General features: G+C 44.6%; 91 protein-coding genes, 1 tRNA gene, 1 other RNA gene, 5 pseudogenes and 1 riboswitch (2 of these 99 running past the window's edge). Of the genes and pseudogenes, 78 read left to right on the top strand and 20 right to left on the bottom strand.

Translation table 11 applies throughout. The features are described from left to right. Positions 1–58 carry the 3' end of a hypothetical protein gene (locus tag DQM55_RS07710; protein WP_111676027.1) on the top strand. Its footprint begins 104 nt before the window's first position, so 58 of the gene's 162 nt are visible here — the last part of the coding sequence; the start codon falls outside the window, past its left edge; the stop codon is at positions 56–58. A gap of 87 nt (positions 59–145) precedes the next feature. On the opposite strand, the gene DQM55_RS07705 is transcribed toward DQM55_RS07710, so the two are convergent. Both DQM55_RS07705 and DQM55_RS07700 read right to left on the bottom strand, forming a co-directional pair. Next, a complete protein-coding gene (locus tag DQM55_RS07705) occupies positions 146–697 on the bottom strand; it encodes an ECF transporter S component (RefSeq protein ID WP_231909436.1) in 552 nt (183 codons plus the stop codon). Positions 698–710: 13 nt separating this feature from the next. After that, on the bottom strand, positions 711–1,682 hold the full coding sequence (locus tag DQM55_RS07700; protein ID WP_111676023.1) for a nucleoside hydrolase: 972 nt from the start codon (positions 1,680–1,682) through the stop codon (positions 711–713). Between the two features lie 120 nt (positions 1,683–1,802). After that, positions 1,803–1,847: riboswitch (PreQ1 riboswitch) on the bottom strand. Positions 1,848–2,005: 158 nt separating this feature from the next. On the opposite strand from DQM55_RS07700, the gene DQM55_RS07695 reads away from it, so the two are divergent. Genes DQM55_RS07695 through whiA form a run of 4 tightly spaced genes read left to right on the top strand, consistent with a single transcriptional unit; the run spans position 2,006 to position 5,214 of the window. Continuing rightward, entirely contained in the window at positions 2,006–2,386 is a 381-nt protein-coding gene (locus tag DQM55_RS07695; RefSeq protein WP_002895964.1) for a RidA family protein, read from the top strand. A gap of 55 nt (positions 2,387–2,441) precedes the next feature. Continuing rightward, positions 2,442–3,332 carry an RNase adapter RapZ gene (gene rapZ / locus DQM55_RS07690; RefSeq protein WP_002906915.1) on the top strand — a complete coding sequence of 297 codons (891 nt, stop codon included), beginning with the start codon at positions 2,442–2,444 and terminating at the stop codon, positions 3,330–3,332. Beyond that, entirely contained in the window at positions 3,329–4,306 is a 978-nt protein-coding gene (locus DQM55_RS07685) for a YvcK family protein (RefSeq protein WP_111676021.1), read from the top strand. The genes rapZ and DQM55_RS07685 overlap by 4 nt, the downstream gene beginning before the upstream one ends. After that, entirely contained in the window at positions 4,303–5,214 is a 912-nt protein-coding gene (gene whiA / locus DQM55_RS07680; RefSeq protein WP_111676019.1) for a DNA-binding protein WhiA, read from the top strand. The genes DQM55_RS07685 and whiA overlap by 4 nt, the downstream gene beginning before the upstream one ends. A gap of 31 nt (positions 5,215–5,245) precedes the next feature. Here the strand turns inward: whiA and DQM55_RS07675 are convergent, their stop codons facing one another. Further along, the gene (locus DQM55_RS07675; protein WP_111676017.1) at positions 5,246–6,214 is read right to left on the bottom strand and encodes an NAD(P)/FAD-dependent oxidoreductase; all 969 of its coding nucleotides are present in this window, start codon (positions 6,212–6,214) and stop codon (positions 5,246–5,248) included. 111 nt (positions 6,215–6,325) lie between these two features. After that, positions 6,326–7,642, bottom strand: coding sequence for an FAD-containing oxidoreductase (locus DQM55_RS07670; protein WP_111676015.1), 1,317 nt, complete (start codon positions 7,640–7,642; stop codon positions 6,326–6,328). A 189-nt stretch (positions 7,643–7,831) separates the two neighbouring features. Here DQM55_RS07670 and DQM55_RS07665 point away from each other — a divergent pair, with 189 nt between their 5' ends. The 6 genes from DQM55_RS07665 (at position 7,832) to rpsU (ending at position 12,293) form a co-directional block, all read left to right on the top strand. Continuing rightward, entirely contained in the window at positions 7,832–8,188 is a 357-nt protein-coding gene (locus tag DQM55_RS07665) for a DUF1304 domain-containing protein (RefSeq protein ID WP_049547882.1), read from the top strand. Between the two features lie 115 nt (positions 8,189–8,303). After that, positions 8,304–8,681 (top strand): BlaI/MecI/CopY family transcriptional regulator, encoded by a 378-nt coding sequence (locus tag DQM55_RS07660; RefSeq protein WP_002910143.1) that lies wholly within the window; start codon positions 8,304–8,306, stop codon positions 8,679–8,681. Positions 8,682–8,696: 15 nt separating this feature from the next. Then, positions 8,697–10,166 carry a M56 family metallopeptidase gene (locus DQM55_RS07655; protein WP_111676013.1) on the top strand — a complete coding sequence of 490 codons (1,470 nt, stop codon included), beginning with the start codon at positions 8,697–8,699 and terminating at the stop codon, positions 10,164–10,166. A gap of 376 nt (positions 10,167–10,542) precedes the next feature. Then, complete coding sequence (locus DQM55_RS07650; protein ID WP_002897873.1) at positions 10,543–11,274, top strand: polyphosphate polymerase domain-containing protein; 732 nt, start codon at positions 10,543–10,545, stop codon at positions 11,272–11,274. 11 nt (positions 11,275–11,285) lie between these two features. Then, a complete protein-coding gene (locus DQM55_RS07645; protein ID WP_002895949.1) occupies positions 11,286–11,969 on the top strand; it encodes a DUF4956 domain-containing protein in 684 nt (227 codons plus the stop codon). A 147-nt stretch (positions 11,970–12,116) separates the two neighbouring features. Beyond that, entirely contained in the window at positions 12,117–12,293 is a 177-nt protein-coding gene (rpsU, locus tag DQM55_RS07640) for a 30S ribosomal protein S21 (RefSeq protein WP_000048054.1), read from the top strand. 113 nt (positions 12,294–12,406) lie between these two features. Here the strand turns inward: rpsU and mscL are convergent, their stop codons facing one another. Then, positions 12,407–12,790 carry a large conductance mechanosensitive channel protein MscL gene (gene mscL, locus DQM55_RS07635; protein ID WP_002902748.1) on the bottom strand — a complete coding sequence of 128 codons (384 nt, stop codon included), beginning with the start codon at positions 12,788–12,790 and terminating at the stop codon, positions 12,407–12,409. Between the two features lie 154 nt (positions 12,791–12,944). Here mscL and dnaG point away from each other — a divergent pair, with 154 nt between their 5' ends. The 7 genes and pseudogenes from dnaG to DQM55_RS11940 all read left to right on the top strand — a co-directional run. Continuing rightward, the gene (gene dnaG / locus DQM55_RS07630) at positions 12,945–14,729 is read left to right on the top strand and encodes a DNA primase (RefSeq protein WP_331811290.1); all 1,785 of its coding nucleotides are present in this window, start codon (positions 12,945–12,947) and stop codon (positions 14,727–14,729) included. Positions 14,730–14,731: 2 nt separating this feature from the next. Further along, complete coding sequence (rpoD, locus tag DQM55_RS07625; protein WP_002897871.1) at positions 14,732–15,844, top strand: RNA polymerase sigma factor RpoD; 1,113 nt, start codon at positions 14,732–14,734, stop codon at positions 15,842–15,844. Positions 15,845–15,969: 125 nt separating this feature from the next. Further along, on the top strand, positions 15,970–16,308 hold the full coding sequence (locus DQM55_RS07620; RefSeq protein WP_002897870.1) for a metal-sulfur cluster assembly factor: 339 nt from the start codon (positions 15,970–15,972) through the stop codon (positions 16,306–16,308). Positions 16,309–16,389: 81 nt separating this feature from the next. Next, positions 16,390–16,738, top strand: a transfer-messenger RNA (tmRNA) gene (ssrA, locus tag DQM55_RS07615). 166 nt (positions 16,739–16,904) lie between these two features. Further along, positions 16,905–17,744, top strand: a complete 840-nt coding sequence (locus DQM55_RS07610; RefSeq protein WP_049547878.1) for a DUF695 domain-containing protein — start codon at positions 16,905–16,907, stop codon at positions 17,742–17,744. A gap of 38 nt (positions 17,745–17,782) precedes the next feature. Next, a tRNA-Ser gene (locus tag DQM55_RS07605) sits at positions 17,783–17,870 on the top strand. A 210-nt stretch (positions 17,871–18,080) separates the two neighbouring features. Further along, positions 18,081–18,320 (top strand): annotated as a pseudogene (locus DQM55_RS11940) (accessory Sec-dependent serine-rich glycoprotein adhesin); the annotation flags it as partial. A gap of 41 nt (positions 18,321–18,361) precedes the next feature. On the opposite strand, the gene DQM55_RS11935 reads toward DQM55_RS11940, so the two are convergent. Then, positions 18,362–18,607, bottom strand: a complete 246-nt coding sequence (locus tag DQM55_RS11935; RefSeq protein ID WP_462884937.1) for a hypothetical protein — start codon at positions 18,605–18,607, stop codon at positions 18,362–18,364. Between DQM55_RS11935 and DQM55_RS11930 the strand changes: the two are divergent. The 15 genes and pseudogenes from DQM55_RS11930 to DQM55_RS07535 form a co-directional block, all read left to right on the top strand. Further along, positions 18,570–19,394: pseudogene (locus tag DQM55_RS11930) on the top strand (sialoglycan-binding domain-containing protein); the annotation flags it as partial. The gene DQM55_RS11935 and the pseudogene DQM55_RS11930 sit on opposite strands and share 38 nt — an antisense overlap. Before the next feature lie 1,647 nt (positions 19,395–21,041). After that, a pseudogene (locus DQM55_RS11925) lies at positions 21,042–25,355 on the top strand (LPXTG cell wall anchor domain-containing protein); the annotation flags it as partial. Between the two features lie 344 nt (positions 25,356–25,699). Continuing rightward, a complete protein-coding gene (locus tag DQM55_RS07595; protein ID WP_111676011.1) occupies positions 25,700–28,921 on the top strand; it encodes an SP_1767 family glycosyltransferase in 3,222 nt (1,073 codons plus the stop codon). A 16-nt stretch (positions 28,922–28,937) separates the two neighbouring features. Then, positions 28,938–29,942: a sugar transferase gene (locus DQM55_RS07590; RefSeq protein ID WP_111676010.1), complete on the top strand. Its 1,005-nt coding sequence runs from the start codon at positions 28,938–28,940 to the stop codon at positions 29,940–29,942. A 32-nt stretch (positions 29,943–29,974) separates the two neighbouring features. Then, positions 29,975–31,198 carry an accessory Sec system protein translocase subunit SecY2 gene (gene secY2 / locus DQM55_RS07585; RefSeq protein ID WP_111676009.1) on the top strand — a complete coding sequence of 408 codons (1,224 nt, stop codon included), beginning with the start codon at positions 29,975–29,977 and terminating at the stop codon, positions 31,196–31,198. A gap of 8 nt (positions 31,199–31,206) precedes the next feature. Next, on the top strand, positions 31,207–32,787 hold the full coding sequence (asp1, locus tag DQM55_RS07580) for an accessory Sec system protein Asp1 (RefSeq protein ID WP_111676008.1): 1,581 nt from the start codon (positions 31,207–31,209) through the stop codon (positions 32,785–32,787). Beyond that, the gene (asp2, locus tag DQM55_RS07575) at positions 32,777–34,306 is read left to right on the top strand and encodes an accessory Sec system protein Asp2 (protein ID WP_111676007.1); all 1,530 of its coding nucleotides are present in this window, start codon (positions 32,777–32,779) and stop codon (positions 34,304–34,306) included. Before asp1 ends, asp2 begins: the two co-directional genes overlap by 11 nt. Then, positions 34,303–34,782, top strand: a complete 480-nt coding sequence (asp3, locus tag DQM55_RS07570; RefSeq protein WP_061588925.1) for an accessory Sec system protein Asp3 — start codon at positions 34,303–34,305, stop codon at positions 34,780–34,782. The genes asp2 and asp3 overlap by 4 nt, the downstream gene beginning before the upstream one ends. After that, a complete protein-coding gene (secA2, locus tag DQM55_RS07565) occupies positions 34,775–37,156 on the top strand; it encodes an accessory Sec system translocase SecA2 (protein ID WP_111676006.1) in 2,382 nt (793 codons plus the stop codon). The genes asp3 and secA2 overlap by 8 nt, the downstream gene beginning before the upstream one ends. A gap of 12 nt (positions 37,157–37,168) precedes the next feature. Then, positions 37,169–38,689 carry an accessory Sec system glycosyltransferase GtfA gene (gene gtfA / locus DQM55_RS07560; RefSeq protein WP_111676005.1) on the top strand — a complete coding sequence of 507 codons (1,521 nt, stop codon included), beginning with the start codon at positions 37,169–37,171 and terminating at the stop codon, positions 38,687–38,689. Further along, on the top strand, positions 38,673–40,025 hold the full coding sequence (gene gtfB, locus DQM55_RS07555; protein ID WP_061588928.1) for an accessory Sec system glycosylation chaperone GtfB: 1,353 nt from the start codon (positions 38,673–38,675) through the stop codon (positions 40,023–40,025). Before gtfA ends, gtfB begins: the two co-directional genes overlap by 17 nt. Beyond that, positions 40,018–40,200, top strand: coding sequence for an accessory Sec system protein Asp4 (asp4, locus tag DQM55_RS07550; protein ID WP_002912143.1), 183 nt, complete (start codon positions 40,018–40,020; stop codon positions 40,198–40,200). Before gtfB ends, asp4 begins: the two co-directional genes overlap by 8 nt. Position 40,201: 1 nt before the next feature. Then, positions 40,202–40,423 (top strand): accessory Sec system protein Asp5, encoded by a 222-nt coding sequence (asp5, locus tag DQM55_RS07545; protein WP_061588929.1) that lies wholly within the window; start codon positions 40,202–40,204, stop codon positions 40,421–40,423. A 173-nt stretch (positions 40,424–40,596) separates the two neighbouring features. Then, complete coding sequence (locus tag DQM55_RS07540; RefSeq protein WP_061588930.1) at positions 40,597–40,977, top strand: CidA/LrgA family protein; 381 nt, start codon at positions 40,597–40,599, stop codon at positions 40,975–40,977. After that, on the top strand, positions 40,970–41,665 hold the full coding sequence (locus DQM55_RS07535) for an LrgB family protein (RefSeq protein WP_002895926.1): 696 nt from the start codon (positions 40,970–40,972) through the stop codon (positions 41,663–41,665). Before DQM55_RS07540 ends, DQM55_RS07535 begins: the two co-directional genes overlap by 8 nt. A 42-nt stretch (positions 41,666–41,707) precedes the next feature. Here the strand turns inward: DQM55_RS07535 and DQM55_RS07530 are convergent, their stop codons facing one another. Further along, positions 41,708–42,541, bottom strand: coding sequence for a lantibiotic ABC transporter permease (locus DQM55_RS07530; protein WP_002925296.1), 834 nt, complete (start codon positions 42,539–42,541; stop codon positions 41,708–41,710). A gap of 14 nt (positions 42,542–42,555) precedes the next feature. Continuing rightward, positions 42,556–43,263, bottom strand: a complete 708-nt coding sequence (locus DQM55_RS07525; RefSeq protein ID WP_061588931.1) for an ABC transporter ATP-binding protein — start codon at positions 43,261–43,263, stop codon at positions 42,556–42,558. 180 nt (positions 43,264–43,443) lie between these two features. On the opposite strand from DQM55_RS07525, the gene DQM55_RS07520 reads away from it, so the two are divergent. The 5 genes from DQM55_RS07520 to DQM55_RS07500 all read left to right on the top strand — a co-directional run bounded on the left by DQM55_RS07520 (position 43,444) and on the right by DQM55_RS07500 (position 50,828). Continuing rightward, positions 43,444–46,554, top strand: coding sequence for a DNA polymerase III subunit alpha (locus DQM55_RS07520; RefSeq protein ID WP_331811289.1), 3,111 nt, complete (start codon positions 43,444–43,446; stop codon positions 46,552–46,554). Between the two features lie 84 nt (positions 46,555–46,638). Beyond that, complete coding sequence (pfkA, locus tag DQM55_RS07515; protein WP_002895919.1) at positions 46,639–47,649, top strand: 6-phosphofructokinase; 1,011 nt, start codon at positions 46,639–46,641, stop codon at positions 47,647–47,649. Between the two features lie 56 nt (positions 47,650–47,705). Further along, a complete protein-coding gene (gene pyk / locus DQM55_RS07510; protein WP_002902760.1) occupies positions 47,706–49,211 on the top strand; it encodes a pyruvate kinase in 1,506 nt (501 codons plus the stop codon). Positions 49,212–49,392: 181 nt separating this feature from the next. Beyond that, entirely contained in the window at positions 49,393–49,950 is a 558-nt protein-coding gene (gene lepB, locus DQM55_RS07505) for a signal peptidase I (RefSeq protein WP_061588934.1), read from the top strand. A gap of 140 nt (positions 49,951–50,090) precedes the next feature. Beyond that, complete coding sequence (locus tag DQM55_RS07500) at positions 50,091–50,828, top strand: hypothetical protein (RefSeq protein ID WP_061588935.1); 738 nt, start codon at positions 50,091–50,093, stop codon at positions 50,826–50,828. Between the two features lie 32 nt (positions 50,829–50,860). Here DQM55_RS07500 and DQM55_RS07495 read toward each other — a convergent pair. After that, positions 50,861–51,013, bottom strand: a pseudogene (locus DQM55_RS07495) (cation-efflux pump); the annotation flags it as partial. 143 nt (positions 51,014–51,156) lie between these two features. Here DQM55_RS07495 and DQM55_RS07490 point away from each other — a divergent pair. Genes DQM55_RS07490 through DQM55_RS07475 form a run of 4 tightly spaced genes read left to right on the top strand, consistent with a single transcriptional unit; the run spans position 51,157 to position 53,709 of the window. Next, the gene (locus tag DQM55_RS07490) at positions 51,157–51,585 is read left to right on the top strand and encodes a hypothetical protein (RefSeq protein ID WP_061592769.1); all 429 of its coding nucleotides are present in this window, start codon (positions 51,157–51,159) and stop codon (positions 51,583–51,585) included. Further along, positions 51,582–52,982 carry a hypothetical protein gene (locus DQM55_RS07485; protein ID WP_061592770.1) on the top strand — a complete coding sequence of 467 codons (1,401 nt, stop codon included), beginning with the start codon at positions 51,582–51,584 and terminating at the stop codon, positions 52,980–52,982. Before DQM55_RS07490 ends, DQM55_RS07485 begins: the two co-directional genes overlap by 4 nt. Beyond that, positions 52,964–53,377, top strand: coding sequence for a hypothetical protein (locus DQM55_RS07480; protein WP_002915515.1), 414 nt, complete (start codon positions 52,964–52,966; stop codon positions 53,375–53,377). The genes DQM55_RS07485 and DQM55_RS07480 overlap by 19 nt, the downstream gene beginning before the upstream one ends. A 17-nt stretch (positions 53,378–53,394) precedes the next feature. Next, positions 53,395–53,709, top strand: coding sequence for a hypothetical protein (locus tag DQM55_RS07475; RefSeq protein WP_061592771.1), 315 nt, complete (start codon positions 53,395–53,397; stop codon positions 53,707–53,709). Between the two features lie 26 nt (positions 53,710–53,735). Here the strand turns inward: DQM55_RS07475 and DQM55_RS07470 are convergent, their stop codons facing one another. Beyond that, entirely contained in the window at positions 53,736–54,923 is a 1,188-nt protein-coding gene (locus DQM55_RS07470; protein ID WP_111676003.1) for a cation diffusion facilitator family transporter, read from the bottom strand. Positions 54,924–55,184: 261 nt separating this feature from the next. Here DQM55_RS07470 and pcrA point away from each other — a divergent pair, with 261 nt between their 5' ends. From pcrA to DQM55_RS07430, 8 genes are all read left to right on the top strand, one after another. Continuing rightward, entirely contained in the window at positions 55,185–57,473 is a 2,289-nt protein-coding gene (pcrA, locus tag DQM55_RS07465) for a DNA helicase PcrA (protein ID WP_111676002.1), read from the top strand. After that, complete coding sequence (locus DQM55_RS07460; RefSeq protein ID WP_111676001.1) at positions 57,470–57,868, top strand: NUDIX hydrolase; 399 nt, start codon at positions 57,470–57,472, stop codon at positions 57,866–57,868. The genes pcrA and DQM55_RS07460 overlap by 4 nt, the downstream gene beginning before the upstream one ends. Before the next feature lie 98 nt (positions 57,869–57,966). Beyond that, positions 57,967–59,247 (top strand): O-acetylhomoserine aminocarboxypropyltransferase/cysteine synthase family protein, encoded by a 1,281-nt coding sequence (locus DQM55_RS07455; RefSeq protein ID WP_111676000.1) that lies wholly within the window; start codon positions 57,967–57,969, stop codon positions 59,245–59,247. Between the two features lie 161 nt (positions 59,248–59,408). Then, the gene (locus DQM55_RS07450; RefSeq protein ID WP_002897843.1) at positions 59,409–60,335 is read left to right on the top strand and encodes a glycosyltransferase family 2 protein; all 927 of its coding nucleotides are present in this window, start codon (positions 59,409–59,411) and stop codon (positions 60,333–60,335) included. Then, positions 60,332–61,816, top strand: coding sequence for a glucosyltransferase domain-containing protein (locus DQM55_RS07445; protein WP_111675999.1), 1,485 nt, complete (start codon positions 60,332–60,334; stop codon positions 61,814–61,816). The genes DQM55_RS07450 and DQM55_RS07445 overlap by 4 nt, the downstream gene beginning before the upstream one ends. A gap of 260 nt (positions 61,817–62,076) precedes the next feature. Then, positions 62,077–62,931 (top strand): dTDP-4-dehydrorhamnose reductase, encoded by an 855-nt coding sequence (gene rfbD, locus DQM55_RS07440; protein ID WP_111675998.1) that lies wholly within the window; start codon positions 62,077–62,079, stop codon positions 62,929–62,931. Between the two features lie 279 nt (positions 62,932–63,210). Then, positions 63,211–63,969 (top strand): triose-phosphate isomerase, encoded by a 759-nt coding sequence (gene tpiA / locus DQM55_RS07435; RefSeq protein ID WP_002900651.1) that lies wholly within the window; start codon positions 63,211–63,213, stop codon positions 63,967–63,969. Between the two features lie 64 nt (positions 63,970–64,033). Continuing rightward, positions 64,034–68,215 carry a GBS Bsp-like repeat-containing protein gene (locus DQM55_RS07430; RefSeq protein ID WP_172454744.1) on the top strand — a complete coding sequence of 1,394 codons (4,182 nt, stop codon included), beginning with the start codon at positions 64,034–64,036 and terminating at the stop codon, positions 68,213–68,215. 33 nt (positions 68,216–68,248) lie between these two features. On the opposite strand, the gene DQM55_RS07425 is transcribed toward DQM55_RS07430, so the two are convergent. Genes DQM55_RS07425 through DQM55_RS07410 form a run of 4 tightly spaced genes read right to left on the bottom strand, consistent with a single transcriptional unit; the run spans position 68,249 to position 72,825 of the window. Further along, positions 68,249–69,484, bottom strand: coding sequence for an aminoacyltransferase (locus DQM55_RS07425; RefSeq protein ID WP_111675997.1), 1,236 nt, complete (start codon positions 69,482–69,484; stop codon positions 68,249–68,251). A 14-nt stretch (positions 69,485–69,498) separates the two neighbouring features. Next, positions 69,499–70,713: an aminoacyltransferase gene (locus tag DQM55_RS07420; RefSeq protein WP_172454743.1), complete on the bottom strand. Its 1,215-nt coding sequence runs from the start codon at positions 70,711–70,713 to the stop codon at positions 69,499–69,501. Continuing rightward, positions 70,713–71,522 (bottom strand): sugar-phosphatase, encoded by an 810-nt coding sequence (gene yidA / locus DQM55_RS07415; RefSeq protein WP_111675995.1) that lies wholly within the window; start codon positions 71,520–71,522, stop codon positions 70,713–70,715. The genes DQM55_RS07420 and yidA overlap by 1 nt, the downstream gene beginning before the upstream one ends. A 1-nt stretch (position 71,523) precedes the next feature. Continuing rightward, positions 71,524–72,825 (bottom strand): HD domain-containing protein, encoded by a 1,302-nt coding sequence (locus DQM55_RS07410; protein WP_002904212.1) that lies wholly within the window; start codon positions 72,823–72,825, stop codon positions 71,524–71,526. A gap of 115 nt (positions 72,826–72,940) precedes the next feature. On the opposite strand from DQM55_RS07410, the gene DQM55_RS07405 reads away from it, so the two are divergent. The 3 genes from DQM55_RS07405 (at position 72,941) to DQM55_RS07395 (ending at position 77,189) form a co-directional block, all read left to right on the top strand. Next, positions 72,941–73,327, top strand: coding sequence for a YwiB family protein (locus DQM55_RS07405; RefSeq protein WP_002906853.1), 387 nt, complete (start codon positions 72,941–72,943; stop codon positions 73,325–73,327). A gap of 285 nt (positions 73,328–73,612) precedes the next feature. After that, positions 73,613–76,309, top strand: a complete 2,697-nt coding sequence (locus DQM55_RS07400; RefSeq protein WP_172454742.1) for a cation-translocating P-type ATPase — start codon at positions 73,613–73,615, stop codon at positions 76,307–76,309. 88 nt (positions 76,310–76,397) lie between these two features. After that, the gene (locus DQM55_RS07395; protein WP_111675993.1) at positions 76,398–77,189 is read left to right on the top strand and encodes a DUF2785 domain-containing protein; all 792 of its coding nucleotides are present in this window, start codon (positions 76,398–76,400) and stop codon (positions 77,187–77,189) included. On the opposite strand, the gene DQM55_RS07390 is transcribed toward DQM55_RS07395, so the two are convergent. Beyond that, positions 77,183–78,043, bottom strand: a complete 861-nt coding sequence (locus DQM55_RS07390) for a metallophosphoesterase (protein ID WP_111675992.1) — start codon at positions 78,041–78,043, stop codon at positions 77,183–77,185. The two genes, DQM55_RS07395 and DQM55_RS07390, sit on opposite strands and share 7 nt — an antisense overlap. 310 nt (positions 78,044–78,353) lie before the next feature. Here DQM55_RS07390 and prfB point away from each other — a divergent pair. From prfB to ftsX, 3 genes are all read left to right on the top strand, one after another. Continuing rightward, a protein-coding gene (prfB, locus tag DQM55_RS07385; RefSeq protein ID WP_097677707.1) for a peptide chain release factor 2 occupies positions 78,354–79,449 on the top strand; the annotation gives its coding sequence in 2 pieces (ribosomal slippage) (positions 78,354–78,425 and positions 78,427–79,449; 1,095 coding nt in all). A 44-nt stretch (positions 79,450–79,493) separates the two neighbouring features. Then, on the top strand, positions 79,494–80,186 hold the full coding sequence (gene ftsE / locus DQM55_RS07380) for a cell division ATP-binding protein FtsE (protein WP_002895890.1): 693 nt from the start codon (positions 79,494–79,496) through the stop codon (positions 80,184–80,186). Next, entirely contained in the window at positions 80,179–81,105 is a 927-nt protein-coding gene (ftsX, locus tag DQM55_RS07375; protein ID WP_002895888.1) for a permease-like cell division protein FtsX, read from the top strand. The genes ftsE and ftsX overlap by 8 nt, the downstream gene beginning before the upstream one ends. A 68-nt stretch (positions 81,106–81,173) precedes the next feature. Here the strand turns inward: ftsX and DQM55_RS07370 are convergent, their stop codons facing one another. Then, positions 81,174–81,812 (bottom strand): MBL fold metallo-hydrolase, encoded by a 639-nt coding sequence (locus tag DQM55_RS07370; RefSeq protein WP_111675991.1) that lies wholly within the window; start codon positions 81,810–81,812, stop codon positions 81,174–81,176. A 135-nt stretch (positions 81,813–81,947) separates the two neighbouring features. Here DQM55_RS07370 and DQM55_RS07365 point away from each other — a divergent pair, with 135 nt between their 5' ends. From DQM55_RS07365 to DQM55_RS07325, 9 genes are all read left to right on the top strand, one after another. Further along, positions 81,948–84,392, top strand: coding sequence for a bifunctional DnaQ family exonuclease/ATP-dependent helicase (locus DQM55_RS07365; protein WP_111675990.1), 2,445 nt, complete (start codon positions 81,948–81,950; stop codon positions 84,390–84,392). A gap of 99 nt (positions 84,393–84,491) precedes the next feature. Next, positions 84,492–85,472: a YeiH family protein gene (locus tag DQM55_RS07360; protein ID WP_111675989.1), complete on the top strand. Its 981-nt coding sequence runs from the start codon at positions 84,492–84,494 to the stop codon at positions 85,470–85,472. A gap of 12 nt (positions 85,473–85,484) precedes the next feature. Continuing rightward, positions 85,485–86,717 (top strand): FtsW/RodA/SpoVE family cell cycle protein, encoded by a 1,233-nt coding sequence (locus DQM55_RS07355; RefSeq protein WP_111675988.1) that lies wholly within the window; start codon positions 85,485–85,487, stop codon positions 86,715–86,717. Between the two features lie 69 nt (positions 86,718–86,786). Continuing rightward, on the top strand, positions 86,787–87,335 hold the full coding sequence (locus tag DQM55_RS07350; protein ID WP_111675987.1) for a DJ-1 family glyoxalase III: 549 nt from the start codon (positions 86,787–86,789) through the stop codon (positions 87,333–87,335). Positions 87,336–87,569: 234 nt separating this feature from the next. Further along, positions 87,570–88,136, top strand: a complete 567-nt coding sequence (locus tag DQM55_RS07345) for an HAD-IA family hydrolase (RefSeq protein WP_032908298.1) — start codon at positions 87,570–87,572, stop codon at positions 88,134–88,136. Positions 88,137–88,148: 12 nt separating this feature from the next. Beyond that, positions 88,149–90,098 (top strand): DNA topoisomerase (ATP-hydrolyzing) subunit B, encoded by a 1,950-nt coding sequence (gene gyrB / locus DQM55_RS07340; RefSeq protein ID WP_111675986.1) that lies wholly within the window; start codon positions 88,149–88,151, stop codon positions 90,096–90,098. Positions 90,099–90,184: 86 nt separating this feature from the next. Next, complete coding sequence (gene ezrA, locus DQM55_RS07335; protein ID WP_111675985.1) at positions 90,185–91,909, top strand: septation ring formation regulator EzrA; 1,725 nt, start codon at positions 90,185–90,187, stop codon at positions 91,907–91,909. Positions 91,910–92,058: 149 nt separating this feature from the next. Then, on the top strand, positions 92,059–92,706 hold the full coding sequence (gene serB / locus DQM55_RS07330; RefSeq protein ID WP_111675984.1) for a phosphoserine phosphatase SerB: 648 nt from the start codon (positions 92,059–92,061) through the stop codon (positions 92,704–92,706). Between the two features lie 9 nt (positions 92,707–92,715). Further along, positions 92,716–93,834, top strand: a complete 1,119-nt coding sequence (locus DQM55_RS07325) for a glycerate kinase family protein (protein ID WP_111675983.1) — start codon at positions 92,716–92,718, stop codon at positions 93,832–93,834. Here the strand turns inward: DQM55_RS07325 and DQM55_RS07320 are convergent. Together DQM55_RS07320 and DQM55_RS07315 are read right to left on the bottom strand one after the other, a co-directional pair. Next, a pseudogene (locus DQM55_RS07320) lies at positions 93,831–94,168 on the bottom strand (nuclear transport factor 2 family protein). The gene DQM55_RS07325 and the pseudogene DQM55_RS07320 overlap by 4 nt on opposite strands. 1 nt (position 94,169) lies before the next feature. Then, positions 94,170–94,619, bottom strand: coding sequence for a YueI family protein (locus DQM55_RS07315; protein ID WP_111675982.1), 450 nt, complete (start codon positions 94,617–94,619; stop codon positions 94,170–94,172). A 211-nt stretch (positions 94,620–94,830) separates the two neighbouring features. On the opposite strand from DQM55_RS07315, the gene eno reads away from it, so the two are divergent. Both eno and mgtE read left to right on the top strand, forming a co-directional pair. Beyond that, a complete protein-coding gene (gene eno / locus DQM55_RS07310) occupies positions 94,831–96,135 on the top strand; it encodes a surface-displayed alpha-enolase (RefSeq protein WP_002897814.1) in 1,305 nt (434 codons plus the stop codon). 350 nt (positions 96,136–96,485) lie between these two features. After that, a complete protein-coding gene (gene mgtE, locus DQM55_RS07300) occupies positions 96,486–97,826 on the top strand; it encodes a magnesium transporter (RefSeq protein WP_111675980.1) in 1,341 nt (446 codons plus the stop codon). Positions 97,827–97,873: 47 nt separating this feature from the next. On the opposite strand, the gene DQM55_RS07295 is transcribed toward mgtE, so the two are convergent. Both DQM55_RS07295 and DQM55_RS07290 read right to left on the bottom strand, forming a co-directional pair. After that, complete coding sequence (locus DQM55_RS07295; protein WP_002900625.1) at positions 97,874–98,065, bottom strand: hypothetical protein; 192 nt, start codon at positions 98,063–98,065, stop codon at positions 97,874–97,876. A gap of 68 nt (positions 98,066–98,133) precedes the next feature. Beyond that, positions 98,134–99,144, bottom strand: coding sequence for a lactonase family protein (locus tag DQM55_RS07290; protein ID WP_111675979.1), 1,011 nt, complete (start codon positions 99,142–99,144; stop codon positions 98,134–98,136). 241 nt (positions 99,145–99,385) lie between these two features. On the opposite strand from DQM55_RS07290, the gene DQM55_RS07280 reads away from it, so the two are divergent. From DQM55_RS07280 to DQM55_RS07225, 11 genes are all read left to right on the top strand, one after another. Continuing rightward, positions 99,386–99,658, top strand: a complete 273-nt coding sequence (locus DQM55_RS07280) for a YgdI/YgdR family lipoprotein (RefSeq protein ID WP_002895853.1) — start codon at positions 99,386–99,388, stop codon at positions 99,656–99,658. Positions 99,659–99,686: 28 nt separating this feature from the next. Further along, positions 99,687–100,952 (top strand): efflux RND transporter periplasmic adaptor subunit, encoded by a 1,266-nt coding sequence (locus DQM55_RS07275; protein WP_072073777.1) that lies wholly within the window; start codon positions 99,687–99,689, stop codon positions 100,950–100,952. After that, complete coding sequence (locus DQM55_RS07270) at positions 100,939–101,613, top strand: ABC transporter ATP-binding protein (RefSeq protein WP_002895848.1); 675 nt, start codon at positions 100,939–100,941, stop codon at positions 101,611–101,613. Before DQM55_RS07275 ends, DQM55_RS07270 begins: the two co-directional genes overlap by 14 nt. A gap of 12 nt (positions 101,614–101,625) precedes the next feature. Further along, entirely contained in the window at positions 101,626–102,843 is a 1,218-nt protein-coding gene (locus tag DQM55_RS07265; protein ID WP_111675978.1) for an ABC transporter permease, read from the top strand. A gap of 21 nt (positions 102,844–102,864) precedes the next feature. Next, positions 102,865–103,521, top strand: a complete 657-nt coding sequence (locus DQM55_RS07260) for a response regulator transcription factor (RefSeq protein WP_002897805.1) — start codon at positions 102,865–102,867, stop codon at positions 103,519–103,521. Continuing rightward, positions 103,518–104,891, top strand: coding sequence for a sensor histidine kinase (locus DQM55_RS07255; RefSeq protein ID WP_111675977.1), 1,374 nt, complete (start codon positions 103,518–103,520; stop codon positions 104,889–104,891). The genes DQM55_RS07260 and DQM55_RS07255 overlap by 4 nt, the downstream gene beginning before the upstream one ends. Before the next feature lie 170 nt (positions 104,892–105,061). Beyond that, positions 105,062–106,240, top strand: coding sequence for an AI-2E family transporter (locus DQM55_RS07245; RefSeq protein ID WP_111675975.1), 1,179 nt, complete (start codon positions 105,062–105,064; stop codon positions 106,238–106,240). After that, complete coding sequence (locus tag DQM55_RS07240; protein ID WP_111675974.1) at positions 106,227–107,456, top strand: tetratricopeptide repeat protein; 1,230 nt, start codon at positions 106,227–106,229, stop codon at positions 107,454–107,456. Before DQM55_RS07245 ends, DQM55_RS07240 begins: the two co-directional genes overlap by 14 nt. Before the next feature lie 147 nt (positions 107,457–107,603). After that, the gene (gene budA, locus DQM55_RS07235) at positions 107,604–108,323 is read left to right on the top strand and encodes an acetolactate decarboxylase (protein WP_111675973.1); all 720 of its coding nucleotides are present in this window, start codon (positions 107,604–107,606) and stop codon (positions 108,321–108,323) included. A gap of 74 nt (positions 108,324–108,397) precedes the next feature. Continuing rightward, positions 108,398–108,895, top strand: coding sequence for a flavodoxin family protein (locus tag DQM55_RS07230; protein ID WP_111675972.1), 498 nt, complete (start codon positions 108,398–108,400; stop codon positions 108,893–108,895). Positions 108,896–109,060: 165 nt separating this feature from the next. Beyond that, positions 109,061–115,343: the 5' portion of a CshA/CshB family fibrillar adhesin-related protein gene (locus tag DQM55_RS07225; protein WP_111675971.1), read on the top strand. 3,884 nt of this gene lie beyond the right edge of the window; 6,283 of the gene's 10,167 nt are visible here — the first part of the coding sequence; it begins with the start codon at positions 109,061–109,063; the stop codon falls past the right edge of the window.

The raw sequence follows: 115,343 nt of genomic DNA, 5'->3' as shown, positions 1-115,343 counted from the left end.
CCCCAAACGCAAGCTGCGTCTGGAAAGAGAAGCATTAGTGAAAGCAGAAGAGGAATAAGATAAAAAGCAGCAGAGCAGGAAATAATCCTACTCAGCTGCTTTTTTTGCGCTAAAGATGTATTCGTTAAGATAATTAATCTTTGTGTTAAGCAAAGATTTTAGGACTGACTGCTTTTATTCGAGGGAGAGCAGCTAGGCAGACACCTAGAACGATAAGCTTGTCTGAATAGTCAGTCAGTATTTGGATGAGGACGATACTGAGGACGGGATTGACTCCCATTCCCCGCAGGGCTTGGACGATGAGGCTGGATCCGCTGGATGTTATGCCTCCGAAGAGCAGGACAGTGATTGCAGAGGCTACTAGGGTACCCGGAAGGGCTACCAAAAGGGTTTTCCAGAGAAGGCTGAGCTTTAAGTTTCCTTTTTCTTTAAAAAACCAAGCTGCTGAAAGAGCAATGATGATAGCGGCAGGCGAGTAGTAGAGAGAAAAGATATCGGTTGTCATCCAGCCAATGAGGGCGCTGAGAAAGGCAACGCCAGCCCCAGCAAGAGGCCCTAAGGTTAAGCTAGCTAGAATCGTTCCAAAGGTATCTAGATAGATAGGTAATTTCAGAAAAAGTGCAATGTTAGCTCCCACGTAGTTAAGAGCGATACAGATAGACAAGAAGCTTAGGATAAGGGGTGTCGATTTTTTCATGATAAAATTTTCCTCATAAAAGTGATGATAGGTCTTGAGCAATCGTTTCCTTAGGCTGATTCAGGAGGATAGCTAAGAAGTCTTGGAAGAAGAGTGAGGGACTGACTTGAGTTGCAATATAGGCATTGGCTGGTTTATGATAGAAGTCATAAGCATCAACCACAGTCTGTCCAAGAGCAATGCCTTCGGTTACGACTTCAACATAGGAGTCGAAGCCCATACAAAGGTCCTCATGCAGAAAATGAGCAATAGCCAGGGGATCATTGATAACACAGCCGATGATGTGTTCATATTCCCAATGGAAGTCCCAGTAGAAACGCGTGATACGGCCGACAAACTCAGCTACTTCTGGCTGTAGGAAACGCATGTACTCTAATAGATTGGGGGTGAGGACGATGGCGCGTGTGACATCCAGTCCCACCATCTCGATTTTTCGGCCTAACTTTTGATAGACAAATTGAGCGGCGTGTGGGTCACACCAGTAGTTATACTCGGCTACAGGTGAGCAGTTGCCATGAGATTTGTAGCTGCCGCCCATGCTGACAAAGCGTTTGATATGTTTTCCAATTTGGGGATTTTGCTTTATAGCCAGTGCTAGATTAGTCAATGGTCCCAAGGTGATTAGGGAAGTGTACTGAGCCTTCTGGAAATAGGTAGCCAGAAATTCAGAGGCTTTCTGAGGCTGGGGCTGACAATTGCTTGTTCGATTGATTCCGCTCTCGCCTAAACCATCCATACCGTGGGTATCCTGAGCTGAAACGAAATCGCGGACTAGAGGTTTTTCTGCCCCTGCATAGACTGGTATATCTAGCCGGTTCAGTTTTTCTAATATTTTAAAGGCATTTTCAACACCAAGGTCCACTGGGACATTTCCAGCGACGATGGTCAGTGCTACAACTTCTAAATCGGGATGTTGAATGGCATAAATTAGGGCTAGACTATCATCTATACCAGGGTCACAGTCGATAATGATTTTTCTTTTCATGAGTTCTCCTTTGCCTATATAAAAATGAGGTTGAGACAATCGGTCCCAACCTCTTAACTGTCAGCCTAATCGAGGAGACAGCAAAAAAACTATGCGCAAGACATTTTAAATACAATATAAAGGCACTTAGTTTTTTATTCTGGGAAGTTTTCGAACCAGTCCAAAACCGGGGTTTTGATTTCTCTATTTCTTTATCATAAATAAAAATAAGGGAAAAGTCAATGGGAGTAAGACTAGCATGGTCACCCCCATCTTTTTATGGTATAATGAAAAAAATAATTTTTATGGTATAATGAAAAAAATAAGTAGGAGAAGTGATAATTATGGCAAAAACGATTCATACAGATAAAGCACCAGCAGCGATTGGACCTTATGTTCAAGGAAAAATTGTCGGCAATCTTTTGTTCGCGAGCGGGCAAATTCCCCTGTCTCCTGAAACTGGAGAAATCATTGGGACGACTATTGAAGAGCAGACCCAGCAGGTGCTGAAAAATGTTTCAGCCATTTTGGAAGCCGCTGGAACAGATTTTGACCATGTAGTCAAGGCTACTTGCTTCTTGAGTGATATCAATGATTTTGTGGCCTTTAATGAAGTTTACAAAACGGCCTTTACAGAAGCATTTCCAGCTCGTTCAGCAGTCGAAGTGGCTCGCCTGCCTAAGGATGTGAAGATTGAGATTGAGGTTATTGCCGAGATTCTCTAAAAAAGAGCGGGGGAAAACCACTCTTTGACAGATTCTATCTGATGAAAGGATTATTATGTCTGAGAAGAAAATTCAGCTTGTCATTGTGACTGGAATGAGCGGGGCGGGGAAAACCGTAGCCATCCAGTCCTTTGAAGACTTAGGTTATTTTACCATCGACAATATGCCGCCAACTCTGGTGCCGAAGTTCTTGCAGCTGGTCGAAGGGACTACTGACAATGATAAATTGGCTCTGGTTGTCGATATGCGCAGCCGTTCCTTCTTTTTGCAAATTCAGAACGTTTTGGATGAATTAGAGCAAAATGAGAACATTGATTTCAAGATTCTTTTCCTAGATGCGGCGGATAAGGAGTTGGTGGCTCGTTACAAGGAAACGCGTCGCAGCCATCCGTTGGCAGCTGATGGACGGATTTTAGATGGGATTAAACTGGAGCGTGAACTCTTAGCCCCTCTGAAGAATCTCAGCCAAAATGTTGTGGACACAACAGATTTGACACCACGGGAGCTCAGAAAGACCATCTCTGAGCAATTTTCAAATCAGGCTGACATGCATAGTTTCCGCATTGAGGTCATGAGTTTTGGTTTCAAATACGGTCTGCCCTTGGATGCTGACTTGGTTTTTGATGTGCGCTTTCTGCCTAATCCCTACTATAAGCCTGAGCTACGCAATCAGACAGGCTTGGACAAGGATGTCTTTGACTATGTCATGAACCATGCCGAGTCAGAAGAATTTTACCAGCATCTGCTGGGCTTGATCGAGCCCATTTTGCCAGGCTATCAGAAGGAAGGAAAGTCTATCCTGACGATTGCTGTTGGCTGTACAGGTGGTCAGCACCGCAGTGTAGCCTTTGCTCAGCGCTTAGCAGATGATTTGGCTAAAAATTGGCCGGTCAATGCCAGTCACCGCGACAAAAACCGTCGGAAAGAAACGGTGAACCGCTCATGAGAAAGCCACGAATTACAGTCATTGGCGGTGGAACAGGAATTTCAGTTATTTTAGACAGCCTGCGTAAAAAGGACGTAGAGATTACAGCCATTGTTACAGTAGCAGATGATGGCGGCAGTTCTGGTGAGCTGCGGAAAAACATCCAGCAGTTAACTCCGCCAGGTGACTTGCGAAATGTCCTGGTAGCTATGTCCGACATGCCAAAGTTTTATGAGAAGGTCTTCCAGTATCGCTTTGCGGAAGGAGACGGTGTTCTAGCGGGGCATCCCTTGGGCAATCTGATTATTGCCGGCATTTCCGAAATGCAGGGCTCAACTTATAATGCCATGCAGCTTCTGACCAAATTTTTCCATACGACAGGAAAAATTTACCCTTCTAGCGACAATCCACTAACTCTGCATGCTGTGTTTGCAGATGGGACGGAAGTTGTAGGTGAGAGCAATCTGACCAGCAAGAGCGGGATGATTGAGCGGGTCTATGTTACCAATACCTATGATGATAAGAAGCCTGCTGCCAGTAAAAAGGTAGTCGAGAGCATCTTAGAAAGCGATATGGTGGTTCTGGGACCAGGTTCACTATTTACCTCTATCTTGCCTAATCTTGTTATTGAGGAAATTGGCCAAGCTCTTCTAGACACCAAGTCAGAAGTGGCCTATGTTTGCAATATCATGACCCAGAGAGGTGAAACAGAGCATTTTTCAGACAGCGACCACGTCCAAGTTCTACACCGCCATCTAGGCAGGAATTTTGTAGATACAGTCTTGGTTAATATCGAACCTGTCCCTCATGAGTACATGGACAGTAACCAGTTTGATGAATATCTGGTACAGGTGGAGCATGATTTTCAGGGGTTACAAGAGCAGGTTCCGCGCGTTATTTCTTCGAACTTTCTTCGTTTGGAAAATGGCGGAGCTTTCCATGACGGTGAGTTGGTCGTTGACGAATTGATGCAGATTATACAGGTACGCAAATGAGCTTTACAGTAAAAGTAAAAGAAGAACTGCTGAGTCTGGCAAGCAGAGATAAAAATGAGCTGTCAGCCATGATTAAGATGTCTGGCAGTTTGGGCTTGGCCAGCAGTGGTTTGACCCTGTCTGTCACAACAGAAAATGCCAAAATTGCCCGCCATCTCTATGAGTTGCTATCTGACCTTTATCAGGTCAAGTCAGAAATCCGCCACCATCAGAAGACCAATCTGCGCAAGAACCGTGTTTATACAGTATTTCTGGATCAGAAAGTGGAAGAAATCCTTTCTGACCTGCACTTGGCTGACTCCTTTTTTGGTATCGAGACAGGGATTGACCAGACTATTTTGACTGATGACGAAGCCAGTCGAGCCTACCTACGGGGAGCCTTTCTCTCAAATGGCAGCATGCGGGAGCCAGACTCAGGTAAGTACCAGCTGGAAATCTTGTCCGTTTATCTGGATCATGCTGAGGACTTGGCTGCCTTGATGCGCCGTTTTCTGCTGGATGCCAAGACCATTGAGCGTAAGAAGGGGGCTGTCACTTATCTGCAGCGGGCCGAGGACATCATGGACTTTCTCATTGTCATTGGGGCTATGGAAGCCATGGCTGAGTTTGAGTCTCTTAAGCTCATGCGGGAAGCGCGCAATGACCTCAACCGCGCTAATAATGCGGAGACAGCGAACATCGCTCGCACGGTTACAGCCAGTATGAAAACCATCAACAATATTGCCAAAATCAGCGACAATATTGGTATCGAGAGTTTACCTGTAGACCTGCAGGAGGTAGCCCAGCTTCGCATCCAGCATCCAGACTACTCCATCCAGCAGTTAGCCGATAGTTTGAGCCAACCTCTAACTAAGAGCGGTGTCAATCATCGCTTGAGAAAAATCAATAAAATCGCAGATGAATTATAAAAGCTGCCGAGTTTAAGCTCGGCAGCTTTTTTTATAGGCTTGTAGAATGCTTGGGTTGGACCTTCTGATCAGGATAGATATGATTAATGGCATTGTTGACAGCAGTAGGCGCCTCACCTAGCCCAGTCGCAATCAGGTCAATCTTCCCCTCGTAGCTGCAGCAGTCTCCGGCTGCATAGATACCTGGCATGGAAGTTTCTTGCTTGCTATTGACTAAAATCTTGTGACGGTTGAGTTCCAAGCCCCAATCTTTGAGATTGCCGACAGAGGATTTAAAGCCGTAGTTGACAAAGAGATGATCCAGTGGCAGAAGCTGACTTTCCTCTCCCTTGACTTGGCTGATTTCCAAGTGGGTTATCTTGCCGTTTTCGCCGATCAATCGACTGGGTACAAATGGTGTCTTAATCTCAACACTAGAAGCCTTGAGTTCTTCCACACTATGCTCCAAAGCCCGGAAGTTGTCCCGACGATGAACCAGACTGGTTTCTGCAATCTTTTCAAAAGCTAGCGCCCAGTCAACAGCCGAGTCACCGCCGCCCAGAACAACAACCTTTTTGCCAGCGTACTGGCTGATGTTTGACACATGATAGTGGAGGTTACTGTAGGCTTCAGCATCGTCTAACTCCAAAGCTCTCGGTTTGAAGGCGCCGCCTCCCATAGTGATGATGATGGTTTTGGTCTGATGCTGGGCTTGAGAAGTTGTGATAGAGAAGCCATCATAAGATTTAGTGATATCAAGCACTGTTTCATTGAGGCAAATCTCAGTCTGGAAAGTTTCCAGCTGCTCAATCAGACGCTGTGTCAGTTCTTCGCCACTTAGATTGGTAAAGCCCGGTACATCCAGAATCTTCTTCTCTGGATAGAGAATGGCTGGCTGACCACCCAGCTGAGGCAGGGAATCAATGATTTTAACCTTGGCTTGGCGCAGATGAGCGTAAAAAGCTGCGAATAGGCCAACTGGACCGCCACCGACAATCGTAATATCATACAGTTCAGACATAATCTTCCTCAATCTTTTTAAAATAAACTAGCATTATTGTACCACAAAAAGGGATTGAAATGTAAGTAAATGTTTTAAAGGCATCTTAAAAGCCCCTGATGGGGCTTAAAATTAGATAGCAAATAAATCATTGAGGTTTTCAGCCAGAGTTGGATGAGTGAAGATTTGCTTGCTCAAGTAGGTGTAAGGAATCTTATTATCCATGGCTACAGTCAGGATATTGATAATTTCTTGTGCTCCCGCTGAGAAGATAGTCGCTCCGACGATTTCCTTGGTCTCAGTATTGACAACAGCCTTGAAGGCACCGCGTAAGTCAGCATTGACATGTCCGCGAGGCATAGCTGCGACTGGAATCTCCTTCACTGCAATCGGCAATCCTTGCTCTTTGGCTTCCTTTTCAGTCAATCCGATTTGAGCCAAAGGTGGTGTGATGAACATGCTGGTAGGGACGTTTTTACGGTCTTCCAGTGTGTAGCTGCCATCGCCAGCCAGATAGCTATAAAGGATACGGAAGTCATCCAATGAGATATAAGTAAACTGCAGACCGCCATTGACATCGCCCGCTGCAAATACATCAGGTACAGATGTTTCCAAGTGCTTATTGACCTTGATAGCTCCGCGCTCTGTCAGCTCAATGTCAGTATTTTCCAACCGCAGTGGCTCAACATTCGGCTTACGGCCGGTAGCATAGAGCAGGGCGTCAAAGCGGAATTCTCCATCTTCTGTCACAACTACAACTTCGTCACCATCATTTTTGACCTGTGTGGTACGTACATTTTGTAAGAGTTGGATTCCGTCTTCTTCCATGTATTGCTTAGCTAGAGCAGCGATAGAAGGCTCTACTCGAGGGAGAAAGACAGGAGCAGCATCCAGCACAGTCACCTGACTGCCCAATTTGTTGTAGAGTCCAGCAAACTCTAGGCCGATGTTACCGCCGCCCAGAACTCCCAAGCGTTTAGGAAGTTCCTTCAGATTTTGAATGCCAGTTGAGTCATAGACATGCTCGGTCTCAGTCAGTCCTGGAATTGGCAGGACATTGGAAACAGCACCAGTATTGATGACAATAGTTTCAGCAGTCAGTTCCTCTTTCTCATCGCCAGCTGTGATTTCGATGACTTTATTGGAAAGAAAATGAGCTTCCGCATCAATGATGTCAACACCAGCACCACTGATTGCTGCATAGTTCTTCCCGTTGAGACGGCTGGTAACAGCATTCTTTTCAGCCATGACTTGGTCGAAAGCCAGGCCTTTTTCAGCTGCGACGAGCAGGGTCTTGGTTGGGATGCAGGCGATATTGATACAGGTTCCCCCGTACATAGCTTTGCTTCGCTCAATCAAAGCAACTTTTTTTCCTTGGGACGCCATTTTGGCTGCCAATGTTTTACCGGCCTTCCCAAAGCCGATGACAATTAAATCATAGGTTAACATAATTTACCTCCATTTTTCAAAAAAGATTGTATCACATCTAGTCAGAAATTGCTGATTTCTGCTACGCTTTTTTTCTTCAGTATTTTTAGCCTTGCTTTTTATACAGAATGTCCATTTTTAAGCAAGATTTTCGCAGTTCCAGTCAGTCTGTGTTATACTAAGTTTCGTTATTTATTTTAGGAGGGTAAAATGTCTATTATTACACTGATTTTGGCAAGTTTGGTTGCCTTGGAATTTTTCTACATCCTGTACTTGGAGACCATTGCGACGACTTCTGCAGCAACAGCTCGGGTTTTCGGTATGTCGCAAGAGGAGTTGGAGCGGCAGTCGGTCAATACCCTTTTCAAGAATCAAGGAGTTTATAACGGTCTGATTGCTGTCTTGGTCTTGATTGCGGCCTTTGTACAGCCTAGTCCGGTTTGGCTGGGAATTTTTATGGTTTATATCATCTTGGTGGCAGCATACGGTGCAGTGACCAGTGACCCTAAAATCTTGTTCAAGCAGGGAGGGCTGGCTATGCTGACCCTACTTAGTTTATTTTTCTAAGATCGAGTGAGGAAAATTGATTTCCCACTCTTTTTTTATATAATGATTGACTTTTTTGTTAGACAAGTGTAGAATAAAGATAGAAATAGCATTATTTAGAAAGCGCGTGGGAACGATGAAAAGATCTATCAAACGTTTGCCAGATGGGGAATTTACTATTTTAAAAGTAATTTGGCAGCTGCCTACCCCGACGACCTCTGCCCGTATCATGGAAAAGCTGGGACCAGACAATCACTGGAAGCCTCAGACTTTGCTGACAGTTTTGGCTCGCTTAACGGAGAAGGGCTTTTTAGACAGTGTCCGCAAGGGACGTGAAAGGCAGTATACAGCCTTGATCTCAGAAGATGAGTATCTGGAAGTTGAGGCTTCGGATTTCTTGAAGCGTCACAGTGGCCGTTCTATGGGCGGGTTTGTCAAAACACTCTTTTCTTCTAACTCCTTTTCGGAAAATGAATTGGATGAGCTGCGCAGTCTGCTCAACCAAGGAAAGTAGGATGGAGGGATAAGCATGAAACAGTTCCTTCTTTCTTTTCTTCTGACCAGTTTGTCGACATCCATTTTGGTGCTTTTGCTTAGTCTGCTTTTTACGGCCTTTAAGACTAAGATTTCGGTCAGAGTGAAGTATTTTATTTGGTTTCTGATATTGCTGAGTTTTCTGTTTCCGTTCCGTCCTCAGTTTGGCTCAGGCCTGATTCGGCTGAATACAGGATCGGTAGTTCAGACAGCAGTGACTGCTACCCAGACAAGTGGAGCTCAGGGTGCTTCTCCAGCAGTTGAAAAAGCTGCTCAGCCAAATCTGTTGGAGGCTTTTCTAAACCTGCCTTGGTTTGAAATTCTCTTCGCCATCTGGCTGATTGGCTTTGTCTTTAGTATAGGAAGATACGCTTATTCTTATATTCGCTTTAGAAAGATGCTGAAGCGCTGGGGCACGGAGTTTCAGGACGAAGAAGCGATGGCTCAGCTGCGGGCTGTTCAGCAGGAGATGGGAGTTAAGGGCCAGATTCGTCTGCTCCACTATCCTATGTCCCAAAGTCCTATGTTGCTAGGTTTCAGAGATATTTTAATCGTGCTGCCAGAGTTGGACTACACAGAAGAAGAGCTACAGCTTATTTTCAAGCATGAGCTGACCCACTACAAACACCGAGATGTTTTAATCAATCTCTTAGGGATTTTTGCCAAGAGTCTGCACTGGTTTAATCCAGTTGTCCGCTTTGCCTGCCGTGAAACCCAGGAAGCAGGAGAAATGTACTGTGATTACGATGTTCTGAGCTGTAGAGATACAGAGTATCGGACTTTCTACGGTGAAACGATTTTGACCATGATAGACCGCAGTAAGAAGACCCCAATTGCTCTGACGACCTGCTTTTACTCTGACAAGTTTAATCTCAAGCGTCGGATTGTCGGTATTATGGATAACCGGCTGCCTAAGAGATTTCTGTCTGCTGCCTTTGTCGTGGCAGTTCCTCTCCTTTTGCTCTTGGCTAGCTCGGTCTTTGCCTTAGAAAGCCCAGCTGCTCAACAAAGCAAGCCTGTGGCGGGACAAAAACGGCCTCAAGGACTCAGTCAGCGTCAGGCTCTAGGAGTGGTCTTGAAAGAACTATCGCTTTCTGAAAAGGATATAAAAGATTTACAAATTTCGCGTGAGAAAGACACCTATAAGATTCGCTTCTCGCACGGGCAAACGGCCCATGAAACCATTGTCAATGCTAAGGATGGAAAACTGGTCAAATCTAAGCAGCATACCATTGTCGAAAAGACGGTAACGGTCGAAAAAGAAGTCAGCCCATCCTCGTCAGCTGCATCAACTCCAGCTGACAACAGCGCTACTGCAGGCGCAGGGAATACGGGAGCAGCGGGCTCGACCGGAGCAAATACTGGAGCTAGTACAGCGACAGTTCAAACTCCGTCTCAGAACAGTTCCTCTCATACGACAGACACTGATGATCCAGATGATGATGATGACCATGATGACGATTAAATAGAGGATTCTGCCAGTTTAAGTTTCTTAAAAGCTTAGACTGGTAGAATTTATTATCTTCTCAAAGGGGGATTTAGCAATCCTCCAAGAGCAGTTAGTCATCAGTTTATCTTTTATTTTAGGTCGATTTTGCTTACAGTTTGCATTTCGTTTCCTAATGCTAAAAAAACTGAAAGATTATTTATCTTTTTTCTTGACATTTATAAACGACAGATGTAGAATATAATTATAAACTACATTTGTAGAATGTCTTTGAAAAATACTGCTTGGAAAGGAGAAGAAAGCAAAGCTTATCCAGACGCTTGTAGGTGCAGAGCGGAAGCTCTATTTCTTTTAAAAACAAAAACTACATTTGTAGAATTAAAGGAGAATCCAAATGAAACAAAAGCAAATCCAAACAAACTTCCAACGGATCGAAACTAAGTATATTCTTGACCGAGCAATGCTAGCTCGTCTTGAAGCTGACATGAGGCCTTACCTTACCGCAGATGATTATGCGACATCAACCATTTCCAATGTGTATTTTGATAATGATGAGTTCCAGATGATTCAGGATTCCATTGCCAGAAAAGGTGGTCGCGAAAAGATGCGGATGCGCACTTATGCTGAGCAGCCAAATGATGATAGTCAAGTTTTCTTGGAAATCAAGAAGAAACGCGATGAAGTAGGTTTCAAATATCGTTTGGTTTCGAATCCTCTCTCTGTGACCAACTATATTGTGAACGGTGTGGCAGACCATACTATTTTTGATGATCGGGTCAAGGCAGAAGTGGAGCAGTTGCAGGAGCGCTATATAGATTTGAAGCCAAAAATGGTGATTAGCTATGACCGCTACTCTATGAGAGGCTTGGAAGATAAAAAGGTACGTGTGACAGTTGATTCCAACATCCGCTACCGAGATTATGATGTAGACTTGGCTTTAGGCCGCTATGGACTGCCCTTGCTGGAAGACGACAAGGTGATTATGGAAATCAAGGTTCCTGGTCAATATCCTCAGTGGCTGGCTGATATTCTGAATAAATACGGTCTTGAAGACCAGTCCTTTTCAAAATACGGCAATGCCTACCTGAAAACTAAAGAAAGGCTGACTCAAACAGTCAAGGCCTAAGGAGGTAGTTTATGCTCAATCAGTTATTTAACAGTATCTACTCCTCTACGGAAGTCAAGATAAATCCTTTAGCATTGATTTTTTCACTAGCAACTAGTGTGGTTTTAGGAATTATCTTGGCCAAGGTCTATAAGCGCCAAACCATTTATACCAAGGAATTTGTCGTCACCCTCTCCCTTTTGCCAGCCATTATTTCCATTATCATCTTCTTGGTTAATGGAAATCTGGGTACCAGTGTCGCCGTAGCAGGGACTTTCAGCTTGATTCGCTTCCGGTCGGCCGCAGGTGGCTCCAAGGAGCTTCTAGCCATCTTTATGGCGACAGCTATCGGGATTACAACGGGGATGGGCTTTGTAGCATTGGGAATTGTCTTTACTCTAGCTATTTCAGGCATCTGGATGCTCTTTGAAAAGATGAGCTTTACTTCAGTCAGTCCGACCAGACGTTATGTCCAGGTTCAGGTTCCAGCTGATTTTGACTACGAAGTACTCTTTGATGCTATCTTTGAAACGACTTGTAAATCAGCCGAACTGACATCTCTCAAGTCGGCTGAAAAGAAGTCTATCAAGCTGGACTATGTTGTTGACTTGAATCCTGACATGAGCGACAGAGAGCTCATTCAGCAGTTCCTGTTCTATGATAAGGTGCAGGACATTTCCCTTTCCAAAGCTGCTAAGAAGCGTAAAACCCTCTAAGCAAAAGAAGACCAGCTGCAGCAGAGCAGTTGGTCTTCTTGTTTGTATCATAAAAAGGGGATACATCATACTTACAGAAAATACTTGACACTCTTTTCTATATGTGGTATGATTATATAGATTTTGGACTTGAAGGGAGTGAAAAAAATGTCAAAAACAGTAGTACGCAAGAATGAATCACTTGATGATGCACTTCGTCGTTTCAAACGTGCGGTTACTAAAGCTGGTACTCTTCAAGAAACACGCAAACGTGAATTCTATGAAAAACCTTCTGTAAAACGCAAACGCAAATCAGAAGCAGCTCGTAAACGTAAAAAATTCTAATTGAACAAAAAAGCAGACTCCGGTCTGTTTTTTGTTTTGGCTCTTTGGAGAGAAGGGGATGATTGTGAGCAATAGGCAAGAAAAAAACACTGATTTTCATCAGTGAATTCTCTTTATTTTTTCTCAGCCAACAAAGCTTTGATTTCTTGCAGGACTTCAAGTTCAGTTGGAGCTGGTTCTTCTTCAACAACTTCTTCTTGTTTTTTACCCAAGCTTTGAGCTTTTTCTGCAGCTTTTACTATGAAGAAGAGAACAGTTCCGATTACAAGGAAGTTGATGACAGCGCTAAGGAAGCTACCATAAGCAACACCTTTCCAAGATAATTCAGCAATCTTATCTACACCAGCAGCACTCAAGGCTGGGTTCAAAATAAGTGGTGTGATAATGTCATTTACCAATGAAGTAACAATTGCACCGAAAGCAGCACCGATAATAACGGCAACAGCTAGGTCAACTACGTTGCCACGAAGTAAAAAGTTTTTTAATTCTTTTAACATTCTTTCTTTCCTTTCAAGAATTTATTAATGAGATTATATTATAGCTTATTTATATGACAGCTACAAGATATTTGCTTGTCAAATATTTTACATTTGCTTCATTTTAGTATAAAATATAGAATGATATTCTATGATAAATTGGAGGTATTGTCTCTTGATTGATAAAGAAATCATTTCTGAAATTAAAAACAGCGTCAATATCGTCGATGTCATAGGAGAAACGGTGGCCTTGACCAAGGCTGGGCGGAATTTCCTGGGACTCTGTCCCTTTCATGGCGAAAAGACGCCCTCTTTTAACGTTGTAGAGGACAAGCAGTTTTATCACTGTTTTGGCTGCGGCAAGTCGGGCGATGTCTTCAAATTCATTGAGGATTATCGAGGCGTTTCCTTTATGGATGCTGTGCAGATTGTAGCAGAACGGGCAGGGATTCCCTTGGCTGTGGAGACAGCGGGCAATGACCGACCGAGACAAAGCCATCCGCATCAGGCTCTCTACGATATCCATACCGAGGCAGCGAAGTTTTACCATGCGGTCTTGATGACGACCAAGATGGGAGAGGAAGCGCGGGCTTATCTCTACCAGCGCGGGCTGACAGATGATGTTCTCAAGCATTTTCAAATCGGGCTTGCTCCTAATGAGGGGAATTATCTTCATAAGAGTATGGCTGGCAAGTTTGATGAGAACACCATCATGAACTCGGGCCTCTTCAATCTGGCAGAGAATAATCTGGTCTATGATGCTTTTCAAAACCGGATTATGTTTCCCCTGACCAATGACAGTGGGCAGGTTGTGGCCTTTTCCGGGCGGATTTGGCAAGAGGCGGCTACTGACGGCCATCAGGCCAAGTACAAAAACAGTCGTAGCACCGCTATTTTCAATAAAAGCTACGAGCTCTATCATCTGGATAAGGCCAAGCCGGTTATCAAGAAGAGCCATGAGGTTTATCTGATGGAAGGCTTTATGGATGTGATTGCGGCTTATCGGGCCGGGGTTGAAAATGCAGTGGCTTCTATGGGAACTGCTCTGACGCCTGAGCATGTCCAGCACCTGAGCAAGTATTGCAAGAAGATTATCCTGTCTTACGATGGAGATAGGGCTGGGCAAGCAGCGACTGCTAAGGCCTTGGATGAGCTGAGAGATATGACGGTGGAAATTGTTCGGATTCCGGATAATTTGGACCCGGATGAATTTCTAGCTAAAAATTCTGAGGAAGACTTGCAGCATTTGCTGAGCAAAACGCGAATAAGTAATGTGGAGTTTCTGCTGCATCATCTGAAACCAGATAATATTGAAAATCTGCAGGCTCAGATTGAGTTTGTAGAGAAGATGGCGCCGATTATTGCGAAGACCAAGTCCATCACAGCTCAGAACTCCTATATTTACATGCTGGCTGAGTTGCTGCCGGACTTTGACTATCAGCAGGTAGAGCAGACGGTAAATAACAGTCGGCTGGCTGAGCGCTCTAGTCGCAGTCAGGAGGCGCCCACTCATCAGTCTCAACCAGTCGTTATGCAGTTTTCGCCTTCGAACCGGCTGAGTCGGCTCATGAGGGCGGAAAATCATATCTTCCACCGCATGATACATCATCCTTTGATTTTGAACCAATACCGGCTGAGAGAAGACTTTGTCTTTGACTCGGAGGACTTGCAGGCCTTGTATGAGATTTTGCTGGCAAATGGCGAGGTGACACCGCAGGATTTGTCCCAGCTGCCAGATCATGTCCAGCAGGCTTGGTACCGCGTTTTAGAAGAAGACTTGCCTGATGAGGTTTTGGAAGATGAGTTGAAAGAAGTGGAAGAAACCAGAGAGCGGGAGATTTTGCGCAAGCATAATCAGTTTATTAGTAAGAAGATTCGAGAAGCCTCTCACAGCGGAGATACGGATACAGCCCTGTCCGAGCTGGAGCGCTTGATTGAGCAAAAAAGAAGAATGGAGTAGGAATGGCTACAAAACAAAAAGAAGTAACAACATTAGACGTTCAAATTGCAGAATTTATCCGCAACCACAAGCAGACAGGGGTTGCGACAGATGATGAAATCAATGACCAGCTGGTCATCCCTTTCACTTTGGACGCTGATGGGATTGAGGATTTGCTGCAGCGCATCCAGGATGCTGGCATCTCAATTACAGATAAGGAAGGAAATCCCAGCGCACGCGTCTTAAATAACGAAGAGGAAGAAGCAGAACTGACGGATGAAGAACTCCTAGGCAGCAATTCAGCCAAGGTCAATGACCCAGTCCGCATGTATCTGAAAGAAATCGGAGTTGTGCCGCTTCTCAGCAATGAAGAAGAGCAGGAGTTGGCTATCTTGGTAGAACAGGGAGACTTGGAAGCCAAGCAGCGTCTGGCTGAGGCCAACCTTCGTCTGGTTGTTTCCATTGCTAAGCGTTATGTCGGCCGTGGTATGCAGTTCCTTGACTTGATTCAAGAAGGAAACATGGGGCTGATGAAGGCCGTTGATAAGTTTGACTATACCAAAGGATTTAAGTTCTCAACTTATGCGACTTGGTGGATTCGTCAGGCCATTACCCGTGCGATTGCTGACCAAGCTCGGACCATTCGAATTCCAGTCCACATGGTGGAAACCATTAACAAGCTAGTCCGCGAGCAACGTAATCTCTTGCAGGAATTAGGTCAAGATCCTACGCCTGAGCAAATCGCTGAGCGTATGGATATGACACCGGACAAGGTTCGTGAGATTCTCAAAATTGCTCAGGAGCCAGTTTCATTGGAAACACCTATTGGTGAGGAAGATGACAGTCATCTGGGAGACTTTATTGAAGATGAAGTGATTGAAAACCCAGTCGACTATACAACTCGTGTCGTCCTTCGTGAGCAGCTGGATGAGGTCTTGGATACGCTGACAGACCGCGAGGAAAACGTCTTGCGTCTGCGCTTTGGTCTGGACGATGGGAAAATGCGGACACTGGAAGATGTCGGCAAGGTCTTCAATGTAACTCGCGAGCGGATTCGCCAGATTGAAGCCAAGGCCCTGCGCAAACTCCGCCATCCAAGCCGTAGCAAACCACTCAGAGACTTTATTGAAGATTAAGAAGTGAAGAGCAAGAAGGGGCAGAAATTTTTCATTAGGAAGCGTTAAGTCGGCAATCCTAGCTGAAAACAAAAGCCCTCTCGAGCTAACTTGAAGTTTTGCCATATCTATAAGGAGGATATTGCATGTCAGAACAAAAATACAGCCCTGAAGAAGTTGAAAAGATTAAAACGCGTATTTTAGAGAGCTTGGAGCAAGTCATTGACCCAGAGCTGGGGATTGATATTGTCAATCTAGGTCTAATCTATGAAATCCGTTTTGACGAGACCAATGGGGAAACGGAAATCGATATGACCCTGACAACCATGGGATGCCCTCTGGCGGATCTTCTGACTGACCAGATCTATGACGCCATGTCAGATGTTCCAGAGGTTACCAAGACTGATGTTAAGTTGGTTTGGTACCCAGCTTGGACGGTGGAAAAGATGAGCCGTTATGCCCGGATTGCTTTGGGAATCCGCTAAGGACTTGGAGTAAAAGCTAGCCTGCTGTGTGCAGGCTTTTGCTTTTTTTGAGGGATTTTGTTATAATATTCCTATTGTCTCGGGGTCGTTACGGATTCGACAGGCATTATGAGGCACATTTTGCGACTCATCTAGCGGATGTAAAACGCCAGTTAAATATAACTGCAAAAAATAACAATTCTTACGCTGTAGCTGCCTAAAAACCAGCCAGCGTGACCTGATTCGGATTGCTTGTGTCTGATGACAGGTCTTATTATGAGCAAGCTACGGCAAAGTCTAGTCTAGGGATTTTGCAAGAGATTGATAGACTCGCTTGACTTGGGCTTGAGCTATGTGTCAAAGTGAAGTTAAACCAATACATAGCCTATGGTTGTAGACAAATGTGTTAGCAGGTGTTTGGACGTGGGTTCGACTCCCACCGGCTCCATTATTTTAAAGTCCTTCTAAAACGTTGAGAAATCAGCGTTTTTTGCTTTTACGATGTTCAGGAAATCTTGATTTCTATCTGAAAAAGTAATACAATGATGTTAGTGATGGCAAAGGAAATATTTGTATTTCTATTGGGTTGATTTCATAAGTATTAAGGGAAGTTTGATATGAGTTTTTTTAAGAATCTGTTTAGTAAGAAGCAAGAGGAAGAGAAAGTAGAAAATATAGAAGAAGCAGAACTTGATGTGCCTACTGAGGATCCTTTTCCGAGTGAGTGGGGCTCTTTCTCAACCTATATTGATGACAAGTTGGCTAGCATCCGTCTGAATCTAGCTCTTGCTGATGAGGCCCCCTTTCCTCTATACGCCTATGCTATGAGGCTCAAGGTAACGCTCCTCCAGTACGATGGGGAGACAGGTTTTCCATCTAGTGATGAGTTTAAAGAGCTGAATGTGATTGAGGACCGGCTTTCTGAGGCTTTAGGGCAGGTCGGTGGCATTCATGTTGGTGTGATTACAACAGATGGAAATATTGAGTTTTATTACTATTTGCAAGACAAGAAAAGCCATCTGGAGCCAATTGCCGAAGTGATGCGCGACTTTCCAGACCGCCGCTATGACTCGGCAACCCTAGAAGACGAGGAATGGAATCAGTACTTTGATTTTCTCTATCCTAATGAATACGAGTATCAGACCATTCTCAACCAGCGGGTCTGGTACCAGCTGGAGCAGGATGGCGATGATCATAGTCAGGAGCGCGAGATTGACCATTGGGCTTATTTTGCTTCGGAGGAAGAACGGGATGGTTTCCTAAAGGAAGTCGAAGAGCTGGGCTATAGCCTCGTATCCGCTGAAAAGATAGAAGATGCTGACAAACCATATCAGCTGCATGTGATTCGTATGGATACGACAGAAATCTTTGATTTGAACCAGAATGTTTGGACTTTGGTTGAATTTGTGAAAAAATTTAACGGAAACTATGGCGGTTGGGGCTGTAATGTGGTATAATGATTAAAGTTTTGAGAAAGCTGGGCTTTCTCTTTTGTGGAAGATTACTCAAGAGGCTTAAGAGGCTGTGTTGGAAACGCAGTAGGCGTGTAAAAGCGTGCGTGGGTTCGAATCCCATGTCTTCCGTCATAAGATGCAAGAAACGCTGTTTGGCGTTTTTTCTATTTGTAAAAGAGGCATGAAAGTAAGGTGATTCTTTTTGGAAATGAGTTTTTTGGAAATACTTGAAAACAATTTCAGCAAAAAAAATAAGTAAATTATTGTTCATTTTATATAATAGTGTGGTAAAATGGGATTAATGGATTTTTAAAAAGGATATAAATTAAAGGGAGAATTATGTTTTTTAAACGTCAAAAAGGTAAGTACCACGAAGTAGAGCGTGTGACTCGTTTTAAGCTGATTAAATCGGGCAAGCATTGGCTGCGTGCTGCGACATCACAGTTCGGCCTTTTTAGATCAATGAAGGGGGGAGGCCTTTCATCGATCGAGCTCAAGGTAACGGAAGAACAAGTTACCGATAAGAAGAGCGGCATAGACTTTTTGAGGGGCATTGTCGCCACGGGAGCCGTGCTGGGCGGAGCTGTTGTGACAAGCACAACTGTCCATGCAGAAGAAGGTCAGGCTCTGGAAAAGGTCATTGATACGACAGACGTTTTAGCGACACGTGGTGAAACAGTTTTAGGTGAAGAAAGCAGTGCTGCTGAAGCAGCAACCGCAACGGCAAGCTCACATACTGAGTCAGAGTCTGTATCAGATACATCCTCAGCCAGTGCCAGTGCTTCTGTCAGTGCATCTATCTCTGCCAGCATATCAGCTTCAGAGTCAATGTCACAGTCTAGCTCTGCCTCTATTAGTGCTAGCACATCTCAAGCAGTCTCAGATTCCTTAAGTGTATCTGAGTCTCTTTCAGTGTCTTCAAGTACATCTGATTCAGTCAGTGCTAGTACTAGTCAGCCAACCAGTTCTTCTCAGTCAGTTTCTGCCAGTCAGACCTCTGCATCGTCTGCATCAGAAACCGGCAACTCTACAAGCAACCAGCAGTCTACAGAATCCTCTAGTCAGACTGGGCGTAGAAGAACGCGTCGTGATGTAGCAAATGCTGTTGATACAGAGAGACCTGTTGTTGATTTCCCAAGGGAAATAACTGTCTATCGTGGCGAAAGTTTTGAGTTTATTGCGACAGCGACTGATAATTCAAATGCTTTCGATATCAATAAGACATATGTCCGTTGGTATAAGGGTACTGATTCTGGTAAGGGAACTGAATGGATTCAAAAAACTGTCACTCAAGAAGGTAATCAGCTAAAGATTCAAGTTCACGGTAATGTGCCAGTAGATACAGTAATTGGTGACTATACTCGTTATGTTATGGTTACTGATGCAGCAGGAAACCAAAACGTTTCTAACGAGGAGTTTTCAGCTGCTGTTAAAAACAAGGACAGAATTCTTAATGGTCAGTTTATGATTGTCATTCGATACAGACCAAATCTTCCTGAGAATACAGTGTTAGTCAATAATCCAAGCCAACTATCTGAAACTGAAAAAAATCAGGTCAGAGAAGCGATTAAGCGAAGTAATCCAAATTTAAGAGAACAAGACGTTGCAGGTAATAATTTAAACGGTGCTATTTCGGTTTCTAATAATGGTACGACTACTATAACATTCAGAGATAACAGGAAGGCTACTGTTGAGGGCAATAAGTTGGTAGATACAAGAGAAGGAAGTACTTCCAAATCTGCAAGCACCTCCGCATCCGTCAGTGCCTCTACCTCAACAATCGAATCTATTGCGGAAAGTAAGTCAGCCTCTGCTAGTGCCTCAACTTCAGCAAGCAGTTCCGCGTCTACAAGTGCTTCTGTGTCAATTAAGAGCTCCGCGTCCACAAGTGCGTCTACAAGTGCAAGTACGTCCGCGTCGACGAGTGCATCCGTAAGTGCAAGTACATCAGCTTCAACGAGTGCGTCAGTAAGTGCAAGCACCTCAGCGTCGACGAGTGCTTCAGTGAGTGCAAGCACATCGGCCTCCACGAGCGCGTCAGTAAGTGCAAGTACGTCCGCGTCTACTAGCGCATCTGTGTCTGCAAGTACATCCGCGTCCACAAGTGCATCTGTATCTGCAAGCACCTCGGCTTCAACGAGTGCGTCAGTAAGTGCAAGTACGTCCGCGTCAACGAGTGCGTCAGTAAGTGCAAGTACCTCAGCATCAACAAGTGCATCAGTAAGTGCAAGTACCTCAGCATCAACGAGCGCTTCAGTATCCGCAAGCACATCGGCTTCAACAAGCGCATCCGTATCCGCAAGTACCTCAGCTTCAACGAGTGCGTCAGTAAGTGCAAGTACGTCCGCGTCAACGAGTGCGTCAGTAAGTGCAAGTACCTCAGCATCAACAAGTGCATCAGTAAGTGCAAGTACCTCAGCATCAACGAGCGCTTCAGTATCCGCAAGCACATCGGCTTCAACAAGCGCATCCGTATCCGCAAGTACCTCAGCGTCGACAAGCGCATCCGTTTCAGCAAGTACCTCAGCGTCGACAAGCGCATCCGTAAGTGCAAGCACGTCCGCTTCAACGAGCGCGTCAGTAAGTGCAAGTACGTCAGCCTCCACAAGTGCGTCAGTAAGTGCAAGTACGTCTGCTTCAACGAGCGCGTCAGTAAGTGCAAGCACGTCTGCCTCAACGAGCGCATCGGTAAGTGCAAGTACGTCTGCGTCAATCAGCGCATCGGTAAGTGCAAGTACCTCAGCTTCCACGAGTGCATCCGTAAGTGCAAGTACGTCTGCGTCAACCAGCGCATCCGTAAGTGCAAGTACGTCCGCTTCAACAAGTGCCTCTGTTTCTGCAAGTACGTCCGCTTCCACGAGCGCGTCAGTAAGTGCAAGTACGTCCGCATCGACGAGCGCGTCTGTAAGCGCAAGTACGTCCGCTTCCACGAGCGCGTCAGTAAGTGCAAGTACGTCCGCATCGACGAGCGCGTCTGTAAGCGCAAGTACGTCCGCGTCCACTAGTGCGTCAGTTTCAGCAAGTACTTCAGCTTCGACGAGTGCCTCAGTATCCGCAAGTACATCTGCGTCAACAAGTGCGTCCGTAAGTGCAAGTACCTCAGCCTCCACGAGCGCATCCGTAAGCGCAAGTACGTCTGCTTCCACGAGCGCGTCAGTAAGTGCAAGTACGTCCGCTTCAACAAGTGCCTCTGTTTCTGCAAGTACGTCCGCTTCAACGAGCGCGTCAGTCAGCGCAAGTACGTCTGCATCAACGAGTGCTTCAGTTTCAGCCAGCACGTCAGCCTCAACAAGTGCATCAGTAAGCGCAAGTACGTCCGCTTCAACGAGTGCATCCGTATCAGCAAGTACATCCGCGTCCACAAGTGCATCAGTAAGCGCAAGTACGTCCGCGTCGACGAGTGCGTCAGTCAGTGCAAGTACCTCCGCCTCAACAAGTGCATCCGTATCTGCAAGTACGTCCGCGTCGACAAGTGCGTCAGTGAGTGCAAGTACGTCCGCATCCATGAGTGCATCAGTATCTGCAAGTGAATCTGCATCGACGAGTGCATCAGTAAGCGCAAGTACGTCTGCGTCAACGAGTGCTTCAGTATCTGCAAGCACGTCTGCGTCAACGAGTGCATCTGTGTCTGCAAGCACATCGGCATCTACGAGCGCATCTGTATCTGCAAGTACTTCAGCATCGACGAGTGCATCTGTATCTGCAAGTGAATCTGCATCGACGAGTGCGTCAGTAAGTGCCAGCACGTCCGCGTCAACCAGTGCGTCAGTAAGTGCCAGCACATCGGCATCTACGAGCGCGTCAATGAGTGCCAGCACGTCCGCATCGACCAGTGCGTCAGTATCTGCAAGTACGTCGGCTTCGACCAGTGCGTCCGTTTCAGCCAGCACGTCCGCATCGACGAGTGCATCTGTGAGTGCAAGTACCTCAGCGTCAACGAGTGCGTCGGTAAGTGCCAGCACGTCCGCATCGACGAGTGCATCAGTGAGCGCAAGTACCTCGGCGTCTACTAGCGCGTCTGTATCAGCAAGCACGTCCGCGTCTACTAGTGCATCTGTATCAGCAAGTACATCCGCGTCAACCAGTGCGTCAGTAAGTGCCAGCACATCGGCATCGACGAGCGCGTCAATGAGTGCCAGCACGTCCGCGTCTGCTAGCGCGTCAGTGAGTGCAAGTACGTCCGCTTCAACGAGCGCGTCTGTGTCTGCGAGTGAATCTGCATCGACGAGCGCATCAGTAAGTGCCAGCACATCTGCGTCAACCAGCGCCTCCGTAAGTGCAAGTACGTCCGCTTCAACAAGTGCCTCTGTTTCTGCAAGTACGTCCGCTTTAACGAGCGCATCCGTAAGCGCAAGTACGTCTGCGTCCACGAGTGCCTCAGTAAGTGCAAGTACCTCAGCGTCCACGAGCGCATCAGTTTCAGCAAGTACGTCTGCTTCAACGAGCGCGTCAGTGAGTGCAAGTACGTCCGCTTCAACGAGCGCGTCTGTGTCTGCGAGTGAATCTGCATCGACGAGCGCATCAGTAAGTGCCAGCACATCTGCGTCAACCAGCGCCTCCGTAAGTGCAAGTACGTCCGCTTCAACAAGTGCCTCTGTTTCTGCAAGTACGTCCGCTTTAACGAGCGCATCCGTAAGCGCAAGTACGTCTGCGTCCACGAGTGCCTCAGTAAGTGCAAGTACCTCAGCGTCCACGAGCGCATCAGTTTCAGCAAGTACTTCAGCTTCGACGAGTGCCTCAGTATCCGCAAGTACATCTGCGTCAACAAGTGCGTCCGTAAGCGCAAGTACGTCTGCTTCCACGAGCGCGTCAGTAAGTGCAAGTACGTCCGCTTCAACAAGTGCCTCTGTTTCTGCAAGTACGTCCGCTTCAACGAGCGCATCCGTAAGCGCAAGTACCTCAGCGTCGACAAGTGCGTCAGTATCCGCAAGCACTTCAGCGTCAACGAGTGCGTCAGTAAGTGCAAGCACGTCTGCCTCAACGAGCGCATCCGTAAGTGCAAGCACTTCAGCATCGACGAGTGCGTCAGTCAGCGCAAGCACCTCTGCTTCCACGAGCGCGTCAGTAAGTGCAAGTACGTCCGCCTCGACGAGCGCATCCGTAAGTGCAAGCACCTCAGCTTCAACGAGTGCGTCAGTAAGCGCAAGTACCTCAGCGTCGACCAGTTCGTCAGTATCCGCAAGCACCTCCGCGTCTACTAGCGCGTCAGTCAGCGCAAGCACCTCAGCGTCAACGAGCGCGTCGGTAAGTGCAAGTACGTCCGCTTCAACGAGTGCGTCAGTATCTGCAAGCACCTCAGCCTCAACGAGCGCGTCAGTAAGTGCAAGCACGTCCGCCTCGACGAGCGCGTCAGTATCTGCAAGTACGTCCTCGTCCACGAGTGCATCAGTAAGTGCAAGTGAGTCTGCTTCCACGAGTGCATCAGTTTCAGCAAGTACGTCCGCGTCTGTGTCTGCGAGTGAATCTGCATCGACGAGCGCATCAGTGAGCGCAAGTACGTCCGCGTCGACGAGTGCGTCAGTGAGTGCAAGCACGTCAGCATCGACGAGCGCATCTGTATCAGCAAGTACGTCAGCCTCAACGAGCGCGTCAGTGAGTGCAAGTGAATCAGCCTCAACGAGCGCGTCAGTGAGTGCAAGTGAATCAGCTTCCACGAGTGCGTCAGTAAGCGCAAGTACGTCAGCTTCCACGAGCGCATCTGTATCAGCAAGTACGTCCTCGTCCACGAGTGCATCTGTGAGTGCAAGCACCTCAGCGTCTACTAGCGCGTCAGTCAGCGCAAGCACCTCAGCCTCAACGAGCGCGTCGGTAAGTGCAAGTACCTCAGCATCGACGAGTGCGTCGGTATCCGCAAGCACGTCCTCGTCCACGAGTGCATCAGTAAGTGCAAGTACGTCCGCTTCAACGAGTGCGTCAGTATCTGCAAGCACCTCAGCCTCAACGAGCGCGTCAGTAAGTGCAAGCACGTCCGCCTCGACGAGCGCGTTAGTATCTGCAAGCACCTCAGCCTCAACGAGCGCATCTGTATCAGCAAGTACGTCCGCTTCAACGAGTGCATCAGTCAGCGCCAGCACGTCCGCTTCAACGAGTGCATCAGTTTCAGCAAGCACGTCCGCGTCGACAAGTGCATCTGTGAGTGCAAGCACCTCAGCGTCAACGAGCGCATCAGTAAGTGCAAGTACGTCCGCCTCGACAAGTGCGTCAGTGAGTGCCAGTACTTCCGCCTCAACTAGCGCGTCTGTAAGTGCAAGTACGTCTGCGTCAACCAGCGCGTCTGTATCTGCGAGTGAATCAGCATCGACGAGTGTATCTGTATCAGCAAGCACGTCCGCTTCGACGAGTGCGTCGGTATCCGCAAGTGAATCAGCTTCAACTAGCTCATCTGCGAGAGCGAGCGAGTCTGCCTCAACGAGTGCGTCCGTATCAGCAAGTGAATCAGCATCGACGAGTGCATCTGTATCAGCAAGCACGTCTGCGTCCACGAGCGCATCAGTAAGTGCAAGTACGTCAGCTTCCACGAGCGCATCTGTATCTGCAAGTACGTCCGCGTCAACGAGTGCATCTGTGAGTGCAAGTACGTCAGCTTCAACGAGTGCATCAGTAAGCGCAAGTACGTCAGCCTCAACAAGTGCATCCGTATCTGCAAGCACGTCCGCGTCGACAAGTGCATCTGTGAGTGCAAGTACGTCCGCGTCAACGAGTGCGTCAGTCAGCGCCAGCACGTCCGCGTCAACGAGTGCATCAGTAAGCGCAAGTACGTCCGCGTCAACGAGTGCGTCAGTATCTGCAAGTACGTCCGCGTCAACGAGTGCATCAGTAAGTGCAAGTGAGTCTGCTTCCACGAGTGCATCAGTTTCAGCAAGCACATCGGCATCAACCAGTGCCTCAGTATCAGCAAGTACGTCCGCATCAACGAGTGCATCAGTAAGTGCAAGTGAGTCTGCTTCCACGAATGCCTCAGTTTCAGCAAGCACATCGGCATCAACCAGCGCATCAGTAAGTGCAAGTACCTCAGCTTCAACAAGCTCATCTGCGAAAGCGAGTGAGTCAGCCTCAACGAGCGCATCAGTAAGCGCCAGCACGTCAGTATCGACTAGTGCGTCAGTATCAGCCAGCGCATCAGCGTCAGCAAGTGAGTCAGCCTCAACGAGCGAATCCACTTCAGTAAGTGCCTCAGAATCTGCAAGTACTTCGGCTAGCCTGTCTGGTTCGGAAAGTGCTTCGATTAGCGATTCTCAGTCAATAAGTGAGTCAACCTCAGTAAGCACCAGCACATCAGTCTTGCATAGTCAGCTGAATCTGGTTCATGAGAAGGAATTCTACTCACTCAGTCTTTCTACAAGTGAGTCACTGTCAGCAGCGGTCAGCCTCAGCGAGCTTGCCCGTGTCAGTCAGTCTGTATCAGAAAGCCTGTCTACGAGCCTGTCAGCTAGTCAGAGCACATCTGAAAGTCTATCCGCTTCAGCAAGACAGTCTGAGCTGGATCTGATTTCCAGAGGTCGTCTGCCACAGACAGGGGAAACGGAGAGCAAGGCTTCCATCCTGGCTCTGGGCTTAGGAGCATTGGGCTTGGCCTTCAAGAGACGTAAAAAGAAAAGCGACTCTGAGGAGTAGCAGTAAATAGAGCCGATCAGTTTATCTTTTAGTCCGTCGAAAGTTCACTCAATTAGTGAGCTGTGGAAGTGATGGGCAGAGCAAGTTGTAAAGGAAATAATTTGATTATTTCTGGTGCTTGCTTCCTAAAATCCTAGACTAGAAACTAGTAAAAAGAAACCGAGAGGCAATAGAAACAGGAAGTTTTGACAACTTCCTGTTTTTTTGACAATTTAGTAGAAAAAAGTGTTCTTTATTCAGCAGGAAAGTCCTTGAGAATATAGATTTTTTGGACAATATTTTATATAATATCAAGTATAGAAATGATGTTTTAGAGTTTATGAAATGAAAGAGTAAGGGAAGAAATGAAAACGATAGTTTTAGTTGGGGATCAGGCTTATCAGGAGCAAGTCTCTACAACGATTAAGTCGATTTTATATTACAATAAAAATGCAAAAATCTATGTTTTCAATCAAGGATTAAGTGACGAATGGTTTCATGAATTTAATGAGCTGGCCGAGCAGCTGGATAGTGAACTAATTAATATCAGCTTGGACCAAGTGATGATCAGTCCAGAGTGGCTGACTCAGGACCATATCAGCTCAGCTACCTATGCTCGCTATTTCATTCCGCAGTTTGTAGCAGAGGAGCGCGTCCTTTATCTGGACAGCGATCTGGTGGTCAATAGTGATTTGCAGCCTTTATTTGATATTCCTCTGGAAAGCAAGCTTGTCGCCGCAGTTGGAGATGCCGGAGGTTATGGCTTTAATGCTGGCGTTCTGCTAATTGATAATCGAGCTTGGAAAGAAAGGCAGCTGCAGGAGACCTTTATCAAGGAAACGGACCGCATCATGGGCTTGGTCCAGTCTGGCCAGATGGAGGATTTCAACGGCGATCAGACAGTGTTAAATCATGTGCTGGCTCAGGACTGGCTGTCCTTGGATAAAATTTACAATCTGCAGGTAGGCCATGACTTGGTGGCCTTTTACAGCGGCTGGAATGGTCATTTTGAGCTGGATCAGGAACCTCTGATTATCCACTATACGACCTTTCGCAAGCCTTGGAACTCGGAAGTTAGCTATCGCTACCGTCAGCTTTGGTGGGACTTTCAGGCCTTGAGTCTAGAGGAGATTTTAGCCCATCATCGGGGAGAGTTTGAGATGCCGGACCATTGGGAGAAGGCAGCTCTGAACTGCATGCTCCTGACAGATGTACAGGAGTTAGAGCAGATAGAGTTTTTAGCCCAGTCCCTGCCTAGGGTTGATTTTCACATCGCCTGTTACACAGAGATGGGAGCTTATCTGCAATCTTTGAACCAGTATGAGAACATCTATCTTTATCCGCAGGTTATCCATGCAGTTCTGGATGAGCTCATCGATAAGTGCCAGGTCTATTTGGATATTCACCATGGAAGCGAGCACTATGAGATGAGTAGTCGTTTCAAGGCACTTGGCAAGCCAGTTCTGGCTTTTGACAATACTAAGAAAAATGAAAACGAAGAGCTGGTCTATCCGCATGAAAATCCACAGGAGATGGTGGAAAAGCTGCGCAGTCTGATGAAAAGAGAGAAGCCGCAAGTCTTTCGGGCTGTGGTGCTGGCGGCTAATGCTGCCTATAGTGAGCAGGTCTTAACCACCATTAAGTCCATCGTCTGCCACAATCGCTTTATCAAGTTTTATGTCATCAACAGTGACTTTCCGACAGAGTGGTTTGTCAGCATGCAGAAAAAGCTTGCTAAGCTGGACTGCCAGATTGTCAATGCTCGGGTGTCTGCTTCGCTGGTATCAAATTTTAAAACAGATATAAGTTATACTGTTTTCCTGCGCTATTTCGTAGCAGATTTTGTTGAGGAAGACAAGGCTTTGTATTTGGATTGCGATATCGTTGTCACGCGGGATTTAAGCTCCTTATTTGAAACAGAATTTGGAGATGCACCACTTGCTGCGGTCAAGGATCTGGGTGGGCAAGTGTATTTTCATCAGCATATCTTTAATGCTGGGTTCTTATTAATCAATAATGCCCTTTGGAAGCAAGAAAATATTCGCCAACGTTTGATTGAACTGACCAATGAATGGCATGACAAGGTACCGTCTGGTGACCAAAGCATTCTCAATATGCTCTTTGAAAACCGCTGGATGGAGCTGCCTTTTGCTTATAACTGTATTACGCTGCACACGACCTTTTCGGACTATGAACCTGAAAAAGGTCTCTATCCGCCTGTGATTCACTATCTGACCGAGCGCAAGCCTTGGAAAGAGTACACTCAGTCCATCTATCGTGAGGTCTGGTGGTTCTATCAGGGACTGGATTGGTCGGATATGCAGGAGCCGGTCGGAGCCCTGACTCAAAAGATGGTGGAAGGTGAAGAGGGATCAAGTCTGTCCTGCCTAGTCTATACCTACTCTTGTGACCTGATGCATATCAACTATCTGATTCAAGCCCTGCCTGCTTGTCATTTTTACATCGCGGCACCGGTAGTGGTGGCAGAGCCAATCACGCGTCTGCTCCAGTATCCTAATGTCAGCGTCAGTTCAGATATTGCGGGTATTCCGGCTCTCTTGGAGTCACTGGAAGCCAAGTCTCAGCTGCTGCTAGATATCAATGCCGGTGATGAGGTAGGGGATATTATTGCTCGCTTTAAGTCTGCTGGCAAGCCAGTCTTTGCCTTTGACAGCACAGCCCATGGCCAACAGGGTCAAGAGGTATTTCCAGTTGACAACCCTGAAGTCATGGTGCAGGCTATTGAGAAGCTATGCTTGGCCGAGCCTGAAGAGCGGCAGATTTCTGTACTCTCTATCGACCAATCACTGGATTATCTCTTGGAGAAAGGTGCTTCAGTGGTTCGCTTTGGAGATGGGGAGATGGATTTGATTGCAGGTAGTGGTATCGTCTATCAGGAATACGATCCAGAGCTGTCAGCGCGCTTGAGAGAGATTATGTCTATGGAGAGCGATGAGCGTTTGATGGTCTGTCTGTCCGATGTCTTTACAGGGTTAGAACGCTATTCCATTGATGCCCAGAATTTTTGGAAAGTTCACTTGTATTATCACTTGTCAGATTATCAAGAGATCTGCCGAGCACCTTGGTACGGATCAACTTTTATTTCCCGGCCTTATATCGATTTGGAAGATAAGACGCCGTCTGCGGGCTATTTTGCAAAGCTCAAGCAGCTATGGCAGGACAAGGACCTCTTGATAGTAGAGGGCTTGACTTCCCGCTCTGGTGTGGGCAATGACCTTTTTGACGGGGCTAGGTCCATCAAGCGGATTATCTGTCCTTCTCGCAATGCCTACAGCAAGCTAGAGGCCATTAAGCAAGCCGTTCGTGAGCAAGCGGATAATCGTCTGATTTTGACCATGCTGGGTCCGACGGCCAAGGTCTTGGTCTATGATTTGGTTCAGGAAGGTTATCGAGCTCTGGATATTGGGCATATTGACTCAGAGTATGAGTGGTTCCAGATGGGGGCTAGACACAAGGTCAAGCTGTCGCACAAGCATACGGCTGAGCACAACTTTGATCAAGATATTGAGTTTAGAGACGACCAAGCTTATGACAGTCAGATTGTTGCCAATCTGGCTCAGGAATGAAGATTAGAAAAAGAATATGAAAGTTAATATTACCAATCTATACGGTATGTCTGGCCAGAGTACGGCCTTGATTGCCCAGAATGATGTGACCAAGCTCGCCAAGCAGCTGGGCTTCAATGAACTAAGTTTTTATTTTTACGATATTTACAGCGACAGCCAGTCGGAGCTCAGTCGTCGTCTGGACGGTATCATGGCTAGTGTGGGCTATGGCGATGTGGTTATCTATCAGTCGCCGACTTGGAATGGTCGGGAGTTTGACCAGGCCTTTATCAGCAAGCTGAAGATTTTGCAGGCCAAGCTGGTGACCTTTATCCATGATGTACCGCCGCTGATGTTTCCGTCAAACTATTATCTGATGCCGGAGTATATCGATATGTACAATAAGTCAGATGTGGTCATCGTGCCTTCTGAGCAGATGCGGGATAAGCTTCTGGCAGAGGGGCTGACGGTGGACAAGATTTTGGTCCAGCGCATGTGGGATCATCCCTATGATCTGCCCCTGCACCAGCCTCAGTTTGCCCGCAAGTTGTATTTTGCTGGAAGTGTGGAACGTTTTTCCCATCTGATCAATTGGTCTTATGCTACGCCGCTGGAGATTTTTTCGCCTGAGGAGGAGTCAAATCCAGAGGTCAATGTCAGCTATCGCGGCTGGGTCAGCCGACCAGAGTTGCTCTTGGAGCTGTCCAAGGGCGGTCTAGGTCTGGTCTGGGGTGTCGAGGAAAATCCAGCAGACGAGCCAGAATACTATGGTCTCAATATCTCTCATAAGTCTGCCACCTATCTGGCAGCTGGGATTCCGGTCATCGTCCCTTCTTACCTGTCCAATGCGGAGCTGATTCGCGAGCGCGGTCTGGGCTATGTCGTAGACAGTCTGGAAGAGGCCAGTCGGATTGTAGAAGGCTTGACTGCCGAGGAGTATCAGGCTATGGTCGAGCGGGTTAGAAAGTTCTCTTTCCTGCTCAAGGAAGGTTATTTTAGCAAAAAAGTCTTAGTAGATGCGGTGATGGAAGTCTTATCTTAGAGCTTTTTCAGCCATCGTCATGAGGAGTCAGTGTGAAGTCATTTTTTAAACCAGTCATTATCAAGAAGTTTCTGTGGACCTTATTTTTCTTATTTATCTATGTCTTGGGAACCAAGCTGACCCTGCCTTTCGTCGATATGAGTAAGGCAGCTGCCATGGACGGAACCTCTACGACCTTGAACTATGCGACAGCCCTGATGGGGGGGAATCTGCGCAGTATGTCGCTCTTTTCTGTCGGCTTGTCTCCTTGGATGTCCTCTATGCTGATCTGGCAGATGTTTGCTGTGTCCAAGCGCCTAGGCTTGAGTAAGCTCCCTCTGGAAGTGCAGGAAAGGCGGCGGATGCTACTGACCTTGGTCATTGCCTTGATTCAGTCCGTGGCACTGGTCCTAAACCTGCCACTGCAAGAAGCAGGTGGGGTGGATATGACTACGATTATCGTCTTAGATACCTTGGTCTTGATGGCTGGGACTTACTTTCTCATCTGGCTTACCGATTTGAATGCTGCTATGGGACTTGGCGGCTCCATCATGATTGTCATGGCCAGCATGATTGCCTACATTCCGCAGGACATCTGGCTTTCCATTCAGGAGCTGAAGATTTCATCTCTTTGGCTGGGCTTGCTGCTGGTTTTCAGCCTAGTCTTTCTCTATCTGGCTGTTACAGTTGAGCGGTCCAAGTACCGAATTCCAGTCAATAAGATCAATATCCATAACCGTTTCAAGAAATACTCTTATCTGGATATTCGTCTCAATCCTGCTGGCGGCATGCCCATCATGTATGCCATGACCTTGGTCAGCATTCCCCAGTACTTCCTTTTGATTATCCACTTTCTCCAGCCGGACAATCAGCTGATTGAGCAATGGATAGAGGCGCTGTCTATGGGAAGTCCGGCTTGGTTTATCCTTTATCTGCTGACCATTTTCATCCTGGCACTGGCCTTCGCCTTTATCAATATCAGTGGCGACCAGATTGCTGAGCGGATGCAAAAGAGTGGAGAGTATATTGAAAATGTTTATCCCGGAGCAGCAACGCGACATTATATCAATGGCTTGGTGACTTATTTTGCTATTGTGGGCTCTTTCTATCTGATTATGATTGCTGGTCTGCCTATGATGGTGCTCCTTCTGGACATTCGCTATCTGCGGCTCAGTATGATTCCGGGGATTTTTATGATTTTTATCGGAATGGTCTTTTCTATTAAGGACGAGGTGGAAGCCTTGACGCTGAATGACCGTTATCGTTCATTGTTGTAGGAGAAACTATGTATTACTTTATTCCTTCGTGGAGTGGCAGCGAGGAGCGAGTTTGGCACCGGGATATTGTCCCTTGGTACCGCTCCATGCAGCGACTGGAGTTTGATGACTCGATTCATCAGATTCGGATTTTTCAAAGTGAAAATCTGCCCGTCCAGCTGCTTTTGCCAGCCTATATGCCGCATGCCCGCTACCTCTTGCATCGGCAGGATATTTTTGAGACGGACTATTACTCGGTTTTTGATGAGATTCAGGGAATCCAGTCTAAAGAAATGCAGGTCTTGCAAATCAAGGATCTGGACTGGGAGCCAGACTGCGAATTTGTCTATACACCCTTTCTAGTCATGGTCCGTAGGCATGGACAGCTCTATGCCCATGTCGAGTTTGGAGTAGAAGGCTTTATCAGCTTCATCAAGTTTTTCACGAATGACCAGCTGGACAAGTTTTATATCTTTGATGATCGAGGCTTTGTCTCCAGTATCACCTACTATGAAGAGGGGCAGCCCCTGTATCAGGACTACCTGCAGCCGGATGGTGACTGGCGGATTCGTGAGCATCTCAAGCCTGACGACTGCCAGGTAGAGGTCAACCCTGCTTACTTACTGGACTTTGATAAGCTGGAGTACGATCGGATGCCGGACTTAATCTTGGAGAAATTAGGCCACTACATCGAGCGCAATGCAGGAGCAGACAGCCGCTTTGTGCTGGCAGCGCATCCTCTATACAATCAAGCTATTTTGCGCTTATTGCCCCAGCAGGTTCGAGTCATTCTCAGCTTTTTCCACGAGCGCAATCATACAGTGGATTGGCAGGCTCTGGAGGCGGATTTGCAGCAGGCAGATCTAGTTTTGACTGACCGCATGGACTTTAAGGCGGCCATTCAGCGCTACTTACCCCAGCAAGCTCAGAAGGTGCATTACCTGTCGCCTTTTGATACTCGCTTGCAGCTGGGCAAGAGCCAACGCCGTCGCGAATCCAAGATTTTTTATCAGATTAATCTGGAAGAAATACTTAATGACTACGCTATTTTCAAGGTCCTCCACTATGTGGCCAAGCATCCAGATACAGAGCTGACCATCGGAGTTTATAATGCCTGGCAGGAAGGAATCCAAAAGGTAGAGACCAAGGTGCAGGAGGTCATTGATGAATATCTGAATCAATATGAATTTGTCAAGAACTACCGGCGCAGTGAGCAGGCTGAGAATGCCCTGTTGGAAAATCAGGAGCAGGACCTCCGTTTCACGATTAAAAATATCACGGACGAGCTCAGCTTGATTCAGGAGCTGGACGATACACGGTTAATCATCGACCTGAGTGAGCAGCCCAATCTCTATACGCAGATTGCTGGGATTTCTGCCGGGATTCCGCAAATCAATCTGGTGGGCTCGGACAATGTGACCCATCTGCAAAATGGCTATATCTTGGACTCTATCTCTGATGTTCCGATTGCTGCAGACTATTACTTGGAAGGTTTGAAAAATTGGAACCAAGCCCTGATTTATTCCATTGAAAAAATCCATCATAATACTGGTCTGGAGCTGATTGGCCGGTGGGAACAGTGGCTCAAGGAGGCTGAGAATGCAAAATAAGCTGAAAATCTTACAGATTGGCTCAAGCGATTGGAGCAAAGAGCTTTCCATTCCGGACAATATGGCCTGGTATTATTTCTTTCCTAACTCCAATCTAGCTATCAAAAAGGTCATGGAAATGGATAAGATTGTCAAGTTTGATGCGATTCTGGTAGACGATTTGCATCGGATCCCAGATTTGTTTATGATTGAGGCCAAGATTATCCCTTATACGGTTTTCTATGATCAGGAACAGGAAACCCAGGAAGCGGATATTGAGTACTTTCTCAAGCGTCACTGCGCTCAGCCAACGGATATGAGCGATCGAGCTGACCTGGTTCGCAAGCTGTCCAAGGCTCTCTTTTCCGGTCAATATGGGGATAAGATGACCCCGCTTGATATGGTGGTCAGCCCTGGATTTTGGGGCAAGATTTGCTACAATGGCTATGAAAATCTAGAGCTGGAAGGTGACTTTGGTCAGGACTTTCAGCCAATCCTATCTTGGAAATATAATATTATAGCCAACAAGTTCAATCCAGTTGAACTCTGGCTTGAGTATGAAAAGTCAGGCAGCTGTGAGCTGCGGCTGCGCCTCTATAATATCCAAGAAGGCTCGACTGCTGACATTGCTCGCGAGACTATTTTCACAGAAGAGGACATGCGGGAATCCATGGTCCTGGACAATGATTTTACTTCCTATCTGGGCGTCAGTCTGGAGGCTAGAGGTGAGGGACGGATTCAGGTCGGTGCTCTGCATCAGCGCCTGACCCGCTATGAGTTTGGTAAGTATGTTCTGGGTGGGAAGATTTTTCGCGATAGCCACCGTCAGGAGATTAATTACTTCTTTTATCCGGGAGATTTGAAGCCGCCTTTGGCTGTTTATTTTTCTGGTTACCGTCGGGCGGAAGGCTTCGAGGGCTTCGGAATGATGCGGAGTCTGGGCTGTCCTTTTCTCTTGTTTTCTGATCCGCGCGTGGATGGCGGTATGTTCTATCTGGGCAGCCAGGAGCTGGAGAGCAGTATTCATAAGATTATCCAAGAGCATTTGGACTTTCTGGGCTTTACCGAGCGGGATCTAATCCTGTCGGGTATGTCAATGGGGACCTACGGTGCGGTTTATTACGGATCGGAGTTTCGTCCGCGGGCTATCGTTTTGTCCAAGCCCTTGGGAAATCTAGGAACCATTGCTCAGCGTGGTCGTTTACGCCTGCCCGAGGTCTTTCCGACGGCTCTAGATGTCCTTCACCGTCACACGGGGGGCAAAGATCAGGAACATGTAGAGGAGTTGAATCAACGCTACTGGCGTAAGTTTGAGAAGGCTGATTTCAGCCGGACGACCTTTGGTATCGCCTATATGAAAGAAGAAGACTATGATCCGACGGCCTATGAGGACCTAGTAGCGGCTCTTCATCTGACTGAGGCCAAACTGATTAGCAGAGGTGTCCCTGGACGCCATAATGATGACTTAGCTGTGTCTGTGTCTTGGTTTATGAATTACTATCGAATGATATTGGAAAAGGAATTTGGGAGAAAGAAATGAACATTCAAAAAAGAAAGGGCATTTACTGGGGAGAGCTGAGAGGGGTTTCGGCAGCTGGTAAAATGACTGACTTTACCTATCTCTATGGAACTACCCTTATCATTCATTCCCCTTCACATGTATTTTTTGAAAATAAACTGATGTCCTCCGGCCAGACCATCCATGAATGGTCTTCCAAATGGAACTATCAGCGAGACCGGCAGGTGCCTGCTCTCCCCTTGCTCAAAAAGGGAGCTCGCTATTGCCTGTCTAGAGATATGACCACCTATCCTGAATCCAGCGTCTTTCTGAAAATCATCTTCTTTGACCGTTATGAGAAAGAAATCAGCAATCAAGTGGAGCGCTCGGAGAGTATGATCTTTACCTACCCAAACGAAGCCTATAGCTATAAGGTTCAGCTGCTGAGTGCAGGAGTTGAGTCCTTAGAGTTTCATTGCCTAGACATTGACCGAATCATAGAGGAGTCTGATGATTAAAAATCATTTTCAAATTCAGCGCTTAAAGAAAATCTTAGCCAAAGTCAAGAGCTTTGAGTCAGAAATGGCTGGCTTGTCAGACGCTGATCTGCGAAAGAAAACACAGGAATTTAAGGAGAGACTGACCGCAGGTGAGACTTTAGACGACCTGCTGCCGGAGGCTTATGCTGTGGTGCGGGAAGCGGACAAGCGGGTGCTGGGCATGTTCCCCTACGATGTTCAGGTCATGGGGGCGATTGTTCTCCATGAAGGCAATGTCGCTGAGATGGCTACGGGAGAGGGCAAGACTCTGACGGCTACCATGCCGCTCTATCTCAATGCCCTGTCTGGACAAGGAGCTATGCTGGTGACCACCAATACCTATCTGGCTCTGCGGGATGCTCAAGAAATGGGGCAGGTCTATCGTTTTCTTGGGTTGACTATTGAGGCAGCGGTGGTAGCTAATGAGTCTGGAAATTTGACGCCCAAGCAGAAGCGGCTGATTTACCAAGCGGATATTGTCTATACGACTAATAGCGCCTTGGGCTTTGACTATCTGATTGAAAATCTAGCAGAGAATAAGGATAGCCAATACCTTAGCCCTTTCAACTATGTCATCATAGACGAGATTGACTCCATCCTCTTGGACAGTGCTCAGGTGCCTTTGGTTATCTCTGGTGCTCCTCGGGTTCAGTCAAACTTCTATAGTATCATGGATACTTTCATTACGACTTTGAAAGAAGACGAGGACTACCACTACGATGACGAGAAGAATGAAGTCTGGCTGACATCGAAAGGTATTTTAGCGGCAGAGTCTTTTCTTGATTTGGAGCATCTTTTTTCCAAGGAAAATCAAGAGTTGGTCCGCCACCTCAATCTAGCCTTGCGGGCCCACAAGCTCTACAAGAAGGATAAGGACTATGTTGTCCGCCAGGGTGACAAAGAAGCAGAAGTTGTACTTCTGGACCGCGCAACCGGCCGTCTGCTGGAAATGACCCGGCTTCAGGGAGGGCAGCACCAGGCTATTGAGGCCAAGGAGCATGTCAAGCTGACGGAGGAAACGCGGGCCATGGCATCCATCACCTATCAGAATCTCTTCCGGCTCTTCCGGAAAATCTCTGGTATGACTGGGACCGGCAAGGTGGTGGAGAGCGAGTTTATGGAGACTTACTCCATGTCTGTCATCAAGATCCCGACCAACCAGCCAGTGATTCGACTGGATTTGCCAGACCAACTTTATCAGACCCTGCCAGAAAAAGTCTTTGCTTCACTAGACGAGGTCAAGCACTACCATGCCCAAGGCAATCCGCTCTTGATTTTTACCGGCTCAGTGGAAATGTCAGAGATTTACTCTTCCCTACTGCTGAGAGAAGGCATCGCCCACAATCTGCTCAATGCCAACAATGCGGCGCGTGAGGCGCAAATCATCGCTGAGTCTGGGCAGAAAGGTGCGGTGACGGTGGCTACATCCATGGCCGGCCGAGGTACGGATATAAAGCTGGGACTGGGTGTCGCAGATTTGGGTGGTCTCGTGGTGATTGGTACGGAGCGGATGGAGAACCAGCGGATTGACCTACAGATTCGTGGCCGTTCTGGCCGCCAAGGTGATCCGGGAATTAGTAAGTTCTTCATCTCGCTAGAGGATGACCTGCTCAGGAAGTGGGGACCAGACTGGCTCAAGAAGTTCTACAAGGACTACTCAACCGAAGAGGTTGAGCAGCATCCAGTCCAGCTGGGACAGCGCCGTTTCAGACGCTTAGTGGCTAAGGCCCAGAGAGCCAGCGAAAGCAGCGCCAAGATGTCCCGTCGAATGACGCTGGAATATGCCCAGTGTATGAAGATTCAGCGGGAGATTACCTATGCTGAGCGCAATCGCCTGATTCAATCTGAAGAGCGGATTGATGAAGAAATCAGCCGTGTCCTCAGTCAGGTTATTCATCAGGCAGCCTATGAGCAGTCCTATGAGACACGGGCTGACCTCTATCGCTTTATCTTAGACCATTTCAGCTATCATGCTGAGCGTATTCCTTATGATTTCGATATTTATTCGCCGGAGAAAATTGCAGAGCTCTTGCAGGATATTGCCGAGCAGGAATTGCAGGCAAAGAAAGCCTATCTCAAGTCTGACAAGCTCTTTACCCATTTTCAACGGGTCTCAGTTCTCAAGGCTATTGATGAGAACTGGGTCGAGCAGGTGGACTATCTGCAGCAGCTCAAGACAGCCTTGAGCGGTCAGCATTTCTCTATGAAAAATCCTCTGGTAGAATATTATCAAGAGGCTTACGATGGCTTTGAATATATGAAGGAGCGCATGAAGCAGCAGATTGTCAAGAATCTTTTGATGAGTGAATTGGCACTCAACCCTAAAGGAGAAGTCATCATGTACTTCCCGTAAGACGAGGAGAATATGACAGTATATAACATCAACTTAGGCATCGGCTGGGCCAGCAGCGGTGTAGAATACGCCCAAGCTTATCGGGCCCAGCTTCTGCGCAGAATCCAGCAGCCGGCTAAGTTTATCTTTATGGATATGATTTTAGCGGATAATATCCAGCATCTGACGGAAAATATCGGTTTTCTGGATGAGGAAGTTATCTGGCTTTATAATTACTTTACCGATATCAATATTGCACCGACGACAGTGACGCTAGACCAGGTGCTGGCTCAAGTCGCAGGTCAGCCAGAGCGCTCGGAGAGAGAGGGCAAGATTGTCCGTTATTTCTATCCGCAGGATGATCAGTTTATCACTTGCTATCTGCGGCAGGAAGACCAGGACTTTGTGGAGCATGTAGAGTATGTCTCGCGGGGGAGATTGATTCGCAAGGATTATTTCTCCTATGCCCGCTATGCCAGTGAATACTTCGCACCCCACAATGAATCTGCCACCCTCTACCAGCGCCGTTTCTACCATGAAGACGGCAGTGTGGCCTATGACATGCTGATAGAGGATGGTCAGGAAGAGCTCTATCGCTTTCCAGATCGGATTTTCTATTCCAAGGCTGAGCTGGTCCGTTATTTTCTTCAGTGTTTGCAGTTGCAGTCAGATGATGTGGTCATCTTGGATAGGGAGACAGGGATTGGTCAGGTTGTCTTTGAGGAGAGCCAGAAGGCTAAGCTAGGAGTAGTGGTCCATGCGGAGCATTTTAGTGAAAATGCCAGCAGTGACGACTACATTCTCTGGAACAATTTCTATGACTACCAGTTTACCAATGCAGACAAGGTGGACTTTTTCATCGTGGCAACAGAGGCTCAGAAAACGATTCTAGAGCAGCAGTTCCAGCATTACTCGAACAAGCAGCCCAAAATTGTCACCATACCGGTGGGGAGTCTGGACCAGCTGACTTATCCTAAAGATCCTCGCAAGCCTTACTCCATGATCACGGCTTCGCGTCTTGCTACGGAAAAGCATATCGATTGGCTAGTGGCAGCTACTGTCCAAGCCCATGCCCAGCTGCCTGAGCTGACTCTGGATATTTACGGTAAGGGGGGCGAAGAGGAGAAGCTGCGCCGCAGGATTGAGGAAGCAGGAGCTCAGGACTACATTCGGCTCAAAGGGCATGCAGATTTAAGTCAGATTTATGCAGGCTATGAGCTTTATCTGACAGCTTCAACCAGTGAAGGCTTTGGTTTGACGCTTATGGAAGCAGTCGGATCAGGTCTGCCTCTCATCGGCTTTGATGTCCGCTATGGCAATCAGACTTTTATCGATGATGGTAAAAATGGCTATCTGCTGCCGGTCAGTTCCAATCAGGTCGAGGATCAGATTATTGCTGCTTTTGTGGAGAAAATAATAGCTCTCTTTAGTCAAGGACGCCAGCAGGAGATGAGCCAACACTCTTATCAAGTGGCCGAGAATTATTTGACCAGCCGGGTTGAAGCGGCTTGGTCCCAGCTTTTAAAGGAGGTCAAAGATGATTCAGCTCTTTGATTATTACAATCAGGAAACCCAGGATCTGCATGATTCCCTCCTTGCAGCTGGCTATAACTGTCCGACCATTGCCATTGAGGCCAATGGCTTTCTGCCGGACGACATGATCTCCCCCTATACTTATTTTTTAGGGGATGAAGAGGGAGTAGACCACCCGCTCTTTTTCAATCAAGTACCAGTGCCGCCTTTCTGGGAAATCACAGGCGACCACCAGGCGGCGCGTGTCAGTGACATGGGAGAAGAAAGGGCACGGATTCATTATGCCAGTCAAGCCAAGGGCCGGCTGGTCAAACAGGTGGACTGGCTGGATAAAAAAGGCCAGCTACGACTGAGTGAGCGCTATAATAAGCAAGGCCGCTGCTTTGCGAAAACAGCCTATAAATCAGGACAGGAAGCTTTCAACACAACCTATTACAGCACTGATGGTCAGGAGCGTATCGTGGAAAATCACGCCACCGGTGACATCATCCTGACTCTGGACCAAGAGCCCTTGCGAATTTTTAAAAGCCGAGTGGATTTTATCCGTTTCTTTTTGGAGCGGTTAGACTTGGACTTGGATCACATTCTCTTTAATTCGCTGGCTTATTCTTTCCTGGTTTCCCACAGCTTGACAGGCCGAGCTGGGCAGGATATTCTTTTCTGGCAGGAACCTCTGTATGACGAGCTTCCGGGCAATATGCAGCTGATTCTAGAAAATAGTCAGCTGCGGGCGCAGACCATTGTCATTCCAGATTTAGCAACTTATGAAAAGGCCAAGAGTCTGGCAGCGACTGACCAGCAGCAGAAGTTCCTGCATCTGGGCTATCATTATGACTTCAAGCGGGACAACTACCTACGAAAAGATGCCTTAATCTTGACCCATTCGGATCAGATTGAAGGCTTAGAGACCTTGGTTCAGTCCCTGCCGCAGCTAGTATTTCGCATTGCTGCCCTTACGGAAATGTCGCCTAAGCTCTTATCTATGCTGTCCTATAAGAATGTCGTCCTTTATCAAAATGCCAGTCTCAAGCAGATTGAGCAGCTCTACTTGGAATCAGACATTTATCTGGATATCAATCACGGCGGTCAGGTCCTGCAGGCAGTGCGCAAGGCTTTTGAGAACAATCTCTTGATTCTAGGCTTTGAGCAGACCCTGCATGACAGTCACTACATTGCCCAACAGCATATTTTCGACAGCAGCCAGCCAGCTCAACTGGCATCAACTTTGGAAGAAGCCTTATCTGGTGTTGAGCAGATGCGGTCAGCCTTGCAAGCTCAAGGTCGGCATGCCAACGATGTACCCGTCAGTCTTTATCAGGAGACTCTCCAACCTTTATTAGGAGGTCAGGATGGCTAAAAAAGATTTATTTCATAAGGATATTGAGGGGCGGTTAGATGAGCTCAAGCAAGCCAAGCCCAAGAAAGAAAAGGCCAGCTTGGGAGAAAATCTCAACAAGGCCTTTGTCATCGCCTTGGGCTTGATGATCTTGATTGGCTTGATTTTTACATTGATTGGAGCCTTGAGGAAATAAAATGCAAACAATATTGATTACATTTACCATTGTAGTAGCCCTTATCTTGATTTTGCTGGTTAGTCTGCTTCCTAGAGAAAACCAGCAATTTTATAGAGAAACTAATACATCGATTGGCAAGTCAGGCTACTGGGAAACCCACCTCGCAAAGAAAATTCTAGTTCTTTTAGCAAGCCTTGCCTTGATTGTGCTCATGATTTTCTTTATGATTCAATACATCTAGTATCTGTTTAGGAAGTTACTCAAACGACTGCTAAATAAGAAAGACCCTCTATTGCAGACAATAGAGGGAATTTTTATAAGCAAATTTTGGATGTAAAGGTTTTAATTTCTGAAAGCACCTTGATATTTTTCCGAAAAGGAGTAAACTGGATATACAAGTGATGGAGGTTTGGTATGAAATTATACGTTCAGTTGATGATTATTTTTATGATTTCCCTCGTTGGAGAAGGGATTTCAAGTGTTTTCCACCTGCCTGTTCCGGGCAGTATCATTGGCCTGGTCTTGCTGTTTTTGGCTCTGCAGTTCAAGCTCCTACGCCTGCGTCATATCAGTATGGTTGGCAATTTTCTTTTGGCAAATATGACCATTCTTTTTCTGCCTCCAGCAGTTGGTATCATGGATAAATTTCAGGTCATTGCACCTTATCTGCTGCCGATTATTTTGATTGTTTTAGGAGCGATTGTGCTCAATGTCTGTGTGACTGCAGTTGTGGTGCAGCTGATTAAGACTTGTTTTGAAGGAGATTATGAGGAAGGAGACGCCAGCAATGTCTGATTTATGGAGCAACCCTCTCTTTGGCCTTGCCTTGTCTATCTTGGCCTATCTGTTCGGTCTATTGATTTTTCGGAGATTTCCTCATCCTTTGACAACACCGTTGCTGATTGCAGCAGTTTTGGTTATTGCTTTTTTGAAACTATCTGGTATTTCCTACAAGGATTACTATGTCGGCGGTTCCTATTTAAACAACCTAATTGTGCCATCTACGGTTGCTTTGGGGATTCCGCTTTACAAGACTTTTCATTTGATGAAGCACCATGCACGCAGTATTTTGATTGGGACCTTTGCGGCGGTTGTAGTCAATACCAGCTTTACGGCTCTGCTGGCTAAGTTTTTCGGCATGGATTTCTTTCTAGCTGTTTCTCTTTTTCCGAAATCTGTCACAACGGCCATGGCTGTCGGTATCACAGACAAGCTGCAAGGACTTGCTACAGTGACCTTAGTGGTGGTAGTTGCGACGGGCATTCTGACCAGTGTATTAGGACCAACGCTTCTTAAGCTCTTAAAAATAACGGATCCAGTAGCTATTGGTCTAGCTTTAGGGGGAACAGGCCATGCGGTAGGAACGGGAACCGCCTTTAAATACGGCCAGGTCGCAGGAGCTATGGCAGGACTTGCGATTGGCGTGACCGGCCTCATGTACGTTCTAGTTAGCCCCATCGTGGCAGCGATTATTCTGAAGTAAAAATAAACAAGGTTGAAACGTTTTGTTTCAACCTTGTTTTGCTTATTGCAGATTTAGTTTGTTTTTTACAATGGTATGGATTGTAAAATAGAAACCAAAAATTTTGACCAGTTCAAAGACGATTCGGATAATAAGAAAGGCATCTAGCATCATTTCAAAATCCGTATCGGAGTGACTATAATCGTATGGAGAAAATAGGCCGTACGGATTTAAGAAACTAGGTAAGAAGATTGACAGGACCGCCAGAACACTCCAAATCAAAAATCCGAAAAGCACAGCCATCATAATCCGATTCTTCTTAAATAGCTGTCCGACTGAGATTGCTAGATAAAAGAAGAGGATACCAGAAAGGATTTGAAGGAGATTAAGGAAGCCGTATTTGACAATCCAAAGCCATAAATCTGGGATTTCGCCAATATATTTAAAAATCTCATTAAATGAATAGCCTGTAATAGGGAGGGCAATGCCAAAAATGACAAGGCCGCTAATAAACATGGTTAGCATACACAAGAGGGTCCAAACAAATGCGGAAAGAAGTTTAGACAGAAGAATCTGATGCGGCGTAACCGGCAAGGTCCAAGTCAGGTAGCCTTCTCGCCCAAAAACATTTTTATAAAACCGACGGATGATAATGATGGTATTGGACAGAAAGACAGCGCAGGATGCAGAAAAAAGCAAGAGGAAGAGTAGGTATAAAGTGAAAATAACACCACTAGTAGCCATTGGGTAGTCACTATAGCGTTCCATGACCTCAGGTCTCAAGCTGCTGCCAGTTATAAATCCCATCAAGATAGAGAGAGACAGAAGAATGGCAAAGGTGATACAATACCATTTGTAATTAGACTTAAAGTCGTATTTAAACAGTTTTCCAAACATATAATGAAGACCTCCTAATAAAAGCGAAACTGGCTGCGGAAGAGATTATCAATGGATTGATTGTACTGTTGACGCAGCTGATTAGCATTTTCATGCAAAAAGATCTGACCTTGGTTAATCAGGATTACTTCATCCAAGATTGGCTCGATATCTGCAATCAAGTGGGTGGAAATGATGACAGAAGACTGCGGTGTGCGGTTTTGGATGATGGTCTGCAGGATATAGTCACGAGCAGCCGGATCAACACCACCGATAGGCTCGTCTAGGATATACAGTTCCGTATGGCGGCTCATGACCAGAATGAGCTGCATTTTTTCCTTGTTTCCTTTTGAAAGGCTTCCGATGCGTGCTTGAGGATCGATATGAAGATCCTTTAGAAGCTGCATGGCTTTCGTGCTGTCAAAATTATCATAAAAATCTTGGAAATATTTTACAGCTTCGATTACTTTGGAGCTGTCGCTCAGATAAGTCGTATCTGGCAGATAGGAAACGATTCTTTTGGTATCAGGAGAAGGTTTGACGCCTTTGAGATAAATATGACCAGAGGTCGGCTGCAAGAGACCATTGATAAGCTTGATAATAGTTGTCTTGCCGCTTCCATTAGGACCTAGAAGTCCGATAATTCTGCCAGGTTGGATGTTTAAGCTCACATCATAGAGGGCGGGTGCGTCGCCATAATTTTTATGGACATGGTCAAGATAGACCAGAGGATACTGATTCATACATATCTCCTTTATTTTCTTCAATTTATAATTATTATACCTTTTCCTTAGGAAAATGGCAAAGAAAGCCGGAAAGAGGGAATGGAATCTTTCTGTTCAGTCAAACTCCTATTTCCCTCATTCAGTGAATTGCGGTATAATAGTTATAAGAAGAAGCAAAGCGTGTTCAAGGAGAATAATGTGGTAATACAACTTGATACCAAAACTGTTTACAGTTTTATGGATAGCTTGATCCCGATAAAGAAATATGTGCAGAAAGCCAAGGACTTAGGATACAGTCATCTGGGCATGATGGATGTGGACAATCTCTATGGAGCCTATCATTTCTTAGAGGAAGCCGAATCTGCGGGACTGCAGCCACTTTTAGGCTTGGAGCTGAGTCTGATCAAGGCAGAGCAGGAGCTTCATCTCCGTCTGCTGGCCTTAGACAGTCAGGGCTATCGCAATCTGATGAAAGTCTCGACTCTCAAGATGATGGGACAAAAAAACTGGGAGGATTTCCAGCATCTCTTTAAGGGGGTGGCTGTGATTGTTCCTGCTTTTAACGGAGTAGCAGATCTGGATTTGGGGTTGGATTTTTATGTTGGTGTCTTTCCAGCAACGCCTAAGCAGGAGTTCGGTCGGCCAACCCTGCCCCTGCATACCGTCCGATATTTTGACACGGGGGATTTGGAAACCTTGCAGATGCTCCGGGCTATCCGAGAAAATGCCAGCCTGCGGGAGATTGGCAGCCTTCCCAATCATGAGTTTTTGTTGGCACCAGATGCTCTGGCAGGAGCTTTTAAGGAAACTTTCCCAGAGAGTTTGGCTAATCTTGAGAAGCTAGTCCGTCATGTTCACTATGATATCAATAGGGAGCTGAAACTGCCCCGCTTTAATCGGGAGCGACCAGCCGTGGAAGAGTTGCGGGAGCGCTCCGAAGCTGGCTTAAAAAAACGCGGTTTAGCAGGTAAACTTTATCAGGAACGGCTGGACCAGGAGCTGGATGTCATTCATCAGATGGGCTTTGATGATTACTTTCTCATTGTCTGGGATTTGCTGCGCTTTGGTCGCAGTCAGGGCTACTATATGGGTATGGGTCGAGGATCTGCTGTCGGCAGTCTAGTGGCCTATGCTTTGGAGATTACTGGGATCGATCCAGTCAAGAATAACCTGCTTTTCGAGCGCTTTCTAAATCTAGAGCGTTATACCATGCCCGATATTGATATCGATATTCCTGATGTTTACCGGCCGGAGTTTATCCGCTATGTTCGTGACCGCTATGGCAGTATGCATGCGGCTCAGATTGTGACCTACTCGACCTTTGGAGCCAAGCAAGCCATTCGCGATGTTTTCAAGCGTTTCGGTCTACCAGAGTATGAGCTGACCAATATTACCAAGAAAATCCGCTTCGGGGATAGTCTGACCTCTGCTTATGAGAAAAACATGGCCTTTCGTCAGATTATCAATAGTAAGCTGGAATATCAAAAAGCCTTTGATATTGCTAAAAAGATCGAAGGTCATCCCCGTCAGACTTCTATCCATGCAGCTGGCGTTGTGATGAGCGACAATGACCTGACAGACCAGATACCGCTCAAATACGGTGAGGACATGTATATCACCCAATATGATGCCCACGGTGTGGAGAGCAATGGACTGCTCAAGATGGATTTTCTGGGCTTGCGCAATCTGACCTTTGTCCAGCGGATGAAAGAAGCAACCCTGAAAAAATATAAGGTAGATATTGAGATTGCAGAGATTGACTTGGAGGATGCAGACACTCTGAAACTCTTTGCGGCTGGCCAGACCAAGGGGATTTTCCAGTTTGAGCAGCCGGGTGCCATCAGTCTGCTCAAGCGGGTTCAGCCGGTTCGCTTTGAGGAAGTAGTGGCCACAACCTCTCTCAATCGTCCTGGAGCCAGTGATTACATCGACAATTTTGTCAAGAGAAAGCATGGGTTGGAGCAGGTGGAGTTAATTGATGAAAGTTTGGCTGATATTCTAGCTCCGACTTACGGTATCATGCTCTACCAAGAGCAAGTCATGCAGGTGGCCCAGCGCTTTGGTGGCTTTAGTCTAGGGAAAGCCGATATTTTACGAAGAGCAATGGGCAAGAAAAGCGCTGCTGAAATGCACCGCATGCAGGAGGACTTTGTTGCAGGTGCTCTCAAGCTAGGTCACTCGGAATCCAAAGCCAAGGAAGTCTTTGCTATTATGGAGAAGTTTGCTGGCTATGGCTTTAACCGCAGCCACGCCTATGCTTACTCAGCTCTGGCTTTTCAGCTTGCTTACTTCAAGGCTCACTATCCAGATGTTTTCTTTGATGTCATGCTCAATTATTCAAGCAGTGACTATATCACCGATGCCTTGAGTTTTGACTTTGAGACAGCGCCGCTCAGTATCAACAATATTCCCTACCATGATAAGTTTCAGTTTAAGAAGATATTTTTAGGCATGAAAAATATCAAAGGCCTGCCTAGGGATTTGGCTTACTGGATTATTGAAGAGCGACAAAATGCCGCCTTTACTGGGGTGGAAGACTTTATTCTGCGCCTGCCTCAGAATTACCATAAGATTCCGCTGCTGACTCCTCTGATCCAGCTGGGGCTCTTTGACAGTTTTGAGAAAAATCGACAAAAAATTCTAGCCAATCTGCCTAATCTATTTGTATTTGCGGATGAGCTGGGCAGCCTCTTTGCGGATACGACCTACTCTTGGACAGAGGCTCAGGATTTTAGCGATGCTGAAAAGTTTGAGCTGGAACAGAGCATTATCGGTGTGGGGCTTAGCGATCACCCCTTGGTTAAACTGGCCAAAGAAGCGGACCAGCCCTTTAGCTGGATTAGTGATTTGACGGAAAATAGCAGAGCTAGGATTCTGGCTGAAGTCCAGTCTATTAAGACTATCCGGACCAAAAAGGGCGAGAATATGGCTTTCTTGCAGGTTTCAGATACGAAGAAAAAACTGGATGTTACCCTTTTTCCTGATAGCTATCGTCAGTTGGCCGAACGTATTAAGGAGAAGGGGATTTACTACTTGACCGGCAAGGTGCAGGAGCGGGATGGCCGCTTACAGTTGGTCTTGTCAGATATAGAAGAAGCCACTACAGAACGGTTCTGGATAAAACTTGCTGGCCATGAACATGATCGAGAAATATCTCAGATTTTGCAGAAATACCCCGGTAATATTCCGGTTGTCCTGCGTTATGAAGATGAGAAGCGAACCATGTCTGCACCGCATTTTCGAGTGGAGAAATCGGAGCAGCTGCAAGAGGAATTGAAGAATTATACTATGAAAACGATTTTTCGTTAAAAAATATGGAAAATAAGAGAATTTTCATGATGATTGTGGTATAATCTATAAGAATGTTAAAAAGAAAAAGGAGCAAAAAGCGAAATGAAACGTATTGCTGTTTTGACTAGTGGTGGTGATGCCCCTGGTATGAATGCTGCCATCCGTGCGGTTGTTCGTAAAGCAATTTCCGAAGGAATGGAAGTTTACGGTATTTATGATGGTTACGCTGGAATGGTAGCTGGCGAGATTTACCCACTTGATGCAACATCAGTTGGTGACATTATTTCTCGCGGTGGAACTTTCCTTCACTCTGCTCGTTACCCTGAGTTTGCCCAAGTTGAAGGGCAGCTGAAAGGGATTGAGCAGCTTAAAAAACATGGAATCGAAGGTGTCGTTGTTATCGGTGGTGATGGATCTTACCATGGTGCGATGCGCTTGACAGAGCATGGCTTCCCAGCTGTTGGTGTTCCAGGAACCATTGACAATGATATCGTCGGAACAGACTTCACTATCGGTTTTGATACTGCTGTTACTACAGCTATGGATGCGATTGACAAGATTCGGGATACCTCATCCAGTCACCGCCGTACTTTCGTTATCGAAGTAATGGGTCGTAATGCTGGTGATATTGCTCTTTGGGCAGGTATTGCATCTGGTGCGGACGAAATCATCGTTCCTGAAGAAGGTTTCAAGATCGAAGAAGTTGTTGAAAGCATTAAGAATGGCTATGCCAAGGGTAAGAAACACAACATCATCGTCTTGGCTGAGGGTGTCATGTCAGCGGATGAATTTGCTGAGAAGCTGAAAGAAGCTGGCGATATGAGCGACTTGCGTGTCACAGAGCTCGGACATATCCAGCGTGGAGGCTCACCGACTGCGCGTGATCGTGTTCTTGCATCTCGTATGGGAGCACATGCTGTTAAACTGCTTAAAGAAGGTATCGGCGGAGTTGCTGTTGGAATCCGCAATGAGCAGATGGTTGAAAGCCCAATTCTGGGAACTGCTGAAGAAGGAGCACTCTTTAGCTTGACTGCTGAAGGCAAGATTGTTGTCAATAATCCGCACAAGGCTGATCTGGACTTGGCTGATTTGAACCGCAGCATCAATATTTAATTATTATTTGTTATTCAGGCCAAGAGGCCAAATAGAAGAAGGAGTTTCATACAATCATGAATAAACGTGTAAAAATCGTTGCAACATTAGGTCCTGCGGTAGAAATCCGCGGTGGTAAAAAATTCGGTGATGACGGATATTGGGGAGAAAAGCTGGATGTTGAAGCATCAGCTCAAAACATTGCTAAGCTGATTGAAGCTGGCGCAAACACATTCCGTTTCAACTTCTCACACGGTGACCATGCTGAGCAAGGAGAGCGCATGGCAACTGTTAAGCGTGCAGAAGAAATTGCCGGCCAAAAGGTTGGTTTCCTTCTTGATACAAAAGGACCAGAAATTCGTACAGAATTGTTCGAAGGCGATGCAAAAGAGTATTCATACAAGACTGGTGAAAAAATCCGTGTTGCTACTAAGCAAGGCATCAAGTCTACTCGTGAAGTAATTGCTTTGAACGTTGCTGGTGGATTGGACATCTATGATGATGTTGAAGTTGGCCGTCAAGTATTGGTTGACGATGGTAAACTTGGTCTTCGTGTTATCGCTAAAGACGATGCTACTCGTGAATTTGAAGTAGAAGTTGAAAATGACGGCATCATTGCTAAGCAAAAAGGTGTGAACATTCCTAACACTAAGATTCCTTTCCCAGCACTTGCTGAGCGTGACAATGACGATATCCGCTTCGGTCTTGAGCAAGGAATCAACTTCATCGCGATTTCATTTGTACGTACTGCAAAAGACGTCAACGAAGTTCGTGCAATCTGTGAAGAAACTGGTAATGGACACGTTCAATTGTTCGCGAAAATCGAAAACCAACAAGGTATCGATAACTTGGACGAAATCATTGAAGCTGCTGACGGTATCATGATTGCCCGTGGTGACATGGGTATCGAAGTACCATTTGAAATGGTTCCAGTTTACCAAAAAATGATCATCACTAAGGTAAATGCAGCTGGTAAAGTGGTTATCACAGCAACTAACATGCTTGAAACCATGACAGAAAAACCACGTGCAACTCGTTCAGAAGTATCAGACGTATTTAACGCTGTTATCGACGGAACTGATGCAACTATGCTTTCAGGCGAGTCTGCAAATGGTAAATACCCACTTGAGTCAGTAACAACAATGGCTACTATCGATAAGAATGCTCAAACCCTTCTTAACGAATATGGTCGTTTGACAACTGACAACTTTGAGCGCAACTCTAAGACTGAAGTTATGGCTTCAGCAGTTAAAGATGCTACAAACTCAATGGATATCAAGTTGGTGGTTACTCTTACTAAGACAGGTCACACAGCTCGCTTGATTTCTAAATACCGTCCAAATGCTGATATCTTAGCTATCACTTTTGACGAATTGACTCAACGTGGTCTTATGCTGAACTGGGGTGTTATTCCAGTGACTACTGAAACTCCATCTAACACAGATGATATGTTTGAAATCGCTGAAAAGATTGCAGTTGAGCAAGGCTTGGTTGAATCTGGCGATGATATCGTTATTGTTGCTGGTGTGCCACTTGGTGAAGCAGTTCGTACCAACACAATGCGCATCCGTACAGTACGTTAATCTAAGACAACAAAAAAGAACCGTTGATTGGAAAATCATCGGTTTTTTTCTTGTCTATGCGATACCACTTATCTTACTTGAGAGAAGAACAAGTTTGAGAATTGATTTTTGAAATAAAATTGTACCTTTGTCTATTTTGTCTAAAAATGATATAATGGTATAAAAGAGATGGGGGAGACGAATGTTAAAGAGAGATTTATTAAGAAATATCATTATTTTTTCAGTACTGGCAGCTATCATTATAGGGCTGAGAGTTTTTATTTATACGCCTTATCGGGTGACGGAGCAGGACAGCAATTCCTATTTGGCAAAGAATGACTTGGTCTTGGCGACGAGGAAGCAAGACATCAAGCGTGGTGACTTTGTCCTCTATGAAGTGGACGGCAAAGACTACGTTGGCCGAGTTATTGCCCAGGAAAAAGATCAGGTAACCTATATGGACAATCTCCTTTACCTGAACGGTCAGGTCATGTCGGAAGAATACATTGAGAAAATGCGCGAGAAATATCTAGCTTCAGCAGGAAGTTCGGGTTACTATACTCATGATTTCTCTGTTATGGATTTGAAGGGCTCAAAGTCTGATAAAATTACTAAAGATTCTTATTTGATTCTTAATGATCGACGGGAAAATACGAAGGACAGCCGAGAATTTGGGCTCATCAAAGCCAGTCAAATCAAGGGAGTGGTGGAGTTCCGACTCTCACCGCTTAATGAATTTGGTTTTATTAAGAATAAGTAAATTGAAGTCTATTTTCAACCAAGGCAGGGCAAGCCTTGGTTTTTTTCTTTGAAAATCAACTTTAAAGTTACAAGTAAACATAAAGATACTTGTTCTGATGTGGTATACTAATATCAAAAGACCGCTAAAGGAGACTGCTCTTGAAGTCAAGAAAGAAAAAATTATTATTTTTGGCTATACTGGCTCTAAGTTTTCTGACTGCATGTAGCAGCATAGTAAATAGAGATGGTGAAAAAATATGGATGTCAGATACAGAAATGACTGAGCTTCATAAGAAAGAGCAAAAGCTTGCACTTTATATCATTAATCATTATGAAGATGTTCAAAAAATTGAATTTGATGAATTTTCTAAGGGAAAGTTCTGGGAAGCAAGTTCTGTTAGTGTGATTGTAAATGACACCAGCTATATACCACACATTTCTTTGGACTCAAAGGATAAAAACTATAATATAAATGATAGTTCTCGCACTGATTCTACAGAATTGACTTTTCGTCTGAAAAAGAAAGAGAAGGTCACAAATTTTAAAGATACAGGTGAGACGGATGTTATTTACTCTGGAGAAAATGCTTGGCTGACGACTGAGGAAAAAGTAAAGGTGCGCAACCAGGAAGAGGGGCTGGCTTTATTTATACTGAATCACTATGAAAGTGTTGAAAAAATTGAATTTACAAAGATTTCAAGAAAGCCTTTTGGACAGGCAAGATATGTTGCTTTACTTGTTAATGATAAGATAAAGATTTATACCGACCTAGATGATAGCTATGACAACTATTATTTGTCTGACAATCCTGAAAAAGACGGCCTGAAAGCTAAAGAGAAACCAACAAATTTGCAAAGTCTAGATAGTATTACTGTTATCTATTATACAGGGAAATGAAGGATGTGTTGCAATGAAAAAGCCAGACTGACTTAATCATCAGACTGGTTTTTTCGTGTCTCTTGGTGAAAGATGTTTTGCCATACTTCGTGGCGGCGCCAAAGGCTGGTATGGATAACACCGTCCATTTCATAGCGGATGAGCTTGGTTTTCTGGCTGACAGAAAGCAGTTCAACGTTTTTGATGAATAGCTTTTAGTTTGATTTATATTAAAGGGATTGCAAAAAAATGTAAACGCTTGCTAGTTTTATAATTTTTTTGCTATAATATATTAAAGTTGTATTAGTATAGTTGAAGGTTGTATGCTCTATAAAGGAAGGGAATATTTATGAAAATACTTAAATTACTTTTGATAGTATTTATTGGATTTTTGGGGTTAGGGCTTCTTAGTGCCTGCTCTCAGCAGAAAAAGACAGAACAGAAGGAGGAAGCAACATTGACAGCAGAAGAGAAAAAGATAATTAGAAAACAAGAAGAGGCTCTTGCTTTATTTTTGGTCAATAATTTTGAAGATGTTCATAAAATAGAGTTTGAAAGTATTTCAAAAGGCGGATTTGGTAGACCTAGATTCATTTATTTCTCGGTAAACGATAAAATAGAAGTTTCAACAGACTTAAAAGATAGTTACGATATACAGCATTATGGGTTAACTTATCATAATAACTCGGAGGTACTAAAACGAAAGGAAGTTCCAACTAGTTATACAAAATTATCGGAAACCCAAATAAATGTTATATATTATGGAGAGAAGAGATGAACATAACAGATGCGGATTATAATAAAATTGCAACATATGTTTATGAGATTGACCCAGTAGACAATCCTGATAAGCAATTATCGGTTGGAGAAACGATTGACATCAACGGCCGACAATTTCAAGTTATCGACGCTACGGGTAATAATGCTGAACCAACGGATAATAGTATGCAAGCGATGGCTGTTGCCCCTATTGACAGTCAAGGAAACGTAGATTACAGTCAGGTAGTAGTTTCTTATGTTGGAACCAATTTTGGAGACAAAAAAGATATTCTGAACGATCTTGAAAATCTAGGTATGGGTTTTACTGATACGATGATGGTAGGTGTTCCTTCTGGCTATGGAGTAATCAAGCGTATAATGGAGGGGGACTTTAAAAATGCAGTTCAAAAAGAATTTACAGAAAATATTGTTCCAGTTCAATCAAAGACTGCAGTAGAGTTTGCCCAGCGAGTAGAAAAAAAGGTTCGTCAAGAGAACCCCAATGCTATTATAACAACGAATGGTCATTCTTTGGGAGAGTCTATGGCTCTTTATACGGCCTTAAAAATGGGGTGGAATAATGTTGGCTTTAACGGCCCAGATATTCATAATATTATTTCAGAAGAAGAAATAGCCTATATGCAGGCTCATCCAGAGCAATTTCGTAATTTTCGTAATCCCAATGATTTGATTCTGGGAAATATTTTGGGTAATAAAACTGGGGTAGCCATCTATGTCAATGTGACGGATGCTAGGTTTATTGATGAAGCAATTGGAATATTGCAGGATAAGTCCCTGTCTTGGAAAGAAAAGGCTGATAAAATCTATAGTTTGGGTGACAAATATCATAGTTACAAAACTTGGCAATTCAATGATAAAGGTCAGCTTATTGATGAAAATGGAAATATTGTAACAAATAATGCACGAGGGAACAGGAATATTCTCCTCTTAGAAACGAAAGCCAGAATGATGCGCTACTATGGATTGAAGTCTCTGCTGACCGAAAGCGGTGGAGGTTTGAGTTCTAATGAGCAGATTTTTCTGGACAGTGAGCAAGCTACGATTGCTGCAGAATCTTTAGTAAGTTCTGCACAGCAAACACTTGATCAGATTAAGATTGAAAAGCAAAAAGGAGTAGAGGAGGCTGAGGCTCTCTTTGAAACTACTAAGTCGCCGTTCATGGTTAGCAGTCTTAGCCCTTATGAGATAGAGGAGGCTTTTGCAGATGGCGGTGTAACAAATGATAGCATTGTCGGAGATGTTGAAAGTTCATTGGAAAAAAAGGTTCAACAAGCTAGCCAGTTATTGGACGAAATGGCTCGATTAAAAGAGCAAATTGCATCCGGAATCAATAAAAAACTTGAAGAAGACACAGCTTTGGCAGGGGAGTTCAATCAATGGAGAAGTTTGAATTAGCACAACGTGAAGTTGAAAATAAAAAGCAAGAACTTGATGAATTAGAAGATTTTCACCGTACAAAGTTAAAAGAATTTAAGAAGAGAGATGATTATTTTCAAACAGCTTGGCGTGCAGTCAAAGAGCTTCTTGATGAAAAATATAAAGAAACTTTGTATTATTTAAAAACTATAGATGCTGATCAGGAATTTTATAGGATTCTCAATAGAGAAATGGAATCTTATCAAATAATGTCGGAAGAAGTATTGGTTCAAGCACAAAGAACTCTTGAGTTAGAAGTCTTAAAAGAAGAAGAAAATTTTCGGCAGGAGAGGAGATATCTAGATGAGCAGTTGGAAGAGGCATACTTACGCCGGAGAATAGCTGTAGAGGAAAATAATCAAAAGAAGAAATAGAAAGAAAGTGATACAGCATGGCAAGAACAACAATAGATACAATTACAGATGTATTTACAAAAGGAACTTTAGATGATTTAAGTGCTCGTCTTAATGAGATAAAAAAACAAATTGAAAAAAATTTGATTAGAAATGTCTATGCTCCTCAAGCTCTGAAGAAACGTGATATTATAAAGTCCAATGCTGAGAAAAAGATTAGCGAAGTTGCTAAGGAAGGCAAATCAGCTTTGACAGGCATTAACGATACTTTGGATGGAGCCATTAAAGGACAGTGGTCTACTGCGGTTAGAGATGCAGTTGTAAAAACAAGTAAAAGATATGATGAGATATAACCATAAAAAACAACCAGACTGCCTGTCTAGTTGTTTTTTCGTGTCTCTTGGTGAAAGATGTTTTGCCATACTTCGTGGCGGCGCCAAAGGCTGGTATGGATGACACCGTCCATTTCATAGCGGATGAGCTTGGTTTTCTGGCTGACAGAGAGCAGTTCAAAGTTTTTGATAGGTGTTTTTGAGGCTCTTTCTGCCTGAAACTCAGCTTTGTTCAGCTGTCGGCCATCTTGAGAAATATAAAGAAATTCAGCGGACAGAAGCGTATCCAGTTGGCTGCCTTGCTCCACGAGCTGCTCGCGCATGAGCAGGTTTGGGTAAAGATTGTCCAACGACTCATCTTCAGGAATGGGAGCGGGCTCGATATGAATGTCAATGTCAAAGACCCCGAAGCGCTCCATAAGCATATCCTCAACTTGGTCCGCAATCTCATGACTTTCAAAAACAGACAAATCCGGATTCATTTCCAAGATAATATCCAGATAGATATTACTGCCATAGGTCCGGCCACGCTGTGACTTGACCTGAGTGATTTTAGGAATTTCTAGGATAGCTTGCTTATAGTCTTGGAGCAGACTTTCATCAAATCCGTCGGACAGGCTGAAGGAAGATTCCATAAAGATATCATAGGCCGTCTTGAGAATGAAGAAGGTAATGATAATGGCTGCCAGCTTATCAACGATTGGAAAGTTAAAGGCGCTGGCAATGATAGCAACTGAAGTTCCGATAGAAGTGACAGCGTCTGACAAGTTGTCCTTGGCTGCAGCATCCAGAGCCTTGGAGTGAGCTTTTTTAGCTAGCGTTTTATTGTAAAAATAAACACCCAACATAATGATTGCAGAGATGATTCCGACCACGGCACCAACTGGGTCAATCTTAGTCTCTTGGTTGGAGATAATCTTCTGAATGGTCTCAATCAAGACATCAAATCCAACGAAAAACATGATAAAAGATGTGATGAGACTGGCCAGATCTTCTATCTTCCAATGGCCGAAACGATGGTCACGGTCGGCTGGTTTTCTGGCCATACGCAGGCCTATTAAAACGGCGATATTAGCCACGATATCAGATACATTGTTGAAGCCATCGGCCGTCAGACTGGAGGACTGGAGGGTCGAGCCTGCGATAATCTTGACAGCGGAGAGAATCAGATAGGTAGCGATGGACAGGATGGCTCCTCTCTCCGCTAGCTTCAGATTGTTACTAGGATTTTTCATGACAGCCTTTCTTTCTAAGTGGGGCAGCAGAATGGAAAAGAGACTTGCGAAAAAATGTCATCTATGGACAGATGCTCTAAGTCTCATATGGGCATATTATAGCAAAAATAGACCTGATTTTCAATTTCCGTCGGGCTTAGGGGGGCCTTAGATGACTTTGTCGAAAATCTAATCTAAAATCAGGAATTCCTCTTCTTTCTGGTTTAGCTTCATCAGGATTTTTGTTATAATAGTAGCATTGACTTTGAAAGAGGAAGAAAAATGCATCCTTTATTAAACGGTATGAATGACCGTCAGACTGAGGCGGTTCAGACAACAGAAGGGCCTTTGCTGATAATGGCGGGAGCTGGTTCGGGTAAGACCCGTGTCCTGACCCACCGTATTGCCTATTTGATTGATGAAAAGATGGTCAATCCTTGGAATATCCTTGCCATTACCTTTACCAATAAGGCAGCGCGGGAGATGAGAGAAAGGGCTGAAAAACTCAAAACGGAGGCCCAAGATTGCTTAATCGCTACCTTCCACTCCATGTGTGTACGCATTCTGCGGCGAGAAGCAGACCATATTGGCTACAACCGCAACTTTACGATCGTTGATCCAGGTGAGCAGCGGACTCTGATGAAGCGAATTCTTAAAAATCTCAATCTGGACCCTAAAAAGTGGAATGAGCGCGCCATTCTGGGGACTATTTCCAATGCTAAGAACGACCTGATTGATGAGGTGGCCTATGCAAATCTAGCTGATGATATGTATACAGAAATTGTGGCCAAGTGCTACACAGCCTATCAAAAGGAATTGCGCCAGTCTGAGGCTATGGACTTTGACGATTTGATTATGCTGACCCTGCGGCTTTTTGATCAAAATCCTGATGTTCTGACCTACTACCAGCAACGTTACCAGTATATCCATGTGGATGAGTATCAGGATACCAACCATGCTCAGTATCAGCTGGTCAAGCTCTTGGCTTCCCGCTTTAAGAATATCTGCGTGGTCGGAGATGCTGACCAGTCTATCTATGGCTGGCGGGGAGCCGATATGCAGAATATCCTAGACTTTGAAAAGGATTATCCAGAAGCTAAGGTAGTCCTACTAGAGGAAAATTATCGCTCTACTAAGACCATTCTTCAGGCAGCTAATGAAGTCATCCGAAACAACCGCAACCGCCGTCCTAAAAATCTCTGGACTCAAAACGAAGACGGTGAGGAAATTGTCTACTATCGGGCTAATGACGAGCAGGATGAGGCTCTTTTTGTCGCCCGAACTATTGATCAGCTGAGCCGAGAAGGATACAGTCATAAGGATTTTGCAGTTCTTTACCGGACCAATGCCCAGTCACGGACGGTGGAGGAAGCCCTGCTCAAGTCCAATATTCCCTATACCATGGTTGGTGGAACCAAGTTCTACAGCCGCAAGGAAATCCGCGATGTTATTTCTTATCTCAATCTCATCGCCAATCCTAGCGATAATATCAGCTATGAGCGCGTGGTCAATGAGCCCAAGCGTGGTGTCGGACCAGGAACGGTGGAGAAAATTCGGAATTTTGCGTCCAGTCAGGAAATCTCTTTACTGGATGCGTCAGCCAATATCCTGCTTTCGCCAGTCAAGGGTAAGGCGGCTCAGGCGGTTTATGATTTTGCCAATATGCTTCTGGATATGCGGGAGCGCTTAGACGACTTTACAGTGACAAAGCTGGTAGAGGCTGTATTGGAAAAGACAGGCTATGCTACAGCCTTGGCTGCCCAGGCAACCTTGGAAAGCCAAGCAAGGATTGAAAACATCGAAGAATTCTTGTCTGTAACCAAGAACTTTGACGAAAGTCCAGACAATCCTGCTGATGAGTCTGGTCTTGATAAGCTCAGCCGTTTTCTCAATGACTTAGCCTTGATCGCAGACACAGATGACGGGGATACGGAGAGTTCCGAAGTGACTCTGATGACCCTCCACGCAGCCAAGGGATTGGAATTTCCAGTCGTCTTTCTGATTGGTATGGAGGAAAATGTCTTCCCTCTGAGCCGTGCATCTGAAGATGAGGATGAATTGGAAGAAGAGCGGCGCTTGGCCTATGTCGGTATCACTCGAGCAGAGAAAATTCTCTATCTGACTAACGCCAATTCCCGTATGCTTTATGGTAAAACCAACTATAATCATCCTACTCGCTTCCTGAGAGAAATCAGCTCAGACTTGCTAGACTATCAGGGACTGGCTCGACCAGCAAATAGCTCCTTTAAGGTCAGTTATACAAATAGCGATACAAGCAAATTCGGTCAGGGCATGAGTCTGGCCCAGGCCCTGCAAGAACGGAAGCGTCAGGCGGCTCCTAGTTCCATTTCTACAGGCAGTCTGCCTTTTGGAAAGAGCGGTCAGAGCCAGCCATCTAAGCCAGAAGTTGCTTGGGCTATTGGAGATATTGCCCACCATAAGAAATGGGGCGATGGGACAGTTCTAGCAGTCTCTGGCAACGGCAATAGCCAAGAGCTCAAGATTAATTTCCCGGAAGTCGGTCTGAAGAAAGTGCTGGCCAGCATAGCACCGATTGAGAAAAAATCATGATGAGGCAGTCGATTGAAGCCTGGATTTATCATCCAGAGGAACGAGAAATCTTGCTCTTGAAAGTGGAAGCTGAGACAGTTTCCTTTTGGCAGCCCATTACTGGTGGGATTGAGAGCGGCGAGAGTCCAGAAGAAGCCTGCCTTCGTGAAATAAAAGAAGAGACCGGTTTGCTCTTAGCTTGTTCAAATCTGACTAGTCTTGGAGATTTTATGGTAAAGATTGATGAAAATCTGACCATTCACAAAAATCTCTTTCTAGTTCTGACAGAACAGAAGGAAATCCGGATTTCTGATGAGCATGTGGGAGCTCAGTGGGTAGCTTTAGACAAAGTTTCGTCGCAGTTGTACTGGCCTAGCAATCAGGCGACTTTTGAGATTATATCTGAGAAGCTATAAGATATAGCTTCTCTTTATTTCTTTTGATAAGGAAATTCTATTAGTCAAGCGAGACGTTTAGTGGTAGACTTATCACATAACTATAGTGAGGTGACCTTATGACACGTGAATTCAAATTTGAAACTCTGCAGCTTCATGCCGGACAGACAGTTGACCCGACAACCAAGTCACGGGCTCTGCCTATTTACCAGACAACTTCTTATGTGTTTGATGATACTCAGGAAGGAGAAGATCTCTTTGCTCTACGCAAACCTGGCAATATCTACACTCGGATTACCAATCCGACCCTGTCTGCTTTTGAGGAGCGGATTGCGGCTTTGGAAGGTGGAGTCGGAGCTTTAGCAACAGCTTCTGGTATGGCAGCTGTTACCTACACCATTCTAGCTTTAGCCCATGCTGGCGACCATGTAGTAGCAGCCTCTACCATTTACGGCGGTACCTTTAATCTGCTCAAGGAAACCCTGCCTCGCTATGGCATTACCACGACTTTTGTTGATATTGAAAATCTGGCTGAAGTAGAAGCGGCTATTCAGGACAATACCAAGCTGGTTCTGATTGAAAGCTTGGGTAATCCACTGATTAATATCCCTGACTTTGATGCTTTGGCAGAGCTGGTTCATGCTCATAAAATTCCGCTGATTTCCGACAATACCTTTGCCACTCCTTATCTGATCAATGTCTTTTCTCATGGAGTGGACATCGCGGTGCATTCTGCGACCAAGTTTATCGGCGGTCACGGAACTAGCATCGGTGGTGTGATTGTGGACAGCGGTCGTTTCGACTGGGAAGCTTCTGGCAAGTTTCCGCAGTTTGTTGATCCAGATCCGAGCTATCATGATATTAGTTATACGCGCGATGTCGGAGCAGCAGCTTTTGTCACTGCTGTGCGGACCCAGCTCTTGCGCGATACCGGCGCAGCCATGTCACCCTTCAATGCCTTTCTCTTCCTGCAGGGGTTGGAAACTCTCTCTTTGCGTGTAGAGCGCCATGTGTCCAATGCAGAGAAGATTGTGGAATTCCTGGCAGAGCATCCTAAGGTTGAGCAGGTCAATTATCCCAAGCTTGCTGACAGTCCTTATCATGCTCTGGCAGAAAAATATTTTCCTAAAGGTGTGGGCTCAATCTTCACCTTTAATGTCAAAGGTGGGGAGAAAGAAGCTCGTAAGGTTATTGACAGCTTAGAGATTTTCTCTGACTTGGCCAATGTAGCAGATGCTAAGTCCCTGGTCGTCCATCCAGCTACGACGACTCACGGTCAGATGTCACCAGAGGCTCAGCTGGCAGCAGGCATCACACCAAATCAAATCCGTCTCTCTATCGGTCTGGAAAATGTGGAAGACTTGATAGAGGATCTCAAGCTAGCCTTGGAATCTATCTAATTTTCAATGCCTCTAGACTGAGCAAATAAGAATAAAACTAGGTTGGAAATAAGCTGCACCCCAAAAGCTAGATTTTTTGTGTCTAACTTTTAGGGTGCAGTGCATTTCGCCTAGTTTTTTGTTATAATAGGATGAAATATATAAAATAGTAGGAGATTAAAATGACAATTTCGGTGATTGTTCCGTGTTTCAATGAAGAAGAGTCTATTCCTCTGTTTCATGAAGCCATGGAAGCGGTCAAATACCAAATCCGTGACCAGTTTGAATATATTTTTGTCAATGACGGATCGACAGACCGGACCTTGGCTGTTTTGCGTGAGCTCAGCAGTCGCTGTCCAGATGTGCACTATCTGTCCTTTTCTCGTAATTTCGGAAAAGAAGCAGCCCTCTATGCTGGTTTGCAAGAGGCGAGTGGGGATTTTGTGACGGTCATGGATGTGGACTTGCAGGATCCGCCAGAGCTCCTGATTGAGATGAAGGCCATGCTGGACTCGAATCCTGAGCTGGACTGTGTGGGTACCCGTCGCACTACTCGCGAGGGAGAGCCGCCTATCCGAAGCTTTTTTGCCAATTTGTTCTATAAGCTGATTAACAAGATTAGTCAGGTAGAGATGGTAGATGGTGCGCGTGACTTTCGACTGATGCGCCGCCAAATGGTAGAAGCCATTCTGGAGGTTTCAGAGTACAATCGCTTCTCCAAGGGAATTTTTGCCTGGGTGGGATTCAATACCGAGTACTTAGAATACAAAAATGTTGAACGAGTAGCTGGTAAGACCTCTTGGAATTTCTGGTCCCTATTCAACTATTCTTTGGAAGGCATCGTCAATTTCTCTGATGCGCCGCTCAACATCGCCTTTTTAGGAGGTATCCTGTCTTGGATTTTAGCCTTCATCCTGATGGCAGTGATTATTATTCGCACCTTGGTTTTTGGTGATCCGACATCTGGTTGGCCGTCTCTTATGACTGTCATTCTCCTTATCGGCGGCTTCCAGCTGCTGACCATCGGCATACTGGGTAAATACATTGGTAAAATCTTTATGGAAACCAAGCATCGGCCGATTTATGTGATTAAGGAGAAAAGTAAATGATTTTCCAGAAACGTTTTTCTGATTTTAAAAACTATCTTCTTTTAAATAAATCGTCTGCCCTAGTTATTTTTATTATTTATTCAGTAGTCAATATTAATATCGGTTTAGCTGAGTATCCCTATATTGATGATATTGGAAGACAATTACAAGGCTATTCAAAATTCTCTGAACATTATTCAAGATATTTAAGTGAGTATTCTGCTCGTTTAATACAAGGTGGGGATCATCTGACAGAACTAGGCTTGACTTCAAATATTCTGTCAGCTTGTTTTTTAACTTTTGCGAGCTTAATTTTATTATTTGTTTTATATCCCAATAAAAAGATTTCTTTTATAACAGCATCTGTTTCAACTATTATAGGGATTAATCCGTGGTTTTTAGAGCCATTAAGTTTTAGGTTTGACAATCCTTTTATGACTTTAAGTATATTAGTTTCCATCATTCCATTTATTTTCTGGGATAATAAAAAAATATTTGGAGTTATGTCAGTTGTTGGTATATTCTTAATGTGCAATTCATACCAAGCTTCTTCAGGAGTGTACATTATTGTAACCATGACACTAATATTTTTAGAATTATTGCAAGGAAGTTATTTTAAAGAAAAAATTCCTAAAATTTTCATCTCAATGTTGTCATATGTAATTGGTTTGCTTTTATATCGTATACAAATTTTTATAAAGCCACCAATTTTTGCTGATCAAGCTGATATTCCAAAGGGATTAGAGATGATTAAAATAATTGGGGTGAATGCTACAGGTTATTTGAACAATATATTTTTTCAAAGTTCAACTATCTGGGTTTTATTAACAATAATTGCTATATTTCTCTTAACTATCAGTGTGATTCGCTTATCCAGAACCAAATTCCTTTTAAACTTTATTTACATGCTGATTTGGCTAAGTTTAGGAAGTGTATTTAGCTATGGAACCTATTTGATTTTGTCTAATCCTTATTATCTTATGAGACCAAGATATGAATATGGTTTCGGAATTTTTTTAGCGATTATCTTAATTGTTAACTTAGAGTGCGTTGAAAAGAGTAAAATTCTACGTAGAGGGAAGTCCTTCGTTTCGGGATTATTAGTTTTTTATTTCTTATCTTTCTCTTTTACTTATGTGAGCAGTTTAAAACAACAAAATGAAATGTTCAAAGCGCAGAGCATATTGCTAGCTTCCTCTCTAAACAAGTACATTACACCCGAAAAAACAGTTATTAATGTGAATCGCTTTCTTTCTGATTCGCCAGTATTTAGCAATACAGCTTCTGTTTATCCAATGTTAAAAAGTTTGATTATGCCAAATACGAATGTTTCTTGGGATATGACATTGAGATTTAATAGCATAACGAACTTAAACGTCGATTTCAAATTAATCGATATTGCTAATATAGATTTTAGTAGTGAAAACTATACATTACTTGAAGAAACAAAGTTATATAATATTTATCTTGAAAATAATGAATTATTTGTTATCATGAAGTAGAATCTTTCTAAGAGAGAAATAAAGAAAAGATTCATTTTAATATGATTATGCATTGTTAAAGTTTATACTGTCAATTTGAAATGATGCTAAGTTTTCTGATTATCACTTACATAATGTTGCATCATTTATATATGGAGTGTAAAAAGTATGAGATTTTTTTCCTAAAAATGACTAGAGGTATGATTCGACCAAGCAGATTTTTTCTGCTTTTTTTGTTATAATAAACTCATTGAATGTTTATGATGTGAAAGGAAAGACAAATGATTTTAATTACAGGTGCGAATGGACAGCTAGGTACAGAGCTTCGCTATCTTTTGGATGAGCGCAATGAGGAGTATGTGGCTGTTGATGTGGCAGAAATGGATATTACTAATGCCCAAATGGTGGACAAGGTCTTTGCGGAAGTCAAGCCAAGCTTGGTTTATCACTGCGCAGCCTATACCGCAGTTGATGCGGCTGAGGACGAAGGAAAAGAGCTGGACTATGCCATCAATGTGACCGGTACCGAAAATGTGGCAAAAGCAGCTGAAGCACACGGAGCAACTTTGGTCTACATCTCAACAGACTATGTCTTTGACGGACAAAAGCCTGTCGGTGAGGAGTGGGAAGTAGATGATCGGCCAGATCCGCAGACTGAGTATGGCCGTACCAAGCGCATGGGCGAGGAGCTGGTTGAGAAATATTCCAGCCGTTTCTATATTATCCGTACTGCCTGGGTCTTTGGTAACTACGGTAAAAACTTTGTCTTTACCATGCAAAATCTTGCTAAGACGCACAAAACTCTGACTGTAGTCAATGACCAGCATGGCCGTCCGACTTGGACTCGTACGCTGACTGAGTTTATGACTCATTTAGCTGAAAATCAAAAGGAATTTGGTTATTACCATCTGTCTAATGATGCGGCAGAGGACACCACTTGGTATGACTTTGCAGTGGAAATTCTCAAAGATACGGATGTGGAAGTCCAGCCGGTTGATTCCAGCAAATTCCCGGCTAAGGCTAAGCGACCTTTCAACTCAACTATGAGCCTGACCAAGGCTAAGGCTACAGGCTTTGTCATTCCGACTTGGCAGGATGCCTTAAAAGAGTTTTACAAGCAAGAGAAGAAACAGTGATTTTCTTTGAAGTTGATAAAAGCGACAGAACTTAGTCTCAGACTAGGTTCTGTTTTTTTTTCTAGCAGACTAAAGAAACGATTTTCAGGAGCGTGCTCTGGTGGAGAAATAGCTAGCTTGAAGATGCGGGTGGAAAATGAGAATGAGAAGAATTTTCCACAGATGTTATCCCCTTAAAATAAAGATGTTTCAATTTGATGAAATTCTGTGGATAACCTTTATTATTTCATTCAACTATGTTACAATGTTACTATAAATAAATAGAAGAGGTGTGTGAATATGTCACGTAAACCATTTATTGCTGGTAACTGGAAAATGAACAAAAATCCTGAAGAAGCAAAGGCTTTTGTAGAAGCGGTTGCTGCTAAGCTACCTTCTTCAGATTTGGTAGAAGCTGGTATCGCTGCTCCAGCACTTGATTTGACGACTGTTTTGGCCGCAGCTAAAGGAAGCAATCTTAAGGTAGCAGCCCAAAACGCTTACTTTGAAGATGCAGGTGCCTTCACTGGTGAAAACAGCCCTAAAGTTCTTGCAGAAGTTGGAGTTGACTACATCGTTATCGGTCACTCAGAACGCCGCGATTATTTCCATGAAACAGACCAAGACATCAACAAAAAAGCGCATGCTATCTTCCGCAATGGTCTGGTGCCAATCATCTGCTGTGGTGAATCGCTTGAAACTTACGAAGCTGGTAAAGCTGTAGATTTCGTTGGTGCTCAAGTATCAGCTGCTTTGAAAGACTTGACAGCTGAGCAAGTTGCATCATTGGTTATCGCTTATGAGCCAATCTGGGCTATCGGTACTGGTAAGTCAGCAACTCAAGACGACGCTCAAAAGATGTGTAAAGCAGTTCGTGACGTTGTAGCAGCTGACTTTGGTCAAGAAGTAGCGGACAAGGTTCGTGTTCAGTACGGTGGTTCTGTAAAACCTGAAAATGTTGCGTCTTACATGGCTTGTCCAGATGTTGACGGTGCTCTTGTTGGTGGTGCATCACTTGAAGCTGAAAGCTTCTTGGCATTGCTTGATTTTGTAAAATAAAAAATGTTGAAAAAAGACTTGTCCTCCCAAAGGTGACAAGTTTTTTAAAAGTTGGAGAGAAAAGTTGAAATCGAAAGAATTAGTTTATTTAGCGAGTACGGCTATTTTGTTGGCAGCGACTGCCAATGTTGCAAAAGCCGAGGAACATACTGTCGCTGAGTCAGGAGTTTTAAAAACAGAAAGGTCTGTTAGTTCCCAGAATCAGACAGTGAATGCGGCCGCATCACAAACGTCTAATCAGCTGACTGTAGCAGTATCATCTGTAGAACAGTCAGTTCAAGCTGTTAAGCAAGAGGAGGAAGCAACGAACGCTACAGGAACAGCTATTGAGTCTGGAGGAGCAGCTCAATCAGTTCCTGTAGAAACTCAGGTAGCTTCTGCTAAGCCAGAAGGGCAAAGTCAGCCAGATGCAAATGCTTCTAATCAGAATGAAACTGCAGCTGATCAGTCAGCAAAAGCAAGTTCTTCTGTTGCAGATTCTGCTATTGCCTCAGAGCCCAAGGCTAGTCCTGCAGTAGCATCAGCACCAAAAGCTAGTAGTGCTGGAAAAACTGTATTTTATAATGCGGGGTCAAAGGCTCAGGCAGCCCGCGGGAATTCCCAAGCGGAGATTAAAGGCACATCCTTTGTAGATGTCAGCAGCCACAATGGCCATATCAGCGTAGACGACTATCGTAAATTAGCCCAGCAAGGGGTTGGCGGTGTCGTTGTCAAACTGACTGAAGGAACCCATTACACCAATCCATTTGCTGAGTCTCAAGTGAGAAATGCGCAGGGTGCTGGTTTACAAGTATCGACCTATGCCTTCTCGCACTATACTAACGATGAAGAAGCGAGAGCCGAAGCTCGTTATTACGCTGCCTTTGCTAATAGACTAGGTCTTCCTAAAAATACAGTTATGGTCAATGACATGGAAGATCCCAAAATGCAAAATGGGATTAACCAGCATACCCAGGCTTGGGCGGATGAGATGCGCAGACTGGGTTATTCTAACCTGATGTATTATACCAGTGCCAGCTGGCTGGATCAAAATAATCTTCGCAGCAAGGGACCTGTCAATACATCGCAATTTGGCTATAGCAACTTCTGGGTGGCCCAGTATCCGTCCTCTAATTTAAATCTTGATGGAGCTAAATCTCTCAAATACAACAGTGGTGCTGGAGCATGGCAGTTTACAGCACAGGCTCAGCTGTTAGCTGGCAAGCATGTATTTGACCATAGCGTGGATTACACTGGGAGATTTACCCAGCAGTCTGCTCTTGCTAAGCAGCCTTTAAAGGGTAACATCAGTATTCAGAATAAGAATAATGTCAACGGCAGCTTTGATGTTGTGATTTCAAACGTTTCTGCTCCTTATGGAGTGTCTGTTGTTAGTGTTCCAGTGTGGTCTGAAGCTAATGGTCAAGACGATATTATCTGGTACACAGCCACTCAGCAGGCCAATGGTACTTATAAAGTTTCTGTTGATTCTAGTAGACATAAAGATTCAGTTGGCAAGTACAATGTCCATCTCTACTATGTCCGCAATGACGGCCAATTAGTCGGTGTTGGCGGTACTACAACCAATGTATCTGTCGTCAAGCCACAGGGCAAAATCAGCATCCAGAATCGTAACAGCGAAACTGGTGATTTCGATATTGTGGTTTCAGGTATCTCATCCCCTGGTGGTCTTAAGACTGTCTCTCTGCCGACTTGGTCAGAGGCCAACGGCCAAGATGATATCAAATGGTATACTGCTGAACGTCAGGCTGACGGCACTTATCGTAAGCGAGTACGCATAAGCGACCATAATAATGTGCAGGGCGAGTACAATGTGCATCTCTACTATGTTCAAAATGACGGCCGCTTGGTTGGTGTAAACGGCACTAAAACGACCGTTTCTCTTGGAAAACCTAAGGGCACCATCAGTATTCAAAATCGAAATAAAGAAACCGGCGATTTTGATATTGTGGTTTCAGGTATTTCATCTCCGGGCGGTCTGAAGGAAGTTTCCCTGCCAACTTGGTCAGAGGCAAACGGCCAAGATGATATCAAGTGGTACAACGCTGAGCGTCAAGCTGATGGCACCTATCGTAAGCGTGTCCGTCTGAGCGATCACAAAAATGTTGAGGGTGAGTACAACGTGCACCTTTACTATGTGCAGAATGACGGCCAGTTGGTCGGTGTAAGTGGCACTAAAACGACTATTTCTATAGAAAAACCAAAAGTTCAAGGCAAAATCAGTATTCAGAATCATAACAGCGAAACTGGTGATTTTGATATTGTGGTTTCAGATATCGTATCGCCAGGCGGTCTCAAGACTGTTTCCCTACCAACTTGGTCAGAGGCCAATGGCCAAGATGATATCAAGTGGTACAATGCAGAACGTCAGGCTGACGGTACTTATCGGAAACGAGTTCGACTGAGCGATCATAACAATGTCCAAGGCGAATATAATGTGCATCTCTACTATGTGCAAAATGATGGCAAGCTAGTAGGAGCAGGTGGCATCAAGACCAACGTTTCTATCAGCAAGCCGCAGGGCAAAATCAGCATCCAGAATCGCAACAGCGAAACCGGCGATTTTGATATTGTAGTTTCAGGTATCGTATCTCCAGGCGGTCTTAAGAATGTTTCCTTGCCAATCTGGTCTGAAGCCAACGGCCAAGATGATATCAAGTGGTACAACGCAGAACGTCAGCCGGATGGTACCTATCGTAAGCGAGTCCGTGTGAGTGATCACAAAAATGTTGAGGGCGAGTACAATATTCATCTCTACTATGTGCAAAATGATGGCAATCTGGTTGGTGCTGGTGGCGTCAAGACTAATGTTTCTCTAGACAAGCCAAAGGGCAACATAAGTATTCAAAATAAGAATAATGTCAACGGCAGTTTTGATGTTGTGATTTCGAACGTTTCTGCCCCTTATGAAGTGTCTGCTGTCAGTGTTCCGGTTTGGTCTGAAGCTAATGGTCAAGACGATATTATCTGGTATACAGCTACTCAGCAGGCTAATGGTACCTATAAAGTTACTGTTGAATCTAGTAAACATAAAGACTCGGTTGGTAAGTATCATATCCATCTTTACTATGTCCGTAACGACGGGCAGTTAGTCGGTGTTGGCGGTACTACAACCAATGTGTCTGCAGTTAAACCACAGGGCAAAATCAGTATCCAGAATCGTAACAGCGAAAATGGCGATTTTGATATTGTGGTTTCAGATATTGTATCGCCAGGCGGTCTCAAGACTGTTTCCCTGCCAACCTGGTCAGAGGCCAACGGTCAGGATGATATCAAGTGGTACAACGCGGAACGTCAGCCGGATGGTACCTATCGTAAGCGAGTTCGTGCGAGCGACCATAACAACGTTCAGGGCGAATATAATGTGCATCTCTACTATGTGCAAAATGATGGCAGGCTGGTAGGAGCAGGTGGCATCAAGACCAACGTTTCCATCAGTAAGCCGCAAGGTAAAATCAGTATTCAAAATAAGAACAACGATACTGGAGAGTTTGACATTGTAGTATCAGGCATTGTGGCACCAGAAGGTCTCAAGACAGTTTACCTGCCGACTTGGTCAGAAGCGAATGGTCAAGATGATATCCAATGGTACACAGCGGATCGTCAGGCTGATGGCACTTATCGTAAGCATGTATATGCGCGTGACCATAAGAATAATGCAGGCGAATACAATGTTCACTTGTATTACTTAAATAATCAAAATCAGCTGCAAGGAGCTGGCGGAGAAAAGACCTCTATCTCTATAAACCGTCCTCAGGCAGCTAGTCAGCGAGACCGTGTTCTTGCGGCGGCAGCTGCTATGGTAGGTGTCAGGGGAGGCAGTGCTGAGCATCAGCGCTTGGTCAACGATTATAATAGTGTCAGACCGCTGCCAGTTGGTTATGCTGTGAAAAACACAGATGACTGGTGCGACATTTTCACGACGGTTATTTTCCAAAGAGAAGGCTTGAGCGATCTTATCGGCCGTGAGTGTGGTGTAGAGCGCCATATTCATATTTTCCAAAGACTAGGTATCTGGAATGAAGATGGTAATTCGACTCCTAGCGCAGGCGATATCATCACCTTTAACTGGGACAAAGATACCCAGCAAAACGATGGCTGGGCTGATCATATCGGTATTGTCGAAAAAGTTGAAAATGGCATCATTCACACGATTGAAGGCAACAGCAATAACGTAGTTAAACGCAATACTTACCGCATCGGTCATGGAAATATCCGTGGTTTTGCGACACCGCGTTATAGATAAACATACAAAAAAACCAAGGGAAACCTTGGTTTTTTAACGTCTTAGAATTTTCTTTATGAGCTGAAGCAGCTTAAACTTGAGAGGGTTAGGGTAGTAGCGGAAAGTTCCCATTTTTCGAACGATGAAGCCGTTGAAGTTTTGTTTGAAGCGCAGAACACCGTCAGAACCGTCGAAAATTCCCATAATGCCGAGGAAATTATAAAATGGAATGCCTCTCTTGATACTTTCGGTCATAACGTATTCCTGCAGCAGGGCAGGGGCGTAGAATTTGTTAAACTCAGGATAGGAGCCGCTGAAAAGATAGGTTGCTTCCTGAGGAGTATAGATAAAGAGGCTGGCAGCCAGGACTTGGTCTTGGTCGCCGTACTTGTCAATCAGTTCTTGGGCTTCTGCTTTGCGGGTTTCAAAGCTATCAAACTGGCTGGAAAGTTCTCGCAGCTGATTTTGTTTCTTTTCAGATTGAGGATTTTTTTCCAAGTCAGCCTGCAGTTTCTGGATTTTTTGGCCCAGTTTCTCTTGGTCTTTTTGTAAGTTCTGAAGATATTCCTTGAGGTTGAGACTGGCTGTCATAAAGTCCGCCTGCTGACCAAAGCTATCATAAAAATCTTGATAGTAGTCTAGTGGCTTGTCATCATATTCCCGCCGGTCAGAAGTAGCAGCTGTGATGTCTTTGAAAACGCTGAGTTGGTCACGTTCTAGCCTTTTTAGCTTGATGCCAAAGGTATTCGCTTTTTTGACGGTCGCCTTGCCGTTTTTACTGAAGGACTTGAGCAAGTCTTTCTCTGTCAGACCAGCTAAGTTTTTGACATAATGCCAATCAGGCTCCCCGCCTGGATAGTCTGTCTGTAGGCCGTCAAAGTCAAAGCCCAAATCAGTCAGTTGCTGGATAAGCTCGCCTTTTTCATCAGATGTGGGCTGGCCATTGCTGTCAAAGGTCTGATAAGTCTCGTAGGGCTTGATGATGAGCTCTAGAGCGCCTTCTTTTTTAGCATAAGCCTGCAAAGCTTGATAGAAGGGAGTCAGGTATTTAGCATCGGTAGAGACAGGACCGCAGTTAATTTCCATATGAAGGCCGCCAGTCATAGGCATGCTGTAGAGGACAGCTGACACCACTACCTGTCCCTGCGGGTCAGTGTAGCCGACATACTGGGTACTGAAGCCACGCTTGCTCAGCAGCTCTGCCATTTCTACGGTCTGCATGAAAGAGCGTTGGGAGCTAGCTGAGGTATGCTGGATGAATTCTTCTTGGCTGAGAAGTTTAAAGGTCATAGGCTTCCTTTCTGTTAATGCTTGCTGCGCAGTTTCTTTCTGATAGTGTAGGCCAGATTGGAGAGGTGGTAAAGAGGATTGGTTGGCAGGTTGAACTCACCAGCGAATTCCTCAATGGTTGGATTGAACTTGGATTTAAAGCTGTAGAGACCGCCCTTGAGATCGTTTTCGATTCCACCCATATTTTGCCAATCTGCTCCGCGCTCAAAAGCATGTTTGGCCGTTTCGTACCAAGTGATGATGGCAGGCTGATAACGACGGTATTCCTCGTCCATTCCGGCATAGATATTTTCAGAGGTTTTGCCATATTCTAAGACCAGTGTGCCAGAAAGGGGAACGACAGCACCCCCTTGGCTGATTTTGTCCTGCAGAAAGTCAATCTCTTCTTGGAGGCGTTTCTGTTCTTGCTGGTTATTCTCAATCTTGCCAGGCTTGGTTTTCTCGGTAAATTTCTCTGCTTCCTTGAGAGTCTTGGTCAGCTGAGCCTGCAAGTCTTCCAATCGTGCCTTTAGATCAATGCTGGACAAGGTGATGTAGGAGTGCTCAGGATAAGTGTCCAAGAGTTTTTGGTAATAATCTTTGCCGCGCAGGTGGATGTTTTTTCTGTTTTCTGTCTTTTTCATCAAGGCTGAAAAGTCATCCAGTAATTCTGCTCCGCCAAATTGGATTTGGATGCCTTTGTTACGGGCTGTGCGAATAGCCTGGCGAGTACTCTTAGAAAGCAGATCCTCGCTGAAATCTTCTTTATGGATATTGGCCTGCAAGCGAGGCTGGATGGTTTCGTCCAGAGACTCAGTCCGTCCGACCCAGACAGCTCCTGCTTCCTGTAACTGTTGAATCAGCTCAACCGTCTCTGTATTGTCTTGCAATTCAGCACCCATCTTGCTTTCTGCCAGAAAGAGGCTAGGGTCAAACTTGATAAAGAGCGCTTTTTTCTCCTTGGCAAATTTCTTGAGCGACGCCAAAACAAAGTTCAGCAGCTCCTTGTCACCATAGTCCATTATGGGACCGCGCGGAATATAAAGCATGGTCATCCCCAAGGGCAGTGGTTTAATCAGGACACTGGCTGCAGCAACCAAGTGGTCGTCTTTATAGAAGCCCAAGCGCTCATTGGCCCAGTTATCCTTGATCTGAGCCCAGGCTGAACTCTGCAGGAGATTGGCCTGTGGATGGGCTGTGACAAAATCGTCGTGTTCCTGAGCTGAAATTCCAAATTTGTAACTAAACATTATTTTAAAACCCACTCTCTAATGGCGTGTGCTACGCCGGATTCGTCATTCGATTTGGTGATATATTTGGCGATTTTCTTGAGTTCTTCCTTACCGTTTTCCATGACAACAGGAGAGCCAACAGCTTCTAGCATGGCACGGTCGTTTTCTTCATCACCGATAGCCATGGTCTGCTCCTTGCTCAAGCCCAGTTTTTCAGCTAGATGGAGGACAGCAGCACCTTTATTGACAGTCTTTTTGACAATTTCCAGATAAAAAGGAGCTGACTTAACTAGTGTATATTTTTCGGCTAATTCCGGTGGCAGCTTAGCAATGGCCGCATCCAGAATGTCCGGTTCATCAATATACATGCACTTGACGATTTCTTTATTGGCCATTTCTTCAGGAGTGCGGTAGAAGATAGGCATGCTGACCAGATTGGACTCATAAACAGTGTACTTGCCGATGTTGCGATTGGCTGTATAAATGCCGTCCTTGGTGATGGCATGCATGTGGACACCTAATTTTCGCCCGAGCAGTTCGATATCCAGATAGTCGTCATAGGTCAGTGTTTCTTTGATTAATTCTTGACCTGTAACAGTATCCTGCACCAGTCCGCCGTTGAAGGTAACGACATAGTTGTCTGGCTGATTAAGCTCTAGCTCCTCGAGAAGCTTTTGAACTCCTGCAATAGGACGGCCGGTTGCAATGACGATTTTGACACCAGCAGCCTTGGCATCCTGAACAGCGCTGAAGACTTCAGGAGTGATTTCTTTTTGGTTATTTAAAAGGGTGCCGTCAATGTCGACGGCAACTAATTTGATAGACATTTTATTCTCCGTAGGTAAATTGGTCGTTTTTGATATAGTGCATAAAGGTCTGGTTTTTTTCGCTGAATAGTCCGGTCTCTGCCAGCATTTCCTTGGGGAAGTAGAAGCGATTATCGCCCTGTCTGGTCCCGGCTAGCGAATGAACGATAGGAGATAGGCTGGACAGTTCTGCTAAGCTACCATCTTTTTGCAGAATTTCTATCTGAGTCCGGGGTTTTTCAACGTCAGGCCGGTAGAAATCGTAAGGTAAATCAAAATTACGATGGATAGCAGTATAGTAATCAGGGTCAAAACCAACCTGTCCAACTAGGTCTCGCATGATATCCAAATGCGCTTCGTTTTCCTGAGAGAAGACGATAGACTTAAAGACCTTGCGGTTGATAAAACGCTGAGCCAAGTCTGATAAAATTTTGTCTGGACTAGTCATCCAAACTTGGAAATAGGTATTCATAACACCATCATCCAAGGCCAGATAATCCTGCAGGGTCACTCTGTTTTCAAAGAATGGAATGAGATTGGGCGATGACAGCGCAAAATAATCTTTCTGGGCCGGATAGAGGAACTTAGCTCGCTTGAGCAGATTTTGCAGCAGAACTTCCATAGCTCGACTGGCCGGGTGGAAATAAACCTGCATGTACATCTGGTAGCGGCTGACTACGTAGTCTTCTACCGCATGCATTCCATTGCGCTTGAAAGCAATGCCGTTTTCTACCGGACAAATCACTCGTAAAATTCTGGTTAAGTCAAATTGCCCATAGGAAGCGCCAGTAAAGAAGGAATCGCGCAAGAGATAATCCATCCGGTCCACATCAATCTGGCTGGAAATCAGCTGGACCACCTGCTTATTGGGATAGGTATGGTTGATGACGCTAGCTACCTTTTCTGGGAAATCCGGCGAAACCTGCACCAGTACCTGATGAATCTCTGTTTCTGGACTGGTGATGATTTGCCGCGTAATGTCCTCGTGATTGGTATCAAAGAGGCGCTCAAAAGTGTGTGAATAAGCTCCGTGTCCCAAGTCATGCAGGAGAGCGGCTGTCATGGTCAGCAGGCTTTCATGGCTGTCCCAGTTGGATTGGTATTTTTCATTGAAAATCTTGGTGATGCGCCGGGCAATCTCATAAGCTCCCAGACAATGCGAAAAACGGCTGTGCTCCCCACCGTGGAAGGTATAGCCGGAAGTACCCAGCTGTTTGATGCGGCGCAGCCGTTGAAATTCTTTGGTATTGATTAAATCATAGATAACCTGATGGTCCACATGAACATAATTATGAACCGGGTCGCGAAATACTTTTTCAATCATGCTACCATTATACCACAAATCATAGTAGGAAAAAAATCAAAGCTGCAACTGAAAGAAGAGCAATTTTGTCCTTTTTTTGATAAAATAGGGAAAGAAAAAGAGAAACGAGATAAAGATGCAAATCAGAATAAAAAATCACATCCAGCTGGACGGGCATACCGAGCTAATCGATCAGGTCTACGATACGGACTGGACGCAAAAAGGAGACTATCATTATCTGCTATACAAAAATGAAGAAGGAGAGAAAGTAGTTCTGAAGTTTCACGATAAAGAGCTGGTTATGACGCGCTTTTCTGAGCCTAAGTCCATCATGCGTTTCATCAGTCAAGGACAGACGCTGGTTGGCATCCATACACCTGTGGGCTTGCAGCAGTTTGTGACCGATACTTCTTTCTACAAGGTTGATTTGACCAAGCAGGTTCTGCAACTTCATTATCAGCTGAAAACTGTTGATGGAGAACAGATTTTTGCCAGCTATGAAATGGAGATTAGCTGGGGTTAGCTGCTATTCTCCGAGAAAGCTCTTGAAAATCAGAATGTTTCCCCTTGCAAAAGCCTGAAAATTTGGTATAATAGTTTCTAACTCAAGGGAGTAGCTAACGGAATAACCGTTACAAGGTCGTCAATACGAAAGAAATTTCCGGCCTTGTATGAAATAGCGAGACTTGTTAATAAACAGGTCTCTTTTTTGTTTCTGACTTTTTGGATATGACTGGTGCGGCTCAAGATGATGAGTCGTAGTGGTCAGAAAAGTTCAGAAATAAAAGAGGCCAAGAGGAGGAATACATTGTCAAAAGAACAAAAGCGCCAAGCTTTTTACACCCAGAGTCCTGAGGAAATTTTCAAAACTTTGGACGCTTCAGAGCAAGGTTTGTCCAGTCAAGAAGCAGCCAAGCGTTTAGCTGATTATGGCCGCAATGAACTGGATGAAGGGGAGAAAAAATCTCTCTTAATGAAGTTTTTGGAGCAGTTCAAGGATTTGATGATTATCATCTTGTTGGTAGCAGCTGTCTTGTCTGTTGTCACATCAGGCGGCGAAGACATCGCAGATGCTTTAATCATCTTAGCAGTCGTAATCATCAATGCCATCTTCGGTGTCTATCAGGAGGGCAAGGCTGAAGAAGCCATTGCAGCTCTCAAATCCATGTCCAGCCCGGCTGCACGTGTCCTGCGTGATGGTCATGTCACAGAAGTAGATTCTAAGGGGTTGGTACCTGGTGATATTGTTAGACTGGAAGCCGGTGATGTTGTCCCAGCGGATATGCGACTTTTAGAAGCTAATTCACTGAAAATCGAAGAAGCAGCTTTGACAGGTGAGTCTGTTCCGGTTGAGAAAGATTTGACTGTTGAGGTAGCTGCAGATGCTGGTATTGGCGACCGGGTCAATATGGCTTTCCAAAACTCAAATGTGACCTATGGTCGTGGGGTTGGGTTGGTTGTCAATACAGGGATGTATACGGAAGTCGGCCATATCGCAGGTATGTTGCAGGATGCGGATGAAACGGACACACCTCTTAAGCAAAATCTTAATAGTCTGTCTAAGGTTCTGACCTATGCTATCTTGGTGATCGCTGCGGTGACCTTTGTAGTCGGTGTCTTCATTCAAGGTAAAAATCCACTGGATGAGCTGATGACCTCTGTAGCCTTGGCAGTTGCGGCTATCCCTGAAGGTCTGCCAGCTATCGTTACCATTGTGCTGGCTTTGGGAACTCAGGTTCTGGCTAAGCGGAATTCGATTGTCCGTAAGCTTCCAGCTGTTGAGACTTTGGGATCAACGGAGATTATCGCTTCGGATAAGACCGGGACCTTAACCATGAATAAGATGACGGTCGAAAAAGTCTTTTATGACGGGGTCCTGAATGAAGCTGGACAAGATATTGACCTTGGACTGGAGCTGCCGCTCTTACGTTCGGTTGTTTTGGCCAATGATACCAAGATTGACCAAGAAGGAAAGCTAATTGGTGACCCAACGGAAACAGCCTTTATCCAGTATGCTTTGGACAAGGGCTACGATGTGAAGGCCTTTTTAGAGAAATATCCTCGAGTAGCTGAGCTGCCATTTGATTCAGATCGTAAGCTCATGTCTACTGTCCATCCATTGCCAGATGGGAAATTCCTTGTGGCAGTAAAGGGTGCACCAGATCAACTATTGAAACGCTGTGTTGCCCGTGATAAGGCTGGAGATGTTGCAGCGATTGATGATGCTACTTCACAGCTGATTAAGTCTAACAACTCAGACATGGCTCATCAAGCTTTGCGTGTTCTTGCAGGTGCCTACAAGATTATTGATGCAGTTCCGACTGACTTGACATCTGAAAATCTAGAAAATGATTTAATCTTTACTGGTTTAATCGGTATGATTGACCCAGAACGTGCAGAAGCAGCAGAAGCTGTTCGTGTAGCCAAGGAAGCAGGTATTCGTCCGATTATGATTACCGGTGACCATCAGGATACAGCTGAAGCTATCGCCAAGCGCTTGGGTATCATCGAAGAAGGAGATACTGAAGACCATGTCCTAACTGGTGCAGAGCTCAATGAGCTTTCTGATGCAGAATTTGAAAAGGTTGTTGGCCAATACTCTGTCTATGCACGGGTTTCTCCTGAGCATAAGGTACGGATTGTCAAAGCTTGGCAAAACCAAGGTAAGGTCGTAGCCATGACAGGTGATGGTGTCAATGACGCACCAGCTTTGAAGACAGCCGATATCGGTATCGGTATGGGCATTACAGGTACAGAAGTATCTAAGGGTGCCTCTGACATGATTCTAGCAGATGATAACTTTGCGACCATCATTGTAGCCGTGGAAGAAGGACGTAAGGTCTTCTCTAATATTCAAAAGACCATTCAGTATCTCCTTTCAGCTAATACAGCTGAGGTACTGACTATTTTCTTGGCAACCCTCTTTGGTTGGGATGTGCTGCAGCCAGTTCATCTACTCTGGATCAACTTGGTAACGGATACCTTCCCAGCTATTGCTCTGGGAGTTGAGCCTGCTGAGCCAGGTGTCATGAGTCATAAGCCTCGTGGCCGTAAGTCTAGCTTCTTCTCAGGTGGAGTGATGAGCTCTATCATCTATCAGGGTGTCCTGCAAGGGGCTTTAGTTCTGGCGGTTTATGGTTATGCTATCTCTAATCCCGTCCATGTTGGTGATATAAAGGCTATCCATGCGGACGCTCTGACAATGGCCTTTGCAACGCTTGGCCTCATCCAGCTCTTCCATGCTTATAATGTAAAATCTGTTTACCAGTCTATCTTTACAGTTGGGCCATTCAAGTCTAAGACCTTTAACTGGTCTATTCTGGTTTCTTTCGTCCTATTGATTTCAACTATTGTAATTGATCCACTGGAAAAGATTTTCCATGTGACCAAGCTGGACTTGTCACAATGGACAGTTGTTCTGATTGGTAGCTTTGCCATGATTGTCATTGTTGAAATTGTTAAGTTCATCCAACGTAAATTAGGTATGGATAAGAATGCTATTTAACAGCAAAAAGTCATCTGCGGATGGCTTTTTTGCGTACAAGGCGGTATAATCAAATTCAAAGAAAGCAACTCGAAAGGACGGTGAAAGTATGTATCAAAACTTACGAAAGAAGTTGGAAGAAGCTTCTCCTTTATATTATGAGGAAGAAATCTTATGGTTACTGGATCATATTGGTTATCCAGAAGCGACAATCCGTGATGAGTTAGTCTTTTCGTCCTTAGCAAGGGGACTTCAGGCTGACATATTTTCAGTTGAACAGTTTCGTTTCTTGGCTCAAGAAGCAGTCAAAAGACAAGGACTTTTTTACGAGAGTGATAAAAATGGTCAAGCTACCTTAACACGTTCCTTCACGGCTTTACTTTATGCCAATCTCTTAAACTGCGATGGTAATCCAAACTCTTCGTATTATCAGGCTTTATCAGTGCAAGGAAGAAAATACTTACTAGATAAGGGGCTAACCTACTTGTCAGTAGAAAGAGACACAAAGGGTTACTCCAGGAAATACGGTTGGGTTCATGCCTTCGCTCATGGAGCAGACTTATTGACAGAAGTGGCTTGTCATCCGGACTTTCCCTCCAGTAGGATGCCAGAGGTTTTAGAGGTCATTCATCAAGTTTTTAAAAAAGTTTCAGTCCGTTTCGGAAATGATGAGGATTGGCGCTTAGCCCAGGTGCTCTATCAAGCTGTCTTAAAGAAAAAACTGTCGCAGCATGAATTTAGATTGTGGCTTCAATCACAGAGTTTTCCATTGGAAAACAACCAAGATTTCATTGCTTTTTCCAATTTTCGTTCCTGTTTATTAGAAGTCTATGTGCAGTTGGACAGCAAAAAACAGCTCTCAGATGAGCTGAGAGCTGCAATTCAACATTTCCATTACTGAACTTCAATCACTGTTAAAGCATCTCGCAGTTCAGCTGCTAGGTGTTTTTTCTTATAGTCTCGAAATTCGGCTAAATCTTTAACAGCATTATAACGCTTGTGCAGGCGGTACATCTGGGGAATCTGATACTGAGGAAAATCATTAAAAAAGTTCCGAGTCAGTTCCCATTCACGAATGTAGCCCAGAGGACGCATATGGTAGCGGACACCTTCGATGACACGGCTTTGGTGGCGGTGATGGAGATGACCGAAAACCACCTCTTTCACTCTGTATTTGACAAAGAGCCGATGAAAAGCTTGGCTTCCTAGAAAGGCGTTGAAGCGCTGGAAATAGGGATGGTCGTATAGAAAGTCTTGATGGGGGACAAAATGCAGAGCAACAATAATTGGGCCATCTAAAGTCATCAGCAATTTTTCTAACTCTTTCAGAGTCTGAGCTGTAATGCTAAGGTCGTCGAGTTGACGCGCCAATCTGCGGTCAAACCAGAAATTGGTCTTTGTTCTCAGATGCTCTTCCTTGCTTTTTTCTGGAGCAAAGCTGTAATCGTACCAGCCAGAAAAGCTGACGAGCTTGGTCCGACCGAACTGCTGGACCTGAAAATCATAGTTTGAAATTTCTTGCTCAGAAAGTCCCAGCATATCGTGGTTTCCCAGATTAAAAGAGAGGGGAATCTCTTGCTTCAAAGTTTCAAGAAAGGGCAAACTGATCTTGGTCAGGTCGTTGGACAAATCTCCTGCGATGTGTAGGTGGTCAATCCCTTCCTCTTTTAAAAGTTGGCGAAGAGCTTGGCGCTCAAAATCTCCAAACTGATTGGAGTCCAGATGGAGGTCGCTCATAAATCCGATTCTTGTCATGGTTTTAGTCTAGCATATTTTTCAAAACTTGGAAATGCTTAAGCACCTGTGGAGAGTCTCCCTTTTATTCGAGCACCTCATAAATTATAGTGATTTTATATTTCGTTTATCCATGGACGAGGTCTAGGAAGGCTTGAAATAATTCTTCCAACCCCATGTCATTATATTACTTTTCTAACAATTAGGTGACAAGGAGTCGCTTGTCTTGCCTAGCTAGGGAAAATCCGATAAAATGTAAGCTGCTGAATGTGAGATTAGGCAAACTGTTTAATTTATGTTATAATTAAACGATATGTGAAAAGAGGTATTTATGGACATTTCAGAAATTCGTCAAAAGATTGACGCAAATCGTGAAAAATTAGCTTCTTTTAGGGGGTCTCTTTGACTTAGAAGGTCTGGAAGAAGAAATTGCCATCTTAGAAAATAAGATGACAGAACCCGACTTTTGGGATGACAACATTGCAGCCCAGAAGACATCTCAAGAGCTGAATGAACTCAAGCAAACCTATGAAAATTTCCATCAGATGACCGAGCTTTTTGATGAATCGGAAATCTTGCTTGATTTTCTGGCTGAAGATGAGTCGGTTCAGGGTGAGTTGGAAGAAAAGCTGGCGGAACTTGAGAAAATGATGACCAGCTATGAAATGACCCTGCTCCTATCTGAGCCTTATGATAATAACAATGCCATCCTTGAAATTCACCCGGGCTCTGGTGGTACAGAGGCCCAGGATTGGGGAGATATGCTGCTGCGTATGTATACACGCTTTGGCAATGCCAAGGGCTTCAAAGTAGAGGTCTTGGACTATCAGGCTGGTGATGAAGCGGGAATTAAGTCAGTGACTCTTTCATTTGAAGGGCCGCACGCTTATGGTCTGCTCAAGTCAGAAATGGGAGTCCACCGTTTGGTCCGGATTTCGCCATTTGACTCAGCTAAACGTCGCCATACTTCCTTTACCTCAGTAGAAGTCATGCCGGAATTAGATGATACCATTGAGGTGGAAATTCGCGATGACGATATTAAGATGGACACTTTCCGCTCAGGAGGAGCCGGCGGGCAAAACGTCAATAAAGTTTCTACTGGTGTGCGGCTGACGCATATTCCTACAGGAATCGTGGTGCAGTCTACCGTTGACCGGACTCAGTATGGAAACCGCGATCGGGCGATGAAGATGCTGCAGGCCAAGCTTTATCAGCTAGAGCAAGAGAAACAAGCAGCCGAAGTCGACTCACTCAAGGGAGATAAGAAGGAGATTTCCTGGGGCAGCCAAATCCGCTCCTATGTCTTTACGCCTTATACTATGGTCAAAGACCATCGGACCAGTTACGAAGTAGCACAGGTGGACAAGGTGATGGATGGAGATTTGGATGGTTTCATCGACGCTTATTTGAAATGGCGTTTGAACTAGGAAATGTAAGAGATTAGAATTAGATTGAAAGGAAATTTCAATAGATGTCAATAATTGAAATGAAAGATGTTGTCAAGAAGTATGGCAACGGGACCACTGCCCTGCGTAGTGTGTCTATTAACGTAGAACCTGGGGAGTTTGCCTATATTGTAGGCCCTTCAGGAGCGGGAAAGTCAACCTTTATTCGTTTGCTTTACCGGGAGATAAAGCTGGATAAGGGAAGTCTGAAAGTAGCTGATTTTGACTTAGCTAAGATTAAGAAGCGTGATGTTCCAATGCTGCGCCGTCAGGTTGGAGTCGTCTTTCAGGACTATAAACTTCTTCCTAAAAAGACAGTGTATGAGAATATTGCCTACGCCATGGAAGTTATTGGTGAACGCCGCCGCAATATTAAAAAGCGGGTTATGGAAGTGCTGGACCTGGTTGGTCTTAAGCACAAGGTTCGCTCATTCCCTAATGAGCTGTCCGGTGGTGAGCAGCAGCGGATTGCCATTGCGCGTGCTATTGCTAACAACCCTAAAGTCCTGATTGCGGATGAGCCGACAGGAAACTTGGACCCAGATAATTCATGGGAGATTATGAACCTGCTGGAGCGGATTAACCTTCAGGGAACAACTGTCCTGATGGCCACCCACAACAGCCAGATTGTAAATACTCTGCGTCACCGCGTTATTGCTATTGAAAATGGCCGTGTGGTACGTGATGAAGCGGAAGGAGAATACGGATACGATGATTAGAAGATTTTTTCGTCATTTGATTGAGTCGCTTAAGAGTCTTACGCGGAATGGTTGGATGACTGTAGCGGCTGTCAGCTCGGTTATGATTACCTTGAGCTTAGTAGCTGTTTTTGCTTCAGTAATTTTAAATACAGCCAAGTTGGCAAATGATATTTCCAATAATGTCCGCGTCATGGTATACATGCGTAAGGATGTTTTCGATAATAGCGAAACGATTGTAAAAGAAGGTCAAACAGTTCAGAATGAGGACTACCACAAGGTCTACGATGCTCTGACTTCTATGAAAAATGTAGAGAAGGTTACTTTTTCTAGCAAGCAAGAGCAGTATAATAAGCTAACAGAGACCATGGGTAGTGAGTGGGATGTTTTTGATGAAGAAAATAATCCTCTTTACGATGCTTATATTGTTGAGACCAAGGCACCTAAGTATGTAGAATCTGTTACAAAAGATGCTCGTAAGATTGATGGTGTATCAGAGGTTCAAAATGGTGGTACCAATACCAAAAATCTCTTTGCGTTTTCTAATTTCATCCAAACATGGGGCTTGATTGGGACAGCGCTTCTGATTTTCATTGCTATCCTTCTCATTTCCAATACTATCCGGATTACCATTATTTCCCGAAGTCGCGAGATTCAAATCATGCGCTTGGTTGGTGCCAAGAATAGCTATATCCGCGGACCATTCCTGTTTGAAGGAGCATGGATTGGCTTGCTAGGAGCAACAGTTCCGTCACTTGTAGTGTATTTGACATATGGTATAGCCTACCAGACTATGAATAAGAGCTTGGTAGGTCAAGGACTTTCTATGATTGATCCGAAACTCTTTAGTCCGATTATGATAGCAGCACTCTTTGTGTTGGGAATTCTTATCGGATCATTGGGATCTATCATCTCTATGAGACGCTTCTTGAAGATTTAACAATTTATAAAAAAACAGAGTTTGAAGAATTTCAAACTCTGTTTTTGTTATAGGTATTGCTTAAATGGCTACTGAGCTAAAAATGGATTAAAGATTTTTTCATGTGAAATAGTGGTAGCATGACCATGACCAGGATAAACAGCATAGTCTTTAGGCAATACCAGAAGTTTCTCGCGAATGGATGTCAGCAATTGCTCCATGTTTCCAGTCGGCAGATCCGTTCGTCCGATGCTTTCTCGAAAGAGGGCATCGCCCGTCAAAACAAGGCAGTCATTAGGAAAGACTAGAGAGACACCTCCGATGGAGTGGCCAGGTGTTGCAAGCACATAGAAGTGAAAGCCTCCAAGATCATAGTCTGTTTCGTAGGAGAAAAACTCTTCTGCTGGTCGACAGATAATATCATCCAGATCAGCATGGCGCGCCAGACCAGATAGGTTATCTGTCGGTGTGTAAAGCCAGCTGCTTTCGCTCTCAGCCACATAGACTGGTGGGGCAGCATAGTGCTCCCGGACCTTTTCTAAACTCATAATGTGGTCATAATGGGTATGGGTCAAGAGTACAGCAATCACAGGCTTGGCGAGTTCCTCCAGCTTGCGCTCAATCTTTTTCCAGTCACTGCCAGGATCGACGACTAGGAGACCCTGATTATTTTCTAAGATATAGGTATTTTCAAAAGCAACAAGGTTGGTAATTTTATGAATCTTCATTTGATTTCCTCGGAAAATGTATTCTGCTATTGAGTGTAACAGAAAAGAGAATTTTTTGCACAGAATTGCTTTCTAGGCTAGGACTGAAAATTTTCAGATGTTTCAGAATGGCTTTTATGATATAATCATAGCAGTATGACACAAAATGATTATAAGTATGCCGTTGTGGACTTGGAGGCTACAGGAACGGGCAGCAGTGCAAAGATTATCCAGATTGGCATTGTTCTGATTGAGAATGGAATCATCACCAAGACTTATGAAACAGATGTCAATCCTCATGAGGAACTGGATGAGCATATCAAAGAGCTGACAGGTTTGGATGATGAGCGGCTTGGCCGAGCCCCGGAGTTTTCTCAGGTAGCAGCGGAGGTTTATGAGCTGATTCAGGATGCGATTTTTGTCGCTCATAATGTCAAGTTTGACGCTAATCTACTAGCGGAGACCCTTTTCTGGGAAGGTTTTGACTTGCTGACACCGCGTTTGGACACGGTGGAGTTGGCTCAGGTCTTTTACCCGACCTTTGATAAATATTCCTTGGGTAATCTCTGCGTTCTGCTGGATATTTCTTTGGAAAACGCCCACACTGCTCTGGCAGATGCTCAAGCAACGGCTCAGCTATTTTTAAAAATACAAGACAAAATCAAGAGTCTACCCAAGGCCTTGGTTGAGAAAATGCTAACTTTGGCTGACAGCATTATCTATGAGTCGCGCTTGGCTATCGAGGAAGTTTATCAGACGATGCCGGATCAGCAAGATAAGGAACTGCAATCCTGGCATGGTATTTTCCTGCGACGTTCCCAAAAGCTGACTTCGGAAAAGAAGCTGTCGCAGGATTTCCTCACCAATCTATACCTGCTGGGCTTAGAAAAGCGGTCTGAACAGCTCAAATTTGCTCGTTTTATGGAGGAAGCTCTGAACCAGCAGGAGCCTAGTTTTTTAGAGGCTCAGACAGGCTTAGGTAAGACCTTTGGCTACTTGGTGCCTATTCTATCTAGAGGTCAAGAAAAAGTACTAGTGACGGTTCCGACTAAGATCCTGCAGGACCAGCTGCTGCAAAAGGAAGGGCGATTGTTGGAGGAAGTCTTTGGTATTTCTTTTCACAGTCTCAAGAGTCCGGAGAATTATCTCAAGCTGGACCATTTCTATCAGACACTGGACAGGGAATATGACAACCGTTTGGTTAATCGCTGCAAGCTGCAACTCTTGGTTTGGCTTACAGAAACTAAAACAGGTGATTTGAACGAAATCGGGCAAGCTCATCGCTTCTCAAGCTACTTCAATGAAATCCGTCATGATGGCAAGCTAAGCAAACATTCTCTTTTTTATGAGGAAGATTTTTGGCGGTTGGGACAGGTCAAGTCAGCTACTAGTCGAGTCGTGATTACTAATCATGCTTACCTGCTGACGCGTTTAGAGGATGACAAGTCTTTGCTGGACAATCGTATTCTGGTAGTTGATGAAGCTCAGAAGATGTTTTTTGCCTTGGAAAGCTTCTCTCAGTCCAGTATAAATCTAACTAAAACGCTGCAGCAGATAAATCATCTCCTTCAGGAAGAAGGGGAGCTTCTGCAGCAACGGCTTTTGCAAAGCATTCAGTTTGAGCTCGCTGATGCCGCAGAGAAGCATCGCAAGAAAGCATCTGAGCTAAGTCCGGAAAAGATTGCCCGGCTGCTTCAGGATGTGTCCGAGTTAAAAACTAGTGCATTGCCTGAGCTGCAGCACTTGTTCAGTGGCAAATACCAGTATTATTGGTTGGTTGATGAAGCTTTGGCAGACCATCGCTTGATGACTCTGCATGCTGGCCGTTCAGAATTGCTGCATTTCACTGACTTCCTGCCTGAAAATGCTAAGGTTATCTTGGTTTCGTCTACTCTGGAAATTAGCTCTAAGGTTAATCTGGCGCAGTTGCTAGGCTTTGAATGTTATCACTTTTATAAGCTGAAAAGCAAGAAGAAGCCACTGCAGAAGCTCTTTTTAGATGAAAATTTTCCAGCAGTAGTGGATTTATCAACTGAGGATTTTGCTCGAGAGATTGTTGCTTGCTTGCGAGAAGTGACGGAACTCGGTCTGCCTATCGTCGTCCTCTTCACCTCTAAAGACTTGCTTTTAACTGTTTCGGACTTGCTGGCTTTGCCGCATTTGGCCCAATATAAAAATGGCGATGCCGGCAATATCAAACGCCGTTTTGATAGAGGAGAGGCAGGTATCCTTTTGGGCTCTGGCAGCTTCTGGGAGGGGGCGGATTTTGCTGAGCAAGATCAGATTATTCAGTTGATCACTCGGATTCCATTTGACAATCCCAAGGATTTCTTTGTGCAGAAGATTAACAGCCGCTTGAAAGCGGAAGGTAAGAATGCCTTTTATGATTATCAACTGCCTCTTGCCATCTTACGGCTTAAGCAAGCTATTGGCCGAACCCGGCGCAATGAACATCAGAAGTCAGCGGTCGTTCTTTTGGACAACCGAATCTCTAGTAAACGCTATGGAAAGCAGATTCAGCATCATCTATCACAATTGGCTTCTTTAGATATTCTGCCAGAGGCAGCCATTATGCAGGAATTACAAGACTTTTTTGACTGAAACTATCTCAAATCAGCTGAGTTTTATCGGCTGATTTTTTAGGTTCATTCAGATTTTTGGGACAAAATTTGTTATAATGAGAAGCATAGGAAAGAAGGGGTGTTCGTGAAAAAATATTTACCAGGAATTCTGTTATCCTTTGGCATAGCGGCTGTTTCTATCTTTTTAGGCAGCTTGCTTCCCTTGATAGGCTCTAGTGTTTTGGCTATTGTCTTTGGGATTGTTTTGAACAACAGCATGAAGCTGCCGGCTGTTTTTCAGGAAGGACTCAGCTATTCGGGGAAGAAATTGTTGCAGTATTCCATCATCTTTTTGGGATTTTCCATGTCCATTGGTCAGGTTTCTGAGACAGGGATTTCTTCTCTTCGTATCAGTCTTATCACCATTCTGATAGCCTTTCTGGCGGCTTATCTGGCTGGCCGTTTCTTTAAGATGAACCGTGTCTTGACTATTTTAATCGGTTTTGGAACAGCCATCTGCGGAGGCTCTGCCATTGCGGCTGCTTCACCAATCTTAGACGCTGATGAAGAGGAAATTGCCCTGTCCATCTCCACTATTTTCTTTTTCAATATTTTAGCAGTATTCATTTTCCCTTTTTTAGGGCATTTGCTGCAGATGTCGGATACCTTTTTCGGGACTTGGGCTGGAACAGCCATCAATGATACTTCGTCAGTAGTGGCAGCAGGCTATACATATAGCCCGTCAGCTGGGGACTTGGCGACTATTGTCAAGCTTAGTCGGGCTCTGATGATTGTACCGGCCTGCTTGATCTTCGCAGCTTATCGCTATATTAAGTCTAAGCAGTCATCACAAAAGACAAACTTGAAACAGATTTTTCCTTGGTTTATAGCTTGGTTTGTCCTAGCTTCACTTATCAGCAGTCTTGGATTTCTGCCGGCCTCTGTCATCCCCTATACAAAATTCATTTCTCAGTGGCTGATGGCTATGGCCTTGGCAGCTATTGGCGCAAAGGTTTCCTTTAAGCAGTTTAAGCAAGCAGGAGCAGCGCCTTTGCTGACTGGTGCTTTCGCTTGGTTTTGCGTCGCTGTTTCCAGCTTGATTATCCAGTATTTTTTCTAAAAAGGAGGGACTATGCCCTATCAAAGACGGACGTTTGAGTCTCGGATTGATTATAGTTTAATTTTGCCTGTTTTGATGCTGCTTTCAATCGGAGTTGTGGCTATTTACATTGCTGTTAGTCATGATTATCCTGACAATGCCTGGCCCATGGTTGGTCAGCAGATTGCCTGGATTGCGGTGGGCTTCCTGCTCAGCTTTATCCTCATGTTTTTTAATACCAAGTTTCTCTGGAAAATTACGCCTTATCTCTATGTTTTTGGTCTTGGCCTCATGGTCTTACCTCTGATTTTTTACAGTCAATCTCTGGTAGCCTCCACTGGTTCCAAAAACTGGATTGCTATTCGTGGTGTGACCCTTTTTCAGCCCTCGGAGTTCATGAAGATTTCATATATTCTCATGCTGTCGCGGCTGGTGGTTCATTTTCTCCAGCAGCACAAGCAGGATGAGCGAACCTTGGCTTTAGACTTTTTTCTAATTCTGAAGCTTGGGCTCTACACTTTGCCTGTTCTGGTTCTGTTAACCCTTCAGAGTGATTTGGGGACGGCTCTGGTTTTTGTTGCTATATACGGCGGCATTGTTCTACTGTCAGGTGTTTCTTGGAAGATTATCCTGCCGGTCTTTCTGACGGGAGTCCTGCTGTTGGGAGGATTTCTCTTTATCTTTATTTCCGATGGCGGTCGTGCCTTTCTGCACAATCTTGGCATGCCGACCTACCAAATCAATCGGATTTTGGCTTGGCTTCATCCCTTTGACTACGCTCAGACGACCACCTTCCAGCAAGCACAGGGACAAATCGCTGTCGGAAGCGGAGGCTTGACAGGTCAAGGCTTTAATATTTCGAATCTCTTGGTTCCTGTTCGGGAAAGCGATATGATTTTCACCGTCATTGCTGAAGATTTTGGTTTCTTAGGTTCAACCTTGGTTATCATGCTCTATTTACTGCTGATTTACCGCATGCTCAAGATTACGATTAAATCCAATAACCAGTTTTATACTTACATCTCGACTGGCTTTATCATGATGCTGCTCTTCCATATCTTTGAAAATATTGGAGCGGTGACAGGGATTCTGCCTCTAACAGGGATTCCGCTGCCCTTTATCTCACAGGGCGGCTCCTCCATCATCAGTAATCTTATCGGTGTTGGTCTCCTGCTGTCCGTCTCCTATCAGAACAGCTTGACGGATGAAAAGAAGGAGCGAATTCCAGCTGTCCGTAAAAAAGTCGTACTGAAGAAATTAAAATAAAAAAGCAAGTTTTTGTCTCATAAATCAGATGTGATTTTGTGACTGGCTCATCTCAGAAAGGATATTTTCATGAAAAAAGCAGCTTTACTCCTAGCTCCCGGCTTTGAAGAAATCGAGGCCTTGACAGTTGTGGATGTCTTGCGCCGTGCAGGTCTTGTCTGTCATATGATTGGTTTTGATGAATCAGTGACTGGCTCTCACGCCATCACTGTTCAGGCGGATCAGGTCTGGAAGGGCAGACTGGATGACTATGATATGGTCATCTTGCCAGGGGGGATGCCGGGATCAGCTAATCTTCGCGATGATGACCGCCTGATGCAGGTTTTGAAGGACTTTCAGCAGTCGGATAAATTCATCGCTGCCATTTGTGCCGCTCCCATTGCTCTTGACCGCGCAGGTATCTTGACTGGTAAGTATTTCACTTGCTATGATGGTGCGCAAGACAATATTAAAAATGGAACTTACCGTAAAGAAACAGTTCTTGTTGATGGGAAGCTGATTACTAGCCGTGGTCCATCAACTGCCTTGGCTTTTGCCTATGAGCTGGTTCGTCAGCTGGGCGGAGATGCGGACCAGTTGGCTGATGCTATGCTTTATACAGATGTATTTGGAAATTAAAAATAGGCTGGGATTCATAATGTTTCCCAGCTTTTTTGAACCCTTATGACTCTTTGCCGTCCTCTATATGGAACGGGTTTAGAGCTGTTGAGAAGGATGAAAGTATCATCCATTTTTAAATTTTGGATTCTTTGAGATATTTTGTTTAGAAAAAGGGTTGAAAAAGTCGCAAAAGTGCTGGATTCGGGCAAATATTAGCCCCTTTTTCATGAAAATTATGGTATAATGAAAGGTATGAATTATCAAGATTACATCTGGGATTTAGGTGGAACACTCTTGGATAATTATGAAACTTCGACTGCAGCTTTTGTTCAAACCTTGAAAGAGTTTGGTCTGCAAGCTGGTCACGACGAAGTTTATAAGGCCCTCAAGGTGTCTACGGACTATGCAGTCCAGCAGTTTGCTCCCCAAGAAAAAGACTTTTTAAAGTTTTATAAGGCCAATGAAGCAGAAGAGTTGAGTCACCCTGTTTTATTTGACGGAGCGGCAGACTTGCTTAGGCGGATTGTGGACAAGGGTGGTAGGAACTTTCTGGTCTCCCACCGGGACAATCAAGTGCTGGAAATCTTGGAGAAAACGGCCATTGCATCAGCATTTACAGAAGTGGTGACATCGGCGAATGGCTTTCCAAGGAAACCCTCACCAGACTCCATGCTCTATCTAAAAGACAAGTATCAGATATCCTCTGGCTTGGTCATTGGTGACCGTCCACTGGATATTGAAGCAGGGCAGGCAGCTGGCTTTGATACCTATCTCTTTGATAATATGCAGCATCTTGAAGAATTTATAGATATTGATTAGAAAAGGAACACTATGACAGAAGAAAAGCAGCAAGATATACAGGCCCAGGAATATGATGCCAGTCAGATTCAGGTCTTAGAAGGTTTAGAAGCCGTTCGTATGCGTCCAGGAATGTATATCGGTTCGACCTCCAAGGAAGGTCTTCACCATTTAGTATGGGAAATTGTTGACAACTCAATTGATGAAGCTCTGGCTGGTTTTGCCAGCCACATTCAGGTCTTTATCGAAAAAGACAATTCCATCACTGTAGTCGATAACGGTCGGGGAATTCCGGTTGATATTCAGGAGAAAACAGGCCGTCCGGCCGTGGAAACCGTCTTTACCGTGCTCCATGCCGGAGGAAAATTCGGCGGTGGCGGATATAAGGTATCGGGAGGTCTGCACGGTGTGGGTTCTTCCGTTGTAAATGCCCTATCCACTCAGCTGGATGTCCGTGTTTATAAAAATGGTCAGATTCATTACCAAGAATACCGTCGCGGTCATGTAGTCGCGGACCTAGAAATCATCGGTGAGACAGACCGTACTGGTACGACAGTTCACTTTACACCAGATCCAGAGATTTTCACTGAAACAGTAGAATTTGACTTTGAAAAGCTCAATAAGCGGGTGCAAGAATTGGCCTTTCTCAATCGTGGTCTCAGAATTTCCATTACTGATAAGCGAGATGGAATGGAGCAGGTCAAGGATTACCACTATGAGGGTGGGATTGCCAGCTATGTTCAATACATCAATGAAAATAAGGATGTAATCTTTGAAACGCCGATTTATACCGACGGCGAAATGGACGATATTACAGTTGAAGTCGCTATGCAGTATACGACTGGCTACCATGAAACAGTCATGAGCTTTGCCAATAACATCCATACCCACGAGGGTGGAACACATGAGCAAGGCTTCCGGACAGCTCTGACACGGGTTATCAATGACTATGCCAAGAAAAATAAGCTTCTCAAAGAAAACGAGGACAATCTGACTGGAGAAGATGTTCGTGAGGGACTGACAGCGGTCATCTCTGTCAAGCACCCTAACCCTCAGTTTGAAGGTCAGACCAAGACCAAGCTGGGCAATAGCGAAGTGGTCAAGATTACCAATCGACTTTTTAGCGAAGCTTTCTCAGATTTTCTTTTGGAAAATCCTGCGGTGGCTCGAAAAATCGTTGAAAAAGGAATTTTGGCTTCTAAAGCAAGAATTGCTGCCAAGCGAGCTCGGGAAGTAACCCGTAAGAAGTCTGGCTTGGAAATTTCCAATCTGCCAGGTAAATTGGCTGACTGCTCGTCCAACGACCCTCAGGAAACGGAACTTTTCATTGTGGAGGGGGATTCAGCGGGTGGTTCAGCTAAGTCTGGCCGTAATCGTGAATTCCAGGCCATTCTGCCAATTCGCGGTAAGATTCTCAACGTTGAAAAAGCCAGCATGGACAAGATTCTGGCAAATGAAGAAATCCGCAGTCTCTTTACTGCTATGGGAACTGGCTTCGGTGCTGACTTTGATGTCAGCAAGGCCCGCTACCAAAAATTAGTCATCATGACCGATGCCGATGTAGACGGTGCTCACATTCGGACCCTGCTCTTGACTTTGATTTACCGCTATATGAAGCCGGTTCTGGAAGCTGGATTTGTCTATATCGCTCAGCCGCCAATCTATGGTGTCAAGGTCGGAAGTGAAGTCAAAGAATATATCCAGCCAGGTGCTAATCAGGAAGAAGAGCTTCAGGATGCTTTGGCTCGTTACAGTGAAGGTCGCTCCAAGCCAACCATTCAACGCTACAAGGGGCTCGGAGAAATGGATGACCATCAGCTGTGGGAGACAACTATGAATCCTGAACATCGCTTGATGGCACGGGTTTCAGTGGATGATGCAGCGGAAGCTGACAAGATTTTTGACATGCTGATGGGGGATCGCGTTGAACCTCGTCGTGAATTTATCGAAGAAAATGCTGTATACAGTACGCTCGACGTCTAAAAAAATCAGAAAAATCAACCATTATGGGCAAAAATATGATATAATCATTATGTTTGCTTTATAGTAACAATGTGAAGGAGTTCTATATGTCTATTGGACTAGTTATTCTCGTTGCTGTGGTAGCTCTGCTTTTGGTTGTCGGCTATGGTACTGCAGTTCTGATGAGAAAGAGAAATGAAGCTTTACTTCAAAATTTGGAGGAGAGAAAAGAAGCACTTTACAATCTCCCTGTAAATGATGAAGTTGAAGAAGTAAAAAATATGCATTTGATTGGGCAGAGTCAGGTAGCCTTCCGTGAATGGAATCAAAAATGGGTAGACTTGTCCTTAAATTCATTTGCTGATATCGAAAATAATCTATTTGAAGCAGAAGGTTACAATAATTCTTTCCGTTTCATAAAAGCCAAGCATGCAATTGGCAATATTGAGAGTCAGATTGATTTGATCGAAGAAGATATCAAGATGATTCGAGAAGCCTTGGAAGATCTTAAAGAGCAAGAGTCTAAGAACAGCGGTCGTGTGCTCCATGCCCTGGATTTGTTTGAAAAACTGCAAACCCAGGTGGCGGAGAATGCAGACTCGTATGGGCAAGCCTTAGCTGAGATTGAGAAACAGCTGGAAAATATCCAATCAGAGTTTTCTCAGTTTGTAACTCTTAATTCTTCGGGTGACCCGGTTGAAGCAGCTGAAATCTTGGACAAGGCTGAGGATCATATTCTTGCTCTGACACATATCGTTGAGAAAGTTCCTGCTATTGTCGAAGAGTTGACTGTGAAATTGCCAGATCAGTTGGAAGACTTAGAGTCTGGTCACCGTAAACTCTTGGAATCTGGTTATCACTTTATCGAAACAGATATAGAGTCTCGCTTCCAGCAGCTTCATGCAAGTCTCAAACGCAACGAAGCCAATATTTCGGCCCTAGAGCTGGATAATGCTGAGTATGAAAATGAGCAGGCACAAGAAGAGATTAACGCTCTCTATGAAATTTTTACGCGGGAAATTGAAGCCCACAAAGTAGTGGAGAAGCTGATTAAAAACTTGCCTAGCTATCTGGCTCATACAAAGGAAAACAACCAGCAACTCCAAAAAGAGATAGAACGTTTGTCTCAAACTTTCCTTCTCTCTGATACGGAAACTTCTCATGTCAAGGAGTTGCAAGCTGAGCTTTCTGCCCAGGAAGATGTGGTGCTTAGCGCGGTAGAAGATTCTTCTGAAACCAAGCAAGCTTATTCTGTGGTTCAGGAAGAGTTGGAAGCTATCCAAGAGCGTTTGAAAGAAATCGAAGATGAGCAGATTTCTCTTGGTGAAGCACTGGCAGAGATTGAAAAAGATGATGCCAATGCTCGCCAGAAGGTCAATATCTATGCTAACAAATTGCATACCATTAAGAGATATATGGAAAAACGCAATTTGCCAGGTATTCCAGACTCTTTCTTAGAAATTTTCTTCTCAACTAGCAACAATATTGAAGAGTTGGTGAAGGAATTGGAAGCTACACGAGTCAATATCGAATCAGTTAACCGTTGGCTGGAAATTCTGGGAAATGATATGGAGCAATTGGAAGAAGAGACCTATCGTATCGTCCAAGATGCTACCTTGACTGAGCAGCTGCTGCAGTATTCAAACCGCTATCGTTCCTTTGATGATAATGTACAGGCGGCCTTCAACAAGTCCTTGTATGTCTTTGAACATGACTACGACTATGCTCAATCGTTGGAAATCATTTCAAAAGCTTTGGATCTTGTCGAGCCAGGCGTGACAGAGCGTTTTGTGACATCCTACGAAAAAACACGCGAGAATATTCGTTTTTAAAAGAAGTTCCTTTGGGAACTTCTTTCTTTTGCAAAGAGAACGCTAGAGAACAGTCAGTAACATGGATTCTGAGACTTCAATTTATCCCAGCTTGTTTTGAAATAGAATTTCCTGTATAATACAAAAAAATAGAAAAATGAGGTCGGACAATGAAAACAGTCAAAGGCTTGTTAGTCATGGATGTAGACAGCACCTTAATCATGGAAGAGGGGATTGACCTGCTAGGAGAGGAGGCGGGTGTAGGAGCTCAGGTTGCGGCTATTACCGAGCGTGCCATGCGAGGAGAGTTGGACTTCGAAGCTGCTTTACGTGAGCGTGTCGCTCTTTTAAAAGGCCTGCCGGAGGATATTTTTGCTCGAATTGCAGAAAGGATCCACTTCACGCCAGGAGCCGAGGACCTAGTCAAGGAGCTGCATAAACGTGGTTATAAAGTATGCTTGGTGTCAGGTGGTTTTCATGAGACCGTGGACAGACTGGCTGAGCAGCTTGGAATTGACTACGTCAAGGCAAATCGTTTGGAAATCCGGCAGGGGCTTTTGACAGGCCGAGTCTTAGGAGAGATTGTCACTAAGGATACCAAGCTTGCCATGTTAAAAACATGGGCAGCTGAAAATATGTTGGAATTAAATCAAACGATTGCCATGGGGGACGGCGCCAATGATCTACCTATGATTCAAGCGGCAGGGATGGGAATTGCTTTTATGGCCAAGCCGATCGTGCGCGAGCAAGCTCCTTACCAGATTCAAGAATGCAATCTCTATCGGGTCATTGATCTTTTAGACAATGGAAAAGAATAGGAGAGAAGCATGCATATTCTAATTGCACCGGATTCTTTCAAGGAAAGTTTGTCAGCTACTCAGGTTGCTCAAGCTCTGCGGACAGGATTTTCTCAGGCCTTGCCAGATGCCAGCTTTGACTTGCTATCGGTGGGTGACGGTGGCGAAGGGACAATGGCTGCGCTGACAGCAGCTTTGGGCTGGGCTAAATTTTACCACACTGTGACTGGTCCCTTTGGCCAGCCGGTAAAAATGCCTTGTGCTAGAAACGATCAGCAAGCGCTTTTTGAAATGGCTGACTTGGTAGGACTTGCCTCTATTCCTAAGGAAAAACGAAATCCCTTGGCCATAGAAACCAAAGGATTGGGAGAATTAATTTTGCGCCTGGCTGAAGACGGTGTCAGAAAGATTTTAGTTGGTATTGGGGGTTCGGCCAGCAATGACGGTGGGATTGGACTGGCAGCTGGCCTGGGCTATGAATTTTTCGATGCGGATAACCATAGATTGTGCCCCATTGGCTCGTCTTTAGAAAAGGTTGCCCGGATATCTGCTGAGCAGGTTCCTGCTTACTTGGAAGAAGTTGAGATTGAGATTTTGACGGATGTAGACAATCCTCTATGCGGAGTGCGCGGTGCGACAACTGTTTTCGGAGGACAGAAAGGTCTAGCTCCCTTATTATTCTCTCAAGTGGATAAAGCCATGGCTGATTTCTATCAGTTGGTCAATCCTCAGGTGATTGATATGGATGGAGCTGGGGCCGGAGGCGGAATGGCTGCAGGACTGGTTGCTTTTGCCGGAGGAAAAATTGTTTCGGGTATTGAAACCTGTCTAGATTTACTAGATTTTGATGAAAGAGTAAAAAAAGCGGACTTGGTCGTAGTGGGCGAGGGGCGGATGGACCGTCAGTCTTTGGCGGGCAAGGCACCAATCGGGGTCGCAAGACGAACACCAGAAGGCATCCCTGTACTGGCGATTTGCGGCAGTCTGGCAGATGATTTACCGGATTTCCCAGTTGAGAATATTCAGGCAGCTTTTCCTATCATTGCACGAGCAGATAGTTTGGATAGGCTTCTAGAGCAGGCGGAGCAAAATTTGATTCGCACGGCCAGAAATATTGGCAATGTACTAAAAATGAAAAAAAGCGGTTAGTCCGCTTTTTTTAGTAGGTATTCAATTTCTTTGACTATCATGCCCTTTTCAAAGAAGAAGATATCACAAGACAGGTCACCAAAGTCATTTTCTAAAATAGTCACAATCCGATTCTGGTCAGGACTAAGCTGATAATAAGTGCAAGAAAATTGGACAGGGTTATTATGGTAGATTTTTTGAATTTTAGTCAGGTAGTCCGCTTTGCCTTTGATGATTTCGATTGTGTCACCCTCTAATTCCCAGCTAACATGATCAGAAAAAAAGTCTGATAGGTTTGCCAATCACGCTGGTTTTCAGCTTCAAAAAAGGCAAAAAGTTTTTCTGAATTTGTCATCCTAGCCAAACCATTTTTTCCATAGGGAGCGTTTTTCTTTTACTGGTTTTTCTGCTGGCTGAAGGAGACTAGCAAACTGTTGGCTCATGTCCTTGTCATCTACTTGGACAAGATGGTCGCTATGGACAATCAGGCCAAAAGGAGAAGACTGGTAATCGCTAGAGACAATAGTTGCCTGGCAGCCCAGCTCCTTAGCAGTTTTTAGATAAAAGATTTGATTGCCTGACTCGACTTCCGGAGAAATTTTAACAATTACAGGTCGGCAGTTTTTCATGATGCTGCTGAGCATTTCCTTGAAATGACTGCGAATGAGGGTCTCGTTGGCTTGCTCAATAGAGCAGGAGGCTAGTACTCGCTCCTCAAAAGTCCCTAAAAATCTACGCTGTTCATCAGGATTGAGCTTGACTCCGCCCTGAGCTTTTTCCATGATTACTTTATTAATATCAGTCATAATAAAATTGTACCATAAAAGGAGAATTTCTAAAAGGTTGAATATTTGTTCTGATTTGCTGGAAAAGCTTTTATTATATAGTAAATTTGGAATCGTTTTCTTGTGCAAAATTTCTCAAATTTGCTTAGATTCTCTATTTTTCCTTGAAAAAAAAGCGTTTTTGAGGTATCATAGACTAGTAAATAATTTTAAATAATAAGGAGAGTAAGAAATGTCAATTATTACTGATGTTTACGCTCGCGAAGTCCTAGACTCACGCGGTAACCCAACACTTGAAGTAGAAGTTTATACTGAATCAGGTGCTTTCGGACGTGGTATGGTTCCTTCAGGAGCTTCTACAGGTGAGCACGAAGCAGTTGAACTTCGTGATGGCGACAAATCTCGTTACGGTGGTCTTGGTACACAAAAAGCAGTTGATAATGTAAACAACGTTATCGCTGAAGCTATTATCGGTTACGATGTTCGTGACCAACAAGCCATCGACCGTGCAATGATCGCTTTGGACGGTACTCCTAACAAAGGTAAATTGGGTGCGAACGCAATCCTTGGTGTGTCTATCGCTGTAGCTCGTGCTGCTGCTGACTACCTTGAAGTGCCACTTTACAGCTACCTTGGCGGATTCAACACTAAAGTTCTTCCAACTCCAATGATGAACATCATCAACGGTGGATCTCACTCAGATGCTCCAATCGCATTCCAAGAGTTCATGATCTTGCCAGTTGGTGCTCCAACATTCAAAGAAGCACTTCGTTACGGTGCTGAAATCTTCCACGCTCTTAAGAAAATCCTTAAATCTCGTGGTTTGGAAACTGCCGTTGGTGACGAAGGTGGATTCGCTCCTCGCTTTGAAGGAACTGAAGATGGTGTAGAAACTATCATCGCTGCTATCGAAGCTGCTGGTTATGTTCCAGGTAAAGATGTATTTATCGGATTTGACTGTGCATCATCAGAATTCTACGATAAAGAACGTAAAGTTTACGACTACACTAAATTTGAAGGTGAAGGCGCTGCTGTTCGTACATCTGCAGAACAAATTGACTACCTTGAAGAGTTGGTTAACAAATACCCAATCATCACTATCGAAGATGGTATGGATGAAAATGACTGGGATGGTTGGAAAGCTCTTACTGAACGTCTTGGTAAGAAAGTACAACTTGTTGGTGACGACTTCTTCGTAACAAATACTGACTACCTTGCACGTGGTATCAAAGAAGGTGCTGCTAACTCAATCCTTATCAAAGTTAACCAAATCGGTACTCTTACTGAAACTTTTGAAGCGATTGAAATGGCTAAAGAAGCTGGTTACACTGCAGTTGTATCACACCGTTCTGGTGAAACTGAAGATTCAACAATCGCTGACATCGCAGTTGCAACTAATGCAGGTCAAATCAAGACTGGTTCACTTTCACGTACAGACCGTATTGCTAAATACAACCAATTGCTTCGTATCGAAGATCAACTTGGTGAAGTTGCTCAATACAAAGGTCTTCAAGCTTTCTATAACTTGAAAAAATAATCTAACAACATATAAGAGGAGCTAGGACATAGTCCTAGCTTTTTTGATGTGTAAAGATATGACAATGGATTTTTTTGATTTAGGATCAAGCCTAATTGATGAGAGGGAGATTTATTACCTTTTCCTAGAAAATTGCCTAGAAGTACTGTGTAGGGCTGGTCATGCTCTTTCCCTTGAAAAATTGGGGGACAAGATGATAGCTTTTGCTAAGGAAAATATAATCAAGTAATCCCTGCGTTTCCTTGTGACTACATGCTTGGAAAAGTGAGCGATTTATTGAAGATTTTATAGCTTTCTTGTATCAAAATCAGTCTTTTATGGTATACTAGCAAAGTGGAAGGAGGAGTACAATGGAAGAATTATTAAATCAGGTCTTACTATCACAGGATAGTGAAGTTTTCAATCAGATATTTGACGATTACTATCCCATTGATATTGCTCTTTCTTTGGAGGCCTTGGAGGATGAGGAAGGGAATCTTCTCAAAACCTTTACAGAAATGGCTAGTGATGATCAATTGGTAGAGATTTTAAAAGAAGCCGAGCCGGAGTTGCAACGACAGATTATCCAATCGATTTCTTTCAAACGTACCAGCACTCTTTTTCATCTTATGCCAGATGATGATGTAGTAGATATTTTGGGTTACTTGAGTGTGGACTTGCGTAAGCAATACTTAAGTATGATGAAAAATACCAGTCAAGAGAATTTGAAAGCTATGTTGGCTTACGATCCTCAGACAGCTGGTGGTCTGATGACGACAGAATTCATCACCTTAAATGAAAACCTGACCGTCTCAGCAACTCTCAATAAATTGAGGGAGATTTCGCCCAATACAGAAGTTATTGATACCTTATTTATTAGAAATGTGCATCATTCGTTAGTTGGCTGGATTGATATTCGTGATTTGTTTATTCATGATGCGGAGATGAAACTCAGTGAATTTATGAATACTCAGATAGTGAGTGTAACGCCAGAGGTTGACCAAGAGGAAGTGGCACAGCTTTCTGCCAAATATAATTTATCTGTCGTACCGGTCGTCAATCATCGGCAGGTATTGCTAGGAATCATCACTATTGACGATATCGTTGATGTTTTGCAGGAAGAGTATCAAGAAGATATCTTGCGGATGGGTGGTGTCCAAGAAAGTGAAGAAATTGGAGGACCTTTCAAAGAATCACTCAAGAAACGCTTACCTTGGTTGATGATTAACCTAGTGACAGCCTTTCTAGCTTCTGCGACAGTGGCACTTTTTGATGATACGATTTCAAAAGTTGTAGCATTAGCAGCGATTAGTCCTATTATCACAGGAATGGGAGGAAATTCTGCCTCTCAGACACTTGCTTTAGTTATCCAGGGAATTGCCTTGGGGAAACTGGATCTGAAAGAAGATCGGAATTTAGTATTCAAAGAAATTGTGTTAGCTTTGGTTAATGGTTTCTTTACTGGTTTGATTGCAGCGATTGTTATGTTTGTCTTCTATCAAAATTTCTATCTGTCTGTTATTGTGGTATTGGCTATGATGATCAATCTAGCATGTGGGGCTCTATTTGGTTACTTTGTACCACTGATTATCAAGACACTGCATCAGGATCCAGCTCTAGCCTCAACCATTTTCATTACCACGGCAACAGATGTGTTAGGTTATCTAGCTTTTCTAGGCTTAGCACAAATTTTCTTACCATTGATTATATAAAAAATGATACACAAAAAACGCTTGATTTTTCAAGCGTTTTTGTTTTCTTAGTTGTCGAACAAACCTTTAACTTTATCAATAGCACCGCTGGCCATTTCATTTCCAGCTACTAATTTTTTAGCTTGTTCTAGGTATTCACCGAGTTTGTCTTTGTTTTCTTCGATAAACTTTTTGGCGCCATCAAAGTCTTTCTTTTCAATCATTTCTTTTACTTGGTTAAATAAATCTACTGGATTCATAGTTGTTGCTCCTTAGTAATTTTTTATACTATTTAATCAAATTTCTAATAGAAAGACAAGAATTCTGCTTATTTAAAGGTCACACAAACAGCTTCGGGAACGTAGAAATCGTGGGAGATTTCTGTTAATTTTCCACTCTCTGCATCGCGTTTGAAAATAGTTGCATTATCAGAGTCTTGATGGACGGCGATGATATGGTTTTGATCTGGTGTGATGTTGAAATCCCGCGGATTTTGACCATTGGTAGGTGCAATCTGGATTAACTCCAAACTGCCGTCAGCTAAGATTTTGTAAACGGCAAGAGAGTCATGGCCGCGGTTGGAACCGTAGAGGAACTTGCCATCAGCAGACAGACGGATAGCAGCTGTTCCGTTTGCACCTTCAAAGTCCTCTGGTAAGGTGGAGACAGTTTGCAGGTGTTCAAAATGGCCGACTCCATCGTAAATTAGGACTTCAATAGTAGAATTAAGCTCACAAATCAAATAGGCGATTTTATAATGATGGTGGAAAACGATATGGCGGGCACCAGCTCCAGCGGCACACTTGTAGGTATCCAGAGGAGTAATCTTTCCGTCTTCAGCAACATCATAAGTGGTTACTTCATCAGTTCCCAAGTCGCAGGTGATCAGGTATTGATCTGGTGTAAGGTCAGCATAGTGGACGTGGGCTGAAGCTTGGTTGGCATGCGGTCCTTGACCTTGATGGATAGCTGAGTCAGCCAGTTCCAGTCTGCCATCAGCCAGTCGTCTGTAGACCAAGACTTGTCCCTTATGATAATTGGCACCGTAAACCAAGTCGCGTTCTTCGTCAACTGCCACATAGCAGAGCGGAGCTCCTTCTTCAACGACATGGTTGAGGAGCTGACCTGCCTTGTCAAAGGCTGCAATTCCCCCCTGTCCGTCCTTTGCCCCAACAGAATAGAGATGTCCATCCTTATCAAAGGCTAGGTAGGTTGGACTGGGCTCTTCAGCAACCAAGGTTAAGTTTTCTAAAGTTCCTTTGTTAGAATTAAAATCTGCCTTGTAAATTCCCTTGGAATCTCTGCGAGTATAGGTTCCAAAGTAAACTGTTTGTGTCATGACATTACCTCGTGTATATTTAAATTGCTTGCTACTATTATATCATAAAAGCAGATAATAGGCCTGAGAGCGGAGGATTTGCCTGATTTTCAAAAGAATAGTATTGATTCGAAAAAACAGATAAAAAACAGATAGCGGGTAGGAAGGGGATAGATGGCTTTGTTAGAATAGAATTGTTCAAAAAACAAATACTGTCAGGAAGCAACAAACTTCCTGCTTGCTAAAACAAAGGAGAAATCAAATGAACGTTAAAAAAATTGCTATGCTCGTTGCTCTTATTGGAATGTCAGGATTCTTTTTAGCCGCATGCGGAAATAAAGAAGCTGATAACTCAGAAATTAAGGACGGGAAACAAGTGGACTTCCAGAAGGATGCTGTTGATAAGAAGACCAAGACAGTCGATGGCAAAGAAGTGACAGAATACACAATGCCTGATGGAAATGTTATCCAAATCCCAGCAGATGGTGAAGAAATTCCAGAAGATGGATCAGGATCTAGCTCAGAAGCTGAATAAAGATTAAAACATGTAGGTTGGAGGCAATATGTTTCGAAGAAAAAAAATGAATCGTAAGACCATTCTATTGGGCAGCACGGTCATTCTTGCTTGTGCTGGACTGGGAGGCTATCTGTATTTTAGACAGATCAATCAACAACAGGCCATGAAAATGGTAGATAAGACGATTGATTCGCTGACAGTCCAAGAAGCTGTCAACAACAGTAAAAAAACAAGCCTGGTTTTATCTGGGGAAGTAGTTGCCAACAATAGCAGTAAGGTCAAGATTGACCCTTCTAAAGGGGAAGTCAAGGAAGTATTTGTCAAAAATGGTGATACCGTTACGCAAGGACAGCCGCTCTTTTCCTATGTGACAGAGCAGCAATTGACAGCCCAGTCGGCTCAATATGATGCCCAGTCCAAGGCTAATGGCATCACAGCAGCTCAAAATAGCGCTGCGATTAAATGGGAAACCTATAATCGTAAGTTGGCCAGTCTCAATGCTCTCAAAGACAAATACAATTCCAGTCAGGATGAGTCATTGCTGGAGCAGATTAAGTCTGCTGAAGACGAGCTGGCTCAAGCGCTGAGCGATGCTAAGACTGCGGATAATGAAGTAACGACAGCTCAGATTGAGGCCGAAAAGGCTCAGGTGACAGCTCAGACAGAATCAGACCGGATGAAGTATGATACTGTGACTGCAGATACAGCAGGAACAATTACCTCTATGAATGAAGATTTGCCCAATCAGTCCAAGGCTAAAAAGGAAGAAGAAAACTTTATTGAGATTATGGACAAGTCCAAAACTCTGGTCAAAGGGACTGTCAGTGAATTTGACCGTGAGAAGCTGAGTGTCGGCCAGAAAGTGGAAGTAGTGGATCGCAAGGATCCTAAGAAACGCTGGAGTGGTACAGTGACTCAGGTCGGCAGCCTGACAGCAGAAAATACTTCCAATAATAATGGTGGGAATAAGCAACAGGAAAATCCCAACCAAGGTAAGTATCCTTATACTGTTGAGCTGGATCAAGGTGGTGAAATGCCGCTGGTTGGCTCCCATTCCTATGTCAACATCGTGGAAAATGCTCCCGAGGCAGGAAAGGTAGTCGTCAATAAAGCTTATACTTTCAGTAAAAACGGCAAGACCTATGTCTGGAAGGTAGAGGGTAAGACTCTGAAAATGCATGAAGTCAAGACCAAGAAAGTTTCTGACCGTTTGGTGGAGATTACAGAAGGTTTGACTATGCAAGATACCATTTCGACCCCAAGAGCAGGTATGGAAGAAGGGATGGAGGTAGGACAGCATGTTAAAGCTTAAGGATATCCACAAATCTTATCAACAGGGCAGTCAGGAATTTCCAATTTTAAAAGGAATTGATCTGCATGTGAAAGAGGGGGATTTTCTGGCTATCATGGGACCGTCTGGATCTGGCAAGTCCACTCTGATGAACATTATCGGCTGTCTGGATAAGGCAAGTTCAGGGACTTATCATATTGAAGGGACCGATGTGTCTGAGCTGTCTGACAATCAGCTGTCCGATTTGCGCAATCAGAAGATTGGCTTTGTTTTTCAAAATTTCAACCTCATGCCCAAGCTGACAGCCTGTCAAAATGTGGAACTGCCTCTGACTTACATGAAAATTCCTAAAAAAGAGAGACGGGAGCGGGCTCTGGAAATGCTGCGGTTGGTCGGGCTGGAAGAAAGAAGTGATTTCAAGCCTATGGAGCTGTCTGGTGGTCAAAAGCAGCGGGTAGCCATTGCACGAGCCTTGGTAACTAATCCCAGCTTTATCCTTGGTGACGAACCAACGGGGGCTCTGGATACCAAGACCAGTGTGCAGATTATGGATCTTTTCAAGCAGTTTAATGATGAGGGCAAGACCATTGTCATCATTACCCATGAGCCGGAAGTAGCCCAACTCTGCAAGCAGACGGTTATCCTGCGGGACGGTAATATAGAGAGCAAAGCGATAGGATAGAAAGGAAGCTGTATGGAAGATATTTTTGTAGCTCTGAATTCAATCTTGTCGCATAAAATGCGCTCTATGCTGACCATGTTGGGGATTATCATCGGGATAGGCGCTATCATCGCTATCTTTTCTATCATTGAGGGAAATACGGAGAATACCAAGCGTCAGCTCATTGGCGGAAACAATAACACAATCAAGGTTGTCTATGACAAGAAAAGCGCCATCGATCCAACCATTCCAGAGAAATCTCAAGCTCAGAAGCCTTCTTATATTCCCTTTATGGGAGAGGATGTGCTGAGTAAGATTAAGGAAATCTCTGGGGTTAAGAATGCTCTGCTGACCTATGGTACAGATGAGAAGATTTACTACCTGAGTCAAAAGTCATCTGGGAAGATTCAGGCTGTTTCGCAGACAGCCGCTGACATCAAGCAGCAACGTCTGCTAGAAGGTGAAGGATTTGATTCAGAAGCCTTTAAAAATCAAGAGCAGGTGACCTATCTGGAAAAGTCACTTTATGACAGTCTTTTTCCAAAGGGCGATGGTATCGGCAAGTATGTGGAAGTCTTGGGCAATCCCTTTAAGGTTATTGGCGTGTTTGAGTCGACTGAGCAGAGTGGCTTAACAGCTGGTGCAGAAAAGGTGGCCTATATTCCCCTGCAGCAGTGGCATCGGATTTTTGATACCATTAATGTCAGTCCAGAAGTAACTGTCCAAACCCACAAGGCTGATGATTTGAAGAAGGTTGCCAAGAAGGTCAGTGATTACCTCAATCAGCAAATGCCACCGTCAGACTATATGTTTGGTGTGCTCAACCTGCAGGAATTTGAACGGCAGCTGGATAATCTCAACAAGTCTAACTTCGTCTTGCTAGCAGGTATTGCCAGTATCTCCCTCCTAGTCGGAGGTATCGGTGTTATGAATATCATGCTGGTTTCAGTGACAGAGCGGACTCGTGAAATCGGGATTAAAAAGGCTCTGGGAGCTCGACGGAAGATCATTCTCAAGCAGTTCCTGATTGAGGCAGTTATCCTGACTCTGATGGGAGGAATTATTGGCGTGGTGGCTGGTATCGCCTCGGGCTTTGTCATCACCCAGTCTCTAGCCTATCCGTATATTCTATCCCTCTTTTCTGTCTTTGTAAGTTTGCTCTTTTGTTGTATAATAGGAGTAGTATTTGGGCTCCTGCCAGCTGTGAAAGCATCCAAGTTGGATCCGATCGAAGCCCTGCGATTTGAATAGGTAAAGGAGAAAAATCTAAGTATGCACAAGATTCTAGTGGTGGAAGATGATACGACGATTAATCAAGTGATTTGCGAGTTTTTAAAGGAAAGTCAGTATGAGGTAAGGCCAGTCTTTGACGGAGGCGATGCTTTGCAGGCTTTTGAAGAAGAGCCCTTTGATCTGGTCATTTTAGATATGATGCTGCCGACCAAGAGCGGTCTGGAAGTACTGAAGGAAATCCGCAAGACTTCTCAGATTCCGGTCATGATTTTGACAGCTCTGGATGACGAGTATACCCAGCTGGTCAGCTTTAACCATCTCATCAGTGATTATGTAACCAAGCCTTTTTCACCGCTAATCTTGGTCAAACGGATTGAGAATATTCTGCGCAGAAATACGGTTGCTTCAGAGATTGCTGTTGGCGACCTGACGGTTTCTATTGATGACTGCACGGTTTACTGGCAGGGTGAGAAGATGCCTCTGACCAAGAAAGAATATGAAATCTTGCAGACTCTGGCTAAGAGGAAGGGCCACTTGGTGACCCGAGATCAGCTGATGAATACTATTTGGGGTTACAGCGAGCTGGATAGTCGGGTACTGGATAATCATATCAAGAATATCCGCAAAAAGATTCCTGGTGTGCCGCTGAAAACCATTACAGGTATGGGCTATCAGCTTGGAGGAGAAGACAAGTGAAAATTGTCAAAAAGAACTTTCTTCTGACTTCCTCTATCATTTTCGTGGTGGTGACTATCGTTCTAGCCAGTCTTTACTTTGCCATGCCAGTGTATTATCAGCAGGTTAAGAGTGGAGAAGCTCAGCGGGAATTTAACCAAGTTTCCAAGCAAGTCAAAGGGAAGTCCAGTCAACAAATCGGCGAACTGTTGAGTGATTATAGTAAAAAGAGCAATCTGATTTGGTTTACCTTGCTTGCGAAAGACAATACGATCCTCTATCCCTCTCTTGAGGCAGGAGATGAAAGTTCTCTGCAGCTGACTATCGTCCCAACAATTGCCAACAGCGACTATGAGAGCAAGAGTTTATCAGAAAGTTTTCGAACTTCTGATGGTAAAGAAGTTGTCCTGAGAGGGGAATACTCCTTACAGCCGGTTTCTGATGCCAGTCGGATTTTGCTCAATCTCTATCCATTTGTCTTGCTTGTGTCTCTGAGTCTAGGTGGTCTGGCAGCCTATCTCTACAGCCGGACTTCCAGTCAGCGAATCAAAGCCATCTCTAAGAGCACCCGTCAAATGACGAGTCTGGCTCCAGATGTGACCTGTCAGGTCAAGGGGCGCGATGAGATTGCCGAACTGGCCCAAGACATCAATCATCTCTATGCCAATCTGCTGACTAGTATCGAGGCTCTGCGCCTAGAAAATGAAAAGGTTGCGGAAAGCGAGCGGGAAAAGGCTGAGTTCTTGCGAATGACATCGCATGAGCTCAAGACACCCATTACCAGCATGATGGGGATGGTTGATGGCATGATCTATGGAGTAGGAGAGTTCAAGGATCGAGACAAGTACTTGCAGAAGTGCCGAGAAATCCTAGAGGAGCAGTCGGAGTTGGTCCAGTCTATCTTAGCCATTTCTAAACTGGAGATGAAGACTGAAACTGAACAGGAAGTCTTTTCACTCAAGCAGGTCTTGGAGGAAAATCTGAGCACCTATCGAGTTTTAGCAGATGTCAGACACTACCATTTTCAAGTTGAGCTGGCAGAAGCGAAGGTCAAGGGGAACCGCACCTATCTGCTCAAGGCTATCAAGAATCTTCTGGACAATGCCTTTCATTATACAGTAGAAGGCGGACAGATTCTACTCAGGCTGGAAGAGCATAAGCTAGTCATCGAAAATGAGGCAGAACGAGTTTTGAACAAAGACCAAATTCAGCAGATTTTTCAGCCTTTCTACCGGCCAGACTACAGTCGCAATCGCAAGGATGGCGGAACAGGTCTGGGACTCTTTATCGTTCAGCAAATTTTGGACAAGCATGGTCTGCGATATCAGTTTGAAACTGTTGATGGGCGGAAAATGCGCTTTAGCATTTCTCTGCCGGCTGTCGAGAAATAGCCTTGCATTCTAGCTGGCCTTGCAGGAACCGAAGAGAGAAGTCAGAAGCTGTATTTTGCGAAAAATACAAGTCTTCTGGCACCTCTCTTTTTTTGCTTTTCCCTATAGCTGAGCAGAGAATTTTTCTCTGAAAAATGTTACAATGAAATGACAAGTTAAAGGAGGAGAATATGGAGCACAAAGAAAAAGATTTTAGCCTATCTTGGTTTTTTAAATGGTTTTTAGATAACAAGGCCATTACAGTATTTCTAGTAACCCTTTTGATGGGACTGAATATTTTTATACTGAGTAAAATCAGTTTTATTTTTAGTCCAGTCATTGAATTCTTGGGAGTGATTATGCTGCCGGTTATTTTAGCTGGTCTGCTTTATTATCTGTTAAATCCGATTGTTGACTGGATGGAAAAGCATAAGATTAATCGACTGGTTGCTATTACTATTGTCTTTGTTTTAATTGCTTTTTTGATTATCTGGGGCTTGGCTGTTGCTATTCCTAGCTTGCAGCATCAGGTCATGGCCTTTGTCAGAAATGTTCCAGCTTATCTGAAGCAGGCTGACAAGTTCATCGACGATGTTGTGACCAAGTATATTTCGGAGGATTTCAAGCCGCAGATTGAAGAATACACTAGTAATCTGTCTAGCCAGATTACTGATTGGGCCAGCAATTTTTCATCGCGGGCAGTTAACTGGGCGGGGAACTTAATCAGTACAACTTCGCAGATTGTCGTGGCTATTATCATCATGCCATTTATCCTTTTTTACCTGCTGAGAGATGGGAAAAATCTGAAAGGCTATGTGACCCAGTTTCTGCCAACTAAATTCCGAGAATCCTTTGGTCAAGTGATGACGGATATCAACAGCCAGTTGGCCAACTATGTGCGTGGTCAGGTGACGGTTGCTATCATTGTAGCTCTGATGTTTATCGTTTTCTTCAAGATTATTGGTCTGCGCTATGGTGTCACTCTTGGAGTAATTGCCGGCGTTCTCAATCTGGTGCCTTATCTGGGCAGCTTTTTGGCTATGCTTCCGGCTCTGGCAATCGGTTTGATTGCTGGCGGTCCAGTAATGCTGGCTAAAGTCATTGTTGTTTTCATCGTTGAGCAGACTATCGAGGGGCGTTTTGTTTCTCCTCTGGTCTTGGGCAGTCAGCTCAGTATTCATCCAATTACGATTTTATTCGTATTATTGACTTCTGGCACCATGTTTGGCATTTGGGGCGTTTTCCTGGGAATTCCTGCCTATGCTTCAGCCAAGGTTGCCATTGCGGCCATCTTTAAGTGGTATCAGAAAGTAAGTGGCCTCTATGAAGCCGATTTTGAACAAGAAGGAGAAATCAGTGAGCAAGAGTGAGCAAATGTTGGCAGCTTTACAGGAGCAGGACCTAGCTCTGGCTGAACGCTATTTCGAGCAAGCCCTGACTACAGACAGCGAAGAAGAATTATTGGATTTAGCCGATTACTTAGAGAGTATCGGCTTTTTCCCTCAGGCCAAGCGTATTTTTGAAAAGTTGGCTCCTGACTATCCGGCTTCTTATATCAGCTTGGCAGCTATTGCCAGTGACGATGGGGACTTGGAGCAGGCTTTTGCCTATCTGGAGGAGATTCAGCCAGACAGTGACTGGTATGTTGCTGCTCTCTTGGCTAAGGCTGACCTCTATCAGCTAGAGGGGCTTCCTGATGTAGCTCGTGAAAAATTAGCTCAGGCAGCAGAGCTGACTGATGAGCCTTTGGTAACCTTTGGTCTGGCTGAGATAGATTTGGAGCTGGGGGATTTTTCACAGGCGATTAAGGAATACGCCCAGCTAGACAATCGCTCAATCTTTGAGCAAACAGGCGTCTCAACCTATCAGCGGATTGGGGTCTGCTATGCCAGCCTTGGAAAATTTGCAGCTGCCATTGAGTTTTTGGAGAAAGCAGTTGAGCTGGAGTATGACGATGCTGCGGTTTATGAGCTAGCGACTATTTTAGCGGACCAAGAAGAATACCAAAAGGCCAATCTTTATTTCAAGCAATTGGATACTCTGTCACCGGATTTTGAAGGCTACGAATATGGCTATGCCCTATCTCTTCATGCGGATCATCGGACGGCTGAAGCCCTGACCCTTGCCCAGCAGGGCTTGGCTAAGAATCCTTTTGAGACTCGGCTCTTGCTTTTAGCCTCACAGCTTTCTTATGAACTTCATGATGAGAAAGCGGCTGAAAATTATCTTTTGCAGGCTCAGGAAGATGCGGATGATTTGGAAGAGATTGCCTTGCGACTGACTACTCTTTACTTGGAGCAGGAGCGTTATGAGGATATTTTAGAATTTGCAGAGCAAGAAGTCGATAATGCCTTGACTCGCTGGAATCTGGCGCGTGCTTATCAGGCTTTGGAAAATCTGGAAAAAGCAGAGGAACTCTATAATCAACTGGCTCGTGAATTGCAAGATAATCCAGAGTTTTTGGAGCAGTATGTCTATCTTTTGCGTGAACTAGGCAGATTTGAAGAAGCTAAAAGAGCTACTGCTTCTTATCTAAGATTAGTGCCTGATGATGGGAGTATGCAGGAGCTTTATGAAAGCTTATAACAGCTGAAGAAGCACTCGCTCAGCCATTTCCCGCGATTTATGGTATAATGATTGGCATAGAAATTCAGTAGCCAATGTAATAAAGATGAAAAAAACTTAGCTGGATGGGCAATAATATTTTTAGAAGAGAAAGATTAAGGAAAAAGAATGGCAGAACCAATCAAATTATTTCAATATAATACTTTGGGAGCCTTGATGGCTGGTCTTTACGACGGCAGTATGACTGTTGGGGAGTTGCTGCAGTATGGAGATTTGGGCTTGGGGACATTGGACTCTATTGATGGTGAGCTCATTGTTCTCAATGGTAAGGCTTATCAGGCAAAGGGATCTGGAGAAGTGCCAGAAGTGGTTGAGGTGTCACCAGATATGACAGTACCTTACGCGGCAGTTGTTCCCCATCAGGCGGAGGTCATTTTCCGTCAGCGCTTTGAGATGGATGACAAGGAGTTGGAAAAGCGGATTGAGTCTTATTATGATGGAGAAAATCTTTTCCGCTCTATCAAGATTCACGGTGATTTCACCCATATGCATGTTCGGATGATTCCCAAGTCTACGACGGAGCGGAAGTTTGCGGAAGTAGCGGTTAACCAGCCTGAGTATCGTAAGGAAAATGTCACAGGCACCATCGTTGGTATCTGGACTCCTGAGATTTTCCACGGGGTCAGTCTGGCAGGCTATCATCTGCATTTTGTATCGGATGATCTGACTTTTGGCGGACATGTTATGGACTTTGTCATCAGGGAAGGTGTCGTCGAGTTGGGTGCTGTAGACCAGCTGGATCAGCGTTTCCCGGTACAAGATCGCAAGTATCTCTTTGCTAAGTTTAATATGGATGAGATGAAAGAAGATATGGAAAAGTCGGAATAAATAGTAGGGGTGAGCATTGTTTGCTCCCCTCTTTTTTGATATAATTGGAAAAAGAATAGAGGAGAAGAGAAGCTATGATTTATTTGGTAAACGCCAGCCCGAATAGGAATGGTAATAGTTTTAAGTTGGGGCACTTTTTTCTGCGGGATAGAGATTATGAGGCACTTCAATTAGTGGACTACCACATTGAGCAATATGGCCAGTCAGCAGAAAACGACCAGTTCTTTCAAGTCTATGAGCAGCTGAGTCAGGCTGATGTGCTGGTCTTTACCAGCCCTATTTATTGGTGGTCTTTTTCAGGTCTGCTAAAAACTTTGTTGGACCGAGTAGCTGATGTGCATGAGCCGCAGGCAGTACTCAAGGGCAAAAAGGTGTTTTTCCTCCTGCAAGGTTCTCAGCCTAGCAAAGAAATTGAAATGCTGGACTACGTGATGAGCCGCTTTTGCCAGAACTGCGGACTCGAATATGAGGGGCTGGCAGTGACTAATCATAAGCTAAAAGAAATCGAAGGTTGGGAATTAGCAGCCCTGCAGGAAAAATTAGATAAGGTTTTATCAGAAAGTCAAAAGTGAGAAGATTCGTTTGCGGATCTTCTTTTTTTACTATAAAAATGGAGTCTTTTTTTTATGTGTCTATTTTTGGACACTATGCCCCTCAACTACAGTCATATCCATGGCTAACTATATATAAATGTTGTATAATACCAATTGCTATTAAATATTAATATAGGAGATTCTATGGGAAAAGAATTATTTAACCCCCATTTAAATAAGTTTTCAATTCGAAAATTAAATGTCGGAGTTTGCTCGGTATTATTATCTACCGTTTTCCTTTTAGGTACTGCGGCTACAGTCAATGCAGATGAAACTGCCAGCGGAACTGTGGATGATAATATCTCACTGCCAGAAAAACTGACGGAGTCTGCTGTCAGTCAGCCTGCTCTTGAGAATACAGCAACATCTGCTGTTCCTGAAACAGCTAACTCAGAAGCAAGTGCTGATCAAAATCAGCTGGTAAGCCCAGTTGCAGCTTCAGAGCAAGCGACACCTGAAAAGGCACAAGAAGCTAATCAAACAGCTGAGACCTCTAATGAAGCCAGACCTGCTGAAGCTAGTCGGGCTCGCTCTTATTCAGTGCAATATACGCCAAAACCAAGTTCTGCGGCTATGCCAAGGTCTGATCGTAATGGCCAGCCAATGGAGGCAGGAACATCATTCCGTACTGCCAGTCCTGCTGGTCAAGCTAGCTCTGCTATACAAGATGCAACACCTAATCCTACAGTTTCTAAACCAACACTGGAAGAATCAGTGAGGAAACGCTCTGATGAGTTGATGAAGCAAGTAAACTGGCTGGATTTTGGTGATACTAAATCACTGAGAAATCTAGATAAAGATGGTTCATTTAAAGTAGGGACAGTATATGAGAAGGAAATTTCGCCGGGCTATGTGGTCAAACTGACTGTCACGGAATTGAAACCTTTCTATGCGACAGAGATCTATCGTGATCGAGTAAAGGGAACTGAGTACGAAAGCAGTTATGATCCCAATGCAAAAAATACTTGGCTTCAGTATAACAATAGCAATAATTATGCTTATCAGTATTGGTATGGTGATGATTACCGTCCTAAAATTACTGGTGCTGCTCAGAATCAATATTCAGCTATTAAGTCAGAAGGAATTGATACCAAGGGGCGTAAGACTCAACTGCAGGTTCCTAAAGATGAAGCCAACTACGGTGTGAAGTTCAAAGTTGAAGCTAGATATCGTGGGAAACCTGTTAAAGCAACAGTTGTCATGGCTGATGGAGAAGAGGCAAACCCTGGTGAGTATGCTATCTTTACAACCAATGGTAAGGGTTGGGAACATTTGGCCGAGTGGAAGCGTACAGTTACAGACGCAAATGGTGTGACTACTGAGATTACAGAAACCTATAAGCCAATGAAGCCTACTACAGAAGGTCAATTTATTGGAGATGACGGTACTGGGGTTCATTGGCAGGCCTATGTCAGTCCTGACCAAAAGACTGGCGGACTGGGAAGTCAAGTATTTGGACCTAACATTTCTAGAAATAATACGATTCCACTTGTGATGACTCGTGGTGCTTCAGAGGTTGGTATTTACATAGCTTCTTCTGGTCAGCAGGCTGCGATGATTGGTTTTATGGCAATTGATGAAGGTGATGCACCGGATTCCTATGGAAAAGCTATCCATGCTATTTCAAGATACAATGCAGAAACTGGCGGTCAAAATCCACAGCCATTCTTGGGCCGTGTTGCGGCTGATATTGATACCACATCTGGAAACAACTGGAAGCATGACGATCAGAATGATTTAGCCGATGAAGGTGTTAATCAGCTCTTGTCTGATGATTTAGTCGGGAAAACCAATGGTCTCTTTCCAGTCAACCGTCTGCATGACGGAGATTATTCTCTCCGCATCCATGCTTCGGCTAACGGTTACGAAAAAGCCTATGTTCGCGCCTGGATTGACTTCAATAATAATGGTGTCTTCGATGAAGATGAAGCCAGTGAATTTACCGAAGTAACAACTGAGGGAGATTATACTGTCAACTTTAAGAAGAATCCAGCTATGACTAATCCTGAACTTAGCAAGCTGGGAATGCGTGTTCGTATCGCCTTGAACAAGGGAGATATTGAAAAGCCAACTGGAACTGCATTTAGTGGTGAGGTGGAAGATCTAGAAGTTGAACTGACCTATCCACCAAAAGGTGAGAAGAAGGAAAGTACTGGAATCCGTGATCAGAGACAGACAGCCACTCTTCATTTTACTCCGCAGGGAATTGCTCAAAATACTGAAAATAAGAAAGTAGCAATTGATACTACCAAAGCTCCGATTGTATTAGATACGAGAGGAAATGCCCTGACAGCTGATGCAGAAGGCTGGTATAACACTTCTGAAGGCAGTTATAAAGTAACAGCAAACGGTGCGGATGTAGATGTGGTATATGAGCCTAAGGCAGGCTTTATCGGCACAGCCCAGGGAATTAACATCCGTCGTTTTGATACTAATGGAGCAAGTACAGATTGGATTGCCAAAAATCAGGCTGAAGCAGTCATCAATGACCAGCTCAACACCATGGATGGACGCTATGTGCCAACCGTGCTCAATGTTCCTAAGTATGAAACAACGGATGCTCAAGGACTAACGCAAGAAAAGACGCCTGTCTTTAATGATGGTGATGCTGGCAAAACTCCGACAAGTCCGAGCGAAGCAAATTCTGTAAAATTTGTGAAAGCAGATGGAACGACTACAGATGATACTAGAGTTCCAGCTTTATCAAATGGTCGGGAAGTCGGTCGTTTTGAAGTCCAACCTGCAACAGGTAAGATTACTTTCAAACCAAACAAAAACTTTGTTGGGACTGTAGACCCTATTTCCGTTCAGCTGACTGATGGCAAAGGTATTCCGCATCAAGCTGTTTATCAGCCAAAGGTGACTCCTGTTAAACCATCTGCTCAAGGTGCCAGCAGCGAGGGCATTCAAGGTGCAGTTCAGACAGGGCAATTGACCTTCAATCCGGGCAATAATCTTGTGCCTATTGATAGCAAGAAGTTGCCAATCTTTGATAATGGCAGCCAAACTAAAACAGTTGATGGTGTCGGCACTTATCAGGTGGATAATCAAGGCTTAGTTACCTTCACTCCACTGCCGACTTATACTGGACGGCCAGCGGCAGAGACTGTCAAGCGAGTAGATGTCAATGGAACAGAAGTAACAGCTACCTATCAGGCTGATGTGAAAGCAGCAGCACCAAGTGCAACGAATACTGAAACCAGTGGTGTACAAGGTCATGTTCAGCGAGGAAAAGTCAGCTTCACAGAAGGTTCTGCGCAAGTCAACGGTCAAAAACAAACTGTGGCCTTTCCAGCTGGCTCAACTCCGCTCTTCGACAATGGTTCGACTGTTAAAGAAGTGCCTACTGTTGGTAAGTTTGAAGTGGATGAGGATGGAAATGTAACCTTTACTCCAGAGAAACAATTTAAAGGCCTTACGCCAGACATCAGGATTACTCGTACAGATACGAATGGCAGCACGGCTACAGCTATCTACAAGGCGACAGTCACTGCTGTAACTCCAACAGGGACAAACATCACCAGCACTGGTAAACAAGGTCGTCCACAGACAGGTAAGCCAAACTTTGTCAGTGGTAACCCAGATGTACCGATGGATAATGATACTCCAGCGACTTTCGATGATGGAAGTAAGCGCAAGGTCGTTCCAAATGTCGGAATCTTTGAAGTGGCACCAGATGGATCTGTCACTTTCACACCAGACAAGCAATATGTTGGTACACCGGATCCAGTTCTTGTTAAGCGAGTGGACAAAAATGGCACTCCTGTGACAGCTAAATATACGCCTACTGTTGAGAAAGTGACCCCAAGAGCAACAGGTGCTCAGACAAAAGGCCCTCAAGGTCAAGTTCAAAAAGGAAAAGTTACTTTTGAACCAGGAAGTCCTCAAGTTGGTTTCCCAGAAAACAGCACCCCAGTCTTTGACACAGGCACGAATGTGAAAGAAATTGCCAAAGTCGGTAAGTTCGAGGTGGACGGAGAGGGTAATGTCACCTTTACTCCAGTCAAAACGTTTGTCGGTAAGACACCAGAAGTTGAACTCAGCCATGCAGATGTCAATGGCACAGTAGCCAAGGCCAAATATCGAGCGACTGTGACCGCTGTAACTCCGACGGGAACTGGAGATCAGACAGAAGGTCCGCAAGGACAAGTTCAAAAGGGCCGTGTAACTTTTAAAGCTGGCGATCCTAAAGTAGGATTCCCAGCCAACAGCACGCCAGTCTTTGACACAGGTACGAATGTCAAAGAAATTGCCAAAGTCGGTAAGTTTGAAGTAGATGCTGAGGGTGTTGTTACCTTCACGCCAGACAAGCGCTTTGTAGGTGAAACGCCAGAAATTAGCATTACTCGCAAAGATGCAAATGGTATTGCCGCGAAAGTAACTTATATCGCGACGGTTACATCAGTAACTCCAACAGGGACTAATGTGACTAGCACAGGTCCTCAAGGTCTTCCGCAAACGGGTACCCCAACTTTCCAAGGTGGTGATCCGCTAGTTCCGATTGATGAAGCAGTCACGCCAACCTTTGAAGATGAAAGCAAGGAAAAGACTATTTCAGGTCAGGGAACTTACACCATTGCACCAGATGGCACAGTGACCTTCACACCAGAGAAGCAGTTTGTAGGAAAGCCAGATTCAATTACTGTAAAACGTGTCGATAAGAACGGCACTCCGGTTACTGCAACTTACAGTCCTGAGTTTACTAAGGTGACTCCAACAGGAACTGGTGATAAGACTGAAGGATTACAAGGTCAGGTTCAAGAAGGTCATGTCACCTTCACGCCTGGTCATGCCTCTGTACCATTCCCAGCTGAAACAACTCCGCTCTTTGACAATGGTTTGACTGTTAAAGAGATTCCAACCGTTGGTAAATTTGAAGTGGATGCCAATGGCAAGGTGACTTTCACGCCAGACAAGCAGTTTAAGGGAACCACTCCTGAGCTGACATTGGTTCGAGCAGATGTGAATGGCACTCCTGTTACCGTCAAATATCAAGCAGTGGTGAAAGAAGTGGTTCCAACGGGAACAAATATTACCAGCACTGGTGAGCAAGGTCGGCCACAAACAGGCAAGCCAAACTTCGTAAGTGGCACTCCGGGAGTACCACTGGATAATGACACTCCGGCTACTTTCGATGACGGAAGCAAGCGCAAGGTTGTTCCAAATGTCGGTATCTTTGAAGTGGCTCCAGACGGTTCTGTTACCTTTACCCCGGATAAGCAATATGTTGGAACACCAGATCCAGTTGTTGTTAAGCGAGTGGACAAAAATGGCACTCCTGTGACAGCCAAGTACACGCCAACAGTTGAAAAAGTGTCTCCAAGAGCGACAGGTGCTCAGACAGAGGGGCTTCAAGGCCAAGTTCAAAAAGCCAAAGTTACTTTTGAAGCAGGAAGTCCGCAAGTCGGCTTCCCAGAAAACAGTACGCCAATTTTTGATACTGGCACTACTGTACAGGAAGTTGCTAAAGTCGGTAAGTTCGAGGTTGATGCGGAGGGGAATGTTATCTTCACACCAGTCAAATCGTTTGTCGGTAAGACACCAGAAGTTGAACTCAGCCGTGCAGATGTCAACGGTACAGTAGCAAAAGCCAACTACCAAGCAACTGTGACCGCTGTGACTCCGACCGGTACTGGTGACAGGACAGAGGGCTTGCAAGGTCAGGTTCAAAAAGGCCATGTCACCTTCACGCCAGGCCATGAATTAGTTCCATTCCCAGCAGGTTCGACTCCGCTTTTTGGTAACGGAAAAAATATTAAAGAAGTTCCAAATATCGGTAAGTTCGAAGTGGATGCGGATGGCACTGTAACTTTCACTCCAGACAAACAGTTCAAGGGTGAAACACCAGAATTAGGAATTATTCGTGTGGATGCCAACGGAACTCCTGTTACAGTTAAGTACCAAGCGGTAGTGAAAGAAGTAACTCCGACAGGTACCACCGTGACGAGCATCGGTCCACAAGGTATGCCGCAAACAGGAACTCCAACTTTCAAAGGTGCAGACCCACTAGTTCCAATCGATGAAACTGTTGAGCCAACTTTCGCAGATGGAAGTAAGGAGAAGAAGATTCCAGGCCAGGGAACGTACACCATTACTCCAGATGGCGTAGTGACCTTCACGCCAGAGAAGCAGTTTGTAGGCACACCGGACCCAATCACAGTGAAGCGAGTGGACAAGAACGGCACACCAGTGACGGCAACTTACAGTCCAGAGTTTACTAAAGTAACTCCAACAGGTACTAATGCAACAAGCACCGGTCCACAAGGTCTTCCTCAAATTGGCACACCGACCTTTGCAGGTGGTGATCCATTGGTTCCGATTGACGAAACAGTTGAACCGACCTTTGAAGATGGAAGCAAGAAGAAGACCATTCCAGGTCAAGGAACGTATACCATCACTCCGGATGGAGCAGTGACCTTCACGCCAG

The organism is Streptococcus sanguinis, assembly GCF_900475275.1.
GTDB classification, from domain to species: Bacteria; Bacillota; Bacilli; order Lactobacillales; family Streptococcaceae; genus Streptococcus; species Streptococcus sanguinis_N.
Note: the sequence above shows the minus strand (reverse complement) of the source record. Positions and strands in the feature narration are given on the sequence as shown.

Excerpts from the sequence above, each read along its gene's own strand:
- DQM55_RS07275 (WP_072073777.1), top strand. The coding sequence starts at position 99,687 with ATGTTTCGAAGAAAAAAAATGAATCGTAAGACCATTCTATTGGGCAGC.
- DQM55_RS07535 (WP_002895926.1), top strand. The coding sequence starts at position 40,970 with ATGTCTGATTTATGGAGCAACCCTCTCTTTGGCCTTGCCTTGTCTATC.
- DQM55_RS07655 (WP_111676013.1), top strand. The coding sequence starts at position 8,697 with ATGAAACAGTTCCTTCTTTCTTTTCTTCTGACCAGTTTGTCGACATCC.
- secA2 (WP_111676006.1), top strand. The coding sequence starts at position 34,775 with ATGATTAAAAATCATTTTCAAATTCAGCGCTTAAAGAAAATCTTAGCC.
- pfkA (WP_002895919.1), top strand. The coding sequence starts at position 46,639 with ATGAAACGTATTGCTGTTTTGACTAGTGGTGGTGATGCCCCTGGTATG.
- DQM55_RS07660 (WP_002910143.1), top strand. The coding sequence starts at position 8,304 with ATGAAAAGATCTATCAAACGTTTGCCAGATGGGGAATTTACTATTTTA.
- DQM55_RS07345 (WP_032908298.1), top strand. The coding sequence starts at position 87,570 with ATGAATTATCAAGATTACATCTGGGATTTAGGTGGAACACTCTTGGAT.
- DQM55_RS07590 (WP_111676010.1), top strand. The coding sequence starts at position 28,938 with ATGAAAGTTAATATTACCAATCTATACGGTATGTCTGGCCAGAGTACG.
- DQM55_RS07705 (WP_231909436.1), bottom strand. The coding sequence starts at position 697 with ATGAAAAAATCGACACCCCTTATCCTAAGCTTCTTGTCTATCTGTATC.
- DQM55_RS07665 (WP_049547882.1), top strand. The coding sequence starts at position 7,832 with ATGTCTATTATTACACTGATTTTGGCAAGTTTGGTTGCCTTGGAATTT.
- pcrA (WP_111676002.1), top strand. The coding sequence starts at position 55,185 with ATGCATCCTTTATTAAACGGTATGAATGACCGTCAGACTGAGGCGGTT.
- DQM55_RS07670 (WP_111676015.1), bottom strand. The coding sequence starts at position 7,642 with ATGTTAACCTATGATTTAATTGTCATCGGCTTTGGGAAGGCCGGTAAA.
- mscL (WP_002902748.1), bottom strand. The coding sequence starts at position 12,790 with ATGTTAAAAGAATTAAAAAACTTTTTACTTCGTGGCAACGTAGTTGAC.
- rapZ (WP_002906915.1), top strand. The coding sequence starts at position 2,442 with ATGTCTGAGAAGAAAATTCAGCTTGTCATTGTGACTGGAATGAGCGGG.
- ezrA (WP_111675985.1), top strand. The coding sequence starts at position 90,185 with ATGTCTATTGGACTAGTTATTCTCGTTGCTGTGGTAGCTCTGCTTTTG.
- DQM55_RS07475 (WP_061592771.1), top strand. The coding sequence starts at position 53,395 with ATGGCAAGAACAACAATAGATACAATTACAGATGTATTTACAAAAGGA.
- gtfA (WP_111676005.1), top strand. The coding sequence starts at position 37,169 with ATGACAGTATATAACATCAACTTAGGCATCGGCTGGGCCAGCAGCGGT.
- DQM55_RS07295 (WP_002900625.1), bottom strand. The coding sequence starts at position 98,065 with ATGAATCCAGTAGATTTATTTAACCAAGTAAAAGAAATGATTGAAAAG.
- DQM55_RS07405 (WP_002906853.1), top strand. The coding sequence starts at position 72,941 with ATGCAAATCAGAATAAAAAATCACATCCAGCTGGACGGGCATACCGAG.
- DQM55_RS07410 (WP_002904212.1), bottom strand. The coding sequence starts at position 72,825 with ATGATTGAAAAAGTATTTCGCGACCCGGTTCATAATTATGTTCATGTG.
- DQM55_RS07480 (WP_002915515.1), top strand. The coding sequence starts at position 52,964 with ATGGAGAAGTTTGAATTAGCACAACGTGAAGTTGAAAATAAAAAGCAA.
- DQM55_RS07700 (WP_111676023.1), bottom strand. The coding sequence starts at position 1,682 with ATGAAAAGAAAAATCATTATCGACTGTGACCCTGGTATAGATGATAGT.
- asp3 (WP_061588925.1), top strand. The coding sequence starts at position 34,303 with ATGAACATTCAAAAAAGAAAGGGCATTTACTGGGGAGAGCTGAGAGGG.
- pyk (WP_002902760.1), top strand. The coding sequence starts at position 47,706 with ATGAATAAACGTGTAAAAATCGTTGCAACATTAGGTCCTGCGGTAGAA.
- DQM55_RS07645 (WP_002895949.1), top strand. The coding sequence starts at position 11,286 with ATGCTCAATCAGTTATTTAACAGTATCTACTCCTCTACGGAAGTCAAG.
- asp4 (WP_002912143.1), top strand. The coding sequence starts at position 40,018 with ATGGCTAAAAAAGATTTATTTCATAAGGATATTGAGGGGCGGTTAGAT.
- rpsU (WP_000048054.1), top strand. The coding sequence starts at position 12,117 with ATGTCAAAAACAGTAGTACGCAAGAATGAATCACTTGATGATGCACTT.
- DQM55_RS07365 (WP_111675990.1), top strand. The coding sequence starts at position 81,948 with ATGACACAAAATGATTATAAGTATGCCGTTGTGGACTTGGAGGCTACA.
- DQM55_RS07390 (WP_111675992.1), bottom strand. The coding sequence starts at position 78,043 with ATGACAAGAATCGGATTTATGAGCGACCTCCATCTGGACTCCAATCAG.
- DQM55_RS07460 (WP_111676001.1), top strand. The coding sequence starts at position 57,470 with ATGATGAGGCAGTCGATTGAAGCCTGGATTTATCATCCAGAGGAACGA.
- serB (WP_111675984.1), top strand. The coding sequence starts at position 92,059 with ATGAAAACAGTCAAAGGCTTGTTAGTCATGGATGTAGACAGCACCTTA.
- DQM55_RS07245 (WP_111675975.1), top strand. The coding sequence starts at position 105,062 with ATGGAGCACAAAGAAAAAGATTTTAGCCTATCTTGGTTTTTTAAATGG.
- eno (WP_002897814.1), top strand. The coding sequence starts at position 94,831 with ATGTCAATTATTACTGATGTTTACGCTCGCGAAGTCCTAGACTCACGC.
- asp1 (WP_111676008.1), top strand. The coding sequence starts at position 31,207 with ATGTATTACTTTATTCCTTCGTGGAGTGGCAGCGAGGAGCGAGTTTGG.
- asp2 (WP_111676007.1), top strand. The coding sequence starts at position 32,777 with ATGCAAAATAAGCTGAAAATCTTACAGATTGGCTCAAGCGATTGGAGC.
- DQM55_RS07265 (WP_111675978.1), top strand. The coding sequence starts at position 101,626 with ATGGAAGATATTTTTGTAGCTCTGAATTCAATCTTGTCGCATAAAATG.
- rpoD (WP_002897871.1), top strand. The coding sequence starts at position 14,732 with ATGGCTACAAAACAAAAAGAAGTAACAACATTAGACGTTCAAATTGCA.
- DQM55_RS07270 (WP_002895848.1), top strand. The coding sequence starts at position 100,939 with ATGTTAAAGCTTAAGGATATCCACAAATCTTATCAACAGGGCAGTCAG.
- DQM55_RS07350 (WP_111675987.1), top strand. The coding sequence starts at position 86,787 with ATGAAAAAAGCAGCTTTACTCCTAGCTCCCGGCTTTGAAGAAATCGAG.
- DQM55_RS07445 (WP_111675999.1), top strand. The coding sequence starts at position 60,332 with ATGATTTTCCAGAAACGTTTTTCTGATTTTAAAAACTATCTTCTTTTA.
- tpiA (WP_002900651.1), top strand. The coding sequence starts at position 63,211 with ATGTCACGTAAACCATTTATTGCTGGTAACTGGAAAATGAACAAAAAT.
- DQM55_RS07540 (WP_061588930.1), top strand. The coding sequence starts at position 40,597 with ATGAAATTATACGTTCAGTTGATGATTATTTTTATGATTTCCCTCGTT.
- DQM55_RS07260 (WP_002897805.1), top strand. The coding sequence starts at position 102,865 with ATGCACAAGATTCTAGTGGTGGAAGATGATACGACGATTAATCAAGTG.
- ftsE (WP_002895890.1), top strand. The coding sequence starts at position 79,494 with ATGTCAATAATTGAAATGAAAGATGTTGTCAAGAAGTATGGCAACGGG.
- DQM55_RS07650 (WP_002897873.1), top strand. The coding sequence starts at position 10,543 with ATGAAACAAAAGCAAATCCAAACAAACTTCCAACGGATCGAAACTAAG.
- ftsX (WP_002895888.1), top strand. The coding sequence starts at position 80,179 with ATGATTAGAAGATTTTTTCGTCATTTGATTGAGTCGCTTAAGAGTCTT.
- budA (WP_111675973.1), top strand. The coding sequence starts at position 107,604 with ATGGCAGAACCAATCAAATTATTTCAATATAATACTTTGGGAGCCTTG.
- DQM55_RS07595 (WP_111676011.1), top strand. The coding sequence starts at position 25,700 with ATGAAAACGATAGTTTTAGTTGGGGATCAGGCTTATCAGGAGCAAGTC.
- DQM55_RS07675 (WP_111676017.1), bottom strand. The coding sequence starts at position 6,214 with ATGTCTGAACTGTATGATATTACGATTGTCGGTGGCGGTCCAGTTGGC.
- DQM55_RS07315 (WP_111675982.1), bottom strand. The coding sequence starts at position 94,619 with ATGACTGATATTAATAAAGTAATCATGGAAAAAGCTCAGGGCGGAGTC.
- DQM55_RS07685 (WP_111676021.1), top strand. The coding sequence starts at position 3,329 with ATGAGAAAGCCACGAATTACAGTCATTGGCGGTGGAACAGGAATTTCA.
- DQM55_RS07280 (WP_002895853.1), top strand. The coding sequence starts at position 99,386 with ATGAACGTTAAAAAAATTGCTATGCTCGTTGCTCTTATTGGAATGTCA.
- DQM55_RS07355 (WP_111675988.1), top strand. The coding sequence starts at position 85,485 with ATGCCCTATCAAAGACGGACGTTTGAGTCTCGGATTGATTATAGTTTA.
- DQM55_RS07485 (WP_061592770.1), top strand. The coding sequence starts at position 51,582 with ATGAACATAACAGATGCGGATTATAATAAAATTGCAACATATGTTTAT.
- gyrB (WP_111675986.1), top strand. The coding sequence starts at position 88,149 with ATGACAGAAGAAAAGCAGCAAGATATACAGGCCCAGGAATATGATGCC.
- DQM55_RS07455 (WP_111676000.1), top strand. The coding sequence starts at position 57,967 with ATGACACGTGAATTCAAATTTGAAACTCTGCAGCTTCATGCCGGACAG.
- DQM55_RS07420 (WP_172454743.1), bottom strand. The coding sequence starts at position 70,713 with ATGTTTAGTTACAAATTTGGAATTTCAGCTCAGGAACACGACGATTTT.
- DQM55_RS07695 (WP_002895964.1), top strand. The coding sequence starts at position 2,006 with ATGGCAAAAACGATTCATACAGATAAAGCACCAGCAGCGATTGGACCT.
- DQM55_RS07525 (WP_061588931.1), bottom strand. The coding sequence starts at position 43,263 with ATGAATCAGTATCCTCTGGTCTATCTTGACCATGTCCATAAAAATTAT.
- DQM55_RS07490 (WP_061592769.1), top strand. The coding sequence starts at position 51,157 with ATGAAAATACTTAAATTACTTTTGATAGTATTTATTGGATTTTTGGGG.
- DQM55_RS07620 (WP_002897870.1), top strand. The coding sequence starts at position 15,970 with ATGTCAGAACAAAAATACAGCCCTGAAGAAGTTGAAAAGATTAAAACG.
- DQM55_RS07530 (WP_002925296.1), bottom strand. The coding sequence starts at position 42,541 with ATGTTTGGAAAACTGTTTAAATACGACTTTAAGTCTAATTACAAATGG.
- DQM55_RS07395 (WP_111675993.1), top strand. The coding sequence starts at position 76,398 with ATGTATCAAAACTTACGAAAGAAGTTGGAAGAAGCTTCTCCTTTATAT.
- DQM55_RS07370 (WP_111675991.1), bottom strand. The coding sequence starts at position 81,812 with ATGAAGATTCATAAAATTACCAACCTTGTTGCTTTTGAAAATACCTAT.
- whiA (WP_111676019.1), top strand. The coding sequence starts at position 4,303 with ATGAGCTTTACAGTAAAAGTAAAAGAAGAACTGCTGAGTCTGGCAAGC.
- mgtE (WP_111675980.1), top strand. The coding sequence starts at position 96,486 with ATGGAAGAATTATTAAATCAGGTCTTACTATCACAGGATAGTGAAGTT.
- DQM55_RS07325 (WP_111675983.1), top strand. The coding sequence starts at position 92,716 with ATGCATATTCTAATTGCACCGGATTCTTTCAAGGAAAGTTTGTCAGCT.
- gtfB (WP_061588928.1), top strand. The coding sequence starts at position 38,673 with ATGATTCAGCTCTTTGATTATTACAATCAGGAAACCCAGGATCTGCAT.
- DQM55_RS07290 (WP_111675979.1), bottom strand. The coding sequence starts at position 99,144 with ATGACACAAACAGTTTACTTTGGAACCTATACTCGCAGAGATTCCAAG.
- DQM55_RS07425 (WP_111675997.1), bottom strand. The coding sequence starts at position 69,484 with ATGACCTTTAAACTTCTCAGCCAAGAAGAATTCATCCAGCATACCTCA.
- rfbD (WP_111675998.1), top strand. The coding sequence starts at position 62,077 with ATGATTTTAATTACAGGTGCGAATGGACAGCTAGGTACAGAGCTTCGC.
- DQM55_RS07610 (WP_049547878.1), top strand. The coding sequence starts at position 16,905 with ATGAGTTTTTTTAAGAATCTGTTTAGTAAGAAGCAAGAGGAAGAGAAA.
- DQM55_RS07470 (WP_111676003.1), bottom strand. The coding sequence starts at position 54,923 with ATGAAAAATCCTAGTAACAATCTGAAGCTAGCGGAGAGAGGAGCCATC.
- yidA (WP_111675995.1), bottom strand. The coding sequence starts at position 71,522 with ATGTCTATCAAATTAGTTGCCGTCGACATTGACGGCACCCTTTTAAAT.
- asp5 (WP_061588929.1), top strand. The coding sequence starts at position 40,202 with ATGCAAACAATATTGATTACATTTACCATTGTAGTAGCCCTTATCTTG.
- DQM55_RS07230 (WP_111675972.1), top strand. The coding sequence starts at position 108,398 with ATGATTTATTTGGTAAACGCCAGCCCGAATAGGAATGGTAATAGTTTT.
- DQM55_RS07450 (WP_002897843.1), top strand. The coding sequence starts at position 59,409 with ATGACAATTTCGGTGATTGTTCCGTGTTTCAATGAAGAAGAGTCTATT.
- lepB (WP_061588934.1), top strand. The coding sequence starts at position 49,393 with ATGTTAAAGAGAGATTTATTAAGAAATATCATTATTTTTTCAGTACTG.